The organism is Enterobacter sp. 18A13 (assembly GCF_007035975.1).
Classification (GTDB): Bacteria; Pseudomonadota; Gammaproteobacteria; order Enterobacterales; family Enterobacteriaceae; genus Enterobacter; species Enterobacter vonholyi.
In genome coordinates this window covers 3,315,180-3,429,597 of sequence record NZ_AP019634.1, presented here as the reverse complement: position 1 = coordinate 3,429,597, position 114,418 = coordinate 3,315,180, and the positions used below count along the sequence as shown (strand labels likewise).

At 57.1% G+C, this 114,418-nt stretch carries 100 protein-coding genes and 3 tRNA genes (2 of these 103 only partly in view); 61 read left to right on the top strand and 42 right to left on the bottom strand.

Annotation, left to right across the window (positions count from 1 at the left end):
• From pbpC to FOY93_RS16455, 11 genes are all read left to right on the top strand, one after another.
• Positions 1-1,411, top strand: the 3' portion of a protein-coding gene (gene pbpC / locus FOY93_RS16505; RefSeq protein WP_143345397.1) for a peptidoglycan glycosyltransferase PbpC. The gene continues 914 nt to the left of window position 1, outside the view; 1,411 of the gene's 2,325 nt are visible here — the last part of the coding sequence; the start codon falls outside the window, past its left edge; it ends in the stop codon at positions 1,409-1,411.
• Between the two features lie 156 nt (positions 1,412-1,567).
• Positions 1,568-1,999 (top strand): nucleoside-diphosphate kinase, encoded by a 432-nt coding sequence (gene ndk / locus FOY93_RS16500; RefSeq protein ID WP_003860625.1) that lies wholly within the window; start codon positions 1,568-1,570, stop codon positions 1,997-1,999.
• 169 nt (positions 2,000-2,168) lie between these two features.
• On the top strand, positions 2,169-3,335 hold the full coding sequence (gene rlmN / locus FOY93_RS16495) for a dual-specificity RNA methyltransferase RlmN (protein ID WP_014171168.1): 1,167 nt from the start codon (positions 2,169-2,171) through the stop codon (positions 3,333-3,335).
• A gap of 292 nt (positions 3,336-3,627) precedes the next feature.
• On the top strand, positions 3,628-4,641 hold the full coding sequence (gene rodZ / locus FOY93_RS16490; RefSeq protein ID WP_133294916.1) for a cytoskeleton protein RodZ: 1,014 nt from the start codon (positions 3,628-3,630) through the stop codon (positions 4,639-4,641).
• A 26-nt stretch (positions 4,642-4,667) separates the two neighbouring features.
• Positions 4,668-5,786 carry a flavodoxin-dependent (E)-4-hydroxy-3-methylbut-2-enyl-diphosphate synthase gene (gene ispG, locus FOY93_RS16485; protein WP_133294915.1) on the top strand — a complete coding sequence of 373 codons (1,119 nt, stop codon included), beginning with the start codon at positions 4,668-4,670 and terminating at the stop codon, positions 5,784-5,786.
• Positions 5,787-5,866: 80 nt separating this feature from the next.
• On the top strand, positions 5,867-7,141 hold the full coding sequence (gene hisS / locus FOY93_RS16480; RefSeq protein ID WP_032622984.1) for a histidine--tRNA ligase: 1,275 nt from the start codon (positions 5,867-5,869) through the stop codon (positions 7,139-7,141).
• Positions 7,142-7,154: 13 nt separating this feature from the next.
• Entirely contained in the window at positions 7,155-7,775 is a 621-nt protein-coding gene (locus tag FOY93_RS16475; protein WP_136195557.1) for a YfgM family protein, read from the top strand.
• A 10-nt stretch (positions 7,776-7,785) separates the two neighbouring features.
• Positions 7,786-8,964, top strand: coding sequence for an outer membrane protein assembly factor BamB (bamB, locus tag FOY93_RS16470; RefSeq protein ID WP_008502135.1), 1,179 nt, complete (start codon positions 7,786-7,788; stop codon positions 8,962-8,964).
• Between the two features lie 112 nt (positions 8,965-9,076).
• Positions 9,077-10,552, top strand: coding sequence for a ribosome biogenesis GTPase Der (gene der, locus FOY93_RS16465; protein ID WP_127731952.1), 1,476 nt, complete (start codon positions 9,077-9,079; stop codon positions 10,550-10,552).
• A 300-nt stretch (positions 10,553-10,852) separates the two neighbouring features.
• Complete coding sequence (locus FOY93_RS16460; protein WP_133294913.1) at positions 10,853-12,394, top strand: peptide MFS transporter; 1,542 nt, start codon at positions 10,853-10,855, stop codon at positions 12,392-12,394.
• A 58-nt stretch (positions 12,395-12,452) separates the two neighbouring features.
• On the top strand, positions 12,453-12,674 hold the full coding sequence (locus FOY93_RS16455; RefSeq protein WP_115875994.1) for a zinc ribbon domain-containing protein: 222 nt from the start codon (positions 12,453-12,455) through the stop codon (positions 12,672-12,674).
• On the opposite strand, the gene FOY93_RS16450 is transcribed toward FOY93_RS16455, so the two are convergent.
• Genes FOY93_RS16450 through xseA form a run of 3 tightly spaced genes read right to left on the bottom strand, consistent with a single transcriptional unit; the run spans position 12,671 to position 15,473 of the window.
• On the bottom strand, positions 12,671-13,021 hold the full coding sequence (locus FOY93_RS16450; RefSeq protein ID WP_024908659.1) for a protealysin inhibitor emfourin: 351 nt from the start codon (positions 13,019-13,021) through the stop codon (positions 12,671-12,673). The two genes, FOY93_RS16455 and FOY93_RS16450, sit on opposite strands and share 4 nt — an antisense overlap.
• Positions 13,022-14,041, bottom strand: a complete 1,020-nt coding sequence (locus tag FOY93_RS16445; protein WP_111965157.1) for a M4 family metallopeptidase — start codon at positions 14,039-14,041, stop codon at positions 13,022-13,024.
• Between the two features lie 58 nt (positions 14,042-14,099).
• A complete protein-coding gene (xseA, locus tag FOY93_RS16440; protein ID WP_143345396.1) occupies positions 14,100-15,473 on the bottom strand; it encodes an exodeoxyribonuclease VII large subunit in 1,374 nt (457 codons plus the stop codon).
• A 158-nt stretch (positions 15,474-15,631) separates the two neighbouring features.
• On the opposite strand from xseA, the gene guaB reads away from it, so the two are divergent.
• Positions 15,632-17,098 carry an IMP dehydrogenase gene (guaB, locus tag FOY93_RS16435; RefSeq protein WP_008502128.1) on the top strand — a complete coding sequence of 489 codons (1,467 nt, stop codon included), beginning with the start codon at positions 15,632-15,634 and terminating at the stop codon, positions 17,096-17,098.
• A 67-nt stretch (positions 17,099-17,165) separates the two neighbouring features.
• A complete protein-coding gene (gene guaA / locus FOY93_RS16430) occupies positions 17,166-18,743 on the top strand; it encodes a glutamine-hydrolyzing GMP synthase (RefSeq protein WP_143345395.1) in 1,578 nt (525 codons plus the stop codon).
• 56 nt (positions 18,744-18,799) lie between these two features.
• Here guaA and FOY93_RS16425 read toward each other — a convergent pair whose 3' ends face one another.
• Positions 18,800-19,630, bottom strand: a complete 831-nt coding sequence (locus FOY93_RS16425; RefSeq protein WP_008502123.1) for a MurR/RpiR family transcriptional regulator — start codon at positions 19,628-19,630, stop codon at positions 18,800-18,802.
• 291 nt (positions 19,631-19,921) lie between these two features.
• Here FOY93_RS16425 and FOY93_RS16420 point away from each other — a divergent pair, with 291 nt between their 5' ends.
• The 10 genes from FOY93_RS16420 to iolB all read left to right on the top strand — a co-directional run bounded on the left by FOY93_RS16420 (position 19,922) and on the right by iolB (position 33,049).
• Positions 19,922-21,427: a CoA-acylating methylmalonate-semialdehyde dehydrogenase gene (locus tag FOY93_RS16420; RefSeq protein ID WP_143345394.1), complete on the top strand. Its 1,506-nt coding sequence runs from the start codon at positions 19,922-19,924 to the stop codon at positions 21,425-21,427.
• Between the two features lie 11 nt (positions 21,428-21,438).
• Positions 21,439-23,364, top strand: coding sequence for a 3D-(3,5/4)-trihydroxycyclohexane-1,2-dione acylhydrolase (decyclizing) (iolD, locus tag FOY93_RS16415; RefSeq protein ID WP_143345393.1), 1,926 nt, complete (start codon positions 21,439-21,441; stop codon positions 23,362-23,364).
• 300 nt (positions 23,365-23,664) lie between these two features.
• On the top strand, positions 23,665-24,651 hold the full coding sequence (iolG, locus tag FOY93_RS16410; protein ID WP_143345392.1) for an inositol 2-dehydrogenase: 987 nt from the start codon (positions 23,665-23,667) through the stop codon (positions 24,649-24,651).
• A 31-nt stretch (positions 24,652-24,682) separates the two neighbouring features.
• Positions 24,683-25,612 (top strand): sugar ABC transporter substrate-binding protein, encoded by a 930-nt coding sequence (locus FOY93_RS16405; protein ID WP_133294906.1) that lies wholly within the window; start codon positions 24,683-24,685, stop codon positions 25,610-25,612.
• A gap of 54 nt (positions 25,613-25,666) precedes the next feature.
• Positions 25,667-27,214 carry a sugar ABC transporter ATP-binding protein gene (locus FOY93_RS16400; protein WP_025912800.1) on the top strand — a complete coding sequence of 516 codons (1,548 nt, stop codon included), beginning with the start codon at positions 25,667-25,669 and terminating at the stop codon, positions 27,212-27,214.
• Between the two features lie 11 nt (positions 27,215-27,225).
• Positions 27,226-28,254, top strand: coding sequence for an ABC transporter permease (locus tag FOY93_RS16395; protein WP_008502116.1), 1,029 nt, complete (start codon positions 27,226-27,228; stop codon positions 28,252-28,254).
• An 8-nt stretch (positions 28,255-28,262) separates the two neighbouring features.
• On the top strand, positions 28,263-29,396 hold the full coding sequence (locus tag FOY93_RS16390) for a Gfo/Idh/MocA family protein (protein ID WP_133294905.1): 1,134 nt from the start codon (positions 28,263-28,265) through the stop codon (positions 29,394-29,396).
• A 12-nt stretch (positions 29,397-29,408) separates the two neighbouring features.
• Positions 29,409-31,313: a bifunctional 5-dehydro-2-deoxygluconokinase/5-dehydro-2-deoxyphosphogluconate aldolase gene (locus FOY93_RS16385; protein WP_133294904.1), complete on the top strand. Its 1,905-nt coding sequence runs from the start codon at positions 29,409-29,411 to the stop codon at positions 31,311-31,313.
• An 11-nt stretch (positions 31,314-31,324) separates the two neighbouring features.
• On the top strand, positions 31,325-32,215 hold the full coding sequence (gene iolE, locus FOY93_RS16380) for a myo-inosose-2 dehydratase (protein WP_133294903.1): 891 nt from the start codon (positions 31,325-31,327) through the stop codon (positions 32,213-32,215).
• A gap of 9 nt (positions 32,216-32,224) precedes the next feature.
• Positions 32,225-33,049, top strand: coding sequence for a 5-deoxy-glucuronate isomerase (gene iolB / locus FOY93_RS16375; protein ID WP_143345391.1), 825 nt, complete (start codon positions 32,225-32,227; stop codon positions 33,047-33,049).
• 54 nt (positions 33,050-33,103) lie between these two features.
• Here iolB and FOY93_RS16370 read toward each other — a convergent pair whose 3' ends face one another.
• The 3 genes from FOY93_RS16370 to FOY93_RS16360 are packed head-to-tail and all read right to left on the bottom strand — an operon-like array spanning position 33,104 to position 35,607.
• On the bottom strand, positions 33,104-33,847 hold the full coding sequence (locus FOY93_RS16370) for an alpha/beta fold hydrolase (RefSeq protein ID WP_133294901.1): 744 nt from the start codon (positions 33,845-33,847) through the stop codon (positions 33,104-33,106).
• Positions 33,848-33,858: 11 nt separating this feature from the next.
• Complete coding sequence (locus tag FOY93_RS16365) at positions 33,859-34,326, bottom strand: DUF6130 family protein (protein WP_143345390.1); 468 nt, start codon at positions 34,324-34,326, stop codon at positions 33,859-33,861.
• A gap of 51 nt (positions 34,327-34,377) precedes the next feature.
• Positions 34,378-35,607 (bottom strand): MFS transporter, encoded by a 1,230-nt coding sequence (locus FOY93_RS16360; protein ID WP_143345389.1) that lies wholly within the window; start codon positions 35,605-35,607, stop codon positions 34,378-34,380.
• Positions 35,608-35,704: 97 nt separating this feature from the next.
• On the opposite strand from FOY93_RS16360, the gene FOY93_RS16355 reads away from it, so the two are divergent.
• The gene (locus tag FOY93_RS16355; protein ID WP_143345388.1) at positions 35,705-36,595 is read left to right on the top strand and encodes a LysR family transcriptional regulator; all 891 of its coding nucleotides are present in this window, start codon (positions 35,705-35,707) and stop codon (positions 36,593-36,595) included.
• Here FOY93_RS16355 and FOY93_RS16350 read toward each other — a convergent pair.
• Positions 36,592-36,780, bottom strand: coding sequence for a YfgG family protein (locus FOY93_RS16350; protein ID WP_021241815.1), 189 nt, complete (start codon positions 36,778-36,780; stop codon positions 36,592-36,594). The two genes, FOY93_RS16355 and FOY93_RS16350, sit on opposite strands and share 4 nt — an antisense overlap.
• 353 nt (positions 36,781-37,133) lie before the next feature.
• On the opposite strand from FOY93_RS16350, the gene FOY93_RS16345 reads away from it, so the two are divergent.
• A complete protein-coding gene (locus FOY93_RS16345; protein ID WP_143345387.1) occupies positions 37,134-39,374 on the top strand; it encodes a sensor domain-containing phosphodiesterase in 2,241 nt (746 codons plus the stop codon).
• 4 nt (positions 39,375-39,378) lie between these two features.
• On the opposite strand, the gene ppx is transcribed toward FOY93_RS16345, so the two are convergent.
• The 4 genes from ppx to purM form a co-directional block, all read right to left on the bottom strand.
• Positions 39,379-40,917, bottom strand: a complete 1,539-nt coding sequence (gene ppx / locus FOY93_RS16340; RefSeq protein ID WP_045399702.1) for an exopolyphosphatase — start codon at positions 40,915-40,917, stop codon at positions 39,379-39,381.
• A 3-nt stretch (positions 40,918-40,920) separates the two neighbouring features.
• Positions 40,921-42,981, bottom strand: coding sequence for a polyphosphate kinase 1 (ppk1, locus tag FOY93_RS16335; protein ID WP_111965176.1), 2,061 nt, complete (start codon positions 42,979-42,981; stop codon positions 40,921-40,923).
• Between the two features lie 207 nt (positions 42,982-43,188).
• A complete protein-coding gene (gene purN / locus FOY93_RS16330; RefSeq protein WP_032646794.1) occupies positions 43,189-43,830 on the bottom strand; it encodes a phosphoribosylglycinamide formyltransferase in 642 nt (213 codons plus the stop codon).
• Positions 43,827-44,864 (bottom strand): phosphoribosylformylglycinamidine cyclo-ligase, encoded by a 1,038-nt coding sequence (gene purM, locus FOY93_RS16325; protein ID WP_008501643.1) that lies wholly within the window; start codon positions 44,862-44,864, stop codon positions 43,827-43,829. The genes purN and purM overlap by 4 nt, the downstream gene beginning before the upstream one ends.
• A gap of 266 nt (positions 44,865-45,130) precedes the next feature.
• On the opposite strand from purM, the gene FOY93_RS16320 reads away from it, so the two are divergent.
• The 4 genes from FOY93_RS16320 to FOY93_RS16305 all read left to right on the top strand — a co-directional run bounded on the left by FOY93_RS16320 (position 45,131) and on the right by FOY93_RS16305 (position 49,590).
• Positions 45,131-46,561 carry a 6-phospho-beta-glucosidase gene (locus tag FOY93_RS16320; RefSeq protein WP_136195547.1) on the top strand — a complete coding sequence of 477 codons (1,431 nt, stop codon included), beginning with the start codon at positions 45,131-45,133 and terminating at the stop codon, positions 46,559-46,561.
• A 228-nt stretch (positions 46,562-46,789) separates the two neighbouring features.
• Entirely contained in the window at positions 46,790-47,416 is a 627-nt protein-coding gene (gene upp, locus FOY93_RS16315) for a uracil phosphoribosyltransferase (protein ID WP_111965178.1), read from the top strand.
• Between the two features lie 86 nt (positions 47,417-47,502).
• Complete coding sequence (gene uraA / locus FOY93_RS16310) at positions 47,503-48,792, top strand: uracil permease (RefSeq protein WP_045399708.1); 1,290 nt, start codon at positions 47,503-47,505, stop codon at positions 48,790-48,792.
• A 96-nt stretch (positions 48,793-48,888) separates the two neighbouring features.
• Positions 48,889-49,590 (top strand): DnaA inactivator Hda, encoded by a 702-nt coding sequence (locus FOY93_RS16305; protein ID WP_211438414.1) that lies wholly within the window; start codon positions 48,889-48,891, stop codon positions 49,588-49,590.
• A 20-nt stretch (positions 49,591-49,610) separates the two neighbouring features.
• On the opposite strand, the gene FOY93_RS16300 is transcribed toward FOY93_RS16305, so the two are convergent.
• From FOY93_RS16300 to celB, 3 genes are read right to left on the bottom strand one after another with little or no spacing between them, the layout of a single operon-like run.
• Positions 49,611-51,032, bottom strand: coding sequence for a leucyl aminopeptidase family protein (locus FOY93_RS16300; protein ID WP_143345734.1), 1,422 nt, complete (start codon positions 51,030-51,032; stop codon positions 49,611-49,613).
• Entirely contained in the window at positions 51,032-51,988 is a 957-nt protein-coding gene (locus FOY93_RS16295; RefSeq protein ID WP_133294897.1) for a glycosylasparaginase, read from the bottom strand. Before FOY93_RS16295 ends, FOY93_RS16300 begins: the two co-directional genes overlap by 1 nt.
• A 3-nt stretch (positions 51,989-51,991) precedes the next feature.
• Positions 51,992-53,311 (bottom strand): PTS cellobiose transporter subunit IIC, encoded by a 1,320-nt coding sequence (celB, locus tag FOY93_RS16290; RefSeq protein ID WP_115875973.1) that lies wholly within the window; start codon positions 53,309-53,311, stop codon positions 51,992-51,994.
• A gap of 145 nt (positions 53,312-53,456) precedes the next feature.
• On the opposite strand from celB, the gene FOY93_RS16285 reads away from it, so the two are divergent.
• On the top strand, positions 53,457-54,281 hold the full coding sequence (locus tag FOY93_RS16285; RefSeq protein ID WP_133294896.1) for a helix-turn-helix domain-containing protein: 825 nt from the start codon (positions 53,457-53,459) through the stop codon (positions 54,279-54,281).
• Here the strand turns inward: FOY93_RS16285 and arsC are convergent.
• Positions 54,278-54,634 carry an arsenate reductase (glutaredoxin) gene (arsC, locus tag FOY93_RS16280; RefSeq protein WP_133294895.1) on the bottom strand — a complete coding sequence of 119 codons (357 nt, stop codon included), beginning with the start codon at positions 54,632-54,634 and terminating at the stop codon, positions 54,278-54,280. The two genes, FOY93_RS16285 and arsC, sit on opposite strands and share 4 nt — an antisense overlap.
• Positions 54,635-54,652: 18 nt before the next feature.
• Positions 54,653-56,116, bottom strand: a complete 1,464-nt coding sequence (bepA, locus tag FOY93_RS16275; RefSeq protein WP_111965181.1) for a beta-barrel assembly-enhancing protease — start codon at positions 56,114-56,116, stop codon at positions 54,653-54,655.
• 221 nt (positions 56,117-56,337) lie between these two features.
• Here bepA and FOY93_RS16270 point away from each other — a divergent pair, with 221 nt between their 5' ends.
• Complete coding sequence (locus tag FOY93_RS16270) at positions 56,338-57,402, top strand: AI-2E family transporter (protein ID WP_033146172.1); 1,065 nt, start codon at positions 56,338-56,340, stop codon at positions 57,400-57,402.
• Positions 57,403-57,497: 95 nt separating this feature from the next.
• Here the strand turns inward: FOY93_RS16270 and bcp are convergent, their stop codons facing one another.
• Both bcp and FOY93_RS16260 read right to left on the bottom strand, forming a co-directional pair.
• On the bottom strand, positions 57,498-57,968 hold the full coding sequence (gene bcp, locus FOY93_RS16265; protein WP_014171119.1) for a thioredoxin-dependent thiol peroxidase: 471 nt from the start codon (positions 57,966-57,968) through the stop codon (positions 57,498-57,500).
• Positions 57,968-58,537, bottom strand: a complete 570-nt coding sequence (locus FOY93_RS16260) for a glycine cleavage system transcriptional repressor (protein ID WP_023308758.1) — start codon at positions 58,535-58,537, stop codon at positions 57,968-57,970. The genes bcp and FOY93_RS16260 overlap by 1 nt, the downstream gene beginning before the upstream one ends.
• A 145-nt stretch (positions 58,538-58,682) precedes the next feature.
• Here FOY93_RS16260 and dapA point away from each other — a divergent pair, with 145 nt between their 5' ends.
• The 6 genes from dapA (at position 58,683) to ypfH (ending at position 65,137) form a co-directional block, all read left to right on the top strand.
• Entirely contained in the window at positions 58,683-59,561 is an 879-nt protein-coding gene (dapA, locus tag FOY93_RS16255; protein WP_008501633.1) for a 4-hydroxy-tetrahydrodipicolinate synthase, read from the top strand.
• A 16-nt stretch (positions 59,562-59,577) separates the two neighbouring features.
• Complete coding sequence (gene bamC / locus FOY93_RS16250) at positions 59,578-60,612, top strand: outer membrane protein assembly factor BamC (protein ID WP_143345386.1); 1,035 nt, start codon at positions 59,578-59,580, stop codon at positions 60,610-60,612.
• A 109-nt stretch (positions 60,613-60,721) separates the two neighbouring features.
• On the top strand, positions 60,722-61,435 hold the full coding sequence (gene purC / locus FOY93_RS16245) for a phosphoribosylaminoimidazolesuccinocarboxamide synthase (protein WP_008501631.1): 714 nt from the start codon (positions 60,722-60,724) through the stop codon (positions 61,433-61,435).
• Positions 61,436-61,555: 120 nt separating this feature from the next.
• Positions 61,556-62,422 (top strand): KPN_02809 family neutral zinc metallopeptidase, encoded by an 867-nt coding sequence (gene ypfJ, locus FOY93_RS16240; RefSeq protein WP_111965183.1) that lies wholly within the window; start codon positions 61,556-61,558, stop codon positions 62,420-62,422.
• Positions 62,422-64,368 (top strand): tRNA(Met) cytidine acetyltransferase TmcA, encoded by a 1,947-nt coding sequence (locus FOY93_RS16235; RefSeq protein WP_143345385.1) that lies wholly within the window; start codon positions 62,422-62,424, stop codon positions 64,366-64,368. The genes ypfJ and FOY93_RS16235 overlap by 1 nt, the downstream gene beginning before the upstream one ends.
• A 73-nt stretch (positions 64,369-64,441) precedes the next feature.
• Positions 64,442-65,137: an esterase gene (gene ypfH, locus FOY93_RS16230; protein ID WP_115875969.1), complete on the top strand. Its 696-nt coding sequence runs from the start codon at positions 64,442-64,444 to the stop codon at positions 65,135-65,137.
• Positions 65,138-65,175: 38 nt separating this feature from the next.
• On the opposite strand, the gene FOY93_RS16225 is transcribed toward ypfH, so the two are convergent.
• From FOY93_RS16225 to FOY93_RS16215, 3 genes are read right to left on the bottom strand one after another with little or no spacing between them, the layout of a single operon-like run.
• Positions 65,176-65,373 (bottom strand): YpfN family protein, encoded by a 198-nt coding sequence (locus FOY93_RS16225; RefSeq protein WP_008501627.1) that lies wholly within the window; start codon positions 65,371-65,373, stop codon positions 65,176-65,178.
• Positions 65,374-65,397: 24 nt separating this feature from the next.
• Complete coding sequence (gene dapE, locus FOY93_RS16220; RefSeq protein WP_143345384.1) at positions 65,398-66,525, bottom strand: succinyl-diaminopimelate desuccinylase; 1,128 nt, start codon at positions 66,523-66,525, stop codon at positions 65,398-65,400.
• Positions 66,526-66,535: 10 nt separating this feature from the next.
• Positions 66,536-66,886: an ArsC family reductase gene (locus tag FOY93_RS16215; protein WP_143345383.1), complete on the bottom strand. Its 351-nt coding sequence runs from the start codon at positions 66,884-66,886 to the stop codon at positions 66,536-66,538.
• A gap of 387 nt (positions 66,887-67,273) precedes the next feature.
• On the opposite strand from FOY93_RS16215, the gene ypfM reads away from it, so the two are divergent.
• On the top strand, positions 67,274-67,333 hold the full coding sequence (gene ypfM / locus FOY93_RS16210) for a protein YpfM (protein WP_015572204.1): 60 nt from the start codon (positions 67,274-67,276) through the stop codon (positions 67,331-67,333).
• Positions 67,334-67,442: 109 nt separating this feature from the next.
• Here the strand turns inward: ypfM and acrD are convergent, their stop codons facing one another.
• Positions 67,443-70,556 carry a multidrug efflux RND transporter permease AcrD gene (gene acrD / locus FOY93_RS16205; protein ID WP_127731904.1) on the bottom strand — a complete coding sequence of 1,038 codons (3,114 nt, stop codon included), beginning with the start codon at positions 70,554-70,556 and terminating at the stop codon, positions 67,443-67,445.
• A 142-nt stretch (positions 70,557-70,698) separates the two neighbouring features.
• Positions 70,699-72,393 (bottom strand): nitrate/nitrite two-component system sensor histidine kinase NarQ, encoded by a 1,695-nt coding sequence (narQ, locus tag FOY93_RS16200; protein WP_143345382.1) that lies wholly within the window; start codon positions 72,391-72,393, stop codon positions 70,699-70,701.
• A gap of 152 nt (positions 72,394-72,545) precedes the next feature.
• Between narQ and aegA the strand changes: the two genes are divergently transcribed.
• The 3 genes from aegA to FOY93_RS16185 all read left to right on the top strand — a co-directional run bounded on the left by aegA (position 72,546) and on the right by FOY93_RS16185 (position 76,327).
• Entirely contained in the window at positions 72,546-74,522 is a 1,977-nt protein-coding gene (aegA, locus tag FOY93_RS16195; RefSeq protein ID WP_133294889.1) for a formate-dependent uric acid utilization protein AegA, read from the top strand.
• A 66-nt stretch (positions 74,523-74,588) separates the two neighbouring features.
• Entirely contained in the window at positions 74,589-75,182 is a 594-nt protein-coding gene (gene nudK / locus FOY93_RS16190) for a GDP-mannose pyrophosphatase NudK (RefSeq protein WP_133294888.1), read from the top strand.
• A gap of 101 nt (positions 75,183-75,283) precedes the next feature.
• A complete protein-coding gene (locus FOY93_RS16185) occupies positions 75,284-76,327 on the top strand; it encodes a DUF1176 domain-containing protein (protein WP_133294887.1) in 1,044 nt (347 codons plus the stop codon).
• Between the two features lie 42 nt (positions 76,328-76,369).
• On the opposite strand, the gene tkt is transcribed toward FOY93_RS16185, so the two are convergent.
• Both tkt and tal read right to left on the bottom strand, forming a co-directional pair.
• Positions 76,370-78,358, bottom strand: a complete 1,989-nt coding sequence (tkt, locus tag FOY93_RS16180; RefSeq protein ID WP_111965193.1) for a transketolase — start codon at positions 78,356-78,358, stop codon at positions 76,370-76,372.
• 19 nt (positions 78,359-78,377) lie between these two features.
• Positions 78,378-79,328 carry a transaldolase gene (gene tal / locus FOY93_RS16175; RefSeq protein WP_115875961.1) on the bottom strand — a complete coding sequence of 317 codons (951 nt, stop codon included), beginning with the start codon at positions 79,326-79,328 and terminating at the stop codon, positions 78,378-78,380.
• Positions 79,329-79,617: 289 nt separating this feature from the next.
• Here tal and maeB point away from each other — a divergent pair, with 289 nt between their 5' ends.
• The gene (gene maeB, locus FOY93_RS16170; protein WP_115875960.1) at positions 79,618-81,897 is read left to right on the top strand and encodes an NADP-dependent oxaloacetate-decarboxylating malate dehydrogenase; all 2,280 of its coding nucleotides are present in this window, start codon (positions 79,618-79,620) and stop codon (positions 81,895-81,897) included.
• A gap of 56 nt (positions 81,898-81,953) precedes the next feature.
• Here the strand turns inward: maeB and hemF are convergent, their stop codons facing one another.
• Together hemF and amiA are read right to left on the bottom strand one after the other, a co-directional pair.
• Positions 81,954-82,853, bottom strand: a complete 900-nt coding sequence (hemF, locus tag FOY93_RS16165; RefSeq protein ID WP_143345381.1) for an oxygen-dependent coproporphyrinogen oxidase — start codon at positions 82,851-82,853, stop codon at positions 81,954-81,956.
• Positions 82,853-83,728, bottom strand: a complete 876-nt coding sequence (gene amiA, locus FOY93_RS16160) for an N-acetylmuramoyl-L-alanine amidase AmiA (RefSeq protein WP_023308739.1) — start codon at positions 83,726-83,728, stop codon at positions 82,853-82,855. Before amiA ends, hemF begins: the two co-directional genes overlap by 1 nt.
• A 212-nt stretch (positions 83,729-83,940) precedes the next feature.
• Here amiA and FOY93_RS16150 point away from each other — a divergent pair, with 212 nt between their 5' ends.
• The 10 genes from FOY93_RS16150 to pdxK all read left to right on the top strand — a co-directional run bounded on the left by FOY93_RS16150 (position 83,941) and on the right by pdxK (position 92,282).
• Complete coding sequence (locus FOY93_RS16150; RefSeq protein WP_014884750.1) at positions 83,941-84,366, top strand: GNAT family acetyltransferase; 426 nt, start codon at positions 83,941-83,943, stop codon at positions 84,364-84,366.
• Entirely contained in the window at positions 84,353-84,802 is a 450-nt protein-coding gene (locus FOY93_RS16145; RefSeq protein ID WP_115875958.1) for a DUF2919 domain-containing protein, read from the top strand. Before FOY93_RS16150 ends, FOY93_RS16145 begins: the two co-directional genes overlap by 14 nt.
• Positions 84,803-84,865: 63 nt before the next feature.
• Positions 84,866-85,441, top strand: a complete 576-nt coding sequence (locus FOY93_RS16140) for an RpoE-regulated lipoprotein (RefSeq protein ID WP_111965198.1) — start codon at positions 84,866-84,868, stop codon at positions 85,439-85,441.
• Positions 85,442-85,533: 92 nt separating this feature from the next.
• A complete protein-coding gene (locus FOY93_RS16135; protein WP_048226164.1) occupies positions 85,534-86,433 on the top strand; it encodes a Dyp-type peroxidase in 900 nt (299 codons plus the stop codon).
• 171 nt (positions 86,434-86,604) lie between these two features.
• The gene (locus tag FOY93_RS16130) at positions 86,605-87,618 is read left to right on the top strand and encodes a sulfate ABC transporter substrate-binding protein (RefSeq protein WP_133294882.1); all 1,014 of its coding nucleotides are present in this window, start codon (positions 86,605-86,607) and stop codon (positions 87,616-87,618) included.
• Positions 87,618-88,451, top strand: coding sequence for a sulfate/thiosulfate ABC transporter permease CysT (gene cysT, locus FOY93_RS16125; RefSeq protein ID WP_115875956.1), 834 nt, complete (start codon positions 87,618-87,620; stop codon positions 88,449-88,451). The genes FOY93_RS16130 and cysT overlap by 1 nt, the downstream gene beginning before the upstream one ends.
• Positions 88,451-89,326: a sulfate/thiosulfate ABC transporter permease CysW gene (cysW, locus tag FOY93_RS16120; protein ID WP_045325891.1), complete on the top strand. Its 876-nt coding sequence runs from the start codon at positions 88,451-88,453 to the stop codon at positions 89,324-89,326. Before cysT ends, cysW begins: the two co-directional genes overlap by 1 nt.
• Complete coding sequence (gene cysA, locus FOY93_RS16115; RefSeq protein WP_008501607.1) at positions 89,316-90,410, top strand: sulfate/thiosulfate ABC transporter ATP-binding protein CysA; 1,095 nt, start codon at positions 89,316-89,318, stop codon at positions 90,408-90,410. The genes cysW and cysA overlap by 11 nt, the downstream gene beginning before the upstream one ends.
• 118 nt (positions 90,411-90,528) lie before the next feature.
• Complete coding sequence (cysM, locus tag FOY93_RS16110; RefSeq protein ID WP_115875955.1) at positions 90,529-91,440, top strand: cysteine synthase CysM; 912 nt, start codon at positions 90,529-90,531, stop codon at positions 91,438-91,440.
• 5 nt (positions 91,441-91,445) lie between these two features.
• Positions 91,446-92,282 (top strand): pyridoxine/pyridoxal/pyridoxamine kinase, encoded by an 837-nt coding sequence (gene pdxK / locus FOY93_RS16105; RefSeq protein WP_133294881.1) that lies wholly within the window; start codon positions 91,446-91,448, stop codon positions 92,280-92,282.
• Between the two features lie 44 nt (positions 92,283-92,326).
• Here the strand turns inward: pdxK and crr are convergent, their stop codons facing one another.
• From crr to cysZ, 5 genes are all read right to left on the bottom strand, one after another.
• A complete protein-coding gene (gene crr, locus FOY93_RS16100) occupies positions 92,327-92,836 on the bottom strand; it encodes a PTS glucose transporter subunit IIA (RefSeq protein WP_003861316.1) in 510 nt (169 codons plus the stop codon).
• 40 nt (positions 92,837-92,876) lie between these two features.
• The gene (ptsI, locus tag FOY93_RS16095) at positions 92,877-94,604 is read right to left on the bottom strand and encodes a phosphoenolpyruvate-protein phosphotransferase PtsI (protein ID WP_023332954.1); all 1,728 of its coding nucleotides are present in this window, start codon (positions 94,602-94,604) and stop codon (positions 92,877-92,879) included.
• Positions 94,605-94,648: 44 nt separating this feature from the next.
• Complete coding sequence (ptsH, locus tag FOY93_RS16090) at positions 94,649-94,906, bottom strand: phosphocarrier protein Hpr (protein WP_045909449.1); 258 nt, start codon at positions 94,904-94,906, stop codon at positions 94,649-94,651.
• Between the two features lie 317 nt (positions 94,907-95,223).
• Positions 95,224-96,195: a cysteine synthase A gene (gene cysK / locus FOY93_RS16080; RefSeq protein ID WP_014884739.1), complete on the bottom strand. Its 972-nt coding sequence runs from the start codon at positions 96,193-96,195 to the stop codon at positions 95,224-95,226.
• A gap of 163 nt (positions 96,196-96,358) precedes the next feature.
• Complete coding sequence (gene cysZ, locus FOY93_RS16075; RefSeq protein WP_143345380.1) at positions 96,359-97,120, bottom strand: sulfate transporter CysZ; 762 nt, start codon at positions 97,118-97,120, stop codon at positions 96,359-96,361.
• A 230-nt stretch (positions 97,121-97,350) separates the two neighbouring features.
• On the opposite strand from cysZ, the gene zipA reads away from it, so the two are divergent.
• The 3 genes from zipA (at position 97,351) to FOY93_RS16060 (ending at position 100,675) form a co-directional block, all read left to right on the top strand.
• Complete coding sequence (zipA, locus tag FOY93_RS16070; RefSeq protein WP_143345379.1) at positions 97,351-98,373, top strand: cell division protein ZipA; 1,023 nt, start codon at positions 97,351-97,353, stop codon at positions 98,371-98,373.
• Positions 98,374-98,442: 69 nt separating this feature from the next.
• The gene (ligA, locus tag FOY93_RS16065) at positions 98,443-100,458 is read left to right on the top strand and encodes an NAD-dependent DNA ligase LigA (protein ID WP_143345378.1); all 2,016 of its coding nucleotides are present in this window, start codon (positions 98,443-98,445) and stop codon (positions 100,456-100,458) included.
• 1 nt (position 100,459) lies between these two features.
• Positions 100,460-100,675 (top strand): DUF3820 family protein, encoded by a 216-nt coding sequence (locus FOY93_RS16060; protein WP_003861328.1) that lies wholly within the window; start codon positions 100,460-100,462, stop codon positions 100,673-100,675.
• Here the strand turns inward: FOY93_RS16060 and FOY93_RS16055 are convergent.
• Positions 100,672-101,667 (bottom strand): bile acid:sodium symporter family protein, encoded by a 996-nt coding sequence (locus FOY93_RS16055; RefSeq protein ID WP_111965206.1) that lies wholly within the window; start codon positions 101,665-101,667, stop codon positions 100,672-100,674. The genes FOY93_RS16060 and FOY93_RS16055 overlap by 4 nt on opposite strands.
• A gap of 89 nt (positions 101,668-101,756) precedes the next feature.
• Between FOY93_RS16055 and FOY93_RS16050 the strand changes: the two genes are divergently transcribed.
• Entirely contained in the window at positions 101,757-102,698 is a 942-nt protein-coding gene (locus tag FOY93_RS16050; protein ID WP_111965207.1) for a LysR family transcriptional regulator, read from the top strand.
• Here FOY93_RS16050 and FOY93_RS16045 read toward each other — a convergent pair.
• The 3 genes from FOY93_RS16045 to FOY93_RS16035 all read right to left on the bottom strand — a co-directional run bounded on the left by FOY93_RS16045 (position 102,689) and on the right by FOY93_RS16035 (position 103,362).
• On the bottom strand, positions 102,689-103,027 hold the full coding sequence (locus FOY93_RS16045; protein ID WP_111965208.1) for a FlxA-like family protein: 339 nt from the start codon (positions 103,025-103,027) through the stop codon (positions 102,689-102,691). The genes FOY93_RS16050 and FOY93_RS16045 overlap by 10 nt on opposite strands.
• Positions 103,028-103,206: 179 nt before the next feature.
• Positions 103,207-103,282: transfer RNA gene (locus FOY93_RS16040), tRNA-Lys, on the bottom strand.
• A 4-nt stretch (positions 103,283-103,286) separates the two neighbouring features.
• Positions 103,287-103,362, bottom strand: a tRNA-Val gene (locus tag FOY93_RS16035).
• 258 nt (positions 103,363-103,620) lie between these two features.
• Between FOY93_RS16035 and gltX the strand changes: the two genes are divergently transcribed.
• Positions 103,621-105,036, top strand: coding sequence for a glutamate--tRNA ligase (gltX, locus tag FOY93_RS16030; RefSeq protein ID WP_136195530.1), 1,416 nt, complete (start codon positions 103,621-103,623; stop codon positions 105,034-105,036).
• Between the two features lie 44 nt (positions 105,037-105,080).
• Here the strand turns inward: gltX and FOY93_RS16025 are convergent, their stop codons facing one another.
• Complete coding sequence (locus tag FOY93_RS16025) at positions 105,081-105,473, bottom strand: YfeC-like transcriptional regulator (protein ID WP_136195529.1); 393 nt, start codon at positions 105,471-105,473, stop codon at positions 105,081-105,083.
• A gap of 1 nt (position 105,474) precedes the next feature.
• Complete coding sequence (locus tag FOY93_RS16020) at positions 105,475-105,837, bottom strand: YfeC-like transcriptional regulator (protein WP_115875947.1); 363 nt, start codon at positions 105,835-105,837, stop codon at positions 105,475-105,477.
• Between the two features lie 217 nt (positions 105,838-106,054).
• Between FOY93_RS16020 and FOY93_RS16015 the strand changes: the two genes are divergently transcribed.
• Both FOY93_RS16015 and FOY93_RS16010 read left to right on the top strand, forming a co-directional pair.
• Positions 106,055-106,130: transfer RNA gene (locus tag FOY93_RS16015), tRNA-Ala, on the top strand.
• A gap of 214 nt (positions 106,131-106,344) precedes the next feature.
• On the top strand, positions 106,345-108,534 hold the full coding sequence (locus tag FOY93_RS16010) for a sensor domain-containing phosphodiesterase (protein ID WP_115875946.1): 2,190 nt from the start codon (positions 106,345-106,347) through the stop codon (positions 108,532-108,534).
• 44 nt (positions 108,535-108,578) lie between these two features.
• Here the strand turns inward: FOY93_RS16010 and FOY93_RS16005 are convergent, their stop codons facing one another.
• Complete coding sequence (locus FOY93_RS16005; protein WP_008501591.1) at positions 108,579-109,766, bottom strand: NupC/NupG family nucleoside CNT transporter; 1,188 nt, start codon at positions 109,764-109,766, stop codon at positions 108,579-108,581.
• Between the two features lie 348 nt (positions 109,767-110,114).
• Between FOY93_RS16005 and FOY93_RS16000 the strand changes: the two genes are divergently transcribed.
• Positions 110,115-111,353 (top strand): Nramp family divalent metal transporter, encoded by a 1,239-nt coding sequence (locus FOY93_RS16000; RefSeq protein ID WP_143345377.1) that lies wholly within the window; start codon positions 110,115-110,117, stop codon positions 111,351-111,353.
• Between the two features lie 32 nt (positions 111,354-111,385).
• On the opposite strand, the gene FOY93_RS15995 is transcribed toward FOY93_RS16000, so the two are convergent.
• Both FOY93_RS15995 and mgrA read right to left on the bottom strand, forming a co-directional pair.
• Positions 111,386-111,727 carry a DUF2502 domain-containing protein gene (locus tag FOY93_RS15995; protein WP_111965213.1) on the bottom strand — a complete coding sequence of 114 codons (342 nt, stop codon included), beginning with the start codon at positions 111,725-111,727 and terminating at the stop codon, positions 111,386-111,388.
• Positions 111,728-111,854: 127 nt separating this feature from the next.
• The gene (mgrA, locus tag FOY93_RS15990) at positions 111,855-112,853 is read right to left on the bottom strand and encodes an L-glyceraldehyde 3-phosphate reductase (RefSeq protein WP_143345376.1); all 999 of its coding nucleotides are present in this window, start codon (positions 112,851-112,853) and stop codon (positions 111,855-111,857) included.
• 185 nt (positions 112,854-113,038) lie between these two features.
• On the opposite strand from mgrA, the gene ipdC reads away from it, so the two are divergent.
• Positions 113,039-114,418, top strand: partial view of an indolepyruvate decarboxylase gene (ipdC, locus tag FOY93_RS15985; protein ID WP_111965215.1) — the 5' portion only. 279 nt of this gene lie beyond the right edge of the window; only the first 1,380 of its 1,659 coding nucleotides appear in the window; the start codon lies at positions 113,039-113,041; the stop codon falls past the right edge of the window.

The following is a 114,418-nucleotide window of genomic DNA, read 5'->3' as shown; positions in this document are numbered from 1 at the left end:
GGTCGATCATACCGATATGAAAGTGCGCGGCTGGGTAGGATCGGTGGATATCAACGATGACACGCGTTTTAGCCACGTAGATATGGTCAATGCGATCCGATCACCGGGATCGGTGTTAAAACCCTTTATCTACGGCATGGCGCTGGATGATGGCCTGATCCATCCCGCCTCGCTGCTTCAGGACGTTCCCAGAAAAACCGGTGATTATCGCCCGGGAAATTTTGACAGCGGTTTCCACGGACCGGTCAGCATGAGTGAAGCGCTGGTGCGCTCCCTCAACCTGCCGGCCGTACAGGTGCTGGAAGCCTACGGACCAAAACGGTTTGCCGGGATGCTGAGCAATGCAGGCTTGCCGCTGATCCTGCCCGCGGGGGCGCAGCCAAATCTGTCTCTGATCCTCGGCGGGGCAGGCTCGCGGCTGGCAGATATCACCGCTGCCTACAGCGCCTTTGCCCGACACGGTAGGGCGGGAAGGCTGCGCCTGCAGCCGGGCGATCCGCTGACTGAACGTCCGCTGTTATCACCGGGCTCGGCGTGGATTATTCGCCGGATTCTTGCCAATGAAGCGCAGCCGCTGCCGGATAATGCGCTACCGCAGGTTGCGCCGCTGGCATGGAAAACCGGCACCAGCTACGGCTACCGTGATGCCTGGGCCATCGGTCTGAATGCCCGTTACGTGATAGGCATCTGGACCGGGCGACCGGACGGCACGCCCGTGGCGGGACAGTTTGGGTTTGCCAGTGCGGTGCCGCTATTAAACCAGGTCAATAACCTGCTTCAGTCGCGCTCAACGGTAGACGAAGCCCGCCTGCCGCGCGATCCGCGTCCGGCAAGCGTCGGGCGGGGCGCGATCTGCTGGCCTGGCGGCCAGTCGCTGCCGGAAGGCAGTGAAAACTGTCGACGTCGCCTGTCGACCTGGCTGCTGGATGGGAGTGAACCGCCCACGCTGCTCTTGCCCGAACAGGAAGGCATACGCGGGATCCGTTTCCCGGTCTGGCTGGATAAATCAGGTAAACGCGTGGCGGCAGATTGCCCGGATGCTACAGAGAAGATCCTGGATGTCTGGCCGCTGCCGCTGGAGCCGTGGCTGCCCGCAACCGAGCGTCGTGCGGTACGGGTCCCTCCTTCATCAACAACCTGTCCTCCGCTGTCGCAGGACGCACCTGCGCCACTCATTCTGACCGGCGTGCGTGAAGGGGCCGTCATCAAACGTCTGCCAGGGGAACCCCGCGTTTCGCTGCCGCTTCAGGCGACCGGCAATAGCGGTGAGCGCTGGTGGTTTTTGAACGGTGAACCGCTGAATGTGAAGGGGAGAGTTTACACATTACAGCTTGATAAACCGGGTGATTATCAGTTACTCGTTATGGATGAGACCGGGCAGGTCGCGACGGTGAATTTTACGCTGCAGTGACCTGAAAAAAGCTTTCTGATGTGAGCTGTTGCTAAAACTCGTCTTATTTTAAAAAAATGTTACCTGAATCCATAGGCAATGGCGCCATTGCTCATTATAATCCGCGCCACACCATACTCAGGTATGCAAAACAACAGAACATTGACAGAGGTTATCATGGCTATTGAACGTACTTTTTCCATCATCAAACCAAACGCGGTGGCAAAAAACGTTATTGGCAGCATCTTCGCTCGCTTTGAATCTGCAGGGTTCAAAATTGTTGGCACCAAAATGCTGCACCTGACCGTTGAGCAGGCTCGCGGCTTCTACGCTGAGCACGAAGGTCGCCCATTCTTTGACGGGCTGGTTGAGTTCATGACCTCCGGTCCAATCGTGGTCTCCGTGCTGGAAGGCGAAAACGCAGTGCAGCGTCACCGCGATCTGCTGGGCGCAACCAACCCGGACAACGCGCTGGCTGGTACTCTGCGCGCTGATTATGCAGACAGCTTCACCGAGAACGGCACCCACGGTTCTGACTCTGTTGAATCTGCTGCACGCGAAATCGCTTTCTTCTTCGCTGAAGGCGAAGTGTGTCCACGTACCCGTTAATTTAACGGTTTCGTTTACACATTATTTTCGTAAATGCCGCGTCCAGACGTGGCATCCCTGCGCCAGACTTTGTACAATGCAACGCCCCGGACGAGCAGACCGCTTTCCGGGGCGTTTCTATTCAACCCTCCATGGGCCATAACGTGTAACAACGAGGCCGGTAAATATTATGTCTGAATTAGTGAATACCTCCGAAGTCGCCATTCCTGCGGTTCCCAATAAAAATGGAAAAATCAACCTGCTGGATCTGAACCGTCAGCAGATGCGCGAGTTCTTTAAAGAGATGGGCGAAAAGCCGTTTCGTGCCGATCAGGTCATGAAGTGGATGTACCATTACTGCAGCGACAATTTTGATGACATGACTGACATCAACAAGGTCCTGCGCAACAAGCTCAAAGAAGTGGCTGAAATCCGCGCACCAGAAGTGGTGGAAGAGCAGCGCTCCGCTGATGGCACCATCAAATGGGCGATTGCGGTCGGCGATCAGCGCGTTGAAACCGTCTACATTCCGGAAGAAGACCGCGCTACGCTGTGCGTCTCCTCCCAGGTTGGCTGCGCGCTGGAGTGCAAATTCTGCTCAACCGCGCAGCAAGGCTTTAACCGTAACCTGCGCGTTTCAGAAATTATCGGCCAGGTCTGGCGTGCCGCGAAAATCGTGGGCGCGGCAAAAGTAACCGGCACGCGCCCTATCACCAACGTGGTGATGATGGGGATGGGTGAGCCGCTGCTGAACCTGACCAACGTCGTTCCGGCGATGGAAATCATGCTGGATGACTTCGGTTTTGGTCTGTCCAAGCGTCGCGTCACGCTGTCTACTTCTGGCGTTGTGCCGGCGCTGGACAAGCTTGGCGACATGATTGACGTCGCGCTGGCGATCTCCCTGCACGCGCCAAACGATGAAATTCGTGACGAAATTGTGCCGATCAACAAAAAGTACAATATCGAAACATTCCTCGCTGCGGTGCGTCGCTACCTGGAGAAATCCAACGCCAACCAGGGCCGCGTCACTATCGAGTACGTGATGCTTGACCACGTCAACGACGGTACTGAACATGCGCATCAGCTGGCTGAACTGCTGAAAGATACGCCATGCAAAATCAACCTGATCCCATGGAACCCGTTCCCGGGCGCGCCGTATGGCCGTAGCTCGAACAGCCGTATCGACCGTTTCTCCAAGGTGCTGATGGAGTATGGTTTCACCACCATCGTGCGTAAAACCCGTGGTGATGACATTGATGCCGCATGCGGACAGCTGGCGGGTGATGTTATTGACCGTACCAAACGTACCCTGCGTAAACGCATGCAGGGCGAGACGATCGCGGTTAAAGCTGTTTGATTATTATGCACTCACGGCGCATTATCTGCGCCGTGAGGCATAGTCTTATGAATAATCAGTCAGATTCGTGATGACTGAACAATAATTACGGTGCGTTTCATCCGAGTTTCGGGCAGTATGTAACGACGTAACAACAGTTTAGCCGTACGGGCAGGGCTGTACTGTCATCTCCGGGCTGACAGTCTTATACTCTCTGTTCAAGGTTAACTGACCAGAAGTTTCGCGGTGCGGGTAGCATTGTGACTCACCGGCACCTGAACCCTTATTTTTCACGTACCAGTAGTTGTAGCGAATGAATACTGAAGCCACTCACGACCAACATGAAGCACTCTCCACTGGCGTTCGTCTTCGCAACGCCCGTGAACAACTCGGACTCAGCCAGCAAGCCGTTGCGGAACGCTTGTGCCTGAAGGTTTCCACGGTTCGCGATATTGAAGAAGATAAGGCACCTGCCGATCTGGCTTCAACGTTCTTGCGCGGTTATATCCGCTCTTACGCAAAACTGGTGCATATCCCCGAAAACGAATTACTGCCAATGATGGAGAAGCAGGCGCCGGTCCGTGCAGCAAAAGTTGCGCCGATGCAGACCTTCTCTCTGGGGAAACGTCGTAAAAAACGTGATGGCTGGCTGATGAGCTTTACCTGGCTTGTGCTGTTTGTGGTGATCGGTCTGACCGGTGCATGGTGGTGGCAAAACCACAAGGCGCAGCAGGAAGAGATCACCACCATGGCCGATCAATCGTCTGCTGAACTCAACCAGGCCGGAAATGATAACGCCCAGAGCGTGCCGCTGAATACCGACGGTGCGGCGTCCTCCAGCGAACCACTGACCGCAGCGCCAGACGCGTCTGCAACCGGTGCGGCACAGGCTCCTGCAGCAACGGCTGACACCACTGCGCCGCAGGCTCAGGATCAAAACGCGGTTGTTGCCCCTTCTCAGGCAAATGTTGATACGGCGGCGAACGCGCCTGCTGCTACTCAGCCTGCAGACAATACCGCAGCGTCTCTGCCAACCAGCCCGGCGGGTACGGCGACAGCAGCCGATCCTAACGCACTGGTAATGAACTTCAGCGCCGATTGCTGGCTGGAAGTTACTGACGCGACTGGTAAAAAACTTTTCAGCGGCCTGCAGCGTAAAGATGGCACGTTAAATCTAATCGGCCAGGCTCCTTATAAACTTAAAATCGGCGCTCCGGCAGCGGTACAGATCCAGTATCAAGGAAAACCTGTCGATCTGAGCCGCTTTATCAGAACTAACCAGGTTGCACGTCTTACCGTTAATGCCGAACAATCAGCAGCACAGTAACAGACGGGCAACGCGGGAGATTTTTCATGCATAACCAGGCTCCGATTCAACGTAGAAAATCGAAACGGATTTACGTTGGGAATGTGCCAATCGGCGATGGGGCACCTATCGCCGTTCAGTCAATGACCAACACGCGCACCACCGATGTGGAAGCGACGGTCAACCAAATCAAAGCATTAGAACGTGTAGGCGCGGACATTGTTCGCGTCTCCGTCCCGACCATGGATGCCGCTGAGGCGTTCAAACTGATCAAACAGCAGGTCAGCGTTCCGCTGGTGGCGGATATTCACTTCGACTACCGCATCGCACTGAAAGTGGCCGAATACGGCGTCGATTGCCTGCGTATTAACCCGGGCAACATCGGTAACGAAGAGCGTATCCGCATGGTCGTGGACTGCGCCCGCGATAAAAATATCCCTATCCGTATTGGCGTTAACGCCGGTTCCCTGGAAAAAGACCTGCAGGAAAAATACGGCGAGCCTACGCCACAGGCGCTGCTCGAATCCGCTATGCGTCACGTCGATCATCTCGATCGTCTCAACTTCGATCGGTTCAAAGTCAGCGTAAAAGCGTCCGACGTGTTCCTGGCGGTGGAGTCTTATCGCCTGCTGGCAAAGCAGATCGACCAGCCTCTGCACCTCGGGATCACCGAAGCGGGCGGTCTGCGCAGCGGCTCGGTAAAATCCGCGATCGGTCTTGGGCTACTGCTCTCAGAAGGGATTGGTGACACCCTGCGAGTCTCGCTGGCGGCCGATCCGGTCGAAGAGATCAAGGTCGGTTTCGATATCCTGAAGTCGCTGCGTATTCGCGCGCGTGGGATCAACTTCATTGCCTGCCCAACCTGTTCACGTCAGGAGTTTGATGTGATCGGGACGGTGAATGCCCTGGAGCAACGTCTGGAAGACATTATCACCCCGATGGACGTCTCCATCATCGGCTGTGTGGTAAACGGCCCGGGTGAAGCGCTGGTGTCAACCCTGGGCGTGACCGGCGGTAACAAGAAAAGTGGTCTCTATGAAGATGGCGTTCGTAAAGATCGTCTGGATAATAGCGACATGATCGACCAGCTTGAAGCCCGCATCCGCGCCAAAGCCGCCATGATGGACGAGACACAGCGTATCAGCATCCAGCAGGTTGAAAAATAACGTGATGGGAAGCGTGCCGCTTCCCATGTATGATTGAACCCATTCTTTGGGTTTTTTTTGTATATAGAAAGAGAATAAACGTGGCAAAAAACATTCAAGCCATCCGCGGCATGAACGATTATCTGCCTGGCGAAACCGCCATCTGGCAGCGCATTGAAGGCACGCTGAAGCAGGTGCTCGGCAGCTACGGTTACAGCGAAATCCGTTTGCCGATTGTAGAGCAGACCCCGTTATTCAAACGCGCGATCGGTGAAGTCACCGACGTGGTTGAAAAAGAGATGTACACCTTTGAGGACCGCAACGGCGACAGCCTGACCCTGCGTCCGGAAGGTACGGCGGGCTGCGTACGCGCCGGCATCGAACATGGTCTTCTGTACAATCAGGAGCAGCGCCTGTGGTATATCGGCCCGATGTTCCGCCACGAACGTCCTCAGAAAGGTCGTTATCGCCAGTTCAATCAGCTGGGTGTGGAAGTCTTTGGTCTGCAGGGCCCGGACATCGACGCCGAACTGATTATGCTGACCGCCCGCTGGTGGCGCGCCCTCGGTATCGCCGATCACGTTTCCCTTGAGCTGAACTCTATCGGTTCTCTGGAAGCCCGCGCTAACTACCGCGATGCGTTGGTGGCGTTCCTGGAACAGCATAAAGAGAAGCTGGACGAAGACTGCAAACGTCGCATGTACAGCAACCCGCTGCGCGTTCTGGATTCCAAAAACGCCGATGTTCAGGCTCTGCTGAACGATGCGCCTGCGCTGGGTGACTATCTGGATGAAGAATCTCGCGAACACTTCGCGGGCCTGTGCAAGCTGCTTGAAGCGGCAGGCATCGCCTATACCGTAAACCAGCGCCTGGTACGCGGTCTGGACTACTACAACCGTACCGTGTTTGAGTGGGTGACCACGAGCCTCGGCTCTCAGGGCACCGTGTGCGCGGGCGGTCGTTATGACGGTCTGGTAGAGCAACTTGGCGGTCGCGCAGCACCTGCTGTTGGCTTCGCGATGGGTCTTGAGCGACTTGTTTTGCTGGTTCAGGCAGTTAATCCGGAATTTAAAGCAGATTCCGTTGTCGATATATACCTGGTGGCCTCAGGCGCGGAAACGCAGTCTGCGGCGATGCAGCTTGCCGAACGCGTGCGCGATGCGCTGCCGGGCGTTAAGCTGATGACCAACCATGGCGGCGGCAACTTTAAAAAACAGTTTGCTCGTGCCGATAAGTGGGGCGCAAGTATTGCACTGGTGCTGGGTGAGTCCGAAGTGGCCAACGGCGAAGTGGTGGTGAAAGACCTGCGCTCTGGTGAGCAGACAACGGTAACGCAGGACGGCGTTGCGGCGCACTTGCGCACTCTATTGGGCTAAGGAGAAGGACTGCGTGGAAATTTACGAGAACGAACACGATCAGGTCGACGCGATTAAACGCTTCTTTGCTGAAAACGGCAAAGCGCTGGTTGTTGGGGTTATTTTAGGTGTCGGTGCGCTGGTGGGCTGGCGTTACTGGAACAATCATCAGGCGGATTCCGCGCGCGGCGCGTCCCTGTTCTATGAAAATACCGTGAGCGCAATTCGTGCCGATCAGCCGCAAACGCTGACTGCGGCAGAAAAGTTTGCGGCTGACAACAAAAACACCTACGGTGCACTGGCTGCGCTGGAAGTGGCTCAGCAGTACGTTGATAAGAACGAACTGGATAAAGCCGCTGCACAGCTGTCTCAGGGCCTTGCTGCCGCCAGTGATGAAAACCTGAAAGCGGTGATCAATCTGCGCCTGGCACGTATTCAGGTTCAGCAGAAGAAAGCTGACGATGCGCTGAAAACGCTCGATACCATCAAAGGCGAAGGCTTTGCTGCCATCGTTGCCGATCTGCGCGGTGAAGCACTGCTGAGCAAAGGTGACAAAGCGGGCGCGCGTAAAGCGTGGCAAGCTGGCGTAGAGAGCAATGCTTCACCTGCGCTGAGCGAAATGATGCAGATGAAAATAAATAATTTGTCCGTCTGAGAGGGACCCGATGCAATTGCGTAAATTACTTCTGCCAGGACTGCTTTCTGTTACGTTATTGAGTGGTTGTTCACTGTTCAGTGGCGAAGAAGACGTTGTGAAAATGTCCCCACTGCCGACGGTTGAAAACCAGTTTACCCCATCCACCGCGTGGGATGTCTCCGTGGGCAATGGGATTGGTGATTTCTATTCCAACCTTCATCCAGCGTATGCAGACAGCGTTGTCTATGCCGCTGACCGCAAAGGTACCGTGAAAGCGGTGAACGCCGATGACGGGAAAGAAGTGTGGTCCGTTAACCTGGCGGAAAAAGACGGCTGGTTCTCCCGTAAGCCTGCACTGCTGTCTGGCGGTCTGACCGTTGCCGGTGGCCATGTTTACGTGGGCAGCGAAAAGGCGCAGGTGTATGCGCTGAACAGCAGCGACGGCTCCATTGCCTGGCAAACAACCGTGGCGGGTGAATCCCTCTCTCGTCCGGTGGTGAGCGACGGCCTGGTGCTGATTCATACCAGCAACGGCCAGCTGCAGGCGCTGAACGAAGCGGACGGCCTGGTGAAATGGACCGTTAACCTGGATATGCCTGCGCTCTCTCTGCGCGGCGAATCTGCCCCGGCTACCGCATTTGGTGCTGCCATTGTGGGCGGTGATAACGGTCGCGTGAGTGCCGTGCTGATGCAGCAGGGCCAGATGATCTGGCAGCAGCGTATCTCTCAGGCCACAGGCTCAACGGAAATTGACCGTCTGAGCGACGTGGATACAACGCCTGTTATCGTTAACGGTGTGGTTTACGCCCTGGCCTATAACGGCAACCTGACCGCGCTGGATCTGCGCAGCGGCCAGATCATGTGGAAACGTGAGCTGGGCTCGGTGAACGATTTCATCGTTGAGGGTAACCGTATTTATATGGTTGACCAGAACGACCGTCTGCTGGCCCTGAGCACCGAAGGCGGCGTAACGCTGTGGACGCAAAGCGACCTGCTGCACCGTCTGCTGACCGCACCGGCGCTGTACAACGGTAGCCTGGTTGTCGGCGACAGCGAAGGGTATATGCACTGGATCGATCCGGATAACGGCCGCTTTGTTGCGCAGCAAAAAGTCGACAGCTCCGGTTTCCTGACCGACCCGGTTGTGGCCGACGGCAAACTGCTGATTCAGGCAAAAGACGGCACGCTGTACGCGATCACGCGTTAATTACCCGGCGGTTGTAGTATACTAAACGGCTCCTGTTCACTCAGGAGCCGTTTTGACATTTTTAAAAACGCCGCGAAAGCGACGTTATTTTGAATTTTATGAGGCTTCAAACATGGTACCTGTGGTCGCGCTTGTCGGGCGCCCTAACGTTGGAAAATCCACTCTTTTTAACCGTTTAACACGCACCCGTGATGCGCTGGTTGCGGATTTCCCGGGGCTGACGCGTGACCGTAAGTACGGTCGTGCAGAGGTGGAAGGACGCGAGTTCATCTGTATTGATACCGGTGGTATTGACGGCACAGAAGACGGCGTGGAAACCCGCATGGCGGAACAGTCGCTGCTGGCGATTGAAGAAGCGGACGTGGTGCTGTTCATGGTGGATGCACGCGCTGGCCTGATGCCGGCGGACTCCGCAATCGCTAAACACCTGCGTTCACGCGAAAAACCAACCTTTCTGGTGGCGAACAAAACCGACGGCATCGATGCCGATCAGGCCATCGCGGATTTCTGGTCTCTGGGCCTGGGTGAAATCTATCCTATCGCGGCGTCGCATGGCCGTGGCGTTACCAGCCTGCTGGAAACCGTTCTGCTGCCGTGGGTTGACGAAGTGAACCCGCCGGAAGAGGTGGACGAAGACGCTGAATACTGGGCGCAGTTTGAAGACGCAGAAGAGGGCGAAGAAGAAGAGCCTGAAGACGACTTCAACCCGCAGGATCTGCCGATCAAGCTGGCTATCGTCGGTCGTCCAAACGTAGGTAAGTCTACGCTTACTAACCGTATTCTGGGCGAAGAGCGCGTGGTCGTTTATGACATGCCGGGGACCACCCGCGACAGCATCTACATCCCGATGCAGCGCGATGAGCGTGAATATGTTCTCATCGACACCGCCGGGGTGCGTAAGCGCGGGAAAATCACCGATGTGGTGGAGAAATTCTCCGTTATCAAAACCCTGCAGGCGATCGAAGATGCCAACGTCGTGCTGCTCGTCATCGACGCACGCGAAGGGATCTCCGATCAGGACCTCTCTCTGCTCGGCTTTATCCTTAATAGTGGGCGCTCACTGGTTATCGTGGTCAACAAATGGGATGGCCTGAGCAACGAGGTTCGTGAGCAGGTGAAAGAGACCCTCGACTTCCGTCTGGGCTTTATCGACTTTGCTCGCGTGCACTTCATCTCTGCGCTACACGGCAGCGGCGTGGGTAACCTGTTCGAATCCGTGCGCGAAGCTTACGACAGCTCCACCCGTCGTCAGAGCACCGCCATGCTGACCCGTATCATGAATATGGCTGCGGAAGACCATCAGCCGCCGCTGGTGCGCGGTCGTCGCGTGAAGCTGAAATACGCCCACGCCGGTGGTTATAACCCACCAATCGTGGTGATTCACGGCAACCAGGTGAAAGACCTGCCGGATTCCTACAAGCGCTACCTGATGAACTACTTCCGTAAATCGCTGGACGTGATGGGCACGCCTATCCGTATCCAGTTCAAGGAAGGGGAAAACCCGTTCGCCAATAAGCGCAACACCCTGACGCCAAACCAGATGCGTAAGCGTAAGCGCCTGATTAAGCACATTAAGAAAAGCAAATAAGCTTTGCTGCTCTCACGAAAGCCCGCGATGATCGCGGGCTTTTTTTTGCCCAATCATACCGCCGGTTATCTCTGTGTGAAGTCAATCACTATTCACTTTTAACCAAGTTTAAATCTAAGAAAGTAGACAATCGTCGAATTTTCATCTTAAAGTCCAGGGTCCGGTACTAGACAAAACTAGCGCCTGGTTATCAAATGGTTAACTAACTTTTCGCCGCATGTAAAAAATCGGCCAGATACGTAACTGGCCGGCGTACCTGCTGGTGTTTACAAGCACGACGACATACCTTTCGGGAGAATTATGCAATCCACTGTTAATCAAAAAGAGAGCCGAACGTTCTTCGGCCACCCGTATCCGCTCGGTTCGTTGTTCTTCACCGAGATGTGGGAGCGTTTCTCGTTTTACGGCATTCGTCCGTTACTGATCCTGTTTATGGCCGCCACAGTCTATGACGGCGGGATGGGCCTGGCGCGAGAAAACGCCTCGGCGATTGTCGGTATCTTTGCCGGTACCATGTACCTGGCCGCGCTGCCGGGCGGCTGGCTGGCGGATAACTGGCTCGGCCAGCAGAGAGCCGTCTGGTACGGTTCGATTCTGATTGCGCTTGGTCACCTGTCGATTGCGCTCTCGGCGGTGATGGGGAACAACCTGTTCTTTATCGGCCTGATGTTCATCGTGCTCGGCTCCGGGCTGTTTAAGACCTGTATCTCGGTAATGGTCGGTACCCTGTATAAAAAAGGCGACGCGCGTCGTGACGGCGGTTTCTCGCTGTTCTATATGGGTATCAACATGGGCTCGTTCATCGCGCCGCTGATTTCCGGCTGGCTGATTAAAACCCACGGCTGGCACTGGGGCTTTGGTATTGGCGGTATCGGGATGCTGGTAGCGCTGATTATCTTCCGCGTGTTTGCCGTTCCGGCCATGAAACGCTATGACGGCGAAGTTGGCCTCGACTCCACCTGGAACAGCCCGGTGGTGAAGCGTAACGGCGTGGGCGTTTGGCTGCTGGCGCTGGCGGCAGGCGTGGCAACGCTCGTGACGCTGATTGCGCAGGGCGTGATTGTGATTAACCCGGTCGCGGTAGCCAGCGTGCTGGTCTACGTGATTGCTGCATCCGTTGCCCTCTACTTTATTTATCTGTTTGTTTTTGCAGGCCTGAACCGTAAAGAGCGCGCCAGGCTGCTGGTCTGCTTTATTCTGCTGATCTCCGCGGCGTTCTTCTGGTCCGCGTTTGAACAGAAGCCAACCTCGTTCAACCTGTTTGCCAACGACTACACTAACCGCATGATCGGCGATTTCGAAATTCCGGCGGTGTGGTTCCAGTCAATCAACGCCCTGTTCATCATCCTGCTGGCACCGGTGTTCAGCTGGGCGTGGCCAAAGCTGGCGAGCATGAACATTCGTCCGAGCAGTATCACCAAGTTTGTTATCGGTATTCTGTGTGCCGCAGCGGGCTTTGGCCTGATGATGCTGGCGGCGCAGAACGTGCTGAGCAGCGGTGGGGCGGGCGTATCGCCGTTCTGGCTGGTGGGCAGCATCCTGATGCTGACGCTCGGCGAACTGTGTCTCAGCCCGATTGGCCTGGCGACCATGACGCTGCTTGCGCCCGAAAGAATGCGCGGCCAGATGATGGGGCTGTGGTTCTGTGCGAGCGCGCTGGGTAACCTGGCGGCGGGTCTGATTGGCGGCCACGTGAAGGCCGACCAGCTTGATATGCTGCCGGATCTCTTTGCGCGTTGCTCCATCGCGCTGCTGATTTGTGCAGCGGTACTGATCGTCCTCATTGTTCCGGTACGCCGCATGCTGGAAAATGCGCAGACTAAACCGGCGGCTGAAGCCTGATAAAATTCACCCTGGCGGGGCAGTTATCTTGCCCCGATAAAACCCAACAGGAGAGAATATGACGATTACCTGCCCGGATTGCCGGGCACCGCTTGAGCCTCTGAATGGGGTGGCACACTGCGAGAGCTGTAATAAGGATATTGCGCTTGAAGCCCGCTGCCCGGAGTGCCATCAGCCACTCCAGGTCTTAAAAGCCTGTGGGGCGGTGGATTATTTCTGCCAGAACGGCCACGGTCTTATCTCCAAAAAACGCGTGGAGTTCGTTCGGGCCGAAGGTTAATCGCACACGCAGCCTTCGCCTTTCTTCCACAGCTCGACCAGCGACTCGGGCGCTTCCTGCTCCGGTACCAGCACGATGATATCGGCGTAGTGCGCCTGATTTTGCCCGGTCCAGATAATCTGGATGCGGAAATAGCGCTGGTCGCCGCTGCCGGGTGAAGAGGCTTGCCCGGGCGGCTGGCCGCGCGGAAAGGCCTGCTCCAGGATGCTTACCAGGCGCTGGCGCTGGGCCTCATTGAGCGAGGAGAGCGCGATGGTGCGCTGTCCGCTCAGCTTGGGAATAAAAGCGACGCCGCCTTCCCGGGCCAGCTCAACAACGGCGTCATCCGTCAGTTCCGGAACCTGCATTTACAACACTCCCACCTGTTCCCAGGCTTGTTTAATAGCCGCCCCCACGTCGCCGCCGGAACGTTTCTCTCCGTGCGCGATCGTCAGTTTTGCGAAGGCCTCAAAATCCGCATCCTGCGCCAGATTGCGATCGCAAACCGTGTCGTACCAGGCATAACCCGCTTTTTTCCAGGCGTAGCCGCCGATCGCCGTTGCCGCCAGATAAAATGCCCGGTTGGGGATGCCGGAGTTCAAGTGCACGCCGCCGTTATCCTCACGCGTTTTGATGAAATCTTTCATGTGTGCAGGCTGCGGGTCTTTGCCGAGCAGCGGATCGTTGTAGGCGGTGCCCGGTTCAGACATCGAGCGCAGCCCTTTGCCGTTGATGCCTTTTGCCAGTAATCCCTCACCAATCAGCCAGTCCGCTTTATCGGCGGTTTGCTTCAGATGGTACTGCTTCACCAGTGATCCAAACACGTCCGACAGCGACTCGTTCAGCGCGCCGGACTGCTCAAAGTAGATAAGCCCGGCTTCGGTCTCGGTCACGCCGTGGCTCAGCTCGTGCGCCACGACGTCTATGGCGATGGTAAAGCGGTTAAATATTTCCCCGTCACCGTCGCCGAATACCATCTGCTGTCCGTTCCAGAAGGCGTTCTGATATTCCCGGCCATAGTGAACGGTACCTGTTAAAATAAGCCCTTTATTATCGAGCGAATCGCGCTGATATTCTTTCCAGAAGAAATCATGGGTTATACCTAAATACTCGTAGGCCTCATCCACCGCTATATCGCCGTTCGACGGCTGGCCTTCGTAACGCACCTGCGTACCCGGTAGTTCCTGAGTCTGCTTTGCGTCGTAAATATCACGCTCAAGCTGCCCGGCTTTATTCACGTGCGGCGCGGCGGGTTTGCCCGGCATATGGGCCATCAGCGTCTGGACATGGGTTAAGGTCTGGCGGGCACAGCGCTGCTGCGGTTCGGAACCGCTTTCGATAATACGACGAAGAATATACGGCGGAATAACGCTATTAAGATGGGTCATGCTGCTCTCCTTATTAAAAAAGGGAATAGCAGCAGTATAGTAAGTAACCGGCGAAGAATTATCCGGTTTTACGCTGACGCGTTTTTTTCACCGGTTTAATTGATTTCACTTCGCTTTCTACCCAGCCGTCTGACAGGCGCGTCGTCAGCATATCGCCTGTACTCACCTGTTTGGTTTGCTTCAGCACTTTGCCGTCCGTCGCCGTCGTCACGCTATAGCCGCGCGCCAGCGTGGAGAGGGGGCTAACCGCTTCAAGGTGGGTCACCGCATTGCCAAAGCGTTCGCGGGTGGTGCTCAGTCGCGCACGGATAGTTTCCGCCAGACGATACTCCAGCTGCTGAATTCGCGTTTGCGCGCGATAAATTTTCGGCTGCGGGTTCTGCTGGTTCAGGCGCTGGGTCGCGCGCTGCTGGCGCGATATCGCGCGCTTAAGCTGCGCGTCCACCGCAACGTTCATGCGCTGACGCAGACGTTCCAGAACGGTCTGCTGACGCGCCAGACGCAGCTGCGGGTGCTGCTGCTGTAGACGGTGGTGAAGCTGGGTAAAGCGCCGGGTCCGGTTGGCGAGGTAGTAGTCCATCGCCATCTCAAGACGCTGCTGGCCGTTCTGAATCTGACGCAGCAGCTCAAGCTGGTTGCGGCTGACCACTTCCGCCGCCGCGGACGGCGTCGGCGCGCGGAGATCCGCGACAAAATCGGCGATCGTTACGTCCGTTTCGTGGCCGACGGCGCTCACCACGGGGATCTGACTTGCAAAGATTGCCCGCGCAACGCGCTCGTCGTTAAAGCTCCACAAGTCTTCCAGCGAGCCGCCACCGCGCCCGACGATTAGGACGTCGCACTCCTGACGGGCGTTCGCCAGCTCAATGGCGCGCACAATCTGGCCCGGCGCATCGTCACCCTGCACGGCGGTCGGGTAGATGATGACGGGCAGGGAAGGGTCGCGACGCTTCAGCACGTGCAAAATATCGTGCAGTGCCGCACCGGTTTTCGAGGTGATGACCCCAACGCAGTGGGCGGGGGAGGGCAGCGTCTTTTTGTACTGCTGGTCGAACAGCCCCTCGGCAGAGAGCCGGGCTTTTAACTGTTCATACTTCTGCTGCAGCAGGCCTTCGCCCGCGGGTTGCATGCTCTCGACGATAATCTGATAGTCGCCGCGCGGCTCATACAGGGTGATATTGGCGCGAACCAGAACCTGCTGGCCGTGCTGAGGGCGAAACGTCACACGGCGGTTGCTGTTGCGGAACATCGCGCAGCGCACCTGGGCGGTGTCGTCTTTTAAGGTAAAGTACCAGTGACCGGAGGACGGCTGCGTGAAGTTAGAGATCTCACCGCTGATCCAGACCTGCCCCATTTCCTGCTCAAGCAGCAAACGCACCGTCTGATTCAGGCGGCTGACGGTATAAATTGAGGGGGATTGAGAGGATAACATGTGAGCGGGATCAAATTCTAAATCAGCAAGTTATTCAGTCGATAGTAACCTGCTGAGAGGCAATCGCAAGCTTTTTTATAAAAAAGTGTAGATGCAATCGGTTACGCTCTGTATAATGCCACGGCAATATTTAACCACCCAGGTCAGAGATATTGCCCATGCTACGTATCGCTAAAGAAGCACTGACGTTTGACGACGTCCTCCTTGTTCCCGCTCACTCCACCGTTCTGCCGAATACTGCCGACCTCAGCACGCAGTTGACGAAAACCATTCGCCTGAACATTCCTATGCTCTCTGCGGCAATGGACACCGTGACTGAAGCGCGCCTGGCTATTGCCCTGGCACAGGAAGGCGGCATTGGCTTTATCCACAAAAACATGTCCATCGAACGTCAGGCAGAAGAAGTTCGCCGCGTGAAGAAGCATGAATCCGGCATCGTGTCTGACCCACAGACCGTTCTGCCAACCACCACGCTGCACGAAGTGAAGGCCCTGACCGAGCGTAACGGCTTCGCCGGTTACCCGGTGGTGACCGAAGAGAACGAGCTGGTCGGTATTATTACCGGTCGTGACGTGCGTTTCGTGACTGACCTGAACCAGCCTGTTAGCGTGTACATGACGCCAAAAGAGCGTCTGGTCACCGTTCGCGAAGGTGAAACCCGCGATGTGGTGCTGGCAAAAATGCACGAAAAACGCGTTGAAAAAGCGCTGGTTGTTGACAGCAACTTCCACCTGCGCGGCATGATCACCGTTAAAGATTTCCAGAAAGCAGAACGTAAGCCTAACGCCTGTAAAGACGAGCATGGCCGTCTGCGCGTTGGCGCTGCGGTAGGCGCAGGTGCCGGTAACGAAGAGCGCGTTGACGCGCTGGTTGCAGCGGGCGTTGACGTCCTGCTGATTGACTCCTCTCACGGCCACTCCGAAGGCGTTCTGCAGCGTATCCGTGACACCCGTGCCAAATACCCTGACCTGCAGATCATCGGCGGTAACGTGGCGACGGGCGCAGGTGCTCGCGCGCTGGCTGACGCCGGCTGCAGCGCGGTGAAAGTGGGTATCGGCCCTGGCTCTATCTGTACTACCCGTATCGTGACCGGCGTGGGCGTTCCGCAGATCACCGCGGTGTCTGACGCGGTTGAAGCGCTGGAAGGCACCGGTATTCCGGTTATCGCTGACGGCGGTATCCGCTTCTCTGGCGACATCGCGAAAGCGATCGCAGCGGGCGCAGCTGCCGTAATGGTAGGCTCCATGCTGGCCGGTACCGAAGAATCCCCGGGTGAAATCGAACTCTACCAGGGCCGTTCTTACAAATCTTACCGCGGTATGGGCTCCCTGGGCGCGATGTCCAAAGGCTCCTCTGACCGTTACTTCCAGACCGATAACGCCGCAGACAAACTGGTGCCAGAAGGTATCGAAGGTCGCGTTGCCTATAAAGGCCGTCTGAAAGAAATTATTCACCAGCAGATGGGCGGCCTGCGCTCCTGTATGGGTCTGACCGGCTGTGGTACCATTGACCTGCTGCGTACTAAAGCGGAATTCGTACGCATCAGCGGTGCGGGTATCCAGGAGAGCCACGTTCACGACGTGACGATCACCAAAGAGTCCCCGAACTACCGTCTGGGCTCCTGATAAGTTTCCGCGCCCGGCTTCTGCCGGGCGCTCTGTTTTTGTTTCACTTGCCTCGGAATTAGCGTCAATGACGGAAAACATTCATAAACATCGCATTCTCATCCTGGACTTTGGTTCTCAGTACACTCAGCTGGTGGCGCGTCGCGTGCGTGAACTGGGCGTTTACTGTGAGCTGTGGGCGTGGGATGTCACGGAAGCACAGATTCGCGAATTCAATCCAAGCGGCATCATCCTGTCCGGCGGCCCGGAAAGTACCACCGAAGAGAACAGCCCGCGCGCGCCGCAGTACGTGTTCGAAGCTGGCGTGCCGGTATTTGGCGTCTGCTACGGTATGCAGACCATGGCAATGCAGCTGGGCGGCCACGTAGAAGGCTCCAGCGAGCGCGAGTTCGGCTATGCGCAGGTTGAAGTGGTTAACGACAGCGCGCTGCTGCGCGGTATCGAAGACTCCCTGACCGCAGACGGCAAACCGCTGCTGGACGTATGGATGAGCCACGGCGACAAAGTTACCGCCATCCCGTCTGACTTCGTGACCGTTGCCAGCACCGAAAGCTGCCCGTTTGCCATCATGGCGAACGAAGAAAAGCGCTTCTACGGCGTGCAGTTCCACCCGGAAGTGACCCACACCCGTCAGGGTATGCGCATGCTGGAGCGCTTCGTGCGCGACATCTGCCAGTGTGAAGCTCTGTGGACCCCGGCAAAAATCATCGACGACGCCGTTGAGCGTATCCGCCAGCAGGTTGGCGATGACAAAGTGATCCTCGGCCTCTCCGGCGGCGTGGACTCCTCCGTGACCGCGATGCTGCTGCACCGCGCCATCGGCAAAAACCTGACCTGCGTCTTCGTGGACAACGGTCTGCTGCGTCTGAACGAAGCCCAGCAGGTTATGGACATGTTCGGTGACCACTTCGGTCTGAACATCGTTCACGTGGAAGGCGAGCAGCGCTTCCTGGACGCGCTGAAAGGCGAGAACGATCCGGAAGCAAAACGTAAGATCATCGGCCGCGTGTTCGTGGAAGTGTTCGACGAAGAAGCGCTGAAGCTGGACGACGTGAAGTGGCTGGCGCAGGGTACCATCTACCCTGACGTGATCGAGTCTGCGGCTTCCGCCACCGGTAAAGCACACGTCATCAAATCTCACCACAACGTGGGCGGCCTGCCGAAAGAGATGAAGATGGGCCTGGTTGAACCGCTGCGCGAGCTGTTCAAAGACGAAGTGCGTAAGATCGGTCTGGAACTGGGTCTGCCGTACGACATGCTCTACCGTCACCCGTTCCCGGGCCCGGGTCTGGGCGTGCGCGTGCTGGGTGAAGTGAAGAAAGAGTACTGCGACCTGCTGCGTCGCGCGGACGCTATCTTCATCGAAGAGCTGCACAAAGCTGACCTGTACAACAAGGTAAGCCAGGCGTTCACCGTGTTCCTGCCGGTTCGCTCCGTCGGCGTGATGGGCGATGGCCGTAAGTACGACTGGGTTGTTTCCCTGCGTGCGGTGGAAACCATTGACTTCATGACCGCGCACTGGGCGCATCTGCCGTATGACTTCTTAGGCCGCGTGTCTAACCGCATAATCAACGAAGTGAACGGTATTTCCCGCGTGGTGTATGACATCAGCGGTAAACCACCGGCTACGATTGAGTGGGAATAATGTCCCTCTGAATTAACCCAAAACCCTCTGCCTGTGCAGGGGGTTTTTTTATTGCCTTACTTCCCCTCTCCCAGCCGATACGCCAGCGCCACCACCAGCGACTGCACCAGGCACAGCGTCGCCGACTGCGAGCGAAACGCATCCACCTGAGCCTCCTTCACCACAAAGCAGAGATCGCTGAACGTCGCCAGCGGGCTAATCTGGCTGTCCGTAATCACGATCTGCCGTGCGCCGACGCTGGCGGCGGTTTCGCTGACCATCACCGTCTCTTCCGCGTACGGCGAGAAGCTGATCGACACCACGATGTCGCGCGCCTTAATGCGGCTGATCTGCTCGCGCAGCATGCCGCCCATACCGTCGAGCAGGATAGGGCGGCACTCCAGATGGCTTAGAGCGTAGGTGAGGTAGGCCGCGACGCTAAAGGAGCGGCGCAGTCCGGCGATGTAGATGGTGTCGGCGTCGGCCAATAGCTGCACCGCGCGCTCCAGCATTTCCGGTTCGGCGCGGGCGGCCAGCTGCTGCAGCGCCTGGGCGTTCGAGCGGGCAAACTCCTGCAGGATATCGAGCGGCGTTTCCGGCACGGCCTCGCTCTCCATCTCGCGGAACAGCCGGGCGCGGTCGCTGTAGCTGGCGGTCTCCTCCACCAGGTTCATACGAAACAGCTGTTTCATTTCGTTGAAGCCGGTGAAGTCAAAGGCGTTGGCAAAGCGGATCAGCGTCGAGGGCGGCACGTCGGCGCGCTCGGCAATAACGGCAACCGTATCAAAGGCCACGCTGTTGGTGTTATCCAGCACGTAGCGGGAGACCTGCTGCAGCCTCTTGCTCAGGCTATCGTAGCGATCGCGGATTTGCTGCTGCAGTTCGTTCAGGCTGGTTGCTGTCGTCATCTTTTCCCCCAAATACAGTCATATGATTCTAAACGCAAAACCGCGTCTTTTAAATGTCGGCCATCCATCTGGCAGCAAAAATGAAACAGAAGCTTCAGTCATTTCCTCGCCCGAGAACCCTTAATAGCGCACGCGGCGTCAGTGATGCTGGCTGTTAACATAAAAATCCATCCTTGATCACAATAATCATCATTTATTTTATTTCAACTTAAAATGGAATATTTGTTTCATATATAGTGTTCAGTACATAGTGTTCAGGTCAAGTCACGTATCAACAGCGAGAGGTTAAGGATGGAGACGGTAGCGAATTTTATTCACGGCGAATGTGTCACCGGTTCAGGCCAGCGCGTTCAGGCGATCTTCAACCCGGCCACCGGCGAGCAGATCCGCCAGGTGGTGATGAGTACGGCACAGGAAACGGAGCAGGCGATTGCCGCCGCGCAGCAGGCGTTTCCGGCGTGGGCGCGTCATGCTCCGCTTAAGCGCGCGCGCGTGATGTTCCGCTTCAAGGCGCTGCTGGAAGAGAACATGGATCGCCTGGCCCGCCTCATCAGCGAAGAGCACGGCAAGGTCTTCTCCGACGCGGTGGGCGAGCTGACCCGCGGCCTGGAAGTGGTGGAGTTTGCCTGTGGTATTCCGCATCTGCAAAAGGGCGAACACTCGGCGAACGTCGGGACCGGCGTTGACAGCCACTCGCTGATGCAGCCGCTCGGCGTCTGCGCCGGGATCACGCCGTTTAACTTCCCGGCGATGGTGCCGATGTGGATGTTCCCGATTGCGCTGGCGACCGGGAATACATTCGTGCTGAAACCGTCGGAAAAAGACCCTTCGCTGGCGCTTGCGCTGGCGCAGCTGCTGAAAGAGGCCGGCCTGCCGGACGGCGTCTTCAACGTGGTGCAGGGCGATAAAGAGTCCGTTGACGTACTCCTGACCGACCCGCGCGTGCAGGCGGTGAGCTTTGTCGGCTCCACGCCGATTGCCGAATACATTTACCAGACCGCGTCCGCCCACGGTAAGCGCTGTCAGGCGCTGGGCGGCGCGAAAAACCACTGCATTTTAATGCCGGATGCCGACATGGAGATGGCGACCAACGCCATCATGGGCGCGGCCTACGGCGCGGCGGGCGAGCGCTGCATGGCGCTCTCGGTGGTACTGGCGGTGGGCGATAACACCGCCGATGACCTCTGCGCCCGGCTGGAAAAACAGATTGCCGCGCTGCGCGTCGGGCCGGGGCTGGACCAGACGCCGGAAAACGAAATGGGGCCGCTCATCTCCTCCGCGCACCGCAGCAAGGTGTTGGGCTACATCGACAGCGGAGAAGCGCAGGGGGCGACGCTTCGCGTGGACGGTCGCAGCTTCAGCGTGAAGGGCCACGAGCAGGGCTATTTCGTCGGGCCGACGCTGTTCGATAACGTCACCCCGGAGATGACCATCTATAAAGAAGAGATTTTTGGTCCGGTGCTTTCTGTGGTGCGCGTAGCAGATTACGCCAGCGCGGTGGACCTGATTAACCGCCATGAATATGGTAATGGCTCGGCAATCTTCACCCGCGACGGCGGCTGCGCGCGCCGCTTCTGCGAAGAGGTGCAGGCGGGCATGGTGGGCGTCAACGTCCCGATCCCGGTGCCGATGGCGTTCCACAGCTTCGGCGGCTGGAAGCGTTCCATCTTCGGCGCGCTCAACGTCCACGGCAACGACGGCGTGCGCTTCTACACCCGAATGAAAACCATCACCGCGCGCTGGCCGGAAATGCAGCAGGAGACAGGCGCTGCGTTCTCCATGCCGACGCTGGGCTGACAGGAGATTTTATGCAAACCGAACGTATGACCATGGCCCAGGCGCTGGTCCGGTTCCTGAATCAACAGTACGTCAGCGTGGACGGCAACGAAACTCCCTTCGTGGAGGGCGTCGCCACCATCTTTGGACACGGCAACGTGCTGGGTATCGGCCAGGCGCTGGAACAGGATCCGGGCCATCTGCAGGTGATGCAGGGCTGCAACGAGCAGGGCATTGCCCATATGGCGACGGGGTTCGCCAAACAGCACCGCCGTCAGCGCATCTTTGCCGTCACCTCCTCCGTCGGGCCGGGTGCCGCCAATATGGTTACGGCGGCGGCAACCGCCACGGCGAACCGCATCCCGCTGCTGCTGCTTCCGGGCGATATCTACGCCAGCCGCCAGCCGGACCCGGTGCTGCAGCAGATCGAGCAGTATCACGATCTCAGCATCAGCACCAACGACTGCTTCCGTCCGGTCTCCCGCTACTGGGACCGCATTAACCGCCCGGAGCAACTCATGAGCGCGATGCTCAGCGCGATGCGAACGCTTACTGACCCGGCAGATACCGGTGCGGTGACGATTTGCCTGCCGCAGGACGTGCAGGGGGAAGCGTGGGATTACCCGCTGAGCTTCTTCGCGCGTCGCGTGCACCACATCGAGCGTCGTCCGCCCGATCCGCAGCGTCTGGCGCAGGCGCGGGCGCTGATCGCCCGCAAGCGTCGCCCGCTGGTGGTGTGCGGCGGTGGCGTGCGCTATTCCGGCGCACATGAGGCGTTTCGCGAATTTGTCGAGACGCTGCAGCTGCCGTTTGCCGAAACTCAGGCCGGAAAGGGGGCGCTGGTAAGTGACCACCCGCTTAACCTCGGTGGCGTAGGGGTGACGGGCGGAATGGCGGCCAACCAGCTCGCGCCGCAGGCTGACCTGGTGATTGGCATCGGCACGCGCCTGACCGACTTTACCACCGGCTCCAAGGCGCTCTTTTCCCATCCGGACGTCGAATTTCTGCTGCTGAACGTGGCCGAGTTTGACGCTCTGAAGCTGGACGCTACGGCGCTGATTGCCGACGCTCAAACCGGGCTCGAGGCATTGACCCACGCGCTCGGTGATTACCGCAGCGGCTGGGGAGAGGCGATCGCTGAGGCGAAATCCGCCTGGCGCGACGAGTGCCGCCGCCTGTGGGATCGCCAGTGGCGTCCTGACGACGCGCCCGAAGTGGCGGGGCACCTGGACGCGCAGTTGGCGGAGTACGGCGAGGCGCTCAATACCCGCCTGACCCAGACGCGGGTGCTGGGGCTGATCAACCAGCATGTTGAAGATAACGCCATCGTGGTGGGCGCGGCCGGTTCGCTGCCGGGCGATTTACAGCGCCTCTGGCAGGTCAAAACGCCGGACAGCTATCACCTGGAGTACGGCTACTCCTGCATGGGTTACGAGATTGCGGCAGCCATCGGCGCGAAGCTTGCCCGACCCGAGCTGCCGGTATACGCCATGGTGGGGGATGGCTCCTACATGATGCTGCACTCCGAGCTGCAAACCGCGGTGCAGGAGGGCATTAAGGTCACCGTTCTGCTGTTTGATAACGCCGGCTTCGGCTGCATTAACAACCTGCAGATGGGGCACGGCATGGGCAGCTTTGGCACGGAAAACCGCCACCGCAACCCGGAAACCGGGCGGCTTGACGGGCCGCTGGTGAAGGTCGATTTTGCGCAAAATGCGGAGAGCTACGGCTGCCGCGCGTGGCGGGTGCACGACGAGCAAAGCCTGCTGGCGGCGCTGGAGGCGTCACGCGCCCATCCGGGCCCGACGCTGCTGGACATCAAGGTGCTGCCGAAGACCATGACCCACGACTACGCCTCCTGGTGGCGAACCGGTGATGCGCAGGTGGCGGAATCGTCTGCCGTGCGTGAAGCCGCGGAGCAAACGCAGGCGCAGGTGAAAAAAGCCCGTCAGTATTGAGTTTTCCCGAAGTAACGAAATTTTCATTTCATTTTCCCCTCACCTTAACCCTCTCCCCATTGGGGAGAGGGAATGGTTCGGTGCGCTCTTTTCCCCCTCGCCCCTTTGGGGAGAGGGCCGGGGTGAAGGGCTATCAGCACCTTCTTCCATGTTGTGAGATTGATAACAAAATTTATCTCATTCATCTCAAAAGTGTTAACCCGCACTCAAAAACATAATTTTCACTATTTATAAAAATGAAATAAATGTTTTATTTATAGGGTCGTTAGTTCACAGCATTCACCAACACCGGGAGCCGTTATGTTTAACATTGCTTTACTGGGCGCTGGCCGAATTGGCCAGATACATGCAGCTAACATCGCCAGCCACGGCGCGACCACGCTCTGGTCCGTGGTTGACCCGAATCAGGAATTTGCCACCCGCCTCGCCACGCAGTATCAGGCCCGCCAGCAGAGCTTGGATGAAGCGATGACCGACCCTAACGTTCACGCCGTGCTGATCGCCTCCGCCACCGATACCCACGCGGACCTGATTGAAATGGCCGCCCGCCACGGCAAGGCCATCTTCTGTGAAAAGCCGGTACACCTCGACCTCGCGCGCGTGCGAGACTGCCTGAAGGTGGTCAAAGAGTATGACGTGCCGCTGTTCATTGGCTTTAATCGCCGCTTTGACCCGCAGTTCCGCCGCGTGAAAACCGACGCGCAGGCCGGGTGCATCGGCAAACTGGAATCGTTGCTCATCATCTCCCGCGACCCGTCTCCGCCGCCTGCGGAGTACGTGCGCGTTTCTGGCGGCATGTTCCGCGATATGACCATTCACGACTTTGACATGGCCCGCTTCATCATGGGCGAAGAGCCGGTGTCGGTGTATGCCCAGGGCAGTAACCTGGTGGATCCGGCGATTGGCGAGGCGGGGGACATCGATACCGCGTTTATCGTCCTGAAATACGCTTCCGGCGCGATGGCGACCATCGTCAACAGCCGCCGCTCATCTTACGGCTACGACCAGCGCCTGGAGCTGCACGGCTCCGAAGGGCTGCTGTGCGCGGGCAACATTCTGGAAAACCAGGTGCAGCACTACGGCAAACAGGGCTGCACCAGCGCGCTGCCGGAACACTTCTTCCTGCAGCGCTACAAATCCGCTTACGCCGCGGAATGGGAACACTTTGTCGCGGTCCTGCGCGGCGAAGCGGTGCCTGACTGCAGCGGCGATGATGGTGAACGTGCGCTGTACCTCGCGGATAAAGCGCTGGAGTCACTGCGCAGCCAGCGCGAGATCGTCCTCTAAACACAACTACCCTACACAGAGAGACATAATAATGAAAAAACTGATCGTAGCCGCCCTCATCGCCATGACGTCCGGGGCCGCCCTCGCCGAAAACGAGCAAATTGTTTTCAGTACGCCAAACCTGGCCATGCCGTTTGAAGTTCACATGCAGCGCACGGCGGTGAAAGCCGCAAAAGAGATGGGCGTGAAGCTTCAGGTACTGGACGGGCAGGGCAGCTCGCCGAAGCAGGTTGCTGACCTGGAAAATGCCATCACCCGCGGCGCGCAGGGCTTTATCGTCTCCCCGAACGATGTGAACGCGGTCTCCAGCGCGGTGGATGAAATTCAGGATGCGAAGCTGCCGGTGGTCACCCTTGACCGCTCCGTCGACAGCCAGAAGAAGGTGCCGCACTTTGGCGCCAACAACTACAAGGGCGGCCAGGCGATTGGCGACTTCGTTAAAACCAAATACCCCGACGGGGCGGAGATCATTCTGCTGACCGGCCAGCCGGGCTCCTCCTCCAACATCGAACGCACCAAAGGGATCCGCGACAGCCTGAAGGCGGGCGGGGATAAGTACAAGATTGTCGCCGATCAGACCGGCAACTGGATGCGTTCTGAAGGGATGCGCATCGTGGAAAGCGTGCTGCCCTCGCTGCCGAAACGTCCTCAGGTGATCCTCTCCGCTAACGACGACATGGCGCTGGGGGCGATCGAAGCGCTGCAGAGCCAGGGCGTGAAGCCGGGCGAAATTCTGGTCACAGGCTTTGACGCGGTACCGGAAGCGCTGGCCCGCGTGCGCGACGGCTGGCTGGCGGTGACGGCGGACCAGCGTCCGGGCTTTGCGGTGCAGACGGCGATGAGCCAGCTGGTGGCCAACGTGCGCGAGAAGAAAGCCATCACCGGGGCCGACTACCCGCCGACGCTGATCACTAAAGAGAACCTGCAGCAGGCTGAGCGTATCGGTGAGGCCGGTAACTGATTTATCCGCAGCCGCCGCTGGCGCGGCGGCTCACTCTAAAGGAGGAGCAGACCGATGTCGCAACCCTTACTGAAAGTGACCGACCTGGCAAAAAGCTTTTCCGGCGTCTGGGCGTTAAGCAGCGCCCAGCTGACCGTCGGCGCGGGCGAGATCCACGCCCTGCTGGGGGAAAACGGGGCGGGTAAATCCACGCTGCTGAAGGCGCTCGCGGGGGCGCAGCCGCAAACCCGCGGGGATATCTGGTTCAACGGCGAAACGCTGCCGGTGGACGACTCCCCGGTGGAGCGCCAGAACAAGGGCATTATCACCATCTATCAGGAATTTAATCTGCTGCCCAACATGACCGTCGCGGAAAACATGTTTCTCGGGCGCGAGCCGCGTAAACGCAACCTGATCGTCGACGAAAAGGCGGTAAATCAGGAAGCGCAGGTCATTCTCGACTATCTGCAGCTGAACGTTGCGCCGACCACGCCGGTCGCCCGTCTGAGCGTTGCCCAGCAGCAGATGGTGGAGATCGCCCGGGCGCTGACCCTCAACGCCAGGCTAATCATTATGGACGAACCGTCCGCCGCGCTGAGCGATAGCGAGGTGGAAAGCCTGCATCGCGTGGTGCGGGAGCTTAAAAACCGCGGCGTAAGCATTATTTATGTTACCCACCGTCTGCACGAAGTTTTCCAGCTCTGCGATCGCTTCACCGTTTTCCAGGACGGCCGCTTCACCGGCACCGGCGCGGTGGCGGAGACCAACGTCGAACAGCTGATCCGCCTGATGGTCGGTCGCGACGTGGCCTTTAACCGCCGTCCCGCCAGCGAAACGCATCATGAGGATAAACCCGTCCGCCTGGCGGTGAAGGGGCTGAGCCGCGAAAAGCCGCCGCTGGATCCGCACGGCATAGCCCTGCATGACATCAGCTTCCACGTTCACGCCGGGGAGGTCTTAGGCATTGCCGGACTGGTGGGCGCCGGGCGCACCGAAGTGGCCCGCTGCCTGTTTGGCGCGGACGCGTTTACCTCGGGCAGCTTTGAACTGGACGGCGTGCCGTACCAGCCGCGCGACCCGCTTTATGCGCTCGATCAGGGCGTGGCGCTGGTGCCGGAAGACCGCAAAAAAGAGGGGGCGGTGCTGGGGCTGTCGATTCGCGACAACCTGTCGCTCTCCTGCCTCTCTTCGCTGCTGCAGTGGCGCTGGTTCGTGAACACCCGCAAAGAGGACGATCTGATCGAGTCCTACCGCAAGGCGCTGCAGATCAAAATGGTCAACAGCGCGCAGGAGGTGCGCAAGCTCTCCGGCGGTAACCAGCAAAAGGTGATCCTCGCGCGCTGCATGGCGCTCAACCCGCGGGTGCTGATCGTAGATGAGCCGACGCGCGGCATTGACGTGGGGACCAAATCAGAAGTGCACCAGGTGCTGTTTGACATGGCGAAAAAGGGCGTGGCGGTGATCGTGATCTCCTCCGATCTGCCTGAAGTGATGGCGGTGTCAGACCGGATCATCACCCTGAGCGAAGGGCGAGTGACCGGCGAGATCCACGGTGACGACGCTAACGAAGAACGGCTGATGACGATGATGGCCATCAACCACAACGCCCTGAACGCGGCATAACGGAGTTTCTCATGACGCAGATGATTTCTAAAACGCAGGCCCCGGTCAAACGCGCCGGACGCATCGATCCCATCGCCTTCTTCGAGCGCTTCGGGGTGCTGATTTTCATGATCCTGCTGCTGATCTTCTTCCAGTCGCAGAACAGCAATTTTTTCTCTGAACGCAATATTTTCAACATCCTGACCGAAGTCTCCATCTACGGGATCATGGCCGTGGGGATGACCTTTGTCATCCTGACCGCCGGGATCGACCTTTCCGTCGGCTCCATTCTGGCGGTCTGCGCCATGACCGCGGCGTACGTGATTAAGGGCGACAACTTCACCACCGTCGACCCGAACGCCTGGGGCGGCATGAGCTGGCTGATTGGTCTGGGGATTTGTCTGGCGATGGGCACGGCGATTGGATTCCTGCACGGTCTGGGCGTAACACGCCTGCGCCTGCCGCCGTTCATCGTGACCCTCGGCGGGATGACCATCTGGCGCGGCCTGACGCTGGTGATCAACGACGGCGCGCCGATTGCCGGTTTCGATCAGGGCTACCGCTGGTGGGGGCGCGGGGAGCTGCTCGGCATCTCCATTCCGATCTGGATCTTCGCCATCGTCGCCCTCGGCGGCTATCTGGCGCTGCATAAAACCCGCTGGGGCCGCTTCGTCTACGCCATCGGCGGTAACCCGGAGGCGGCGCGCCTGGCGGGGGTGAACGTCAAGCGCGTGCTGGTCAGCGTCTATGTGCTGATCGGCTGTCTGGCGGGACTGGCGGGCTTCATCCTGAGCGCGCGTCTGGGGAGCGCCGAGGCGGTGGCCGGGATCTCCTTTGAGCTGCGCGTCATCGCCTCGGTGGTGATCGGCGGTACCTCGCTGATGGGCGGCTACGGGCGCATCGGCGGCACCATTATCGGCTCCATCATCATGGGGATTCTGATTAACGGCCTGGTGCTGATGAACGTCTCGGCCTACTACCAGCAGATTATCACCGGATTAATTATCGTTCTGGCGGTGGCGTTTGATACCTACGCCAAGAGCCGTCGCGGCGCACTGTGAGGATCACGATGAAAGAGGTTCGTATTGGATTAATTGGCACCGGGTATATCGGCAAGGCGCACGCTATCGCCTATGCCCAGGCCCCAACGGTGTTCAACCTGCGCGGCAGGCTGGTGCGCGAGATGGTGGCGGAAGTCACGCCGGAGCTGGCGGCAGAGCGCGCGCAGGCGTTTGGCTTCAACCGCTCCACGGGCGACTGGCGGGCGCTGGTGGCCGACCCGGCTATTGATGTGGTGGATATTTGCTCACCCAACCATCTGCATAAAGAGATGGCGCTGGAGGCGATCCGCCACGGCAAGCACGTCTACTCGGAGAAGCCGCTGGCGCTGAACGCCCACGACGCGCGGGAGATGGTTGACGCCGCGAAGCGGGCCGGGGTGAAAACGCTGGTGGGGTTCAACTACATGAAGAACCCGACGGCGCAGCTGGCGAAGGAGATTATCGCCCGCGGCGAGATAGGCGAGGTGATCCACTTCTACGGCACCCACAACGAAGACTATATGGCCGACCCGTTGTCGCCTATTCACTGGCACTGCTTTAAAGAGACCGCCGGGCTGGGGGCGCTGGGCGACCTTGCGGCGCATATCGTCAACATGGCTCAGTACCTGGTGGGGGATATCGAGCAGGTCTGCGGCGATCTGAAGATCGTGGTCCCGGCGCGCCCGGCGAAGGCCGGATCGTCGGAGATGATTGCCGTCGAAAACGAGGATCAGGCCCACGCGATGGTGCGCTTCGCGGGCGGGGCGCAGGGCGTGATTGAAACCTCCCGCGTCGCCTGCGGCCGCAAGATGGGGCTGTCGTACGTCATCACCGGGACGAAAGGCGCCATCAGCTTCACCCAGGAGCGCATGGCGGAGCTGAAGCTCTATCGGCATGACGATCCGGTGAACCGTCAGGGATTCCGGACCTTACTCGTCGGCCCGGCGCACCCGGACTACGCCGCGTTCTGCATGGGCGCAGGACACGGGATTGGCTTTAACGATCAAAAAACGGTGGAGGTGCGCGATCTGGTGGACGGGATTGCCGCCGACGCGCCGATGTGGCCGGACTTCGAAGAGGGCTGGAAGGTATCGCGCGTGCTGGATGCAATCGCGCTCTCGCACCGGGAAGGCCGCTGGCTGAACGTGAACGACATTGTCTGATGAGGTATCAACGTGGAAAAGCAGTTTGATGTGATATGCATGGGCCGCGTGGCGGTAGACCTCTACAGTCAGCAGATTGGTGCCCGTCTGGAGGATGTATCGAGCTTCGCCAAATACCTCGGCGGCTCGTCCGGCAACGTGGCGTACGGCACCGCGCGCCAGGGCCTGCGCTCGTCGATGCTGGCACGCGTCGGCGATGAACATATGGGCCGCTTCCTGCGGGAAGAGCTCAACCAGGTGGGCTGCGATACCAGCCATCTGATTACCGATAAACAACGCCTAACGGCGCTGGTGCTACTCGGCATTAAAGACCGGGACACCTTTCCACTGATTTTTTATCGCGATAACTGCGCGGATATGGCCATTACGGCCAGCGATGTGGACGAAAGCTACATTGCCTCCGCACGGTGTCTTGCCATCACCGGGACTCACCTTTCTCATCCTCAGACCCGTGAGGCGGTGCTGACGGCGCTGGGCTATGCCCGCCGTCACGGCGTGCGCACGGTGCTGGACATCGACTACCGTCCGGTGCTGTGGGGGCTGACCGCCTTAGGCGACGGGGAAACGCGCTTTATCGCCGCCGATAAGGTCACCCGCGAGTTGCAGGAGGTGCTTCACCTCTTCGACGTTATTGTCGGCACCGAAGAGGAGTTTCACATTGCGGGCGGCAGCACGGATACCCTGCAGGCGCTGGAGCAGGTGCGCGCCGTCAGTGAAGCAGCGCTGGTCTGCAAACGCGGCGCGCTCGGCTGCTCGGTCTACACCGACGCCATTCCGTCCCGGCTGGACGACGGCCTGACGGTGACCGGCGTGCGCGTGGAGGTGCTGAACGTCCTCGGCGCGGGGGACGCGTTTATGTCCGGCCTGCTGCGCGGCTATCTGAACGACGAGGGCTGGGAGCAGGCGTGCCGCTACGCCAACGCCTGCGGCGCGCTGGTGGTCTCGCGCCACGGCTGCGCCCCGGCGATGCCGAGCAAAATCGAGCTGGATGACTATCTTTCGCGCGCTGCAGATGTGCCGCGCCCGGATCTCGACCCGCGTCTTAACCATCTCCACCGGGTGACCACCCGACGCCGCGAGTGGCCGGAGCTGTGCGTGATGGCCTTCGACCACCGCAGCCAGCTTGAGGATATGGCGATGCAGTGCGGCGCGTCGCTTAAGCGCATTCCGGCGCTGAAGCAGCTGATCCTGCAGGCCAGCCGCGAGGCGGCGAGCCGCGCCGGGCTGGAGGGCAAAGCCGGTCTGCTGTGCGACGGCACCTTTGGTCAGGACGCGCTGAACGCCATTACCGGCGAAGGGTGGTGGATTGGCCGCCCCATTGAGCTGCCGGGCTCGCGTCCGCTGGAGATGGAGCATGGCAACATCGGCACCCAGCTCATCAGCTGGCCGCAGGAGCACGTGGTGAAATGCCTGGTCTTTTTCCATCCGGAAGACGCCCACGGCCTGCGCCTGGAGCAGGAGCAGAAAATTGCCGAGGTGTACCACGCCTGCTGCCGGTCCGGGCACGAGCTGCTGCTGGAGGTGATCCTGCCCGCGACCATGCCGCGCAGCGACGAGCTCTACCTGCGCGCTATCTCCCGCTTCTACAACCTCGGCATTTACCCGGACTGGTGGAAGCTGCCGCCGCTCTCCGCCGACGGCTGGACGGCGCTGAGCGAGATTATCGAACGCCGGGATCCGCACTGCCGCGGGGTAGTGATTCTCGGCCTGGACGCCCCGGCGGAACAGCTGCGCGCTGACTTTAAAGCCGCAGCGGGTCAGACGCTGGTGAAAGGCTTCGCCGTAGGGCGCACGCTGTTTGGCGATGCCTCCCGCGCGTGGCTGAAACACGATATTGACGATGCGCAGCTGGTGGCGCGCATCAGGGACAACTACCTGCAGCTTATCGCCTGGTGGCGCGAGCGCGGACACGCATAATGGAGACGACAATGAGTGTACAACTGGGCATTAACCCGCTGACGTGGACGAACGACGATCTGCCTTCTCTGGGCGCAGAGACGTCGCTGGAGACCTGCCTGAGCGAAGGTAAAGAGGCCGGTTTCGCCGGCTTCGAGCTGGGCAATAAGTTCCCGCGCGAAGCGCGCCTGCTCGGCCCCATCCTTCAGCGCCATGACCTGCAGCTGGTCTCCGGATGGTACTCCGGCCGCCTGCTGGATCGCAGCGTGGAGGAGGAGATCGCCGCCGTGCAGTCCCACCTGACGCTGCTGCGCGAGCTGGGGGCGAAGGTGCTGGTCTTTGCGGAAGTGAGCGGCTGCATTCACGGCGAGCAGCAGACGCCGGTGCATCTGCGCCCGCGCTTCCCGCAGTCACGCTGGAAGGAGTACGGCGAGAAGCTTACCGAATTTGCCCGCTACACCCAGCAGCAGGGCGTGCAGATTGCCTACCATCACCATATGGGCACGGTGATTGAGTCCGCCGACGACGTGGACAACCTGATGACCCACACCGGCGACGCGGTGGGGCTACTGCTCGATACCGGCCATCTGACCTTTGCCGGGGCCGATCCGCTGGCGGTGGCGCAGCGCTGGGCGTCGCGCATCAACCACGTTCACTGCAAAGACGTGCGTGCCGACGTGCTGGCGGACGTGAAAAACCGTAAAACCAGCTTCCTTGATGCGGTACTGAGCGGCGTGTTTACGGTGCCGGGCGACGGCTGCGTGGATTATCCGCCGATTATGCAGCTGCTGAAGGCGCAGGACTATCACGGCTGGCTGGTGGTCGAGGCGGAGCAGGATCCGGCCATTGCCCATCCGCTTACCTACGCCCGTCTGGGGTACAACAACCTGAGCCGCCTGGCGCGCGACGCCGGGCTTATCTGAGGAGGCGACATGTCACGTTTGCTATCACGCTGGCAACAGCCGAACGCGGAGGGACGCACCCAGTCCGTCACGCCGGAAAGCGCAGGGTGGGGGTACGTCGGCTTTGAGGCGTATGAGCTGCAGGAGGGGCAGACGCTGACGCTGCCCGCCGTCAGCGAAGAGCGCTGTCTGGTGCTGGTCGCCGGACGCGCCTCCATCAGCACGCCCTCCGCGCAGTTTACCGACATTGGCGGGCGAATGAGCCTGTTCGAGCGCATCAAGCCGTGGGCGGTGTACGTCACCCCGCAGGAGACGGTGCAGGTGAAGGCGCTGACGAAGCTTGAGCTGGCGGTCTGCGCCGCGCCTGGCAAGGGCACGTATCCGACGCGGCTGATTGCGCCGCAGGATATCGACGGTGAAGCGCGCGGCAAAGGTCACAACCAGCGCTATGTGCACAACATTTTGCCGGAAGACAGGCCCGCCGATAGCCTGCTGGTGGTGGAGGTCTGGACTAACGAGGGCTGCACCAGCTCGTACCCGAGCCACAAGCATGACACGGATAACCCGCCGCAGGAAACCTATCTGGAGGAGACCTACTACCATCGCCTCAACCCGGAGCAGGGGTTCTGCATGCAGCGCGTCTACACCGACGACAGAACGCTGGATGAGTGTATGGCGGTCTATAACCGTGACGTGGTGATGGTGCCGAAGGGCTACCACCCGGTGGCGACGATGGCCGGGTATGACAGCTACTACCTCAACGTGATGGCCGGGCCGGTGCGCAAATGGATGTTCACCTGGGAGGAGGACCACGCGTGGATTAATCGCGATTATCCCGGGGATAGCGGGCACTGAGGCTATTATTTGCCGGGTGGCGCTGCGCTTACCCGGCCTACAATTTACAAAATATTATTTTGCTTCAATCGCCTGCTCAATCGTCCGGGCAACGATCTGCGGCTGGCTCACCATCGATACGTGGCTTGCCGCCACCTCGGTGGTTTTCGCGTGGATCGTCTTCGCCATCGCCCGTTCAAGATCGGGGTTGATCATTCGGTCATTCTTGCTGACCACATACCAGCTCGGTTTGTCATGCCACGCCGCGTGGACGACTTTTTCACCAAACGCCTCTGCCTTAATTGGCCCCTGCGTGGCTGCAATCGTATCTTGAATGGCTGGCTTCACGTCAGGCGCGAAATCCTTCCTGACGGCTTCCGTCGGCAGGTATAAATAGCCGTCCGCCGTTTTGGCAATGCCCGCGCTACCCGGCGGTGCAGGGTAGCTTCCTGCCAGGTCCGCCGTCGACTGGCCGGAATCCGGGGCGAACGCCGCCACGTACACCAGCGATTTTACCCGCGCATCGTTTCCCGCCTCGCTAATCACGGTGCCGCCCCAGGAGTGGCCCACCAGCACCACGTCACCCTGCGCACGGGCGATGGCCCGCTTTGTGGCGGCAACGTCATCGTTGAGCGACGTGAGCGGGAGCTGGACGGCAATGACCTCGGCGTGCTGCTTCTGCAACAGGGCAATCACCTTATTCCAGCTGCTGCCGTCGGCAAACGCGCCGTGAACCAGCACGACGCTGGTTTTACCCTGTGCAAAGGCGCTGGCGGAAAGCGCCAGCAGGCCTGCCGTTAGTACAGTCAGTGCTTTCATCTTGAGACTCCTTAAAAATGGTGGACCGCCGCGTGGGGCGGTACGGTGAATTCAATGGTTTTGTGGTCGAGCGGCTTGTGTGTCGGGTCGGCCAGAATAATCGTCACCTTGTGTTTACCGGCGGGGAGTCCCACCAGAATCACCGGCTCTCCGCTGGCGTCAGCCCAGTGCCACGGCGCATCATCCACCACCACGTGAATGTGCCCGATGCGCGGGGTGACCTTGAGCGCGTCGGGCCCGAATACCGGCTCGATGCGAAGATTTTCGGCGCGGTATTGGATAAACACCGCGCCTTTGCTCAGCGGCCCGGCAAGCGGCGGATCGACGATCAGTTTTGCAGGCGGCTGCGGCTGCGCCAGCGGGGCAACGGCGGCGGGGCCGTTAACGTCCGCGGCGCTCAGATTGTCCAGGGGAGTGGCCTGGGCACCTGCGACGGATGTCAGGACAAGCAGGGGGAAAAGTACGTAGCGACGAATCATTGCTCTCTCTCCTCATCAGTTCTCAATGGCGACAGGGAAAGAAAACCATTTTTATGTATCGGAGATATTTGCCGGAGGGGGCGTTTTGTACCCGTTTGTCACCGTGGCCCGCGGGATACAGTGCGATACAGTTTGCCTCCCGGGACGGCGCACAATGGCTATCGCCAGCCCGGCAATCAGCAGCGTCAGGCCCGTCGACACCCCCATTGCACCCGCGATCCCCAGCGTTTTATTTAGCCACGCATAGGCATACGGTGAGGCTGCGGCCAAAAGCTGACCGGGGATAAGCAGCATGCCCGTGCGGCGGGCATAGCTTTCCGCGCTAAACAGCTCCAGCGGCAGGGTGGCTTTGACAAGGGTAACCAGCCCGTTGATGGCCCCATAGCCCAGCACAAAGCCGGCCGCACACCAGACAAACAGGGCGCTGCTCAACCCAACAAGAAAACAGAGCGGCATGGCGAGAGCGGTAAAAAGCGTTAATGTGAATGGCGTTAAGCGAGCCCCCGCCAGCACCTCCAGCGAGCGCGCGCCTGTCTGGCCGATTCCCCACAGCATGCCGATAGCGACCGGCAGGCCGTAGTGGGCAATAAACTCCGGCAGATGGGTGGAGGTGCCGTTAGAGACAAAGGTGATGAGGGCAATGAAGGCGGCATAAAGCCAGCCGTTTCGGCGCTCGTTGTTCAGCGGCGGTGCGGCGATTTTCGTCGTCACCGTCAGCCGCTGCCGGGGAAGCGTGCGGATCAGCAACGCGCTCAGCAGGCCAAGCAGGGCATAAATGCGTAATGCGTCCTGCCAGCGCATCACGTGAAGCAGCGCATCGCCCAGCGGCCAGAAGACGACAGAGGCCAGCCCGCCCGCCAGCGTGACGCGCGAGATTGTTCTTCGCGCCTGTTGTCCGTAGAGGTTGACCAGCGCGGCGAAGAGCGCATCGTACAGCGACAGGCGCATTCCCACGCCTGTGATCAGCCAGGCGCCGTACCATCCATAAAGCGTCCGGGTATACGCCATACAGGCACAGCTTGCGGCGATCAGCAGCGTTCCGCCCACCACCACCTTCTGACCGCCAAAGCGTGCCAGCAGGCGGGCGACAAAAGGGGAAACCGCCGCCATCACCAGCATCGCCAGCGTCAGGCCGAGGTAAATCTGCGGTGATGACCATCCCCGGTCGGCTGAAATGGCCAGCGCAAAGGTGCCGGGCATATAAAACGAGATCCCCCAGTTGATGAGCTGATTGCACCCGGCTGTGAGGGCGAGGCGGTGTGGCAGGGCAGGTATTTCCATGAGTGTTCATTCCGCTATGCAGTTGTCCTGAGCATAACGGGCGCGGTATTGTGCTGGCAGGGCAGCAACCTTATGCGCGGTATAAGAGAAACTTTGAATGACGACGCTTAATCTGGGCTATCTCGCCACCTTCCGTCTGGTGATCCAGCGCGGCAGCTTTTCAGCGGCAGCGGATGTGCTGGGTATCTCCCAGCCCGCCGTCAGCCTGCAAATACGCCAGCTGGAGCAGTTTCTGCAAAGGCGGCTGGTGGAGCGTACCGGGCGAGGGATAAAGGCGACGGCAGCCGGAGAGGCATTGCTGGCGCATGGGGAGCGTATTCAGCAGGTGGTGGATGACGCCATTCGGTCGGTGAGCGCATTCAGCCACGATGTGAGCGGCACTATTACGCTTGGCACGGGGGCAACGGCCTGCATTCATTTTCTGCCGCCTCTGCTGGAGCAGCTACGACGCGACTATCCGCTCCTGAACGTGGGGGTGACGACGGGCAACACCCGCGATATCGTCAGGGCCATCGAAGAGAACCGTCTCGATATGGGGCTGGTCACGCTGCCGGTGAGTGGCAAGGCGTTGGACGTCATGCCGGTGATGGACGAAGAGTTTGTTTTTATCGCCTCGCCGGAGCTGAAGGATGTTTTCAGAGACTTTACCCCGGATGCGCTGCACGCTCAGCCGCTGATTGCCTTTGAATCAGGTAGCGGAACCCGGACGCTGATCGATGGCTGGTTTGCGGCTAATGGATTAACGATCGCACCGGTGATGCAGCTTGGCAGCATCGAGGCGATCAAACGCATGGTTCGCGCGGGGCTGGGCTACAGCATCGTGCCTCGAATGGCGGTAGAACAGGATGGCGATCGCGAAGGGCTATGCGTGATGTCGCTTACGCCCATGCTGCAGCGGCAGCTGGCGGTGGTGATGCGACAGGATAAAATCCTCAGCAAAGGGATTGCGGCCATTATTCGGCTCGTGCAGCATCCTTCGGCGGTTTAGCGGTCAGCGGTGTCGACGGTGAGGCTGGATTGCTGCGACTGGGTTTTGTCCTGATGGTGGTACCAGGCGCCAATCGAGGAGTAAACGAAGCGGCCAAAGAAAAACAGAAAGCTGATGAGCAGTATGATGCGGGTCATTCGGGTGTTAAATCGATGTCGTTTGCGCATACGCGTGACCTGACTCACTCTGTTTATCCTGGGTAAGCCCTTTTGGGCGATAAGGATATTAAGGCACAGCGGGAAGAAGGGGTCAATTCTGCAGTGTGTAAATAACCGTCAATGTATACATTAATTAATGTTATTGAATTTAATTAATGCATTTACCATATTGATAATATGAAGAAAATTATTTCAAAAAAAACACCACAAAGAGTAATTTGCGTAAAGTGGTTTGATTTAAGTCAACGGATTCCCGGCCCTTATATTTAAAATCCTTCCTCCACACAGTTCGCCCCGCACGCCGCCGGGCGGCGCGTACGTCAGGTTGGATGCCTGTCTTTATTTTCCCTCTGGAGCGAAAGGGGTTTAACCGGGCATCTATGAACATTCTCGCTTTCCTGAAAAAAAATGAAAACCGCTGGTGGGCATTGCCGCTTATTTTGCCTGTGGTTTTACTTCCCGTGCTGAGCATCGCGAATACCTTCACGCAGCTGGGAGACGGTATTGCGGCACTCTATTATTTACCCCTCTCATTTTTGCTTTCGCTGATGATGTTCTTTGGGCTGGAAGCGCTGCCCGGGATCGTATTGTCGCTGTTTATCCGCTATTACCCCTCGGTCGGCATGTTCGAAACGGTCGCTGGTATGCTCCATTTTGTCGTCCCTTTAGTGCTGAGCTGGGGCGGCTACCGGGTGTTTGCGCCCAGACGGAATATGACCGCATACGGCGACATCCGGCTGATGGCGCAGCGCATCTTCTGGCAGGTCTTCTGCCCCGCGACGCTATTTCTGGTGCTGTTTCAGTTTGCGGTGTATTTAGGCGTGTATGAGAGCCGGCAGAGCCTTGCGGGATTAAACCCTCTTAATATTCGCACGCTCATCAACTATCAGACGCTGCTGGTCAGCGGGCTGACGGGCGTGCCGCTGAGCTATCTGCTGATCCGCCTGATTCGCCATCCGCGCTATCTCAAAAGCCTTTTCTCGCAGATCCGTTCCCAGATAGATAAAAAGGTGACGGTCATTGAGTTTCTGATGTGGGCGATTGCGCTAGGCGGGCTGCTTACGCTGCTGCTGCTCCCGATGAATGAAAACAGCTCCATTTTCACCACGAACTACACCCTGTCGCTGCTCATGCCGGTGATGCTCTGGGGCGCGATGCGTTTTGGCTATAAGCTGATTTCGCTTATCTGGACGCCGATACTGCTGGTATCTATTCACTATTTTTACCGCTATATCCCGGTGAACCCGGGGTATGACATTCAGCTGGCGATCACCTCTTCCAGTTACCTGGTCTTCTCGTTCGTGTTGGTTTTTATGTCGATGCTGGCAACCCGGCAGCGCGCGGTGAACAAACGCTCGCGCAGGCTGGCGCTGCTCGATCCGGTCGTCCATATGCCTAATCTGCGGGCGCTGTCGCGCGATCTGGCGAAAAACCCGTGGTCGGCGCTCTGCCTGCTGCGTATTCCGGAGCTGGAAATTCTGGGTCGAAATTACGGCGTGCTGCTGCGTATTTTGTACAAACAGCAGCTGGCGCAGTGGGTAAACGGTACCCTCCAGCCCAACGAGCAGGTGTATCACCTCACCGGGTATGACATGGCGGTGCGGCTCAATGCGGAATCGCACCAGCAGCGAATTGAAACCCTGGACGAGCATATCAAGCAGTTCCGCTTTGTCTGGGACGGCATGCCGCTTCAGCCGCAGGTGGGAGTGAGCTATTGCTATGTCCGGTCCCCGGTTAACCATCTGTATCTGGTGCTGGGTGAGCTGGGCGTGGTTGCCGACCTGTCGCTCGCCTCTAACCATCCGGAAAATCTTCAGCAGCGTGGGGCCGTCCATTTGCAGCGTAACCTGAAGGATAAAGTTGCGATGATGAGCCGCCTGCAAAAGGCGCTTGATAACGACGAATTCACCCTGCTGGTTCAACCCGTTCGCGGCCTGCGTGGCGATTGCTATCACGAAGTCCTGCTCCGGATGCCGGATGCCAACGGGCTATTGATCTCTCCCGATCGGTTCCTGCCCGTCGCGCAGGAGTTTGGCCTCTCCTCGCGGGTGGATTTGTGGGTGCTGGAGTATACTCTGCGCTTCCTGGCCGCGCATCGCGAAAGGCTGCCCGGCCAGCGTTTCGCCATTAATCTGGCCCCCTCAACCGTATGTCGGGTGCAGTTTCCGCTTGAGGTCAGTCGCCTGCTGGCGAAATACACCATTGAGCCGTGGCAGCTGATTTTTGAAGTGACGGAGTGCAGCACCTTTTGCAATGCGGAGCAGGCTCTACACATCCTCCGGCAGCTGCAGAAAATGGGGGTACGTATTGCGATTGATGATTTTGGCACCGGCTATGCGAGCTATGCGCGGCTGAAAAGCGTGGATGCGGATATTCTCAAGATCGACGGCAGCTTTATCCGCAATATCGTCAACAACAGCCTGGATTATCAGATTGTGGCGTCTATCTGCCATCTGGCGCGCATGAAGAAGATGCTGGTGGTGGCGGAGTACGTCGAGACCGAAGAGATACGTAGCGCGGTTCACGCGCTAGGCATCGATTATGTGCAGGGCTATCTGATTGGCAGACCGGCGCCGCTTGAGTCGCTGCTGGAAGCTGAGGCGTCCTGCGCGGACGCCTGAACCGTTACGCGGCGACGTCGGCGCTCTCTTCTTCAATTTTAAGCAGCCAGCCGGTGACCGCTTCCCAGTACTGCTGCTCTTTTTCCAGGTCCAGCAGGACCAGAGCGTTCTGGCTGAACCAGTCGTGCGGGAAGCTCAGCGTCCAGTGATGGTCGTCGGTTTTAAGCTTCAGCGTGGGCGGCGTGGTGGTGGCCTGGCGCTGGTTATTGAGCAGTACGCCCAGACGCAGCAGCTGTATAAGCGGCAGGAACTGTTTTTTCTTGAACAGCGTGAAGCGCGGCAGGTCGTCGAGCTTGATGGCTTTGCGGTGATAACGCACCAGGGTCGCCATCATGGTTTGCTGCTCCTGGTTGAAGCCAGGCAGATCGCTATTTTGCAGAATGTAGGCCGAATGGCGATGCATCCCGCTGTGGTTGATGTTGAGCCCCACCTCGTGGAGCATTGCGGCCCATTTTAACAGCGCGGCAAGCTGCGGGTGCGCGAGCTTCGGATTCTGCTCTTCCCACTGCTCGTACATCTGCACCGTGGTGTCCAGCACGCGCTTCGCCTGCTCGCGGTCGATGTTGTACTGGTTAGCCAGGCTTTGTGCGGTGCGGCTGCGAATATCCTGATGGCGGAAGCGGCCTTCCATCTCATACAGCACGCCTTCGCGCAGCGCGCCGTCGGAAAGGCGCAGCTCTTTAATGGCGAGGGCATCAAACACGCCGCAGAGGATGGCCAGCCCCGGTACGAAAACCACCTTACGCTCGTCGGAAAGACCCGGCAGGCTTAAGGCGTCAAAACTTTTATGCTTCAGCACTTCTTCGGTCAGCAATGTCAGGCGTTCGGGCGTGATAAACCCGTCTTTTTCACCCATCGCCAGCAGCACTTCATGCGCCGCTTTGATGGTACCCGACGCGCCCAGCGCCACGTTCCAGCCCTGGATACGGTACTGCCAGGCCAGGTTTTCCAGCTTCTGGACGGCCGCCATCCGCGCACGCTGGAAGTTCTCGCGGGTGATGCTACCGCCCGGGAAATACATCTGTGCGAAGCTGACGCAGCCCATACGGCGGCTTTCCACCAGGCGCGGCTCAAAGTCTTCGCCGATCACAAGCTCCGTAGAACCGCCGCCGATGTCGATAACCAGCTTGCGCCCTTTTTCCGGCTGGGTGTGCTCGACGCCCATGAAGATCAGACGCGCTTCCTCGTTGCCGGAGATGATCTCAATCGGGTAGGGGATCACCTTTTCGGCCCGCTTGAGAAACTCAGGGGCATTCAGGGCCTGGCGCAGGGTGTGGGTGCCCACGATGCACACGCTGGAGGGCGAGAAGCCCTGCAGGCGCTCAGCAAACAGCGACAGGCAGTTTAACCCGCGCTCCATCGCCTCTTCGCTGAGCATGCTGCGTTCATCAAGACCATCCGCCAGGTGTACGCGCTGCTTCAGACGACCGATGATCTGCAGCGCGCCATCCACCTCACGGGCGATGACCATGTGGAAACTGTTAGAGCCAAGATCGACCGCGGCGAATTCCTGCGGGCGTGGGGTCTTATCATTTATCGGCATAGGTTAATCGGGTTGCTCGAGTGATTTGATATAGTCGTAAATCGCCAGTTGCGACCGCACTTTACGGCGGTTGCCGCGCGGTACATAGCGGTTACTGAGTTCTTTGTCGATATAGCGTGCTTTCACGGTATCGCTGAACAGAATCTCGATGATGTCGAGGATCTGCTGCTTCAGGCGCGGATCCAGCAGCGGTGCCGCGACTTCAATTCGGTAGTCAATATTGCGCGTCATCCAGTCTGCCGAAGAGAGATAGACCTGTTTATCACCCGCATTATCGAAAATATAGACCCGATCGTGCTCCAGGTAGCGGTCAACAATGCTGATCACGCGAATATTGTCGCTGATGCCTTCCAGTTCCGGGATCAGCGAGCACATGCCGCGGATCAGAAGATTAACCGGTACGCCGGAGCTGGACGCCGCATACAGCCTGTCCACCAGCCCTTTATCGACCAGGTTGTTAAGCTTCAGCGTGATGCCGGACGACAGCCCTTTCTGGGCATTGGCGATCTCTTTATCGATCATATCGTACAGCAGACGGCGCGAGTTCTGCGGCGAGACCAGCAGATAGTCAAAGCTCACCGGACGGTACGGGTTTTCGATAAAGTTAAAGACCCGGCGCACTTCGTTAGTGATGCGGGCATCGGCAGTTAAGAGCGAGTAATCGGTATAAATTCGCGCGGTTTTCTCGTTAAAGTTCCCGGTACCGATGTGGGCATAACGCACCACCTCATCGCCCTCTTTACGAGAGATGAGGAACAGCTTGGCGTGAATTTTCAGCCCTGGCGCGGAGAAAATGACGTGCACACCGGCTTCCGTCAGACGGCGCGCCCAGTGAATGTTCGCCTCTTCGTCGAAGCGCGCCTGCAACTCAACCACCACGGTGACTTTTTTGGCGTTGTGCGCCGCGTGGATCATCGCATCGATGATGCGGGAATCTTTTGCGACGCGGTAGATGTTGATTTTGATCGCCAGCACGCTCGGGTCGAACGAGGCCTGACGCAGCAGTTCCAGCACGTGCTCAAACGTATGATACGGATAGTAGAGCAGGACATCGCGTTCGCGGATGGCGTCGAATCCGTTGCGGAATTTATCGAACCAGAGATGGCGCAGGCGCGGCAGCGGCTTGTTCACCAGGTTGGCTTTGCCGACGTTCGGGAAGCCAATAAAATCTTTAAAGTTGTGGTAACGACCACCCGGAACGATGGAGTCATAGCGCGAAATGGTCAGTTTCTCACGCAGCATCTCCACCATGGCGTCCGGCATATCGCGCTGATAGACGAAGCGCACCGGTTCAGCCGTCAGGCGCTGTTTCAGGCTGGATGACATCAGCTCCATCAGGCTGGCTTCCATCTCGTGCACCAGGTCATATTCGGCGTCACGAGTCATTTTCATCGAGTAGGCGTTTAACGCATCGTAATCGAAGAAGCCTTTGAAGATGTCGTCCAGACAGTAGCGCAGGATGTTATCCAGCAGGATCATTGGTTTGCGTCTGCGCGGAGTTTCCGGCGGCAGGTTCACAAAGCGCGGGACCTTGTCGGATGGGATCTCCAGCAGCGCGTAACGGATAGACTCACCGCGAATAATTTCCACCGCCAGGTAGGTGTAGTCATCTTTCAAAAACTGCACCAGATCGGTTTCGCGGTTGATCAGAATGGGGGTAATGTGCTGGCGCAGATAGTGTTTGAAGTAGTGGCGCAGCCAGTTTTGTTGGTTAACGGAAAGCTGGCGTTCGTTAATCAGGAAGATTTGATTGCGCGCCATCTCCAGCAGCAGTTCGTTATACAGGCCGTCAAATTCCTGATCGGCTTTCAGCACGCGGGACTGGATTTTGCCCAGCAGATGCCGCGAGTGCGAGTTTAAGCCCTGTTCTTCGCTGATGATGATGCGTCTTTTCAGCTCGGCAAAGCGAACTTTGTAGAACTCATCCAGGTTGTTCGAATAAATACCCAAAAAACGCATGCGCTCGATCAGCGGGTTACTTTTGTCTGCCGCTTCCTGGAGTACACGTTCGTTGAATGCTAACCAGCTTAGCTCTTTCTCGATATATAACTTTTCCTGACCCATTACAGCTCACACTCCAGTTCAATCACAGGACGTGGTAAATCCGTCTCGTCCTTATTATGGCGAGCATTTCCACGATATGTCCAACAGTGCCAGAAAAGTATGACAGTTATTTTTTTTGTTGAGGAATTTAAAGGGTTGGGGAGGGGACATTCGGGTAATGCATCAGGCAGGTCGGGTAAGCGCAGAAGCGCCACCCGACATATTAAACTACTCTTCCGCCGCATGGCCCTGCGGAGGTAACTTAACGCCGTCCAGCCAGGCAGCGCCGTCGCGCATCTCGAGACGTCCGTCGACAAACCAGCTTACCACCAGCGGGTAAATGGCGTGTTCCTGGGTCTGCACGCGTTCGGTCACGTCTTCTTCGCTATCGCCGTCAAAGACCGGGACTTTCGCCTGCAGGATAACCGGACCGCCGTCCAGCTCGTCGGTAACGAAATGCACGGAGGTGCCGTGCTCCTCATCGCCATTTTCCAGAACCTGACGATGGGTATGCAGGCCGGGATATTTCGGCAGAAGAGAAGGGTGAATATTCAGCAGACGTCCGGCGAAGTGTTCTACAAAAGCCGGGCTCAGAATGCGCATATAGCCCGCCAGCACGACTACGTCCGGCGCGTAGGCATCAATCTCATGCACCAGCTCGCGGTCAAAGGCTTCACGTCCGGCGAACTGGCTGGCTTCCAGCGCGTGCGCGGGAATGTTGGCTTCCCGCGCGCGCTCAAGGCCGAACGCGTCGGCCTTGTTGCTGAATACTGCCCGAATGGTGCCGTTGATTTTCTTCTGCTTGCAGGCGTCTATGATGGCCTGCAAATTGCTTCCGTTGCCGGAAATGAGCACCACGATGTTTTTCATTCAATGACCACACGCTGTTCGGAATCGGAGGCTTTAATCGTACCGATTTTCCACGCGTTTTCACCTTTCTCCGTCAGCAGCTTCACTGCTTTATCCGCTTCGCTTGCCGGCAGGGCGATAACCATGCCCACGCCGCAGTTAAAGGTGCGGTACATTTCGTGAGAGCTCACGTTGCCCGCGGTCTGCAGCCAGTTAAACACGGCTGGCCACTGCCATGAGGATTCGTCGATCACCGCCTGGGTGTTGTCCGGCAGAACGCGCGGGATATTTTCCCAGAAGCCGCCGCCGGTCAGGTGGGCAATGGCGTGAACGTCGACGTTCTCGATAAGCTCGAGCACGTTCTTCACGTAGATGCGGGTCGGCGCCAGCAGATGGTCAGCCAGCGGTTTACCGTCAAGCTCGGTGGTCAGCGGATCACATCCGCTCACTTCGAGGATTTTACGCACCAGGGAGTAGCCGTTAGAGTGCGGGCCGCTGGAGGCCAGCGCGATCAGCACATCGCCATCGGCCACTTTGCTGCCGTCGATAATTTCTGATTTTTCTACTACGCCGACGCAGAAGCCCGCGACGTCATAATCTTCGCCGTGATACATGCCCGGCATTTCTGCGGTTTCACCACCGACCAGCGCGCAGCCAGACTGCAGACAGCCTTCGGCGATACCGTTAATCACGCTTGCCGCGGTATCTACGTCCAGTTTGCCGGTCGCGTAATAATCGAGGAAGAACAGCGGCTCTGCGCCCTGTACCACCAGGTCATTCACGCACATCGCGACCAGATCGATACCGATCGTGTCGTGACGTTTTAAATCCATCGCCAGGCGCAGCTTGGTGCCTACACCGTCAGTACCCGAGACCAGAACAGGTTCACGATATTTTTGCGGCAGCGCGCACAGTGCGCCGAATCCACCCAGACCACCCATCACTTCCGGGCGGCGGGTTTTTTTCACCACACCTTTGATTCGGTCAACCAGCGCATTACCTGCGTCAATATCAACACCGGCATCTTTGTAGCTGAGAGAAGTTTTGTTGGTCACGGCTTAAATCCCCACGCGATTGCATAGCTAGTAAGAAAAATCGGCGCAATTCTAACAGTCCAGGCAAACGTTTGCGAGCCTATTCTGGACGTGGATATCTTTTTTTCTGTGCACCCCGTGAATGCAGCCAAACTTGACTCTGTTCACGAAAATGAAACCGGTTTCTGAGAACTGCTTGCAACGGTTATTCCCTTTGCACATCATCGAACTGAAACCGGTTTCTGTAATTGTTTTTGCAGATAATAACGCAGAATGAGGGAAAGCGAATGTCAGGATTTAAAGCAGATTTTCTGTGGGGTGGGGCCGTTGCGGCGCACCAGCTGGAAGGCGGCTGGAAAGAGGGCGGAAAAGGCGTGAGCGTGGCCGACGTCATGACCGCGGGCGCGCACGGCGTGCCGCGTGAAATCACCAACGGCGTGCTGGAAGGGAAAAATTACCCTAACCATGAAGCCATTGATTTCTACCACCGCTATAAAGAAGACATCAAACTCTTTGCTGAGATGGGGTTCAAATGCTTCCGCACCTCTATTGCCTGGACGCGGATCTTCCCGAAAGGCGACGAGCTTGAGCCTAACGAGGCTGGCCTGAAATTCTATGACGATCTGTTCGACGAATGCCTGAAGTACGGCATCGAACCGGTTATCACCCTTTCTCACTTCGAGATGCCTTTCCATCTGGTCACGGAATACGGCGGCTGGCGCAACCGTAAGCTGATCGACTTCTTCGTTCGTTTTGCAAAAGTGGTATTCCAGCGCTATCAGCATAAAGTGAAGTACTGGATGACCTTCAACGAGATCAACAACCAGGCCAACTTCCACGAAGATTTTGCGCCGTTCACTAACTCCGGGCTGAAGTACGCGCCGGGTGAAGACCGTGAGCCGGTGATGTTCCAGGCGGCGCACTATGAGCTGGTGGCCAGCGCCCTGGCGGTGAAGGCGGGGCGCGAGATTAACCCGTCGCTGCAGATTGGCTGCATGATTGCCATGTGCCCTATCTACCCGCTCACCTGCGCGCCGGACGATATGATGATGGCGATGAATGCCATGCACCGCCGTTACTGGTTCACCGACGTGCACGTGCGCGGCAGGTACCCGCAGCATCTGCTCAACTACTTTGCGCGTCGCGGCTTCACGCTGGATATTACCGAAGAAGATAAAGCCGCGCTGAAGCAGGGCTGCGTCGATTACATCGGCTTCAGCTACTATATGTCCTTCGCCACCAAGGCGACGGCGGATAACCCGCAGCTGGATTACGACGAGAGCAAGAGCCTGGTCACTAACCCGTACGTGCAGAAATCGGACTGGGGCTGGCAGATTGACCCGGTGGGGCTGCGCTACTCTCTCAACTGGTTCTGGGATCACTATCAGCTGCCGCTGTTTATCGTTGAGAACGGCTTTGGCGCGATCGACGTGCAGGAGAGCGACGGCACGGTGAACGACCAGTACCGCATTGACTACCTGTCCGCCCACATCCGCGAGATGAAAAAAGCGGTGGAGGAAGATGGCGTGGATCTGATGGGCTACACCCCGTGGGGCTGTATCGACCTCGTTTCTGCCGGTACGGGCGAAATGAAAAAACGCTACGGCTTTATCTTTGTCGACAAAGACAATGAAGGCAACGGCACGCTGAACCGCAGCAAGAAGAAATCGTTCGACTGGTATAAGCAGGTGATTGCGAGCAACGGCGATAGCCTGTAATTGCCGGGTGGCGCTAACGCTTACCCGATCTACACTACACGTAGGTCCGCGTAAGCGCAGCGCCACCGGGCAGAACCCCGCCCCCAGGCCGGAGTCCCGCCTCCGGTTTTTTTTGCCTCTAAATCACTTTGCTTGATATACGTCAAGCAAGATGGGTATGGCCTAATCCGAAAAAAGCGGTATAATCCCGCGATTTTTTTGCGGACGCCGCCTCAGAGGAGAAAGAGAATGAAGATTGTGGAAGTGAAACACCCACTCGTTAAACACAAGTTGGGCCTGATGCGTGAGCATGACATCAGCACGAAGCGTTTTCGCGAACTGGCATCTGAAGTCGGCAGCCTGCTGACATACGAAGCGACCTCCGATCTGGAAACAGAAAAAGTCACCATCGAAGGCTGGAACGGCCCGGTGCAGGTTGAGCAGATCAAAGGTAAGAAAATTACCGTGGTGCCAATTCTGCGTGCCGGTCTCGGCATGATGGAAGGCGTGCTGGAGCACGTGCCAAGCGCGCGTATCAGCGTGGTGGGTATCTACCGTAACGAAGAAACCCTTGAGCCGGTTCCTTACTTCCAGAAGCTAGTGTCTAACATCGACGAGCGTATGGCGCTGGTGGTTGATCCGATGCTGGCGACCGGTGGTTCGATGATCGCCACCATCGACCTGCTGAAAAACGCGGGCTGTAGCAGCATTAAGGTGCTGGTGCTGGTTGCGGCACCGGAAGGGATCGCGGCGCTGGAAAAAGCGCACCCGGACGTTGAGCTGTATACCGCCTCTATCGACCAGGGCCTGAACGAGCACGGGTACATCATCCCGGGGCTCGGCGATGCCGGCGATAAGATCTTTGGTACGAAATAATCGAATAACGATAAATAAGCCGACTTTGATAGTCGGCTTTTTTTTGAATAAAACACCAACAACAATACTACTCAGAGGAAAACACTATGACGCGCCGTGCTATCGGGGTGAGTGAAAGACCGCCGCTTTTACAGACTATCCCGCTTAGTTTGCAGCACCTGTTCGCCATGTTTGGCGCAACCGTGCTGGTGCCAATCCTGTTCCACATTAACCCGGCAACCGTGCTGTTGTTCAACGGCATCGGTACGTTGTTGTACCTCTTTATCTGTAAAGGCAAAATCCCGGCGTATCTGGGGTCAAGCTTCGCGTTTATCTCGCCGGTTTTGCTGCTGCTGCCGCTGGGTTATGAAGTCGCGCTGGGCGGCTTTATCATGTGTGGCGTCCTGTTCTGCGTGGTGTCCTTCATTGTGAAGAAAGCCGGTACCGGCTGGCTGGACGTCATGTTCCCGCCTGCGGCAATGGGCGCCATCGTTGCGGTCATCGGTCTTGAACTGGCGGGTGTGGCGGCGAATATGGCCGGTCTGCTGCCTGCTGACGGCCAGTCACCGGATTCCAAAACCATTATCATCTCGCTGGTTACGCTGGGCGTAACGGTGTTTGGCTCCGTCCTGTTCCGCGGGTTTATGGCGATAATCCCGATCCTGATCGGCGTGCTGGCGGGCTACGCGCTCTCCTTCGCGATGGGCGTGGTGGACACCACTCCGATTGCCGAGGCGCACTGGTTCGCGCTGCCAACCTTCTACACCCCTCGCTTCGAATGGTTTGCGATTTTCACCATTCTGCCTGCGGCGCTGGTGGTGATTGCGGAGCACGTCGGCCACCTGGTGGTGACGGCGAACATCGTTAAGCGCGATTTGATCCGTGACCCGGGTCTACATCGTTCCATGTTTGCGAACGGTTTCTCCACCATTATCTCCGGTTTCTTTGGCTCAACGCCAAACACCACCTACGGTGAGAACATCGGCGTGATGGCGATTACCCGCGTCTACAGTACCTGGGTTATCGGCGGCGCGGCGATCATCGCCATTCTGCTCTCCTGCGTCGGCAAGCTGGCGGCAGCGATTCAGATCATCCCGGTGCCGGTGATGGGCGGCGTGTCTCTGCTGCTGTACGGGGTAATTGGTGCCTCCGGTATTCGCGTGCTGATTGAATCCAAAGTGGATTACAGCAAGGCGCAGAACCTGATCCTGACCTCAGTAATCCTGATTATCGGCGTGAGCGGCGCGAAGGTGCACATCGGTGCGGCCGAGCTGAAGGGCATGGCGCTCGCGACCATCGTCGGCGTTGGCCTGAGCCTGATCTTCAAGCTGATCTCGGTGATCCGCCCTGAAGAGGTGGTACTGGACGCGGACGAAAGCGAAAAAGCGTCACATTGATCGAAAAGTCGGGCGAGGGATCGCCCGGTTCTCTCCTTGCAGGTTCCGTGTTAAACTCCTTTCCGATTTTACGTAGGATCTCTGGTTGAGGTATTTCTGAACGGACCGGCACAGCTCTCTCTGCCACTTTATCTCCCTGACGACGAAACTTTCGCGAGTTTCTGGCCGGGTGATAACCCCTCTTTACTGGCTGCACTGCAAAACGTGCTGCGCCAGGATCACAGCGGATACATCTATATCTGGTCACGCGAAGGCGCGGGGCGCAGCCATCTGCTGCATGCCGCCTGCGCGGAGCTTTCAGCGCGCGGTGATGCAGTAGGCTACGTGCCGCTGGATAAACGTACGTGGTTCGTGCCTGAGGTGCTGGAGGGAATGGAACATCTCTCGCTGGTCTGCATCGATAATATCGAGTGCGTGGCGGGGGACGAGCCGTGGGAAATGGCGATCTTCAACCTCTACAACCGCATCCTGGAGTCGGGCAAAACCCGGCTGCTGATCACCGGCGATCGTCCACCGCGACAGCTGAATCTGGGGCTGCCGGATCTGGCGTCTCGTCTGGACTGGGGGCAAATCTACAAGCTCCAGCCGCTGTCGGATGAAGATAAGCTTCAGGCGTTACAGCTGCGCGCAAAACAGCGCGGATTTGAGCTGCCGGAGGACGTGGGACGTTTCCTGCTCAAGCGTCTGGATCGCGAAATGCGCACGCTGTTTGACACGCTCGATCAGCTCGATCGCGCCTCCATTACCGCCCAGCGCAAGCTGACCATTCCGTTTGTGAAAGATATTCTCAAGCTTTGAATTTTCTCGCCCGGTGGCGGCTAAATATCCCCAATTAGATGCTCAACCAGAAGTGGAATCGGTCTTCCCGATGCCACGCTCCGTCCGTTTTCGCGCCACAGCGCCGTACCGCTGATGTCCAGATGCGCCCACGGGATTGTCGGCGGGCAAAAGTGGTGCAGCAGCCAGGCCGCCGAAGCACTGATTGCTGCATTATTGGTCGGCGTGTTGCACAGATCGGCAATCGCGCTGTCGGTCTGCTTTTTCAGCCGAGCATCCAGCGGCAGGGACCACACTTCATCGCCGCTCTGCTTACCCGCCAGCGTCAGCGCCGCGCGCAGCGGTTCATCCTGCGTCATCAGCCCGCTCAGCTCATACCCCAGCGCCTTCACGACCGCACCGGTTAAGGTCGCCATATCAATGATATAGCGCGCCTGTGGGTGCCGCTGGCTGGCCCAGGCGATGGCGTCTGCCAGCACCAGTCGGCCTTCGGCGTCGGTATTGTTGATTTCAACGGTGATCCCGTTGCAGGCCGTTGCTACCGTGCCGGGCTGCATGGCATCCGGGCCGATGGCGTTTTCCGCCAGCGCCAGCACGCCCATAATGCGTACGGGCAGCGCCAGCTCTGCGGCGGTCAGCATCAGGCCCAGCACGTTAGCCGCACCGCACATGTCGTATTTCATGGTATACATGCCCGCGCCTTCCTTCAGCCACAGGCCGCCGGTATCAAAGGTAATGCCTTTACCCACATAGCAGCGCACCGGGCCGTCGTTGACGCCGTCATAATGGATCGCCAGCAGGCGCGGCGGACAGGTCGCACCTCTGCCTACGGCGTGCAGCAGCCCCAGACTCTGCTCAACGATTTGCTTTTCATCGAACACCTCGCAGCGCAGGACAGGGAAGGCGACACACAGTTTTTGCGCCTCTTCCACCACAAACTGCGGCGTGCAGCGGTCGGGAGGGATATCCGCCAGCCGTCGCGCAGCGACCATGCCGTGGGCGATGGCCTTCTGCTGGCGGAAGATTCCCTCCAGTTTTGCCTGCTGTTCCGGCAGGCAAAGGGCAGTAATGTGCGTAAGGCGCACCGTCGATTCATCCGTTTTCTTCAGCTTCAGATCGCTTAGCCTGTGCGCCTGATTAAAAAGAAAACGCAGCACCTGCGCCAGCACCACATCGTCGATATTGGTAACGTCCAGTATCAGCTCGGGGCTGACGGGCGAGGCCAGCAGCGGGCGCAGCGCCGTCAGCAATCCTTCGGTCAGGCTATCCTGCCAGAGGGCATCTGGCAGCAGAGTGATCCGGGCAAACGGGGCGCAGCCAAAGCGGGTGTCAGCGATGCTGGCAGACTCGCGCATTTCTGCGACCAGCGCCGTTTCGGGCAAATGCGTACAGGTGGCGGACGCAATCAAATGGCTCTGCGGAGCCGCGTCAGAAAGCGCGTTGATAAACTGATACGTAATCATCATGACTCCTCAATCGGCGCGCGGATCCGCGCGGCATAGGCCTGCATCCACTCATCGTCTACCGCGTGATAATGCGTTTTCTCCCGCAGGCGTTCGGTACGAAAAACGGTGAGAGGCTGGCGAGCCGTCGCCACCACAAACGAGAAGGTTTTGATGTTGGTGGCGGCACCAAATTCGCCTTTGTTGTTCATGCACACCACTGAGAGATCGCCCGCGCGCCCAAAGCGCGACATCAGCTTGTCTTCCAGTTCGAACACTACCGAATCGGCAGCCTGCTGGGGCGTCATGCCCTGCGCCATGCGGCGGACGATTTCGTAGCTGGTGCAGCCTTTCATCAGATCTTCACCGACGCCCGTGGCGGTGGCAGCGCCGGTTTCACTGTCGCAGTAAAATCCGGAACCAATAATGGGCGAATCCCCGAGTCGACCGCGCTTTTTCATGAACAGGCCGCTGGTGGACGTGGCGACGCTCATCGAGCCCTGCTTATCGAGGCCGATAATGCCGACGGTGTCATGCCCGTCGTAAGGGCTTAAGCCCTTATCCAGCGTTTCACGGCAGCGTTTGCGGTAGTGCTGCAAGGCGCGGTCAGTGAGCATGGTTTTGTCGGCAAAGCCCTGGCTCAGCGCCCATTCGCGCGCGCCCTGGCCCACCAGCAGGCTGTTGTAGCGCTGGCGGCTTAACGCATGCGCCACCCGCACCGGGTTGGCGATATCCACCAGGTTGCCCACGGCACCAAACGCCAGCGTATCGCCGTCCATGTAGGCGGCGTCCAGCTCCACTTCGCCATTTTCGGTGGGCAGCCCGCCGTAGCCGACGGATTTATAAAACGGAAAATCTTCGACGGTGGCGACGGCATCCACCACCGCTGCCGAGACCGGTTTCCCCGCAGCCAGCGCAGATGCAGACTCGGTGACGCCTTCAAGCGCCATTCTCCAGGTCGCGATAATTCCCCACATGCTTTACTCCTGTTTTGCAAGGGTGGTGTCGGTTTGCGTAACGGTGACCATTTCCGCCGCGCGGTACTGTTTGTCCACGATACGCATGAAAGGTAGGTACAGCATGGCGCCAATTAGCAGGTTGATAAGCTGCATCACGCTGCCGCTCAGGTGCCCGGTAACGATAAAACCGCTGATAACGGGTGGCAGCGTCCAGGGAATAAACACCCCGGTGGTGACGGCAACCGCGCCAATCTTCATCGCTGCATACTGCACGGTAACCAGCACCAGCGGCACCAGATTGAACGGGATAAGCATGATTGGGTTCATGATCACCGGCAGGCCAAACAGGATCGGTTCGTTGATGTTAAACACTGACGCCCCGGCGCCGAGGCGCGCCACTTCCCGCATGTTTTTGCTGCGGGCGAAAATCAGCATCGCAATGACCAGCGACAGCGTGGCCCCCGCGCCGCCCATCCAGATCATGTCAAAAAACTGTTCGGTGATAATGTGCGGCGGCGTGGCGCCAGCCTGAATGGCCGCGATGTTGTCGGTCTGGTTCTCCATCCACAGCGGGCGAATGATGCCGTTAATCATCGAGCCGGAGTTAATGCCCACTGACCAGAGAATGGTGATGCTGAAGACCGTCATCAGCGCGCCAAAGTAAGAGGTACCGTAGTGGCGAACCGGCGTGGCCACTACTTCGTAAATAAACTGGTGGATAGTGTTGTAGTGGGTGTTTTCAAACACGATACGGATACCCAGCACCAGAATCATCACCAGCAGGGCCGGGATTAATGCCGCGAACGACTCCTGCACCGCCGGCGGCACGCCGTCCGGCATTTTGATGACCAGTTTTTTGCGCTTGAGCCAGCAGAACAGTTCCGTCCACAGCAGAGAACCAATCATCGCCACGAACAGCCCTTTGCTGCCAATCCACTCCACCGGAATGACGGTTATACCGCCGTTTTCCGCCACTTTGATAAAGGGCGTCAGGATGAGAAAGGCGACCAGCGCCAGGATGCCGCAGGAGATGCGATCCTCGCCGTAGTGTTCCGCCAGGCGGAAGGCAACCAGGAAGCTGATGAACAGCGACATGGTGGAGAACACCGCGTTGAACGGGATTTCAATAATGGCGCTCCAGCTCTCACCAAAGGCCTGAGACATAAACTGCTGATAGGCTTGATTCGGGAATGACGAGATCACCAGCAGAACGGAGCCGACGATGATAAACGGCATGAAGGATACGTAGGCGCCGCGAATGGCCCCGAGATGACGCTGCTGGGCCGTTTTGGCCGCCAGCGGCATCAGTTTTGCTTCAAGAAATCCCAGAACATTGTTCATTGTGAACTCCGTACAAGATTGAGGGGTGTTGGTTGTGTTATGTCTGGGAATTATCAGTGAAGCGTGGCGAGCGAAAGGTGAAATCGGTCACAAAGCAATCGCTGCTGTAGTATAAATCTCATAAGATTAGTTCTGAGGACTTGCGATGGAAATTAAACTGCATGCTAATGCCACCACGACGCCGCGCATCCGTCGCTATCTTCAGCAGTCAGATAAAAGCGACAGAGAGCTTGCCGCTGAGCTGGGCATTTCGGTCACTACCGTCAGGCGCTGGCGCAACCGCGAGCAGATTTCGGACAACCACACAACGCCAAAAGTGATACACAAAGCGTTGAGACAAGAGCAGATCGCACTGGTGAATGTCCTGCGTGACGTCTCGGGAGCGCCGCTTGATGAACTGCTGCAGATTGTAAACGGCGTGCTGGGGATCCCCGTATCCCGGGCGACATTGAACCGCTACCTCAAACCTACCTCTGCGCAACAAAGAGGGGCTCCGTTGCAGGGGAAAAAGGCGCTCAAGGCAGGTATCGTGCCGCAAAAACTTCTGTTACATCATCAGCCCCTGTCTCTGCATATGGACGATGGCGGAGAACAGCATCTACTTTGGGCGCGTGAACCGGTGAGCGGCTGGTGCTACGCCCGGCTGTACGCGGGCACTTCTCCGCAGCTGCTGGCCCGCTGGGCGCACGACGCGCTGGAAGCCTGTCCGGCTGATATTCAATCTATTGAGACTTTTGGTTTCGAGGTGAAGCCAGAGGAGCGTAATACCACCGTTACGGTGCATCCGCAGCAATACTCCGCCGTTCAGGTTGCTCAGCCGCTCTGTGAAATCATTCCACGCCTGAACAGTGAGCCGGCAGGCGAGCTGTTGATCCAGCTGTGCGAATTTTACAACCGGGGAAAAGCGCAGAAAAAGTTAGGAGAGAGTACGCCGCAGGCCTTTCTTGAAGCGCTGCGGCGTAACGATTAGAGGATCTCGAGCACGTCTTCCGGCGGACGTCCAATGCGCGCCTGGCCGTTCGCCACCACAATCGGGCGCTCAATCAGCTTTGGATTTTCAACCATCGCCTGGATCAGCTCAGACTCGGTGAGACGGCTGTCATCCAGGTTAAGCGACTTATACAGATCTTCTTTCTGACGCATCAGCTCTCTAGCACTGCCCATTCCCAGCATGCGCAGCAGCTGGCGGAGGGTTTGCGCGTCAGGTGGAGTGTCGAGGTACAGCACCACTTCCGGCTCCACGCCGTTAGACTTCAGCAGGCTCAGGGTATCGCGGCTCTTGGAGCAGCGAGGGTTGTGATAAATCTTTACGGCGTCTGTCATGACGTGAATTCTCCTTTATTACATCTTCTCGTACGGCTTAAAGCGCTGCTGCAGGCCGCGCAGCTGATCGATACGCGCGTCGTAACGGGCCTGCTGGAGGCTGCCGAGCTTGACCTGCGAGCTGGCGCTGCTGAGCGCGGAAATCGCCTGATCGAGGCGGCCCACCAGGGCAAAGCCTTCGGCACGCGCCGCAAGCTCCTGATCGCGGTTGCCGAGCTGGGCTTCCGCCTGAGCGAGCAGATCCCAGCCGTTTTGATCGTCTTTATTATTAAAGGTGTAGCGGTTCAGGATAGTCGCCGCTTCACCCGGCTGGCCGCCCTGCAGGTAAGCATTCGCCAGGTTAAGCTGCAGCACCGGGTTGGTACGGACGTCTTTCGCCCCTTTCAGACGGTTAATCGCATCGGCGGTTTTCTTCTGCCCCAGATCGATATCCGTCGACAGATCGAGATACCACGGGTTGTTCGGGTCGGCAGCCAGAAGCGGCTGCAGCGCTTTACGCGCCTCGTCGTATTTGCTGGCTTCCATCGCCTGAAGCGCCTGACCATACTGCGCGGCGTTTTTCTCACGCACGTTGCCTTTCGCCAGGGTATCCAGCAGGTCACTGGTGAGCTGGTTACGCCCGGAATTGTACATTCCCAGGGTTCTCACTTTCGCCATGTAGAAATCCTGCGAAGACTGGACCACCACAGGACGCATCTGGTTTGCACGGTTACGCGCGTCCGATAGTCGGCTTTCAGGCAGCGGGTGCGTCAGCAGGATTTCCGGCGGACGGGAAGAGTAACGCGCCTGATCGAGCAGTTTTTCCAGGAAGCTCGGCATGGCCTGCGGGTCAAAGCCCGAGCGCTGCAGCACCTGAATCCCGATGCGGTCCGCTTCCTGCTCGTTTTGTTGGGTAAAGCTGATCATCCCCTGACGTGTTCCCGCCAGCGTACCGGTCAGCGCTGCCATCCCGGCCTGCGGGCTGGCCATCGCCAGCAGAATCGATCCCAGTGCACCCACCCAGGTGAGGGGAGCGTTACGTTTCTGGTCTTCCATCGCACGCGCCAGGTGACGTTGTGTGACGTGCGAAATTTCGTGCGCCATTACCGAGGCCAGCTGGCTTTCGTTGTCAGAGTAACGGAATAACGCCGAATGCAGCACCACGTTACCGCCAAAGAAGGCGAAGGCGTTGATTTCGTCATTATTGATTAAATAGAAATGGAAGGGGGTCTTTACCGAGTCGGCGTGCGCTACCAGACGCATCCCCAACCCGTTTATGTACTGCACCAGCAAAGGGTCGTTGATCAGCGGGGCGCTGCCGCGCAGCTGGCGAACATAGTAATCCCCCATTTGCATCTCTTGCCCAATAGAGAGCGTGCTTCCTGCTGTGGTGCCCATGTCCGGCAATGAATCGGACGAGTCAGCAAAAGCGGGCAACACCTGACCGACCGTCACCGCGGCAATCAGTGTTGCAACCAGTGTTTTTCTCAATTGCCTGAACATAACCACTGTCCTGTATGTTGGATGTGCTAATTTGACCGATGAACCGGCATATCGTTCATCTCTGCTGCCCTGCGAGTGTAGCCGTGTTGTAGCATGAAGAAAATCCCATTCATCAGGGTTTTGCGGATTGCGATCGGGATACAAAAAGCGAAAGTCTTTTTTGTGACAGTTAGATACAATTCACCGTCTCACTCCCGCCATTCGATTCAGGGAAGGGTTGTATGCTCGAAATGTTAATGCAGTGGTACCGGCGTCGGTTCAGCGACCCGGAAGCCATTGCTTTGTTGGTTATTCTGGTTGCCGGGTTCGGTATTCTGTTCTTCTTCAGCGGCCTGCTCGCCCCTCTGCTGGTGGCGATTGTGCTGGCGTACCTGCTGGAGTGGCCCACGGCGCGTCTGGAACATATCGGCTGTTCCCGCCGCTGGGCGACCAGCATCGTGCTGGTGCTGTTTGTCGGCATCCTGCTGTTAATGGCTTTTGTGGTGATGCCGGTCGCCTGGCAGCAGGGAATTAACCTGATCCGCGACATGCCCGGCATGCTGAACAAGCTGTCTGATTTTGCCGCCACGCTGCCGCGCCGTTATCCGGCCCTGATGGATGCCGGAATTATCGACGCGATGGCCGAAAATATGCGCGCCCGCATCATGACGATGGGTGATTCGGTGGTGAAATACTCTCTGGCGTCCCTGGTCGGACTGCTGACGCTGGCGGTTTACCTTGTGCTCGTGCCGCTGATGGTCTTCTTCCTGGTGAAAGATAAAGATCAAATGCTCAACGCCGTGCGCCGTATTCTGCCGCGCAATCGCGGGCTGGCGGGGCAGGTCTGGGAAGAGATGAACCAGCAGATCACCAACTACATTCGCGGCAAGGTGCTGGAGATGATTGTCGTGGGGGTAGCGACCTGGATTGGCTTCCTGATTTTCGGCCTGAACTACTCGCTGCTGCTGGCGGTGCTGGTGGGGCTGTCGGTTCTGATCCCGTACATAGGCGCGTTTGTGGTGACCATTCCGGTTGTTGGGGTCGCGCTGTTCCAGTTTGGGCTGGGGACTGAGTTCTGGAGCTGTTTCGCGGTGTACCTGATTATTCAGGGCCTGGACGGTAACCTGCTGGTGCCGGTGCTGTTCTCCGAAGCGGTGAACCTGCATCCTCTGGTGATTATCTTATCCGTGGTGATTTTCGGCGGGCTGTGGGGATTCTGGGGCGTGTTCTTCGCCATTCCGCTGGCAACGCTGATTAAAGCCGTGGTCCACGCGTGGCCGGATGTGCCGGCGGTGGAAGAGAAGTAGAGGGGGGCGGCCTGATGCCCTCACCCCGACCCTCTCCCACAGGGAGAGGGAGAAAACATGAAAAACGGCAACCTGGGTTGCCGTTTTGCTGTTTATCAGGCGCTTTGTTTCAGCCAGTTCAACACCACGTCGTGGTGGTTGCTGGTTTTGAAGTCGTCAAACACGTGTTCAACTTTACCGTCAGCGTCAATCAGGAAGCTGATGCGGTGGATGCCGTCGTAGGTTTTACCCATAAACGTCTTCTCGCCCCAGACGCCGAACTGCTCGCATACCTGATGATCTTCATCGGAAAGCAGCGTGAAGTTCAGCAGCTCTTTTTCAGCAAATCGTGACAGCTTTTCTGGTTTATCGGTGCTGATACCCAGCACTTCCACGCCGACTTTTTTCAACTCGTCCATGTTGTCGCGTAAGCCGCAGGCCTGTACGGTGCAGCCGGGGGTCATGGCTTTCGGGTAGAAATAGACCAGAACACGCTGTCCCTGGAAGTCGGTCAAATTTACTTGCTCGCCGTCTTGATCCGGTAAGCTAAATTTCGGTGCGATGTCACCGGCTTTCAGTGGGTTCATTACTCAACTCCATCCTGTTCGTGCTGCGAATAATTGACGACGCTTATACTGCCCTGCGCGTTTAATTCTGTACAGAGGGCTTTGAACGCTTGCTCGATATTTGACGCATCCTGTGAGGCAGGGCTGTGCGCGGTAATTTGAATAAACAGCACCGGAAGACCATGGTCATCGCTTGTCTGCGTACGGGAAACCAGTTCGGCAATATTCATCTGATGACTGTCAAAAAGCGCCGTGAAACGCTCAATCAGATGCGGAGAATCAGGCACTTCAACCTGTACCCAGACGGTAGAAGGCAGTGCCGGACGCGGACGCGCAGTGGTGCGCTTCATGACAATCAGCAAATCCAGTTCGGCCCCTTTCAGCGGCAGGGTCGATTCAATCAACGTGATGGCGTTCCATGTCCCGGAAAGTAACATAATAAATGTGAACTCTTCACCGAGCATCGCCAGACGGCTGTCTTCGATATTACAGCCGCAGCTGCTTACGTGGCGGGTGATGGTGTTCACGATACCCGGCCTGTCGGCACCCAGCGCAGTGATAACCAGGTAATGTTGTGATGAGGTTGTCAAACCTGTTCTTCCTTTGCATGGTTAAGTCTTCCTAAGGAAAGCATAAAAAAAACATGCATACAACCGCCTGAGAGCCTCAGGTCGCTTGCTTTTATTACAGTTCCAAACGTAACATTGAGGCTCTTGTTCGCACAGAGGATGGCTCATGTTCACGGGAAGTATTGTCGCGCTTGTTACACCGATGGATGAAAAAGGTAATGTCTGCCGGTCAAGCATGAAGAAGCTCATTGATTACCATGTCGCCAACGGAACCTCGGCGATCGTTTCGGTAGGGACTACCGGTGAATCCGCAACGCTGAGCCACGACGAGCACGGCGATGTGGTGATGCTGACCCTGGAACTGGCTGACGGACGTATTCCGGTCATCGCGGGCACAGGGGCTAATGCAACCGCAGAAGCTATCAGCCTGACCAAACGTTTTAACGACAGCGGCATCGTTGGCTGTCTGACGGTGACTCCTTACTACAACCGTCCTACTCAGGAAGGTTTGTTCCAGCACTTCAAAGCCATCGCTGAACATACTGACTTGCCACAAATTCTGTATAATGTGCCGTCCCGTACCGGTTGCGATATGCTGCCGGAAACCGTTGGTCGTCTCTCGGAAGTAAAAAATATTATCGGTATTAAAGAGGCGACAGGGAACTTAAGCCGCGTTCATCAGATCAAAGAGCTGGTTTCAGACGACTTTATCCTGTTGAGTGGTGATGATGCGACCGCGCTGGACTTTATGCAGCTCGGTGGCCATGGCGTGATCTCCGTAACGGCAAACGTTGCGGCGCGCGACATGGCTGAAATGTGCAAACTGGCAGCAGCAGGTCATTTTGATGAAGCGCGCGTCATTAATCAGCGTCTGATGCCGCTGCACAATAAATTATTTGTCGAACCCAATCCGATCCCAGTGAAATGGGCATGCAAGGAGTTGGGTCTTGTAGCAACCGATACGCTGCGTCTGCCAATGACACCGATCACCGACCACGGTCGTGATATCGTCAGGGCTGCGCTGAAGCATGCCGGTTTGCTGTAGAGTTTAGGGAGATTTGATGGCTTATTCAGTACAGAAGTCGCGCCTGGCGAAGGTTGCGAGTGTTTCGCTTGTTATGCTGCTCGCTGCCTGTAGTTCAGACTCGCGCTACAAGCGCCAGGTGAGCGGTGATGAATCCTATCTGGATGCAACCCCGCTTGCTGAACTTCACGCACCGGCTGGTATGATCCTGCCGATTCAGAACGGCGATTATAATATTCCCGTGACCAACGGCAGCGGCCTGGTCGGTAAAGCGCTTGATATTCGTCCGCCAGCACAGCCTCTGGCGCTGGTTAGCGGGGCGCGTACCCAGTTCACCGGTGATACGGCGTCTCTGATGGTTGAGAGCGCGCGCGGTAGCAATCTTTGGCCGCAGGTTGTCAGCGTCATTCAGTCGAAGAACTACACCATCGATAAACGCGATGACGCCAGCCAGACGTTAACCACCGACTGGATCGAATGGAACCGTCTGGATGAAGACCAGCAGTACCGCGGTCGCTATCAAGTCTCCGTTAAACCACAGGGTTATCAGCAGGCGGTCAACGTTAAGCTGTTGAACCTGGAGCAGGCGGGTAAACCGGTTGCGGATGCCGCGTCCCTGCAGCGTTACAGTACCGAAATGTTGAACGTGATTGCCGCAGGTCTGGATAAGACCGCTACCGATGCCGCCAACGCTGCGCAGAGCCGTAACGGTGTGACCTTTGATGTTCAGAGCGGCGCGGATGATACCGGCCTGCCAATGCTGGTGGTGCGTGCACCGTTTAACCAGACCTGGCAACGTCTGCCAGCGACGCTGGAAAAAGTGGGCATGAAAGTGACCGACAGCACGCGTTCAACCGGCAGCATGACGGCAACCTATAAGCCGCTCTCCGACAGCGCATGGCAGGAACTGGGCGCGAAAGATCCACTGCTTGCCTCTGGTGACTATAAGATTCAGGTAGGCGACCTAGATAACCGCAGCAGTCTGCAGTTTATCGATCCAAAAGGTCACACGCTGACCCAGTCGCAGAACGATGCGCTGGTCGCTGTCTTCCAGGCAGCATTCAGCAAATAAATACGAGGGCTGGTGAATCCAGCCCTTTTTATTTTAGTGCCACGCAAACGTGTGCGTGGCATAATATCCCCAGTTTTGAACACAAATCATCACACCAGGAGTAATGAAGATGCAGAAGCAAGCTGAGTTGTATCGTGGCAAAGCGAAGACCGTATACAGCACGGAAAACCCGGATCTGTTGGTGCTCGAGTTCCGCAATGATACGTCAGCAGGGGATGGCGCACGCATTGAGCAGTTCGATCGTAAAGGCATGGTGAACAACAAGTTCAACCACTTCATTATGACCAAACTGGCCGAAGCGGGTATCCCGACCCAGATGGAAGCGTTGCTGTCCGATACGGAATGTCTGGTGAAAAAACTGGATATGGTTCCGGTTGAGTGCGTTATTCGTAACCGTGCGGCGGGCTCCCTGGTGAAGCGTCTCGGCATTGAAGAAGGTATCGAACTGAATCCACCGCTGTTCGACCTGTTCCTGAAAAACGATGCCATGCACGATCCGATGGTCAATGATTCCTACTGCGAAACCTTCGGCTGGGTGAACAAAGAGAACCTGGCGCGCATGAAAGAGCTGACCTACAAAGCCAACGACGTGCTGAAAAAACTGTTTGATGACGCGGGCCTGATCCTCGTCGACTTCAAGCTGGAGTTTGGTCTGTTCAAAGGCGAAGTGGTGCTGGGCGATGAGTTCTCACCAGACGGTAGCCGCCTGTGGGATAAAGAAACGCTGGATAAAATGGACAAAGACCGTTTTCGCCAGAGCCTGGGTGGCCTGATTGAAGCGTACGAAGCGGTTGCTCACCGTTTAGGCGTTAAGCTCGACTAACTCCCTCACTTGCCAAAGGATGTTCGCATCCTTTGGCGTCTTACCTTTGTTTCCTATGGTAATCTTGCCGTTAACCGCCTACGATCATAGCTATTATAAATGGAATAGTTAGAGGTGGTTATGCGCTGGCAAGGGCGTCGTGAAAGTGACAATGTAGAAGACAGACGCAGTGATGGCGGCGGCGGTCCTTCAATGGGGGGACCCGGCTTCCGGTTACCCAGCGGTAAGGGCGGCATCATCCTGCTGATTGTGGTTTTAGTCGCGGGTTATTACGGCGTTGACCTCACAGGGTTGATGACCGGTCAGCCGCTGCAACAGCAGCAATCTCAGCACTCCATCAGCCCGAATGAAGATGAAGCGGCCAAATTTACCTCCGTTATCCTCGCCACAACGGAAGACACCTGGGGTCAGCTGTTTGAGAAGATGGGGCGTACCTACCAGCAGCCGAAGCTGGTGATGTACCGGGGCGCAACCCGCACCGGATGCGGCACCGGACAGTCCGTGATGGGGCCGTTCTACTGCCCGGCGGACGGCACCGTCTATATCGATCTCTCCTTTTACGATGACATGAAACGCAAGCTTGGCGCTGACGGTGATTTTGCCCAGGGCTACGTGATCGCGCATGAAGTCGGCCATCACGTGCAAAAGCTGCTGGGGATTGAGCCTAAGGTGCGCCAGCTGCAGCAAAATGCCTCGCAGGCAGAAGTTAACCGACTGTCCGTCAAAATGGAGCTGCAGGCGGACTGCTTCGCGGGCGTCTGGGGCCACAGCATGCAGCAGCAGGGCGTTCTGGAATCCGGCGATCTTGAGGAGGCGTTAAACGCCGCTCAGGCTATCGGTGACGACCGTCTTCAGCAACAGAGCCAGGGGCGCGTCGTGCCGGACAGCTTCACTCACGGGACTTCACAGCAGCGCTACAGCTGGTTCAAACGCGGCTTCGACAGCGGCGACCCGGCGCAGTGTAATACCTTCGGTAAAGCGATGTAATGCTGGCGTTTGAACCGCTGATACGCGAGCTTGAGCGCACCGGCCATCGTCGGCTGGTGGTGCTCAGCGGCGAGGCGCAGTGGACGTTAACCCAGGCGCTTGCCCTGCGTGCTGCCCTGCCCGGAGACTGGGTAAGGCTTGACGAACATCCTTCAAAAGCCATCAGCGGCCTGTTGGGACGCGAGTTCCGGCATGCTGTTTTTGACGCCAGCGCCGGGTTTGATGTCGCCGCGTTTGCCGCCCTGAGCGGAACGCTGAGCGCCGGAAGCCTTCTGGTGCTGCGGGTTCCGCCGCTCGACGCGTGGGCCGGGTTGCCAGACAGCGATTCACTGCGCTGGAGCGACAGCGCGGAAGCAATAGCCACGCCGCATTTTGTCCACCATTTCTCCCGGGCGATTGCAGCCGATCCCGACGCGATTGTCTGGCTTCAGGGCCGCGCGTTATCCCTTCCGTCTTTACCCGACGCGCCAGACTGGCAGCCTGCCAGCGGCGCCCCGCAGCGCGAACAGGCTGAGATCCTGGATGTGCTGCAGGGGATGTCGGGTGGCATCGTGGCCGTCACCGCCGCGCGCGGGCGCGGAAAATCAGCCCTGGCAGGAATGTTGCTAAGCCGCATTGCTGGCAGCGCCGTGGTTACCGCGCCGTCGAAGGGGGCAACGGATATCATCGCCCGCTTTGCCGGAGAGCGTTTTCATTTTATGGCCCCGGACGCGCTGCTTGCCTCTTCACGCCAGGCAGACTGGCTGATTGTTGATGAAGCCGCTGCGATCCCCGGACCTCTGCTGGAAAAGTTAGTTGCCCGTTTCCCCCGCGTGCTGTTAACCACCACGGTGCAGGGCTATGAAGGGACGGGCCGGGGATTTTTGCTTAAATTTTGCGGTCGGTTTGCCGGGCTGCAGCGCTACAGCTTATCTACACCTGTGCGCTGGGCAGCGGGCTGCCCGCTTGAGCGGATCGTCGCCAGCGCGCTGCTGTTTGACGATACGCTGATCGACCGTCGCCCGGAAGGAGAGGTGCATTTAACGTCTCTGGCGCCGACGGCATGGGAAAGCCGCCCGGCGCTTGCCGCGAGCGTGTATGAGCTCCTCTGCGCGGCGCATTACCGCACCTCGCCGCTCGATTTGCGCCGCATGATGGACGCGCCCGGGCAGCAGTTTGCCGTTGCCGAAACGAACCCGGTTATCGCCGGGGCGCTATGGCTGGTAGAGGAGGGCGGGCTATCCCCTGAGCTTAGCCGCGCCGTGTGGGCGGGGTTCCGGCGTCCGCGCGGGAACCTGGTGGCGCAGTCTCTGGCGGCACACGGCGGCTCTCCGCTGGCGGCGACGCTCAGAGGACGGCGGGTGACCCGCATTGCCGTGCACCCTCGCCGTCAGCGGGAAGGGATTGGCCAGGCGCTTGTTCGCAGCGCCTGCGGCGAAGATTATCTGTCGGTGAGCTTTGGTTACACCGATGAACTTTGGCATTTCTGGCAGCAGTGCGGCTTTGTGCTGGTGCGGATGGGCAGCCATCGTGAAGCCAGCAGCGGCTGCTACACGGCGATGGCGCTGCTGCCGCTTAGCGAGGCAGGGCGTCGGCTGTGCGCGCAGGAACATCAGCGTTTGTGCCGGGATATGCGCGTCCTGTCTGCCTGGAACGGTGAAAAGATCCCCGTGGAAGACCGATGGGAAGCTACCCTTAATAGTGACGACTGGCTGGAGCTGGCGGGGTTTGCTTTTGCACACCGGGCGTTTTCAACCTCGGTTGCCGCGCTGACGCGGCTGCTGTTAGCCGTGGACATGCCGCTTCCGGCCCTGCGTGGGAAAATGGCAGGAAAAACGGAAGACGTCGGGCGAAAAGCGTTGCTGGCAAAGCTGCGCAGTGAAACCGCGCAAGCGCTTGAAAGCCTTGATTATCCCCGCAGCCATCAGTTGAAAGAAGACATTTTGCAATGGCAATTTTTTCAATGACTTCTTCAGTAAAGTGGCATGGTCATTCACGTCGGGAGGCGTAGAATCCAGGTCATCTATTAAGGAGACCACCATGAAACACGATCATTTTGTTGTTCAAAGCCCTGACAAACCGGCTAAACAGTTACTGCTTCTGTTTCATGGGGTTGGCGATAATGCCGTCAATATGGGGCAGATTGGCAGCTGGTTTGCACCCGTTTTCCCCGAAGCGCTGATTGTCAGCATCGGTGGCGTAGAGCCATGCGGCCCGAACGGGCGCCAGTGGTTCTCGGTTCAGGGCGTGACGGAAGAGAACCGTCAGGCGCGCATTGACGCCATCATGCCGACCTTTATCGACGTTGTCCGCTACTGGCAGCAGCAGAGCGGCGTGGGTGCCGAGGCGACCGCGCTGATTGGCTTCTCGCAGGGGTCAATCATGTCGCTGGAAAGCGTAAAGGCGCACCCGGGTCTGGTGTCACGGGTGATTGCGTTTAACGGCCGTTTTGCGACGTTACCGACTAGCGCAACCACGCAAACCACGATCCACTTAATCCACGGCGGTGAAGACCGGGTGATTGAGCTCTCGCATGCGGTTGACGCGCAGGAAGCGTTGATTCGCGAAGGCGGAGATGTGACGCTGGATATCGTTGACGATCTGGGCCACGCCATTGACGACCGCAGCATGCAGTTCGCGCTCGATCGTTTGCGCTATACCGTACCGAAGCACTACTTTGATGAAGCGCTCAGCGGCGGTAAGCCGGATAATGATGATATTGTTGAGTTTATGTGAGGTTATCCCCACTCCACAGGAGAGGGGATACAGACCGGTTACTTCTTCTGGTCTTTCTTCGGCCAGTCGTCGTCATCGTCCCACTTGTCGTTGAAATCACGGTGCGGGGGAAGATCCGGTTTGTTGGCGAGAAATTTTTTATGGTCCACGCGCTTAAGGTCTTTAATCACGTTAAGCAGTACGCCGACCAGAAAAACCAACACCAGAACCCACCAGTACTTTGAAAGCCAATCCATTCGCTATTCCTCTCAGAGCGTTCGTCAGGCGACGAGTTGCTCCATAATACGTTGATACATACGGGCCAGCAGTTGCAAATCTGCCGCATTGACACACTCATTTATTTTATGAATGGTTGCGTTCACTGGCCCCAGTTCGACAACCTGAGCACCCATACGGGCGATAAAGCGTCCGTCTGAGGTGCCACCCGTTGTCAGCAGCTGTGGCTTAATTTCATTATAGTGCTCGATGGCGTTCACCACCGCATCCACCAGTTTGCCGCGCTGCGTCAGGAACGGCTGGCCGGAAAGCCACCACTCCACGGTGTAGCGCAGGTGATATTTTTCCAGCAGGGCGACAACCCGCGCCTTGATCATTTCATCGGTCAGTTCCGTGCTGAAGCGGAAGTTGAACTGGACGAAGTAATCCCCCGGGATCACGTTATTGCTTCCGGTCCCGGCCTTGACGTTCGCAATCTGCATGCTGGTCGGCGGGAAGAACTCGTTGCCCTTATCCCACTCAATCGCCACCAGCTCGCTCAGCATTGGCGCAGCGCGGTGGACCGGGTTATCGGCCAGATGCGGATACGCAACGTGCCCCTGAACGCCGTGAATGGTCAGGTTACAGGTCAGCGAGCCACGGCGTCCGTTTTTCACGACGTCACCCACCACTTCGGTGCTGGACGGCTCACCGACCAGGCAGTAGTCGAGACGCTCGTTGCGTGCCATCAGCGCTTCAACAACCTTCACGGTACCGTTGTGCGCGCTGGCTTCTTCGTCGGAGGTTACCAAAAACGCGAGACGGTTTTTGTGGTTGGGATGCTGCGCCACAAAGCGCTCTGCCGCCACGACCATTGCCGCCAGAGAGCCTTTCATGTCTGCCGCGCCGCGACCAAACAGCATGCCATCCCGAATGGTCGGCTCAAACGGCGGGTTAATCCAGCGATCCGCGTCACCGGCGGGAACAACGTCAGTATGCCCGGCGAAGGCCAGCGTTTCGCCCTGTCCGCGCCACGCCCAGAAGTTCTGGGTATCGCCAAAGTCCATGCGTTCAATGGTAAAACCGATGGCACGCAGGCGTTCAATCATAAGAGCCTGACAACCTGCGTCGTCCGGGCTAAGGGAAGGACGGCGAATAAGCTGCTGAGTCAGCTCAATGACCGGGCATGACATAAACTACACCTCAACGAAAAAAGTCGGAATAAAGGGTTTCACTGAAACCCAGCAGCATAGGCTGCCCTGGCGCGCAGAGCAATGGGCGTTTGATAATTGCCGGCATCTCGATCATCAGTTTTGCCGCGCTGTCGGCATCGGTGATGCTGGCGCGCAGAGATTCGTCCAGTTTACGCCATGTGGTACCGCGGGTGTTCAGCAGAGCTTCCCAGCCCAGTTCGCGGATAGCGCTATGCAGAAATTCTGCATCAAGCCCATCGGCGCGGTAATCGTGGAAACGGTACTCCACGCCGTTCGCTTCCAGCCATCGACGGGCTTTTTTGATGGTGTCGCAATTTTTAATGCCGTACATCACAACCATGGTGAATCCTTTTGACCTTATGATGATTAAATGTTCAGTAAATTCGAAGATATATCCTTAAGTGGAATATAACACATTCAGGAATCGTCTGGATTTACACTTTATATTAATTCAACTCACATCTGTGCGCTGAATATTCTTTCACCATTTAAGCATAGATGTCCATAAACTTTAAAAACCCAATAAACTCAGCAAATAAAATAAAACTCACCCATCCGTAGGGTTATTTCAAAATATTGCTGGCCGTCACAAAAAATTGAGGTCTCACCGTTCATATTTATCATAAATCCCCGCAGGACGTGGGTTACAATCACAGCAATTGGTTAAATAGTCTTCACAATGATGGCCCGTTTTTGTAGAATGCGCATAATAATAAGAGAGGTAGTTATGATTGAACGTGAACTGGGGAACTGGAAAGATTTTATCGAAGGCATGCTTCGTAAATGACATTCAGTAAGAATTGCAAGAGCACTAAAATAAGTAAAATAACCATAGTGTGAATTAATCACACAGTAAAAAGGCGGCCGATAAAGCCGCCTTTTTTTATTTCAATCACTTACTCAGCACGTTCCTTTAGCGGGAAGCGACGACGCACCAGCACAAAGAATAGCGGAACGAAATAAATGGCCAGGATGGTGGCCGAAATCATGCCGCCCATGACCCCCGTCCCGACGGCATGCTGGCTGCTGGAGCCTGCTCCCGTACTGGTTGCCATCGGCAGTACGCCAAAGACAAACGCCAGTGACGTCATCAGGATCGGGCGTAAGCGCTGACGGCAGGCGTGCAGCGTGGCCGCCATCAGCTCGTGGCCTTTGGCATTCATCTCGTTGGCAAACTCAACGATCAGAATGGCGTTTTTCGCCGACAGCCCAATCACGGTGAGCAGACCCACCTGGAAGTAAACATCGTTCTCCAGACCGCGCATCCAGGTCGCGAGCAGGGCACCAATGACGCCAAGGGGCACGACCAGCATGACGGAGAACGGGACCGACCAGCTTTCATACAGGGCGGCGAGGCAGAGGAAGACCACCAGCAGAGAGAGTGCGTAAAGTGCGGGAGCCTGTGCCCCGGAGAGGCGCTCCTGGTAAGACATGGCCGTCCACTCCAGACCAAAACCGGCGGGCAGCTGTTGCACCAGTTTTTCCATAGTGTCCATGGCGGTACCGGTGCTGACGCCCGGCGCGGCTTCCCCGACGATTTCAACCGCAGAGTAGCCGTTATAGCGCTCCAGGCGTGGCGATCCGCTCTCCCAGTGCGAAGTCGCAAAGGCAGAGAACGGCACCATGCCGCCAGCGTTATTCCTGACAAACCAGCGGTTAATATCATCCGGCAGCATGCGGAACGGCGCGGCGGACTGGACATAGACTTTTTTCACGCGGCCACGATCCATAAAGTCATTCACATAGCTCGAGCCCCACGCCGTTTGCAGGGTATCGTTGATATCGTTGATCGATACGCCCAGCGCCTGCGCCTTACGCTGATCGATATCCACCTGAAGCTGCGGGCTGTCATCCAGACCGTTATGGCGAACGCGGGTCAGGCCGGGATCGTTGCCCGCCAGCGCTAACAGCTTATCGCGTGCCGCCATCAGCGCCGTGTGTCCCGCACCGGCGTGATCCTGCAGCTCCATGTCAAACCCGGCGGAACTGCCAAGGCCGCTGATTGCCGGCGGGCTGCTGGCAAAGACGCGCGCCTCTTTGATGTGCGCGAAGGCTTTGGTCGCGCGTTCAATGATGGCAAATGATGTTCCCGTTCTGGTATCGCGCTCGTCCCAGTCCTTCAGGCGGACGAACATGCGGGCGACGTTCTGCCCGTTCCCGCCCGGCCCGGAACCGACGGTAGAGAAGACGGATACGACGTTATCTTTCTCTTTAGTAAAGAAATACTGCTCCACTTTCTGGACCACTTTCAGCGTCTGCTGCTGCGTTGCGCCGCTCGGCAGCTGCACCGAGGTGGTAAACATCCCCCGGTCTTCCATCGGCAGGAACGAGGTGGGCAGGTGCAGGAACAGCCACACCATCCCGCCCAGCAGCACGACGTAAACCATCATCCAGCGCAGGCTGCGGTGGAGTACACGCCCAACGGCAGATTCATACCGCGCGGCGTTGCGGTCGAACATGCGGTTAAACCAGCCGAAGAACCCTTTCTGCCCGTGATGCTCTCCTTTATGCAGCGGTTTCAGCAGGGTGGCGCACAGCGCGGGGGTGAGGATCAGCGCGACCAGCACGGAGAGCACCATCGCCGAGACGATGGTGATCGAGAACTGGCGATAAATCGCCCCGGTGGTGCCGCCAAAGAAGGCCATCGGGATAAAGACAGCCGACAGTACCATCGCGATACCGACTAGCGCCCCCTGAATTTGACCCATGGATTTACGCGTCGCCTGGCGCGGAGAGAGCCCTTCTTCGCTCATGATGCGCTCGACGTTTTCAACCACGACGATGGCATCATCCACCAGCAGGCCGATTGCCAGCACCATCGCAAACATCGTCAGGGTATTAATGCTATACCCGAACGCGTAAAGCACCGCAAAGGTCCCAAGCAGCACCACGGGGACTGCAATGGTGGGGATCAGCGTCGCGCGGAAATTTTGCAGGAACAGGTACATGACCAGGAACACCAGCGCGATGGCTTCCAGCAGGGTCTTCACCACGTCCTCAATGGAGGCTTTAACGAAGGAGGTGGTTTCATAGGCGACTTTGTACTCCAGCCCGTGCGGGAAATACTGTGAAAGCTCGTCCAGACGGTCTAACACCAGTTTTGCTGTCGCCATTTCGTTCGCGCCGGAGGCCAGTTTAATCCCCAAACCGGAAGCCTGATTGCCGTTAAAGCGGCTAAGGTAGTCGTATTTTTCGGCCCCCATTTCCACCGTGGCGACATCGCCCAGACGCACTTCCGACCCGTCCTGATTCACGCGCAGGGTGATGTTGCGGAACTGGTCCGGCGTCTGCAGCAGGGATTGCGAATTGATGGTGGCGTTCAGGGCTTGCTTATCAACGGAAGGCGTTCCCCCCAGTTGCCCCACCGCAATCTGGGCGTTCTGGGCTTTGATGGCATTCGTTACGTCGGTCGCCGTCATCTGATAGCTGTTGAGCTTGTTGGGATCGAGCCAGATGCGCATGGAGTATTGTGAGCCGTAGGCGTCAATATCTCCGACGCCGTTAATCCGGCTGATGGGATCCTGAATATTACTGGCGACGTAGTCCGCGATGTCCTGTTTATCCATTGAGCCATCTGTCGAGACAAACGCGATGGTCAATATGTTGGTATCACCGGTTTTACGCACGGTTACACCCTGGTTCTGCACCGCCTGGGGCAGCTTGCGCATGGCCGACTGCAGCTGGTTTTGGACCTGCTGCACCGCTTCGTCCGGGTCGGTGCCCGCCTTGAAGCTCAGGGTCACCGTCGCCTGTCCCGTGGCGCTACTTTGCGAGGACATGTACATCAGGTTATCCAGACCCGTCATGTTCTGCTCGATAACCTGCGTGACGGTATTTTCCAGCGTCTGTGCCGACGCGCCGGGGTAGTTTGCTGTGACGCGCACGTTCGGCGGTGCCAGGTCGGGGTATTGCTCAACGGGAAGTGAAGTAATCGCCAGGACGCCCGTCAGACACAACAGGATGGCAAGCACCCAGGCAAAAATGGGGCGATCGATAAAAAAATTCGCCATGAAAGTGTGACCTCGTTTTGCTGCACGTCATTATTGTTTATTGCCCGCATAACTTTAGCGGTAAGGCCCAGGTCAAACGTGGAGAAATAAAGGAGATAATGTAAATTATCATGCGCTTTTCCCTGCGCTTCCCTCTTTACCGTTATTTACCCGTTAACGGCGTGGGCGCCGGAAACGTCACGCTGACCAGCGTGCCGCCGTTTTGCGGCTGCGAAAAGTGCAGCATCCCACCGAGCCGTTGCGCGCGTTCGCGCATAATATTCAGGCCGTAATGTCCCGGCGGCTCGCTGGCCTCGCCAATCCCAATACCGTTGTCACGAATGCTGACGCTGTGCGTCCCGTCCACTGAGGTCACGCAGCTTACGGTGATCTCGCTGGACTGCGCGTGCTTAATGGCATTCAACACGGCCTCGCGGACGATCTGCAGCAAATGCACCTGCTTTTGCGCATCGAGCGCCAGCGAGGACAGACGACAGTCCAGATGCAGTTTGGCCTGCGTCTGGCTCTGCAGCACGTCGAGGGACTCCTGCAGCGCCGCGGGTAAGTTCGCGTGGTTCAGCGTCAGGCGGAAGGTGGTCAGCAACTCGCGCAGCTGCTGCCAGGCATTGTTCAGCTCGCGGGAGAAGTCGGTGATGATGGTCTGCGCCGGGGTATTTTCCTCGGGCACGGCGCGTTTGAGCAGCGCAAGCTGAATGCGCAGATACGACAGCACCTGCGCCAGCGAATCGTGCAGCTCGCGGGCAATGGTGGCGCGCTCTTCCATCAGCAGCAGCTGCTGGTAATGCTTTTGCGCCTGGTTAAAGTACAGCCCGCGCCCGAGCATAGTCGCCACGCTTCTCATCAGCGGAAGGGGGACGCTGTCCGCTTCGCTTTGCCAGCGCAGCTCGCCGTAGAGCGTGTCCTGCATCAGTACCGGCAGGTTTTGCAGAGGAGTGCCATGTGCCTCCGTCCCTTCACACAGCCGCCAGTCGTCGCTGGTGCGCAGTTCCAGATAATTCATCTGCGTATAGTCATGGACAATCTGCAGGATATGCCGGAAGCAGTGGCTGTCTATCTGGCCGGTATTCAGCGCCTGCGAGCACTTGAACAACATGTCGAGCTGCTGGTGGGCTTCGTGCAGGTGCCGCGTCTTTTCCGCAACCGAGGCTTCGAGCGAACGGTAGAGCGTATCGAGCTCGGCTGACATGTGGTTAAAGGCGCGCGAAAGCTGACCCAGCTCGTTCGGCAGGGCGCTATCCGGCGCAGGCGTGGCAAACTCGCCGCGCTCAATGCGTTCGCTGGCCGCCACTAGGTTATTCAGCGGTAGCACCACCTGGCGGCGGATGCGTCGCAGAGTAAACAGCGTCAGCAGCAGGATCCCGAGTGCGCCAGCCAGCGAGAGCAGGGTGACCGTCTGAATTTTATCTTCAGTGTAGTGCTGCAGGGCGAGCACAAAGGCATCAATGCGGCCGACAAAATCTTCAATATTGCGTTGATACCACGCGCTGTCGCCGCGGGCGATGCGCGCATCCATCTCCTGCCAGGCCACATGCAGCTGCTGATAGCGTGCTTTCACATTGTCCGGGACGTACCAGCGGTTCAGCTTCTGCAGGGCAGGCGCGCCGAGCGTCTGTTGCCAGCTCTCGCGATGTGCCGCAAGGGAAGGGCTGTTGCGCTGCATTTCGTAGCCCAGACGATAGCTCTGCATGCGCAGCGAACCGGCGATATTAATGGCTTCGGCATCGCGCTGGCTGCTTGCCAGCGTCAGCAGCGCGACGGTGCTGGTCAGCACGGACAGGGCTATGATCGAAAAGAAAGCCCAGGCAAGGCTTCCGGAAACGGGTCGTTTAACGGTCACAGAACGGCTCTCTGAATAAAATTGATCTGCCACAGGTTCACTGGAAATAATTGGGCGCTTCAGTCATGTGAACGTTGCCCGATCGCACCGTGATGCGTAAATACCATACTCTTATAAAGAGAAAGGTTATTGAACCAAAAACAGGTGTGGTTATGAATCGTTTTATTATGGCTAACAGCCAGCAGTGCATTGGGTGTCACGCCTGCGAAGTGGCCTGCGTGATGGCGCACAACGATGAGCAGCATGTCGTGAGCGAGCGCCATTTTCATCCGCGTATCACGGTCCTGAGAGCTGGCGAGAGGAGCCGCCCCGTGACCTGTCATCATTGCGAAAACGCGCCCTGCGCGCAAAGCTGCCCGAACGGCGCCATCAGCAAATGCGATGACAGCGTACAGGTGAATCAACAAAAATGCATCGGCTGTAAGGCCTGCGTGGTGGCCTGCCCGTTTGGCACGATGGAGATTATCGTCACCCCGCTCGACAACGGCGGTGTGAAGGCCTCGGCGAATAAATGCGATCTCTGTCTGACGCGTCCACACGGCCCGGCCTGTATCGAAAATTGCCCGGCGGATGTCCTCTCTCTGGTAACGCCTGCCGCGCTGTATAACCTGGCGAAATCGCGCCGACAGCGCACGGCCTGCCTGGAGGCGCAGCCCTGGCATGCGGAGGTCGTCGGAGAAGATGCTCCGTGCACCAAACTGCAGCAGATGCAGGCGACGGTGCCACGCGGCGAGCCCGACAAGCTGGCTACCGCAGAACGCGTGGGCCATTTTAACGAAATTTACCTGCCATTCCGGGCCGAACAGGCCGCCCGCGAGGCGTCGCGCTGCCTGAAGTGCGGAGAGCATAGCATTTGCGAGTGGACCTGCCCGCTGCACAACCACATTCCGCAATGGATCGAGCGCCTCAACGCGGGAGATATCGCCGGCGCGGCCGAGCTTTCTCATCAGACTAACTGTTTACCTGAAATTACCGGTCGCGTCTGCCCGCAGGATCGATTATGCGAGGGTGCCTGCACAATACGTGAAGAGGCAGGATCCGTGACCATCGGCAACATCGAGCGCTATATCTCCGATCGGGCGCTGGCGATGGGCTGGCGGCCGGATATGTCCGCCGTCACGCCGTCAGGTAAACGCGTCGCGATCGTCGGCGCGGGGCCTGCCGGGCTGGCGTGCGCCGACGTGCTGGCGCGCCGCGGCGTGAGCGTGACGGTCTATGACCGGCACCCGGAAATTGGCGGATTGCTGACCTTTGGCATCCCGGCGTTCAAGCTGGACAAATCGCTGCTCGCGCGGCGCAGAGAGATATTTACCGCGATGGGGATCCGCTTCGAGCTTAACTGCGAGGTGGGCCAGGACGTGTCGATGTCGCAGTTAAAGCACGATTACGACGCCCTGTTTATTGGCGTGGGAACCTATCGCTCGATGAAGGCGGGTATCCCACATGAAGACGCGCCAGGTGTCTACGACGCGCTGCCTTTCCTGGTGGGCAACACGCGCCATGTTATGGGGCTGGAGGCAACGGCCAGCGAACCGTTCATCGACGCCCATGGCCTGAACGTGGTGGTGCTTGGTGGGGGCGATACCGCGATGGACTGCGTCCGAACCGCGTTACGCCACGGGGCGGCGAAGGTGACCTGCGCCTATCGTCGGGATGAGGCCAACATGCCGGGCTCGAAGAAAGAGGTGAAGAACGCCAGTGAAGAGGGGGCGGCGTTTGAATTTAACGTCCAGCCGGTTGAGCTGACGCTGGATCCGAACGGAAAGGTCAACGGTATCCGAATGCTGCGAACCGAGCTCGGAGAGCCGGATGCGCAGGGACGGCGGCGACCGGTTCCGGTGGCGGGCAGCGAGTTTGTGATGGCCGCGGATGCGGTCATCATGGCGTTTGGTTTTAACCCGCACGCGATGCCGTGGCTGCAGGCGCAGGGTGTCGAAACGGATGACAGGGGGCGGATCGTGGCCTCTGTCGAGAGCCGCTACCGTTACCAGACGACCAACCCGCAGATCTTCGCCGGGGGCGATGCGGTACGCGGCGCGGATCTGGTGGTGACCGCAATGGCGGAAGGACGCCATGCCGCGCAAGGGATCCTCGACTGGCTTGGGGTTAACGCGCCAAAACATCATTAAACCGGCGGGCGACAAAGCGGGATTCACGGCGTAGTATAGGACGACTCATTGTGTTGTGGAGCCCGTATGACCCTGAAAATTGACGTTATCAAAGACAAAATTCTTTCTGAAAACTACTTTGTCCTGCGTAACATCACCTATGATCTTACACGTAGCAACGGTGAGGTTATCCGCCACAAACGCGAGGTCTACGACCGCGGCAACGGAGCGACCATTCTGCTCTATAACCGTGACAAGCAGAGCGTGGTGCTAATCCGTCAGTTCAGGGTGGCGACATGGGTTAATGGCAACCCTGATGGACGTTTGATTGAAACCTGCGCGGGCCTGCTCGATGACGATGAGCCGGAAGTTTGTATCCGCAAAGAGGCCGTGGAAGAAACCGGCTTCGAAGTGGGTGAGGTCAAAAAGGTCTTCGAGCTGTTTATGTCTCCGGGCGGCGTAACGGAAATTGTGCATTTCTTCATTGCCGAATACAGCGACGCCCAGCGCACGCACCGGGGCGGTGGCGTAGAGGATGAAGATATTGAAGTGCTGGAGCTTCCTTTTACCCGGGCGCTGGAGATGATGCGTTCAGGCGAAATCAGGGATGGTAAGGCAGTGATATTACTGCAGTATTTACATACGACCGGGTTGATGAACGATGCTTCCGAGCGGATGTAGTGCATTTTTCGGGTATATCTGATAAATCCGATTGAGCAACCCCGCCGGGAACACGAAGATACTGCCCAGTTAAGCGTTTTCGTTCCGGGATTGTGTCATTCATGCGCTACAGCGTCTTTTTGTTTTACCTGTTTTGTGTGCTTCTCGCGCCGCAGGTGCAGGCTGCACCTGCGCAGCAAGCCTTTTCTGACTGGCAGGTAACCTGCAATAACCAGAATTTTTGCCTTGCACGCAACACGGGTGAACACCGTGGTCTGGTCATGACGCTCACCCGTAGCGCCGGGGCGAAAACGGATGCCACTCTGCGTATCGATCTTGGCGGTCTTGATACACCCTCGATCAAAGAGCCAGATATTGCCCCCCGGCTGCTGCTGGATAGCGTTCCTCTGAAGCTGGACAAACAGCGCTGGCAGCTCACGCCATGGCATCTGAAAACGGACGATGCGGCCACCATCACCGCCTTTCTGAAAAATATCCAGGAAGGGAAGGCCCTGACCCTGCGCGGCGGTAAGCAGGTCATTTCACTGACAGGGCTTAAGGCCGCACTACTGTTCATTGATGCGCAGCAAAAGCGCGTCGGCAGCGAAACCGCGTGGATCAAGAAAGGTGACGATCCGCCGTTAAGCGTTCCGCCTGCACCCGCCTTAAAAAAGGTGGCGGTCGTCAATCCGACCCCGACGCCACTCTCCCACGCCGAACTGAACGACCTGCTGGACTATGGTACCGGACGGATGAACAGCAGCCAGTGCTCGCTGGATCCTAACCGCCGTGAAGTGCGCGTCACCGCGTTAACCGATGAGAAAGCGCTGCTGATCGTCAGCTGCGAGGCGGGGGCCTATAACACGGTCGATCTGGCGTGGCTGGTATCACGTAAAAAACCGTTCACCGCACGCAGCGTCAGGCTGCGTCTGCCGTTTACGCCGTCAGGCGACGGGAGCGAAATGGAGTTGATGAATGCCAGCTTCGATGAAAAGACGCGCGAGCTGACAACGCTGGCGCTGGGGCGCGGTTTGGGCGATTGCGGAGTCCAGACGCGCTGGCGTTTTGACGGACAGCGATTCCGCCTGGTGCGCTACGCCGAGGAGCCCAGCTGTGATAACTGGAACGGGCCAGATGCCTGGCCCACGCTGTGGATCACGCGCTAGTTTTGCCCGGTAAGCGTAGCGCCACCGGGCACGCAGACCGCGCTACAGCACGCTTAACGCCTTCTCAACCACGTTCTCAACGGTAAAGCCGAAGTACGGGAACAGCTTGTCGGCAGGGGCGGACTCACCGTAGCCCCTCATGCCGACAATCGCCCCTTTCAGACCCACATATTTGTACCAGTAGTCGGCAATACCGGCTTCCACCGCCACGCGCGCTGCGACGTTTGAGGGCAGTACCGATTCGCGGTACGCCTCATCCTGGGCATCGAAAATATCCGTAGAAGGCAGGGACACCACGCGCACCGCGTGGCCTTCGGCGGTCAGTTTCTCCGCCGCTTTCACCGTGATTTCCACCTCGGAGCCGGTGGCAATCAGGATCACGTCCGGCTTGCCGCCGCTGTCCTTGAGGATGTAGCCGCCGCGGGCGATGTTTTTCACCTGCTCCGGAGTACGCTCGATCTGCGCCAGGTTCTGTCGTGACAGAATCAGTGCCGTTGGGCCATTGTGGCGTTCTACCGCCAGCTTCCAGCCCACCGCAGCTTCGACCTGATCGCAGGGACGCCACGTGCTGAAGTTCGGCGTCAGGCGCAGGCTCGCCAGCTGTTCAACCGCCTGGTGGGTGGGGCCGTCTTCTCCCAGACCGATGGAGTCGTGGGTATAGACCATAATCTGCCGCGCCTTCATCAGCGCTGCCATGCGCGCCGCGTTACGGGCGTACTCGACGAACATCAGGAAGGTGGCGGTGTAGGGCACGAAGCCGCCGTGATGGGCGATGCCGTTGGCAATCGCGGTCATCCCGAACTCGCGCACGCCGTAATGGATGTAATTCCCGGCGATGTCCTCTTTCAGCGATTTCGAACCCGACCAGATAGTCAGGTTACTCGGCGCCAGATCCGCCGATCCGCCGAGCAGTTCGGGCAGAAGAGGGCCGATTGCATTCAGGGTATTTTGCGACGCCTTACGGGTGGCGATTTTCGCCGGGTTGGACTGCAGATTTTCAATCAGCGCCTGGGTTTTATCGTCCCAGTCTTCCGGCAGGCCGCCGCTCATGCGGCGGGAAAACTCGGCCGCCAGTTCAGGATGCGCTTTTTTGTAGGCGGCAAATTTATCGTTCCATGCGTGCTGCGCTTTCTCACCCTCTTCGCGTGCATCCCATGCCCGGTAGATCTCTTTCGGGATCTCAAACGGCGGATGTTTCCAGCCCAGCTTCTGCCGGGTCAGCGCCACTTCCTCCTCGCCCAGCGCCGCGCCGTGCGCCTCTTCTTTACCCGCCTTGTTCGGCGAGCCGAAGCCGATCGTGGTGCGGCAGATAATCAGGGACGGTTTATCCTTCACGCTTTGCGCTTCCTGAATCGCTTTTTTCACTGCCTCAGGGTCGTGACCGTCGATCTCATGCACCACGTGCCAGTGGTAGGCTTCGAAGCGTTTTGCCGTGTCGTCGGTAAACCAGCCTTCGGTTTCCCCGTCGATGGAGATGCCGTTGTGATCGTAGAACCCGATCAGCTTGCCGAGCCCCAGGGTGCCCGCCAGGGAGCAGACCTCATGGGAGATCCCCTCCATCAGACAGCCGTCACCCATAAACACGTAGGTGTAGTGATCGACAATCTCGTGGTCCGGCTGGTTGAACTGTGCCGCTAGCGTGCGTTCGGCAATCGCCAGCCCGACCGCATTTGCCAGCCCCTGGCCGAGCGGCCCGGTGGTGGTCTCCACGCCCGGCGTATAGCCGATCTCCGGGTGCCCCGGGGTTTTGGAGTGCAGCTGGCGGAAGTTTTTCAGCTCCTCAAGCGGCAGATCGTAGCCGGAAAGGTGCAACAGGCTGTAGAGCAGCATTGAGGCGTGACCGTTGGAGAGAATAAAGCGGTCGCGATCGTACCAGGTGGGGTCATTGGGGTTGTGCTTCAGAAAGTCGTTCCACAGTACTTCGGCTATATCAGCCATGCCCATCGGCGCGCCGGGGTGGCCGGAATTGGCTTTCTGCACGGCATCCATGCTGAGGGCGCGGATGGCATTGGCTAGCTCTTTACGGGACATAGTTCACTCCGTGGCAAGGTTAAAGTTTGGCGGCGAGAAGATCTTCTAGTTTGCGCTGGTCGACGGCGAACTGGCGGATACCGTCCGCCAGTTTTTCCACGGCCATGGCGTCCTGGTTGTGCTCCCAGCGGAACTCCGCTTCGGTCATGGCTTTCGGTTTTGGCAGAACGGTGGAGGTCGGCACCAGCTTGCGGATCACCGTTTCTTCTTTGTCCTGTAGCTCCTGGAGCAGGTTGGGTGAAATTGTCAGGCGGTCGCAGCCTGCCAGGGCGAGGATCTGCTCGGTACGGCGGAAGCTGGCACCCATCACGATGGTTTCGTAGCGGTGCTGCTTGTAGTAGTCGTAGATATTACGGACCGATTTCACGCCCGGATCCTCATCCACCACGTACGGATCCATCGGCTGTTTCGCCTGGTACCAGTCGTAGATGCGCCCGACAAACGGTGACACCAGGAACACGCCCGCTTCGGCACAGGCGCGCGCCTGTGCAAAGGAGAACAGCAGCGTCAGGTTGCAGTGGATGCCCTCTTTTTCCAGTACCTCTGCCGCGCGGATGCCTTCCCAGGTGGAGGCGAGCTTGATCAGAATGCGTGATTTATCTATCCCCTGTTCCTCGTACAGTTCCACGAGGCGACGCGCCTTGTTAATGCTCTTTTCTTTATCGAAAGAGAGGCGGGCGTCGACTTCGGTCGAGACGCGGCCCGGGATGCTTTTAAGAATTTCCGCACCAAAATTAACCGCCAGCTTGTCGCTGGCTTCGGCGACCTGCTGCTCCTGCGTCTTCCCGCGCTTTTTACCGTAGGCAATGGCGTCATCAATCAGATGACTAAAATGGGTAAGCCCGGCAGCCTTGAGCAGTAGCGAAGGGTTGGTGGTCGCATCCTCCGGCTGATAGTGGCGAATCGACTCGATATCGCCGCTGTCTGCCACCACCGTGGTGAATTGTTTGATGCCGTCTAGCTGGTTCATAAATGATTACTCCTTGGAAATAAAAGAGTTAGATGAGTGCGTTAGTTCACACTTCTGGAAAAATCATGATGGACTTAACAAAAAAGCATAGCAGACGGGGGAGGCATTGCTTTTGAGACGGGTAACATGGCTGTTATAAATTGATAACAATTTTTAATGTGTGATGGTGAGAGTTTGGCTGCCTTCAAAGTTTAGGAGGCGGCCTGAGGCGATACTAGGCGGCACACCAGGGTGTGCATCAGGATCGCTTACGTCACCCTTTTGACCGATACGTGAAAGGAAAAATAAGATGGATGAGCAGTTGAAACAGAGTGCCCTCGATTTTCACGAGTTCCCTGTCCCGGGCAAAATCCAGGTCTCCCCAACCAAGCCGCTGGCAACTCAGCGCGATCTGGCACTGGCCTATTCCCCGGGCGTAGCTGCCCCGTGTCTGGAAATCGAAAAAGACCCGCTGGCGGCCTACAAATACACCGCGCGCGGCAACCTTGTCGCCGTGATCTCTAACGGCACGGCGGTGCTGGGGCTGGGCAACATCGGCGCGCTGGCCGGTAAGCCGGTGATGGAAGGCAAGGGGGTGCTGTTCAAGAAATTCGCCGGTATCGACGTGTTCGATATCGAGGTGGATGAACTCGATCCTGACAAGTTCATCAACGTAGTGGCCGCGCTGGAGCCGACTTTCGGCGGGATCAACCTGGAAGACATCAAAGCGCCGGAATGTTTCTATATCGAGCAGAAGCTGCGCGAGCGTATGAACATTCCCGTGTTCCATGATGACCAGCACGGTACGGCCATTATCAGCACCGCTGCGATTCTCAACGGCCTGCGCGTGGTAGAGAAAAACCTCTCCGACGTGCGCATGGTGGTCTCCGGCGCCGGCGCCGCGGCCATCGCCTGTATGAACCTGCTGGTGGCGCTGGGTATGCAGAAACACAACATTGTGGTCTGCGACTCCAAGGGCGTTATTTATAAAGACCGCGAGCCGAACATGGCGGAAACCAAAGCGGCGTATGCGGTAGAAGACGACGGCAAGCGCACGCTTGAGGACGTCATTGACGGCGCGGATATCTTCCTCGGCTGCTCGGGTCCGAAGGTGCTGACCCAGGAGATGGTGAAGAAGATGGCGCGTGCGCCAATGATCCTGGCCCTGGCCAACCCGGAACCGGAAATTCTGCCGCCGCTGGCGAAAGCGGTGCGTGAAGACGCCATCATCTGTACCGGCCGATCGGACTACCCGAACCAGGTCAACAACGTGCTTTGCTTCCCGTTTATCTTCCGCGGCGCGCTGGACGTCGGCGCAACGGCGATCAACGAAGAGATGAAGCTTGCAGCCGTTCACGCCATCGCGGAGCTGGCCCACGCCGAGCAGAGCGAAGTGGTTGCCTCAGCCTATGGCGATCAGGATCTGAGCTTTGGCCCGGACTACATCATTCCAAAACCGTTCGACCCGCGTCTGATTGTTAAAATTGCGCCAGCCGTTGCCAAAGCGGCAATGGATTCCGGCGTGGCGACGCGTCCGATTCACGACTTCGACGCGTACGTCGATAAACTCACCGAGTTTGTCTATAAAACCAACCTGTTCATGAAGCCGATCTTCTCTCAGGCGCGCGCCGACGCGAAGCGCGTGGTGCTAGCGGAAGGGGAAGAGGCGCGCGTGCTGCACGCCACCCAGGAGCTGATCACATTAGGCCTGGCGAAACCGATCCTGATTGGTCGTCCGAGCGTGATTGAAATGCGTATCCAGAAGCTGGGCCTGCAGATTAAGCCGGGCGTCGACTTCGAGATCGTCAACAACGAATCCGATCCGCGCTTCAAAGAGTACTGGAGCGAATACTACGCGATCATGAAGCGTCGGGGGATCACCCAGGAGCAGGCGCAGAAAGCCGTCATCAGCAACACGACGGTGATCGGCGCGATCATGGTCCATCGCGGCGAGGCGGATGCGCTGATCTGCGGTACCATCGGGGATTATCACGAGCACTTTAGCGTGGTGCAGGAGATCTTCGGCTATCGCGACGGCGTCCATACCGCCGGGGCGATGAACGCCCTGCTGTTGCCGAGCGGGAACACCTTTATCGCTGACACCTATGTTAACGACGATCCGAGCCCGGACGAGCTGGCGGAGATCACCGTGATGGCCGCCGAGACCGTGCGCCGCTTCGGTATCGAGCCGAAGGTGGCACTGCTGTCGCACTCTAACTTCGGTTCGTCCAAATCAGCGGCGGCGTGCAAAATGCGTGAGACGCTGGCGCTGGTGCGCGAGCGTGCGCCGGAGCTGATGATTGACGGGGAAATGCATGGCGATGCCGCGCTGGTGGAGAGCATCCGTAACGAACGTATGCCGGACAGCCCGCTGAAAGGATCGGCAAACATCCTGATTATGCCGAACGTGGAAGCGGCGCGTATCAGCTATAACCTGCTGCGCGTCTCCAGCTCTGAAGGGGTGACCGTAGGACCGGTGCTGATGGGCGTGGCGAAGCCGGTGCACGTGTTAACGCCGATTGCCTCCGTGCGTCGTATCGTGAACATGGTGGCGCTGGCGGTGGTTGAGGCGCAGACGCAGCCGCTGTAATTTTTACCCTCACCCTAACCCTCTCCCTTTGGGAGAGGGCCGGGGTGAGGGGAGGGTTACACCCAGTCCCGAACCTGAATAAACTCTTTTAAGGCAGCCTCCGGGCTGCCTTCTTTTGGCTCGTAGCAGTACTCCCAGCGCACCAGCGGCGGCATCGACATCAGAATCGACTCCGTGCGCCCGCCGGTCTGCAGGCCGAACAGCGTCCCGCGATCCCACACCAGGTTGAACTCCACGTAGCGCCCGCGGCGGTAGAGCTGGAACTCGCGTTCGCGCACGCCGTAGTCGGTGTTTTTACGGCGTTCGACGATGGGCAGATAGGCCTCGGTATAGCCTTCACCCACCGCGCGCATAAAGCTGAACGCGGTATCAAAATCAGGCGTGTTGAGATCGTCAAAGAACAGTCCGCCGATGCCGCGCTGCTCGTCGCGATGCTTCAGGTAAAAGTAGTCGTCGCACCACTTTTTATATTTCGGGTAAATGTCTTCGCCAAACGGCAGGCAAAGATCCCGCGCGGTGGTGTGCCAGTGTACGGCATCCTCTTCGAAGCCGTAGTAGGGCGTCATGTCGAAACCGCCGCCAAACCACCAGACCGGATCGGCCCCCTGCTTTTCCGCAATGAAAAAGCGCACGTTGGCGTGGCTGGTTGGCACGAACGGGTTGTGCGGGTGCACCACCAGCGAGACGCCCATCGCTTCGAAGCTGCGGCCCGCCAGCTCAGGACGATGTGCCGTCGCAGACGCGGGCATGGCGTCGCCGTGAACGTGGGAAAAATTCACGCCAGCCTGTTCGAAGATGCCGCCGTTACGCAGCACGCGACTGCGCCCGCCGCCGCCGGCCTCGCGCTGCCAGGTATCTTCCTGAAATTCTCCGCCGTCTGCGGCGGCCAGTTTCTGGCAAATCTCATCCTGCAGCTGCAGCAGGAAAGTTTTGACCAGTTGTGCATCGGGTTTCATCAACGTTTCCTGGAGTGCGCTTTTTGGTTATCGAACCAGTTGAAATAACTGATAATGCCGGAGGCGATAGCGTTAGCGATCTTCTGACGAAATGCCGTGGTGCCAAGGAGTCGCTCCTCTTCCGGGTTCGTGATGAAGGAGGTTTCCACCAGCACGGACGGGATGGACGGTGATTTCAGGACCACGAACGCCGCCTGCTCGGTGCCTTTGCTGTGCAGGCGATGCACCGGCTTAATCTTCTTCAGGATGTGCGAGCCAAGCGTCAGGCTGTTTTTGATCGTATCCGTCTGCACGAGGTCGAACAGCACCTGCTGTAGCAGGTGGTCTTTGTCGGTGGCTTTTTTCCCGGCGACTTCATCCGCCCGGTTTTCGCGGTCGGAGAGGTATTTCGCCATGGCGCTACTGGCGCCGCGGTTGGAAAGCGCAAATACCGAGGCACCTGCCGCAGAAGGGTTGGTAAAGCCGTCCGCGTGAATCGACATAAACAGATCCGCACCGTGCTGGTGGGCGATCTCTACGCGGTCATACAGCGGAATAAAGGTATCGCCAGAGCGCGTCAGACGGGCGTCAATGCCGTTACTGCGTAAAATCGCCCGCACATTTTTTGCAATCGCCAGCACGACGTGTTTTTCTTTCGACCCGTTTTTGCCGATGGCGCCGGTATCAATGCCGCCGTGCCCAGGGTCGAGCATCACCAGACGCTTCGCGCCCGGCTTTTTGGTTTTCGGTTTGCTGTGTCCGTTACTGGTTTTAAGCGTGCTCTCGTCTTTCGCCTGAGCCTGCTTTGCGATACCCGTTAACGTTAAGGCCGCCAGCCCCGCTTTGAGAACCTGACGACGCGATGTGAGTGCTTTTAATGGTTTGAATGTGCTCATGCGGCCTGAATACTAAAAAATGGGGTCCTGGTGTTATATCGTATCGTGTTTCCCGTTACGACAGTCCATGTTGAGAATTGTTTTACTTTTCATTTCAATACGTGACAAAGTGACATTATGCCAAATTTTGGCGAGATTTTCCCCGGTTATTGGCTAAAGGCGAGCTTCGCGCCATAATCACAGTTTTTAAACCCGAAAAGGCGGTTAATACCATGGAGATACGCGTTTTTCGCCAGGAAGATTTCGAAGAGGTGATTACCCTTTGGGAGCGCTGCGATCTGCTGCGTCCGTGGAACGATCCGGAAATGGATATCGAACGTAAGGTGAATCACGACGTCAGTCTGTTTCTGGTCGCGGAAGTCAACGGTGAGGTTGTGGGGACGGTAATGGGCGGTTACGACGGCCACCGCGGCTCGGCCTATTATCTGGGCGTCCATCCGGAATACCGTGGTCGCGGCATTGCCAATGCGCTGCTTAACCGGCTCGAGAAGAAGCTGATCGCTCGCGGCTGCCCGAAAATCCAGATTATGGTGCGGGAAGATAACGATGTGGTGCTGGGCATGTATGAGCGTCTGGGCTACGAGCATTCTGACGTGCTGAATCTGGGAAAGCGTCTGATCGAAGATGAAGAGTACTGAGATTCATCCGGCAGACTATGACGCGCAGGGCCGCGTCAGGCTGCCCTTTTTATTCTGGTGCGTTCTGCTGCTCCAGGCCCGTACCTGGGTGCTGTTTGTGATGGCCGCCGCGTCGCGCGGGCAGGGCGATACGCTGCTGAATCTTTTTTATCCCGATCACGATGCTTTCTGGCTCGGCTTACTGCCGGGCGTACCGGCGGTGGTGGCTTTTTTGTGTAGCGGACGACGGCACCTGATCCCTCGTTTTTGGCGCACGCTTCGCTGGCTGCTAATCCTTGCCCAGACTGCGCTGCTCTTATGGCAGCCGGTTCTCTGGTGGTACGGTGAACCGCTGACGGGCTCCGGCGTTGCGCTGGTGGTTGCTGATATTGTGGCGCTGCTGTGGCTGATGACCAACCCGCGTCTTCGCGCCTGTTTTGCGCCTCAGGATGATTAATCCGGCACTTTTTGCCGATGTCGCACTCCAACAAGCGTTGATTTAACAAGTAAGGACGTTTCAATGAAATCGCTGCGTTTACTCTTATGCGCTCTCCCGCTGGCATTGACCGGCTGTTCGACGCTCTCCTCCATTAACTGGTCCGCTGCGTATCCGTGGAACTGGTTTGGCTCATCAACGGAAGTAACCGAGCAGGGCGTGGGGAAAATTACCGCCGCGACGGCGCTGGATCAGAATGCTATCCAGGATGCGCTCAGCAGTGATTACCGCCTGCGCAGCGGCATGAAAACGGAGAATGGCAATATTGTTCGCTACTACGAGGCGCTGAAGGGCGACAAGCTGGCGCTGGTGATTAACGGTGATAAAGGCACGGTCAACCGAATTGCGGTGATGGATGAAGATATTCCGACGGCGAGCGGTGTGAAGGTGGGGACCCCGTTTAGCGATCTTTATAAGCAGGCCTTTGGCAACTGCGCCAGCGTGCCGTCTGACGACAAGGTTGCGGTGGAATGTAAGGCTGAAGGCAGCCAGCACATCAGCTATGTCTTCACCGGCACCTGGAGCGGCCCGGAAGGACTGATGCCGTCTGACGACACGCTTAAGAGCTGGAAAGTGAGCAAAATACTCTGGAAGCAGTAATTTGCGCCTGAGCAAACCGCCTCGCTGAAATCCGGGTATAATACCCGCCATCAATGCCACGCTGACGTGGCATCTTTATTTCAGGAGGAGCGATGTCTCAGGTTCAGAGTGGCATTTTGCCAGAACATTGCCGCGCGGCGATTTGGATTGAAGCCAATGTTAAAGGGGACGTGGATGCCCTGCGTGCGGCCAGCAAAGCGTTTATTGATAAACTGGCGACCTTCCAGGCCAAATTCCCGGAAGCACACCTCGGCGCCGTTGTCGCCTTTGGCAATAACGTCTGGCGTCAGCTGAGCGGCGGGGAAGGGGCGGAAGAGCTGAAAGACTTCATCCCTTACGGCAAAGGCCTGGCTCCGGCGACCCAGTACGACGTGCTGATCCACATCCTTTCTTTACGTCACGACGTGAACTTCTCGGTTGCGCAGGCGGCGGTGGCGGCCTTTGGCGACAGCATCGAGGTGCAGGAAGAAGTTCACGGTTTCCGCTGGGTCGAAGAGCGCGATCTGAGCGGCTTTGTCGACGGAACCGAAAACCCGGCAGGGGAAGAGACGCGTCGTGAAGTCGCGGTAATCAAAGATGGCGTGGACGCGGGCGGCAGCTACGTGTTCGTGCAGCGCTGGGAGCACAACCTCAAGCAGCTTAACCGCATGAGCGTGCACGACCAGGAGATGATGATTGGCCGTACGAAAGAGGCTAACGAAGAGATCGACGGCGACGACCGTCCCGTTACCTCGCACCTGACCCGCGTTGACCTCAAAGAAGACGGCAAAGGGCTGAAGATTGTCCGCCAGAGCCTGCCGTACGGTACGGCAAGCGGAACGCACGGCCTTTATTTCTGCGCCTATTGCGCGCGCCTGTATAACATCGAGCAGCAGCTGCTGAGCATGTTCGGCGATACCGACGGCAAGCGCGACGCCATGCTGCGCTTCACCAAACCGGTGACCGGCGGCTACTACTTTGCGCCGTCCGTTGAGCGTCTTCTGGCGCTGTAATGGCATTCTCCCTCTCCCTGCTGGAGAGGGCCGGGGTGAGGGCATCAGGCCTCACCCTTATTCCCTTTTCTGCTTCTAAATCACCAAACGGTATATAAAACCGTTACTCCTTTCATCCCCGTTATAAATATTATGACTATAAGATAGTCATCACATTTATAAGGGTGCGCAATGGCCGTTACTGTACTGAAAAAAGGAACTCTGGCGCTGGCAGGTTTACTGCTGGTGGCACAGGCGCAGGCGACTGAACTGTTGAACAGTTCGTATGACGTCTCCCGCGAGCTGTTTGCCGCCCTTAATCCCCCGTTCGAACAGCAGTGGGCGAAAGACAATAACAGCGATAAGCTCACCATCAAGCAGTCCCACGCCGGCTCGTCCAAGCAGGCGCTGGCGATTTTGCAGGGCCTGAAAGCGGACGTCGTGACCTACAACCAGGTGACTGACGTGCAGATCCTGCACGACAAAGGCAAGCTCATCCCGGCGGACTGGCAGAGCCGACTGCCGAACAACAGCTCGCCGTTCTACTCCACCATGGGCTTCCTGGTGCGTAAGGGCAACCCTAAGAATATCCACGACTGGAGCGACCTGGTGCGTTCCGACGTGAAGCTGATTTTCCCGAACCCAAAAACCTCCGGTAACGCGCGTTATACCTATTTAGCCGCGTGGGGCGCGGCGGACAAGGCTGACGGTAACGATAAAGCCAAAACCGAGCAGTTCATGACCCAGTTCCTGAAAAACGTCGAAGTATTTGATACCGGCGGCCGCGGGGCGACAACGACCTTCGCGGAGCGAGGTCTCGGCGATGTTCTGATCAGCTTTGAGTCGGAAGTGAACAACATCCGCAAGCAGTATGAAGCGCAGGGCTTTGAGGTGGTTATCCCGAAAACCAACATTCTGGCCGAGTTCCCGGTCGCATGGGTGGATAAAAACGTGCAGGCGAACGGTACCGAGAAAGCGGCAAAAGCCTATCTCAACTACCTCTACAGCCCTCAGGCGCAGACCATCATTACCGATTACTACTACCGCGTGAACAACCCGGACGTGATGAACAAGCTGAAAGATAAATTCCCGCAGACCGCGCTGTTCCGCGTGGAAGACCATTTTGGCTCCTGGCCTGATGTGATGAAAACGCATTTTGCCAGCGGCGGTGAGTTAGACAAACTGCTGGCGGCGGGGCATAAGTAATGTTTGCTGTCTCGACAAAACGCGTCCTGCCGGGCTTTACCTTAAGCCTCGGGACCAGCCTGCTGTTCGTCTGCCTGATCCTGCTGTTGCCGCTCAGCGCGCTGGTGATGCAGCTTGCTCAGATGAGCTGGGCGCAGTACTGGGACGTGGTCACCAACCCGCAGGTGGTGGCGGCCTATAAGGTGACGCTGCTGTCGGCGTTTGTCGCCTCCATTTTTAACGGCGTGTTTGGCCTGCTGATGGCGTGGATCCTGACCCGCTATCGCTTCCCGGGGCGCACGCTGCTTGACGCCCTGATGGATCTGCCGTTTGCGCTGCCGACGGCGGTGGCAGGCTTAACCCTCGCGTCGCTCTTCTCTGTAAACGGGCTGTACGGCGAGTGGCTGGCGAGATTTGATATCAAAGTAACCTACACCTGGCTCGGTATCGCGGTGGCGATGGCCTTCACCAGCATCCCGTTTGTGGTACGTACCGTGCAGCCGGTGCTGGAAGAGTTGGGTCCGGAATACGAAGAAGCGGCGGAAACGCTGGGCGCCACGCGCTGGCAGAGCTTCCGCAAGGTGGTGCTGCCGGAGCTCTCTCCAGCGCTGATGGCAGGTGTCGCGCTGTCGTTTACCCGCAGCCTCGGTGAGTTCGGCGCGGTGATTTTTATCGCCGGGAACATCGCCTGGAAAACGGAAGTGACCTCGCTGATGATTTTCATCCGCCTGCAGGAGTTTGATTATCCGGCGGCGAGCGCGATTGCTTCGGTGATCCTCGCCGCCTCGCTGCTGCTGCTGTACTCGATTAACACTCTGCAAAGTCGCTTTGGTCGACGTGTGGTAGGTCACTGATGGCGGAAGTTACGCAATTGAAGCGATACGATGCGCCCCGCATCAACTGGGGTAAATGGTTTCTGATTGGGGCGGGCGTGCTGGTTTCCGCCCTCATTCTCGTCGTGCCGACGATTTATATTTTCGTTCAGGCGTTCAGCAAGGGTCTGATGCCCGCGCTGGAAAACCTGGCGAACCCGGATATGCTCCATGCCATCTGGCTCACCGTGCTGATTGCCCTGATCACCGTCCCGGTGAACCTGGTGTTCGGGACCCTGCTGGCGTGGCTGGTGACGCGCTTTAACTTCCCCGGACGTCAGCTGCTGCTGACCCTGCTGGATATTCCGTTTGCCGTGTCGCCGGTGGTGGCGGGCCTGGTGTACCTGCTCTTTTACGGCTCCAACGGCCCACTGGGCGGCTGGCTGGATGCGCATAACCTGCAGATCATGTTCGCCTGGCCGGGCATGGTGCTGGTCACCATCTTCGTGACCTGCCCGTTTGTGGTGCGCGAGCTGGTGCCGGTGATGTTAAGCCAGGGGAGCAACGAAGACGAAGCGGCGGTGCTGCTGGGGGCTTCGGGCTGGCAAATGTTCCGCCGCGTGACGCTGCCGAATATCCGCTGGGCGTTGCTTTATGGCGTGGTGCTGACCAACGCCCGCGCGATTGGCGAGTTCGGTGCCGTTTCCGTTGTTTCCGGCTCTATCCGGGGTGAAACCCTGTCGCTGCCGCTGCAGATTGAACTGCTGCAGCAGGACTACAACACCATCGGCTCGTTTACTGCCGCAGCGTTATTGACGCTGATGGCCATTTTGACCCTGTTTTTGAAGAGTGTGGTGCAGTGGCGTTTAGAAAATCAGGAAAAACGTCAGCATCAGGAGGGAAATCATGAGCATTGAGATTGCCAATATTAAGAAGTCTTTTGGTCGCACCCAGGTGCTGAATGATATCTCGCTGGATATCCCTTCCGGACAAATGGTGGCGCTGCTGGGGCCGTCCGGCTCGGGCAAAACCACGCTGCTGCGTATTATCGCCGGGCTTGAGCACCAGACCAGCGGGCACATCCGCTTCCACGGCACCGACGTGAGCCGCCTGCACGCCCGCGATCGTAAAGTGGGTTTTGTGTTCCAGCATTACGCGCTGTTCCGCCACATGACCGTGTTTGACAACATCGCGTTTGGGCTTACCGTGCTGCCGCGTCGCGAGCGCCCGGATGCGGCAACCATTAAGGCGAAGGTGACCAAACTGCTGGAGATGGTGCAGCTGGCTCACCTGGCGGATCGTTTCCCGGCCCAGCTGTCCGGCGGGCAGAAACAGCGCGTGGCGCTGGCTCGCGCGCTGGCCGTTGAACCGCAAATTCTGCTGCTGGATGAGCCTTTCGGCGCGCTGGATGCGCAGGTGCGTAAAGAGCTGCGCCGCTGGCTGCGTCAGCTCCATGAAGAGCTGAAATTCACCAGCGTCTTCGTGACCCACGATCAGGAAGAGGCGATGGAAGTTGCGGATCGCGTGGTGGTCATGAGCCAGGGCAACATTGAGCAGGTTGACGAACCGGAGCAGCTCTGGCGTGAACCGGCGACCCGCTTCGTGCTGGAGTTTATGGGCGAGGTGAACCGTCTGCAGGGCACTATTCGCGGCGGTCAGTTCCACGTGGGCGCGCACCGCTGGCCGCTGGGCTATACCTCCGCGCACCAGGGCCCGGTCGATCTGTTCCTGCGTCCGTGGGAAGTGGACGTGAGCCGCCGAACCAGTCTGGATTCACCGCTGCCGGTGCAGGTGCTGGAAGCGAGCCCTAAAGGTCACTACACCCAACTGGTGGTACAGCCGCTGGGCTGGTATACCGAGCCGCTGACCGTGGTCATGCGCGACGACGTCCCGCCGCACCGGGGGGAGCGCCTGTTTGTCGGGCTGCAGCATGCCCGGATTTATCACGGGAAGGAGCGCATCGAGACGCGCGAGGATATTGCTCTGGCGGAGTCAGCCTGATAGGTTATTAGGATGTTTATCGCCCGGTGGCGCTGCGCTTACCGGGCCTACAGTTATCACTGCGTCTTGTAGGCCGGGTAAGCGAAACGCCACCCGGCTTTTTTATTGAGTAAAAAACGTGAATACACTCGAACACACCATCGGCAACACCCCTCTGGTCAAACTTCAGCGCATGGGGCCGGCTAACGGCAGCGAAATCTGGGTCAAACTCGAAGGCAATAACCCGGCGGGGTCGGTAAAAGATCGTGCCGCGCTGTCGATGATTGTCCAGGCTGAAAAGCGCGGCGAGATTAAGCCGGGCGACGTACTGATTGAAGCCACCAGCGGTAACACCGGTATCGCCCTGGCGATGATTGCGGCGCTGAAAGGCTACCGCATGAAGCTGCTGATGCCTGACAACATGAGCCAGGAGCGCCGCGCCGCGATGCGTGCCTACGGGGCCGAGCTGATTCTGGTGACCAAAGAGCAGGGGATGGAAGGCGCGCGCGACCTGGCGTTAGAAATGGCCGAGCGCGGCGAAGGTAAACTGCTCGATCAGTTTAATAACCCGGACAACCCGTACGCGCACTACACCACCACCGGCCCGGAAATCTGGCAGCAAACCGACGGGCGAATCACCCATTTTGTCTCCAGCATGGGCACCACCGGCACCATTACCGGCGTATCGCGTTTTCTGCGCGAGCAGGACAAAGCCGTCACCATTGTGGGCCTGCAGCCGGAAGAGGGGAGCAGCATTCCGGGCATTCGCCGCTGGCCGGCGGAGTATATGCCCGGCATCTTTAATGCGCAGCTTGTGGACCAGGTGCTGGATCTTCACCAGCGCGAGGCGGAAAATACCATGCGTGAGCTGGCCGTACGCGAAGGTATCTTCTGCGGCGTCAGCTCGGGCGGCGCGGTAGCGGGCGCGATTCGGGTAGCGCAGGCAAACCCGGGTGCTGTGGTGGTGGCGATTATTTGCGATCGAGGCGATCGCTATCTGTCTACCGGCGTCTTTGGTGAAGAGAGTTATTCGCAGGGGGCGGGGATTTAAGCGTCATGGAGATGATTCTATTCCGGGATAATACCCGGGCGCAGCAAACTGATATTGTCGCGGTACAGTCGCAGGTGGTGTACGGCAGCGTGGGTAACAGCATTGCGGTTCCTAATATTCGAACCCACAGGCTGAACGTCACCGCCGTGCCAACGGTACTGTTCAGCAACACGCCACACTATGACACCTTCTATGGTGGCGTGATCCCCGATGAGTGGTTCAGCGGCTACCTGAAGGCGCTGGAAGAGCGCGAGATCCTGCGCGAGCTTAAGGCGGTTACCACCGGCTATATGGGAAATGCCAGCCAGATCGTCCTGCTGGCGCAGTGGCTGAAGGCGGTCAAAGCTCAGCATCCTGATCTGCTGGTGCTGGTCGACCCGGTTATCGGAGATATCGACAGCGGGATGTACGTGAAGCCGGATATCCCGCAGGCGTATCGGGAGCACCTGCTGCCGCTGGCGCAGGGGATTACGCCAAACGTCTACGAGCTGGAAGTGTTAAGCGGCAAACCGTGCCGCACGCCGGAAAGCGCCATCGCGGCGGCACAGGGACTGCTTTCAGACAGCCTGAAATGGGTGGCGATCACCAGCGCGCCGGTCGCAGACGACCCGCAAAACATCCACGTGGTACTGGTGACGAATGAGGGCGTGACCGTCAGCGCGCACCCGCGCGTAGAAACCGATCTGAAAGGGACGGGCGACCTGTTCTGTTCAGAGCTGGTGAGCGGAATTGTAGAGGGGAAAACCGTTGCAGATGCCATTCGCATGGCCGGCGATCGGGTGACTGACGTGATGCTTTATACCCAGTCGAAAGGCTACGACGAGCTTATCCTCCCGGCATAAACAAAAATGGCGCCCGAAGGCGCCATTTTTCTGTGCGGCAAGAATTACTTCTTGATGCGGATAACCGGGGTTTCACCCACGGTGACGCTGCCAGACAGTTTGATCAGTTCTTTGATTTCGTCCATGTTGGAGATAACAACCGGCGTCAGGGTAGACTTGGCTTTTTCTTCCAGCAGTGGCAGATCGAATTCAATCACCGGGTCGCCAACTTTAACACGCTGGCCTTCTTCCGCGATACGTTTGAAGCCTTCGCCTTTCAGTTCAACGGTGTCGATACCGAAGTGAACGAACAGTTCGATACCGCTATCAGATTCGATAGAGAACGCATGGTTGGTTTCAAAAATTTTACCGATGGTGCCGTCAACTGGAGCAACCATTTTGTTGCCAGTTGGTTTGATAGCAATGCCATCACCAACGATTTTCTCAGCAAACACTACATCCGGCACGTCTTCGATGTTGACGATCTCGCCGGAGAGCGGAGCAACAATCTCAATAGTTCCGGAGTCTTTCTTATCATCAGAAACCAGAGATTTCAGTTTATCGAACAAACCCATGATCTTCTCCTAAGCAGTAATTTGGGCCGCATCTCGTGGATTAGCAGATTGTTTTTTCTTCAATGAACTTGTTAACCAGCGTCATTAACTCGTCCGTTGTCGGTTGAGCAAGAGCCTGCTCTGCTAACACCTTCGCATCTTCGAAGTTCGTGTTACGGATAATCTTCTTAATGCGCGGGATGGAAATGGCGCTCATAGAGAATTCGTCCAGACCCATACCCAGCAACAGAAGTGTAGCACGTTCGTCGCCTGCAAGCTCACCACACATGCCAGTCCATTTACCTTCTGCATGAGAAGCATCAATAACTTGCTTGATCAAGTTCAGTACGGACGGTGACATTGGCTGGTAGAGATGTGAAATCATATCATTACCACGGTCAACTGCCAGGGTGTACTGCGTTAAATCATTGGTGCCGATACTAAAGAAATCAACTTCTTTGGCTAAATGACGCGCAATAGTCGCCGCCGCAGGTGTTTCCACCATTACGCCGATCTCGATTGACTCGTCAAACGCTTTACCTTCGTCGCGCAGTTCCTGCTTGTAAATTTCGATCTCTTTCTTCAGTGCACGCACTTCTTCAACAGAGATGATCATCGGGAACATGATGCGCAGTTTACCGAAAGCAGAGGCACGCAGGATCGCGCGAACCTGGTCACGCAGGATCTCTTTACGATCCATCGCGATACGAATCGCACGCCAGCCCAGGAACGGGTTCTCTTCTTTCGGGAAGTTCATGTACGGCAGCTCTTTGTCGCCACCAATGTCCATAGTACGGACGATAACCGCCTGAGAGCCACACGCTTCAGCCACGGCTTTATAGGCAGCAAACTGCTCTTCTTCCGTTGGCAGCGCGTCGCGGTCCATGAACAGGAATTCTGTACGATAGAGACCTACGCCTTCCGCACCGTTGCGCTCAGCGCCATCAACGTCGCGAACGGTACCGATGTTTGCGCATACTTCTACCTGATGGCCGTCAAGGGTGATAGCTGGCAGGTCTTTCAGCTTAGCGAGTTCCGCTTTTTCAGTCGCAACCTGCTCCTGAACCGCGCGCAGTTTATCGATCTCTTCATTAGTTGGGTTGACGTAAACCAGATTGTTTACGGCATCCAGAATCAGATAGTCGCCATTTTTCACCTGAGAGGTGACGCTACCGGTACCCACGATGGCAGGCAGTTCCAGAGAGCGCGCCATGATAGAGGTGTGGGAGGTACGGCCACCCGCGTCGGTGATGAAACCGAGGACCTTTTTCAGGTTCAGCTGTGCGGTTTCAGACGGGGTGAGGTCCGCGGCAACCAGGATCACTTCATCCTGAATTGCGCTCAGGTCGATAATGGCCAGACCCAGGATGTTGCGCAGCAGGCGCTTACCGATGTCACGTACGTCAGCCGCACGCTCTTTCAGGTATTCATCATCCAGTTCTTCCAGGGCAGTTGCCTGACCTTCGATAACTTCATGCGCAGCCGCGTCGGCCGTCATGCCTTTATCTTTAATCAGGGCTATGATTTCCTGCTCCAGCTCCTCATCTTCGAGCAGCATGATGTGCCCTTCGAAGATGGCTTCTTTTTCTTCACCGAAAGTTTCGCCAGCTTTAGTTTTGATTGCTTCCAGTTGCGCAGATGCCTTGGCACGACCGCTCAGAAAACGTTCAACTTCCTGATCAACCTTGTCGGCAGAAATTTTTTTCCGGTCGATGACGATCTCGTCTTCTTTCAGCAGCAATGCTTTGCCGAAAGCGATACCCGGGGATGCTAAAATGCCTGAAATCATAACCCTACCTTACTTGTGACTGATATTTAAAAGAACCCGGAAACTTACTCGAGCTCAGCCATCAGTTTTACCAGATGCTCAACTGCTTTCTGCTCGTCTTCACCTTCCGCAGAGATGGTGACAACGGTGCCCTGAGTCAGGCCCAGAGTCTGCAGTTTGAACAGGCTTTTTGCGCTCGCGCTTTTGCCGTTGGAAGTCACAGTGATTTCAGAAGAAAAGCCTTTTGCTTCTTTAACAAACTGAGCAGCAGGGCGGGTGTGCAGACCGTTCGGAGCGGTAATGGTAACTTCTTGCTGGAACATTGTATTTCCCCAACTTATAGGTTTAGTGTTGTGGAACTAAAGTCTAGCCTGGCGACTGAACTTTAGCCTGTATTGTTAGCGCTGACGTTTCGATCGTCATTAAACATTATGCAGCGAAAGCAAGACTTGAACCAAATCATAAAATCGATTCAGCAAGGCTATTTCATTCACCGATTAATTTCACGCATCAAAATAATTGCTGGTTTAAATACCAGACCCAACGGGGTGAAGCAATGCCAGGAGGGGTAAAAGTTTGAAGCAGGCCACAAAAAAGCACCTGAAAAGGTGCTTTTTTACGCGTTATTAACATGCTGGCACTACTGTTGCAGCTCTTTTTCGGTAAACAGATCGGCAAACAGTGCGGTGCTCAAGTAACGCTCACCCGAGGACGGAAGGATAACCACAATATTCTTATTGGTAAAGGCTTCGTCTTCCTGCAGCTTGAGCGCTGCCGCAACGGCCGCACCGGAAGAGATACCCGCCAGAATGCCTTCTTCATCCATCAGGCGACGCGCGGTAGAGATGGCTTCTTCGTTAGTGATGGTGACCACTTTATCGATCAGCTTCAAATCCAGGTTGCCCGGAATGAAGCCTGCGCCAATACCCTGGATTTTATGCGGGCCTGGTTTGAGCTCTTCACCGGCCAGGGCCTGGGTGATAACCGGTGAGTCAGTCGGCTCAACGGCAACGGTGATCAGGTCTTTTTTACCCTTTGTGCCTTTAATATAGCGTGACACGCCGGTCAGCGTACCGCCGGTACCCACACCGGAGATAAAGACGTCAACCTGGCCGTCGGTATCTTCCCAGATTTCCGGACCGGTGGTCTTCTCGTGAATTTCCGGGTTTGCGGGGTTGCTGAACTGCTGCAGCAGCAGATATTTCGCCGGATCGCTGGCCACAATCTCTTCGGCTTTCTGAATGGCGCCCTTCATGCCCTTCGCGCCTTCGGTCAGCACCAGGTTCGCGCCAAGCGCTTTAAGCAGCTTACGACGCTCGATGCTCATCGTTTCTGGCATAGTCAGCGTCAGCTTGTAGCCGCGCGCAGCAGCAACATAGGCCAGAGCAATACCGGTGTTGCCGCTGGTCGGTTCCACCAGCTCAACGCCAGGCTTCAGTACGCCACGTTTTTCAGCATCCCAAATCATGTTTGCACCGATACGGCATTTAACGCTGAAGCTCGGGTTACGTGATTCGACCTTCGCCAGGATGCGTCCATTACCGATACGGTTCAGTCGAACCAGGGGCGTATGACCGATAGTCAGCGAGTTGTCTTCATAAATCTTACTCATGGCCTGTCCTTAACTGTATGAAATTGGGATACCGACCCAGCATACCTGTTGAGCAGGTAGGGGGAAGTAAGGAATTCGCATATCTATATACTGCAAGGAAATAATGGGGATCAGTATGGAATAAGGGGCGGCATAAGCCACCCCTGCTTTACACATTTTTGCATTATTTCCATAACGCGTGCTTAGCACGGTAGCAGTCGACCCACATCGCCGTCGCGCCGCAAACGGCGACGGGCATGATGAACAGATTCAGGAAGGGAATCATGGTGAACAGGCTGGTCAGTGCGCCAAACTGCATATTGGCGACCTTCTGGCTGCGCAGGGCGGTGCGCATCTCTTTAAACGGTACCTTGTGGTTATCGAAAGGATAGTCGCAGTACTGAATGGCCAGCATCCAGGCGCTGAACAGGAACCACAGCACCGGTGCCACGGTCTGGCCAATGCCTGGCACAAAATAGAGGATAAGCAGCACGAGCGCGCGGGGCAGGTACCAGGCAAACTTCTGCCATTCGCGCTTCATAATGCGAGGGAGGTCTTTCATGATCCCCCATATCCCTGTGTCCGGCGGCGTCGCACCGGTAAGCCGCGCTTCCAGCTGTTCCGCCAGCAGACCGTTAAACGGTGCGGCTATCCAGTTTGCAATTGTCGAGAAGAAGTAGCCAAACACCAGCAGCACGGAGATCACCGCCACCGGCCAGAGCAGGTAGTTAAGCCACTGCAGCCAGTCCGGCACGTAACTCATCAGCGACGGGATCCAGCTCACCAGTTTTGTAAACAGCCACCAGAACGCGCCGCCCATAAGAATAATGTTGATCAACAGCGGCAGAATGACGAAGCGTCGAATCCCCGGCAGGGAGACCAGTTTCCAGCCCTGAGAAAAATACCAGACGCCGCTGCGCGGGGGGGAAGAAGATGTTGAAACCATAGCCAGGCTGTACTCCTTTTTACACAACCAGTGGAATTGCCCGCCTATATTATCCACTTACGGAGCAATGACCAGTTCGGAAATGTTCGAAAAACCAGCAAAAAGCACGATTTCCTTCATCTTTATGCTGTGAATGCTCTGCACACACTTGCACTTGACGTAAACGGCAAATACTCTTAGTGAGTAAATGTTTGCCGTGGTGGCAAGGTGTTAGAACAACAGAGAATATAATGATGCAGGATTTGCGTCTGATATTAATCATTGTTGGCGCGATCGCCATAATCGCTTTACTGGTACATGGTTTCTGGACCAGCCGTAAAGAGCGTTCCTCGATGTTTCGCGATCGCCCACTGAAGCGCATGAAGTCCAGTCGTGACGACGATGACAGTGAAGATGACATCGACGGCAGCGATGACGACGGCGTGGGTGAAGTTCGTGTTCATCGGGTCAATACTGCGCCCGGCGCAGGCCATGGGGAGCATGAAGCGCCTCGTCCTTCGCAGCACCAGTATCAACCGCCGTATGCTTCTGCACAGCCGCGCCAGCCAGCGCCGCAGCCTGTGGAAGAGCCGGTGCGCCAGCCGCCGCAACAGCCTGTTTATCAGCAGCCTGCTGCGCCACAGCCGGTTCAACATCAACCGGTACAGCAACCGGTTCAACATCAACCGGTACAGCAACCGGTTCAGCAGCCCGTGCAGCAACAACCTGCTCAGCCGGTACAACAACCGCAGCAGCCTGTTCACGTACAGCCTGCGCCTCAGCCTGCTCCGGCCCCGTACGTTGAGCCTGAGCCCGTTGCAGAGCCAGAGCCGGTTGTTGAAAAACCGCAGCGTAAAGAAGCGGTGATCATCATGAACGTGGCCGCGCATCACGGTAGCCATCTCAATGGCGATGTGCTGCTTAACAGTATTCAACAGGCAGGCTTCAAGTTTGGCGATATGAATATTTTCCATCGCCACCTGAGCCCTGACGGTAGCGGTCCGGCGCTGTTCAGCCTGGCCAACATGGTTAACCCTGGCACCTTCGATCCGGAAATGACCGGTGATTTCGTGACCCCGGGCGTCACTATCTTTATGCAGGTGCCGTCCTACGGTGATGAACTGCAAAACTTTAAGCTGATGCTGCAGTCCGCTCAGCACATCGCTGACGAAGTCGGTGGCGTGGTGCTCGACGATCAGCGTCGAATGATGACCCCGCAGAAATTGCGCGAGTATCAGGACCGCATCCGCGAAGTTAAGGAAGCTAACGCGTAATCGCCGCGTTGACTTCAACTCCTCCTCAACCCCCGCATGTCGGGGGTTTTTTCTCATTGATGGTGCGATATGGACTCAATCGAACAACAACTCACTGAACTGCGAACCACGCTTCGCCATCATGAATACCTCTATCATGTTATGGACGCGCCGGAAGTGCCGGATGCGGAGTATGACCGCCTGATGCGCGAGCTGCGCGAACTAGAGGCGCAGCATCCTGAACTCATCACGCCGGATTCCCCCACCCAGCGCGTCGGCGCTGAGCCGCTGGGCGCTTTCAGCCAGGTGCGTCATGAAGTGCCGATGCTGTCGCTGGATAACGTCTTCGATGAAGAGAGCTTCCTCGCGTTTAACAAGCGCGTGCAGGATCGCCTGAAAAGCAGCGACTCTCTCACCTGGTGCTGCGAGCTGAAGCTGGATGGCCTGGCGGTCAGTCTTCTCTATGAAAACGGCGTGCTGGTGCGTGCCGCGACGCGTGGCGACGGCACGACGGGCGAAGACATCACCACCAACGTGCGTACCATCCGCGCGATCCCTCTGAGGCTGCAGGGTGACAACATTCCTGCACGTCTGGAAGTGCGCGGCGAAGTGTTCCTGCCGCAGGCGGGCTTCGAGAAAATTAACGAAGAGGCTCGTCGCACCGGCGGGAAAGTGTTTGCTAACCCGCGTAATGCGGCGGCGGGCTCGCTGCGCCAGCTCGACCCACGTATTACCGCGAAGCGACCGCTTACTTTCTTCTGCTACGGTGTGGGTATTCTAGAGGGCGGCGAGTTGCCGAATACGCACCTCGGACGCCTGCTGCAGTTTAAAGCGTGGGGCCTGCCGGTAAGCAATCGCGTCCAGCTCTGCGACTCGCCGGAAGCGGTACTGGCGTTCTACCACAAGGTGGAAGAGGACCGTCCGACGCTCGGTTTTGATATTGATGGCGTCGTCATCAAGGTGAATTCACTGACGCTGCAGGAGCAGCTGGGCTTTGTGGCGCGCGCGCCGCGCTGGGCGGTGGCGTTTAAGTTCCCTGCCCAGGAGCAGATGACCTTCGTTCGCGACGTGGAGTTCCAGGTCGGTCGAACGGGGGCTATTACACCGGTCGCCCGTCTGGAACCGGTGCAGGTGGCGGGCGTGCTGGTGAGTAACGCCACGCTGCACAACGCCGATGAAATCGAACGCCTGGGCCTGCGCATTGGTGACAAAGTGGTGATTCGCCGCGCAGGGGACGTGATCCCGCAGGTGGTTAACGTTGTGGAGTCAGAACGTCCTGATGATACGCGCGAGGTTGTCTTCCCAACCCATTGCCCGGTGTGTGGTTCGGACGTTGAGCGTGTGGAAGGTGAAGCGGTGGCCCGCTGTACGGGGGGCTTAATCTGTGGCGCGCAGCGTAAAGAGTCACTGAAGCACTTCGTTTCCCGTCGCGCAATGGACGTTGACGGCATGGGCGACAAGATTATCGATCAGCTGGTTGAGAAAGAGTATGTCCACACGCCAGCGGACCTCTTCAGGTTGACCTCTGGTAAACTGACCGGTCTGGACCGCATGGGACCAAAGTCTGCCCAGAATGTGGTTACCGCGCTGGAAGCCGCAAAAGAGACGACTTTCGCCCGTTTCCTCTACGCGCTGGGCATTCGTGAAGTGGGTGAAGCAACCGCAGCAGGTCTGGCAGCATACTTTGGTACGCTGGAGGCGCTGGAAAAGGCGAGCATCGAGGAGCTGCAGAAAGTCCCGGACGTAGGTATTGTCGTCGCCACGCACGTCTTTAACTTCTTCGCCGAAGAGAGCAACCGTAACGTCATCGGCGAACTGCTGGAAGAGGGCATTAAATGGCCCGCGCCGGTGGTGGTTAACGCTGAAGAGATCGACAGCCCGTTCGCCGGTAAAACGGTGGTGCTGACCGGCAGTCTGAGCCAGCTTTCACGCGACGATGCCAAAGCACGTCTGGTGGCGCTGGGGGCAAAAGTGGCGGGCAGCGTGTCGAAGAAAACCGACCTGGTGATCGCCGGTGAAGCGGCGGGTTCGAAGCTGGCGAAAGCCCAGGAGCTCGGCATTGCGGTTATCGACGAAGCGGAAATGATGCGTCTGTTAGGAGAGTAACGTGGAGAAAGAGCAGCTCGTTGAGATCGCCAATACGGAGATGCCGTTTGGTAAATACAAGGGCCGCAGGCTGATTGATTTGCCGGAGGAGTATCTGCTGTGGTTTGCCCGTAAGGATGAATTTCCGGCAGGGCGACTGGGCGAGCTGATGGCTATCACGTTATTGATCAAAACCGAGGGGCTGACCCAGCTGGTGCAGCCCCTGAAACGTCCTTAAGCCTTGGCGGCGCGGGTCTCTTCCTGCGCCAGCTTTTCGGTCTGGCGCTTGTAGCGACGCGCCAGCACCGCGCAGACCATCAGCTGGATCTGGTGGAAAATCATCAGCGGCAGCACCATCATCCCAATCACCGAGGTCGGGAACAGAATGTTGGCCATCGGGATGCCGTTCGCCAGGCTCTTCTTCGAACCGCAGAACACAATCGTGATTTCATCCGCTTTGTTGAAGCCGCACTTGCGTGCCACAAAGACGTTTACCGCAATCACAATCGCCAGCAGGACGATGCTGACCACCACGATAAACAGCAGCGAGCCTGCCCCCACCTTGTGCCAGATCCCGTTCACGACCGCTTCGCTAAAGGCGGAGTAAACCACCAGCAGAATCGAGGTCTGGTCGGTTTTTGAAATCCATTTTTTATGCTTCGCCACAAACGCGCCGGTCCACGGTCGGGAGAGATGGCCCAGGACAAACGGCAGCAGCAGCTGCAGACAGATTTTGCCCACCTGCTCAAGGTTACCTTCCGCACCGTGCATGTTCATCAGCAGGCCTACCAGCAGCGGGGAGACGAAAATCCCCAGCAGGCTGGATGCCGATGCCGAGCAGACCGCGGCCGCCACGTTCCCTCCCGCGAGAGAGGTAAAGGCAATGGCGGACTGCACCGTGGCCGGAAGAATACAGAGATACAGGAAACCGGTGTAAAGCGCCGGGTCGACGTTAACCGGCGCCCACCAGGCAAACAGCACCCCGAGGATCGGGAACAGAATGAACGTGCTGCACATCACCCACAGGTGTAGTCGCCAGTGGCTACCGCCCGCGATAATGGCTTCGCGGGAGAGCTTTGCGCCGTGCATAAAGAACAGTAGCGCGATGGCGGCCGTCGTCAGCCCTTCAAAAAACGGGACGAAACCGCCGCGAGCGGGGAAGAAAGAGGCCAGTAAAACGGTAACTACCAGGGTGAGCGTAAACGGATCAACAATACGAAATAGTTTCATAATGACTCCTGAAAACAGATGTCGCTATTGTGCTTTTTTCCATTTGAGAAATAAAATTGATTTATTGCATCCATTCATGAATTAAAAAGATGAATTATTCACTACGTCAGCTTCGTGTTTTTGTCACCGTGGCGCAGGCTCGTAGCTTTAGCCGGGCAGGAGAGATGATTGGCCTGAGCCAGTCGGCGGTTAGCCACAGCGTGAAAGAACTGGAAAATCAGACTGGCGTCCGGTTACTTGACCGAACCACGCGCGAAGTGGTGCTGACCGAAGCGGGGCAGCAGCTCGCTCTGCGCCTTGAACGGTTGCTGGATGAGCTCAACAGCACGCTCAGAGACGTGGGGAGGCTGGGCCAGCAGCTTTCGGGTACCGTGCGGGTCGCGGCCAGCCAGACGATATCCGCACACCTTATACCTCAGTGTATTGCCGAGGGAAGCCATCGCTACCCGGACATTGATTTTGTGCTGCATGACAGGCCGCAACAGTGGGTGCTGGAGAGCATCCGCCAGGGGGATGTCGATTTTGGTATTGTTATCGATCCCGGTCAGGCAAGCGATCTGGCGTGCGAAAGCGTACTTTCTGAGCCTTTTTTGCTGCTCTGCCGTGACGACGATCCGCTGGCCTCGTTGCCGGAGGTCAGCTGGCAGTCCCTGCAGGGCGCGAATCTGGTATTACAGGATTATGCCTCGGGCAGCCGTCCGTTGATTGATTCCGCGCTGATGAATCAGGGCGTAAAGGCAACAATCGTGCAGGAGATTGGTCACCCGGCGACGCTGTTTCCCATGGTGGAAGCCGGCATTGGCATCAGCGTATTGCCCGCCCTGGCGCTCCCCCTGCCGCAGGGAAGCAGACTGGCCGTCAGGCGATTAACGCCCGTTGTCGAGCGAAAGCTGATGCTGGTGCGGCGAAAAAATCGTTCACTCTCGGGGGCGGCGCAGGCTATCTGGGAAGTGGTGCGTATCCAGGCACAACGATTAACCGAAGCCCGCATACGCGACCCACTGTTTAACGCATCAGAAGATCAGATGTAGATATCAATCTGATTATTGTCTGACGGGCTATTCACGCCTTCCACTTTGCCCAGTTTTTGTTCCTGCTTCTTCTGGGCCTCTTCGGCCTGCTGGCGCTGCAGCGCCGCGAGCTGAGCCTGCAGCACTTTGAGCTGGGTCTGAATAAGTTCCTGCTGCTTTTTCTTCTCGTCGGTGCTGATGGGGCTGTTCGACAGCTCTTTTAACTGCTGGGTCAGTTTTTTGATCTTGTCGAGAATGCGGGTGATTTGCGCAGAGATATCGTTACTGCTCGAAGTTCCACTCGCGCCGCTGGTTTGAATCTGTTGGGTTGAAGCCTGAATGGTCGTCATACTTTTTCCTCGCGTTATAAAACAGAGGTATCGGCACCAATGGGATTAGCTTGAGCAAAACTGCCATATCTGGCAGGGAGTTGCATCGATACACAATCAGTATTGATTGCGACGTTGAAGGCAGGGAAGTAGACAAACTGCGGATAGCAAAAAGGCGCCTTTAGGGCGCCTTTTTACATTGGTGGGTCGTGCAGGATTCGAACCTGCGACCAATTGATTAAAAGTCAACTGCTCTACCAACTGAGCTAACGACCCGAAATGGTGGGCGATGACGGGCTCGAACCGCCGACCCCCTCCGTGTAAAGGAGATGCTCTACCAACTGAGCTAATCACCCCCGCTGTGTGGAGTCGCATTATAGGGAGAGTTGAAAATGAGTCAACGCATTTTCTAAAGTTTTTATTCGTTCGTCGTAAAATTAAGCAAAACGATCGCGAAACGGGCTGTGGCGCATGATTTCTAAACAAAAATCGCAAACTCGGTCACGATAAAGGGATCAACATTGAGGAATCGCCGCACAGTGATAGAATATTGCCCATCGTTTTTTCCCCAGGATTTGCCGATTGCCGGCATCTTTATAACGTAAGGCCATTTCATGAAAATCAAAACTCGCTTCGCGCCGAGCCCGACAGGCTATCTGCACGTCGGTGGTGCACGTACCGCTCTCTATTCCTGGCTTTTCGCACGCCACAACAAAGGTGAGTTCGTGCTGCGTATTGAAGACACCGATCTTGAGCGCTCCACGCCGGAAGCAATTGAAGCCATTATGGATGGGATGAACTGGCTGAATCTGGAATGGGACGAAGGCCCTTATTTCCAGACCAAACGCTTTGACCGCTATAACGCCGTCATTGATGAAATGCTGGTCGCGGGCACGGCGTATAAGTGCTATTGCTCCAAAGAGCGTCTGGATGCGCTGCGCGAAGAGCAGATGGCGAATGGTGAAAAGCCGCGTTATGACGGCCGCTGCCGCCATGACCACAGCGAGCATGCTGCTGATGAGCCTTGCGTTGTGCGTTTTGCTAACCCGCAAGAGGGGTCTGTGATCTTTGACGACCAGATCCGTGGCCCGATCGAATTCAGCAACCAGGAGCTGGACGATCTGATCATCCGCCGCACCGATGGTTCCCCAACCTACAACTTCTGCGTGGTGGTTGACGACTGGGATATGGAAATTACTCACGTTGTCCGTGGTGAAGACCACATCAACAACACGCCACGTCAGATCAACATCCTGAAGGCGCTGAACGCCCCTGTGCCTGTTTATGCGCACGTCTCCATGATCAACGGCGACGACGGGAAAAAACTGTCTAAACGTCACGGCGCGGTTAGCGTCATGCAGTATCGCGATGACGGTTATCTGCCAGAAGCGCTGCTGAACTATCTGGTGCGTCTGGGCTGGGCTCACGGTGACCAGGAGATCTTCAGCCGCGAAGAGATGATCGAACTGTTCTCTCTGAGCTCTGTCAGCAAATCAGCGAGCGCGTTTAATACCGACAAGCTCCTGTGGCTGAACCATCACTACATCAATACCATGCAGCCAGAATATGTAGCGACTTACCTGCAGTGGCACATTGAGCAGGCAAATATTGATACCCGCACTGGCCCTGAGCTGGCGGATCTGGTGAAACTGCTCGGCGAGCGCTGCAAAACTCTGAAAGAAATTGCTGAAAGCTGCCGCTACTTCTATGAAGAGTTTGCTGAGTTCGAGGCGGATGCCGCGAAGAAACATCTCCGTCCGGTTGCGCGTCAGCCGCTGGAAGTGGTGCGTGACAAGCTGGCTGCGCTCACCGAATGGACCGCTGAGAATGTGCATCACGCCATTCAGGCGACGGCAGACGAGCTGGAAGTCGGCATGGGTAAAGTCGGTATGCCACTGCGCGTTGCGGTGACCGGTGCGGGTCAGTCTCCGGCGCTGGACGTAACGGTTCATGCCATCGGCAAATCACGCAGCGTGGCGCGCATTAACAAGGCGCTGGACTTTATCGCTGAACGAGAAAATCAGCAGTAATAACGTCTCAGATAAAACAAACGGCAGGGGAACCTGCCGTTTGTTTATGCTTCTTCTTCTGCAATACCCAGACGCTTAAGAAATCCGTGTATGCCTTCGCGCTTCAATAACGCATCCAGACGCTTCTGCTCCGGCTTAGTCATACTCTCCAGCGTCTCAATAATGCCCGGATACAGGTTTGAAGAGGAGGTATTGTAGGAAGATGTAGCCTCCGCGAGATGGTAAACCTCGTGAGGGGTACGAATTGCCGGAAGGCTCATAATATGTTCCTTCACGCGCGCATCGACATGAATGAGTCGCGCGCGACCGCCTTTCACGCCGTTGAGCCCTTCGGTTTTCCATCCCTGCTGGCGTATCCAACGATTAACCGTTTGCCTGGCGACGCCCAAACTCTCCGCCAGCTCTTCCGTGGTCATTTTGCTCCGTAATCTTTTCATGTCAGTCCCGATCGCGAATCCCTAAACGTTGCAATAATCCGGTGATCCCTTCCCGCAGTAATAGCGATGTCATCTGCTTCTGTTCTTCCGGCGTCATTTCATTGGCTAGCGTCAGGAGCAGGGTGTGAAGTGAACTATCATGACTGACGCCTTCTGGCAGTTCGGACGTTTCGCTTGCCCGACGTGCACTGCGGATAAATTCACGGACTTTTTCGTTCACATGTACCAGACGCGCTTTCCCGCCCTGGACGCCTGGCTTTGGTGACGTAATCCAACCCTCTTTGCGTACCCATTTATTGATGGTCTGTCGGCTATAGCCAGTGAGGAGGGCTAACTCTTCTGGCGTCATTCGTTCCTTGATCATGCAATTTCCTGAATATCTGTGGGGATAATTAGCGGCTCATTTTATAGCACCCTTTAACGTGAAAACGTGACAGGCTTAACTCCTGACTGCGAGCAGGCTCGCAAAGTGATTCATTTGCATGATTTTTCGGCGATTGAATAGCTGGAATTGATTTTGCCGTTGACACTCCGCAGCGGAATTCATATTATGCCGCCCGTCAACATGACAGCTTTACGATGGGGCTATAGCTCAGCTGGGAGAGCGCTTGCATGGCATGCAAGAGGTCAGCGGTTCGATCCCGCTTAGCTCCACCAAAATTGTAAACCCTCGTCGAATGACGGGGGTTTTTTTTATCTGTTTGTAACGCCCTTTACCGCATTTTGTTATCAAAAAGAAGGTATTTCTGTACCTCACCTCAATCGTAATCAATAAACCGGTCTATAAATAGACTTGAACTTGATTCGCGCAATTAATAAACCTATTATCTATCCGGTCAATGATTCTCCTGGAAAATAACGTCCCTGATTAATGAATAAAAAAACGTATGATAATGTAAAGATATTTATGATTGCCCTGGCACTTTGCCTGATTGCGGTACCTGTCTCCCGTTATCTTTCTCCACGCGCAATTGTTAATGGTCACGACGTTTATTTAGCATGGTTGCCACTCAGCGTTATGCTGGCGGTAATTCTGATATTTGGGCGCAGAGCAATTCTTCCCATTCTGTTAGGTTTTACTGTCACTAATTTATTCTATATTAATTTAGCGCCGCTACAATATCCAGTTTTACTGTTCTGTCAGACCTTTGCGTTATTCGCGGGGTGCGGCCTGCTACGCCTTATGCTGGGCAAGCGCTGGCGCTACAGTATCCCTAACAAACACATCGGGCTTCGTATATTCTGGCTCGGTTTTGTCGTGCCATTAGGTATTAAGCTGTCGATGTATATGGCAGGCTATTTCTTTGATTTTCCGGTGACAATTTCGACCTATTTCGGCGAAGGCACGGTAATTTATAACGTTGTGGATATTCAAAGCCTGATATGCGCGGCGCTGATTTTTACCATGATGTTCTATTACCCGCTAAGAATGATAATTAATCCTCGTTATGCCGTCACCTTCTGGCGGCGAAGCGTGAAGCCCATGTTTTATCACAAGAATCCATTATATATTTTTGTCTGGTTAGCGCTTTTAAGCTTCATTCTTGTCATTTTATGTGGTCCTTTTGAGTCACCGGTCATTGCGGGCTATTTGATGCCGCTGATATTTATTCTTTTTACCTTAGCGATAAGCCGCCTGACCTATGCGTTGATTTCTCTGCTGTGGGCCACCTCAGCGCTCCTGCTGCTGACATACAACTACAACTTCCTTAACGGGGTGGAATCGGGACATTCGCTCTCCTTTATCCTCTCCGTGCTGATCTCTTTCGCCATCTGTTTGCTTTACATGTCTCGCATTTACCAGCGCAGCGAGTGGCTGAAGCGGGGCTGGCAGGACAGGGCGCTGACCGATCCTCTTACCGGTCTGCCTAATATTCGTGCGCTGGAGGATTACCTTGAAATTCATCCGGATGCCAAAGTGTGCATTTTGCGCATGGATAATCTGGAGTTTTTGAGCCGCCACTACGGGATTATCATGCGGGTCCACTGCAAACGAACGATCGCCACGTCGCTTCAGCCGCTCCTGCAAAAAGATGAGCTGCTCTTCCAGCTGCCCGGAAGCGAGTTGGTGCTGGTCTTGCTCGGGCCGGAAATTGCTGAACGTCTCCAGCATATGGTCGATCGGCTCAACAGCAATAAGATTTTCTGGAACAACACCGGGCTGGATATTGAGTTTGGCGCGTCATGGGGAATGGTCGAAGACGGTGAGAAACTGCATCACACGCTGGGGCAGCTAAGCTGGCTGGCAGAACAGGCCTGCGGAGAGCAAAACGTACTCGCGCTCACGAATAGTCTTGAGGTGGCATCAGGGCAAACGACAGAGCGTGTCCTGATGCTGGCCCGGATTAAGCATGCGCTTGAGGCGGGGCAGTTTAATTTGTATGCGCAGCCGATCCAGAAGGCGGACGGGAGCGGGTACTATGAAATCCTGACGCGAATGGAGAGCGAGGGGGAGATTATTACCCCTGACCGCTTTATTCCGCTGATTGCGCAGTTCAACCTCAGCCACCGGTTTGATATGTGCGTCATGGAAAAATTACTGGTGTGGCTGCGCGATAACCCTGCAACGCACGCTGGCGCCCGTTTTTCCGTCAACCTGATGCCGCTGACGCTGATGCAAAAAGAGGTGGCGACCGAGATTTGCGCGCTGTTTGAACGGTACGGCGTTGCGCCTCAGGCAGTCGTGATTGAGATTACTGAAGAGCAGGCTTTCTCAAATTCAGGCACGAGTATCAACAATATTCAGCAATTGCGGGAGTATGGTTTCCGTATTGCCATCGATGATTTTGGTACTGGCTACGCTAACTATGAGCGTCTCAGACGCCTGCAGGCGGACATCATTAAAATCGACGGCTGCTTTGTGAAAGACATTTGTACAGACGACATGGATGCAATGATTGTGCAGTCGATGTGTAATCTGGCAAAGACAAAATCGCTCTGCGTCGTCGCGGAATATGTGGAAACACCGGCGCAGCGGGAGATGCTGCTCCGCTTCGGTGTGGATTACCTGCAGGGCTACCTGATAGGCAAACCCAAACCGCTGGAAGAATTACGGACATAAAAAAACCGGGAGCCTGGCTCCCGGTTTTTGTTTCACGGTAAACGTTACAGGACCAGTGCCGCAATGGACGCTGACAGGACGCTCACCAGCGTAGAGCCGTAAACCAGTTTCAGGCCGAAGCGAGATACCACGTTACCCTGTTCTTCGTTCAGACCTTTAATCGCACCCGCGATAATCCCGATGGACGAGAAGTTCGCGAAGGAGACCAGGAACACGGAGAGAATGCCTTCCGCACGCGGAGAAAGCGTACTGGCAATTTTCTGCAGATCCATCATTGCAACGAATTCGTTAGAAACCAGCTTGGTTGCCATGATACTGCCCACCTGCAGCGCTTCGTGAGCCGGAACACCCATCACCCATGCAACCGGATAGAAGATGTAGCCCAGAATCCCCTGGAAGGAGATACCCAGCACCGCAGCGAACAGGGCGTTCAGCGCAGAAATCAGCGCAATGAAGCCGATCAGCATGGCGGCAACGATAATCGCGACTTTGAAACCGGCCAGAATGTACTCACCCAGCATTTCGAAGAAGCTCTGGCCTTCGTGCAGGTTTGACATCTGAATGTTCTCTTCGCTTGCGTCAACGCGGTACGGGTTGATCAGCGACAGAACGATAAAGGTGCTGAACATGTTCAGAACCAGCGCAGCAACCACGTATTTTGGTTCCAGCATGGTCATATACGCGCCCACGATAGACATGGAAACGGTAGACATTGCGGTTGCCGCCATGGTGTACATGCGGTTGCGGGACATCTTGCCGAGAATATCTTTATACGCGATGAAGTTCTCAGACTGACCGAGGATCAGGGAACTGACGGCGTTGAAGGATTCCAGCTTGCCCATACCGTTCACTTTGGATAACAGGAAGCCAATTCCACGAATCACGAACGGCAGAACGCGGATGTGCTGCAGAATACCGATCAGCGCGGAGATGAAGACGATAGGGCAGAGAACCTTCAGGAAGAAGAACGCCAGACCTTCGTCGTTCATTTTACCGAAGACAAAGTTGGTCCCTTCGTTGGCGAATCCGAGCAGTTTTTCGAACATTTCGGAGAAGCCTTTCACGAAGCCGAGGCCTACGTTGGAGTTCAGGAAGAACCACGCAAGTAAAACTTCAATGACCAGCAGTTGAACAACATAACGGATACGAATTTTTTTGCGGTCTGTGCTGACCAGCAATGCAAGTGCAGTAACGACAACAAGTGCCAGGACAAAATGAAGGACGCGGTCCATATTTGCTCCAAATATGAGGCAGGTTTAATTTTCGTGCACATTCTATGTAACAACCGAAAAGAAAACGAGATCGAGGACACACTATAGTTACATCCTGTGACGAGTCTCAAAAATAGTGATCCACAATACATTTTTGTTATGTTAGGTAAATGCGTGAAAAGTTAAGTTTGTGTGCTAGTCTTCACAAAAGCATGCGCGATTTCAGTTTCGGTTAGATCGCCCCACTTACCCGCCCGTCTATCGTTCAAAGCTATCAGAGAAATCACTGCAAACTTTATAAATGATCTTGATAATCATTCTCATTTTGATAGCATTAAACATAGCAAAGGCTATATTTCAGAGGCAGAAATGACAAACAGTCGCGTAGAGGGTAGCAGTGGCAGAGCCGCGCGCAAGTTGCGGTTCGCATTAATGGGACCTGCGTTCATCGCTGCCATTGGCTATATCGATCCAGGAAACTTTGCGACCAATATTCAGGCCGGGGCCAGCTTCGGCTATAAGCTGCTGTGGGTGGTCGTCTGGGCTAACCTGATGGCGATGCTGATTCAGATGCTCTCCGCAAAGCTGGGGATTGCGACGGGTAAAAACCTGGCGGAGCAAATTCGCGACCATTACCCGCGTCCCGCCGTCTGGCTCTACTGGGTTCAGGCTGAAATCATCGCCATGGCCACTGACCTCGCTGAGTTTATCGGTGCAGCGATCGGCTTTAAGCTGATTCTGGGCGTGTCGCTGTTGCAAGGGGCGGTGCTGACCGGGATTGCCACTTTCCTCATCCTGATGCTGCAGCGTCGGGGTCAAAAGCCGCTGGAGAAGGTGATTGGTGGTCTGCTGCTTTTTGTGGCGGCGGCCTACATTGTCGAGCTGATTTTCTCACAGCCGAATCTGGCACAGCTCGGTAAAGGGATGGCGATCCCAAGCCTGCCAACGTCGGAAGCGGTGTTCCTGGCCGCCGGGGTGCTCGGGGCGACCATCATGCCGCACGTGATTTATTTGCACTCCTCGCTGACGCAGCATCTCCACGGTGGGACGCGTAAAGAGCGTTACTCCGCTACCAAGTGGGACGTCGCGATCGCTATGACCATCGCAGGGTTTGTAAACCTGGCGATGATGGCGACTGCAGCCGCGGCTTTCCACTTTAACGGTCATACCGGTATTGCCGATCTCGACCAGGCGTATCTCACGCTGGAGCCGTTACTGAGCCATGCTGCCGCCACGATATTTGGTCTCAGCCTGGTAGCTGCCGGCCTCTCTTCTACGGTGGTGGGCACGCTGGCAGGCCAGGTTGTGATGCAGGGGTTTGTCCGCTTCCACATTCCGCTGTGGGTTCGTCGCTCCGTCACCATGCTACCGTCATTTGTGGTGATTCTGATGGGTCTCGACCCAACGCGAATTCTGGTCATGAGCCAGGTTCTGCTGAGTTTTGGTATCGCGCTGGCGCTGGTGCCGCTGCTGATCTTTACCAGCAACAAAACTCTGATGGGCGAGCTGGCTAACTCAACGCTGGTAAAACGAACCGGATGGGCCATCGTGGTGGTGGTCGTTGCGCTGAACCTGTGGTTGTTGGTGGGAACCGCACTGGGTCTTTAACAAAAAAAGGAGCCTCCATGGCTCCTTTTTTATTAGTGGTGATGGCCGTGACCATGACCTTTCCCGCGACCCCAGCCGCCGCGACGGTCGTCACGATCGTTCCAGCCTTCACGGTAGCCGCGCTCATACGCGTTGTCTTTATACCAGCCGCGGTGTCTGCCGTTATCATGTTTCCACCAGCGATCGCCGCGCCATTCATAATGACGGTGCCAGTAGTCACGGTCGCGCCAGTAGCCGCCGTCCCAGTATCTGCCGTAGTCGTCACGATCGCCAATTTGTAATTTTACTGATGGCAACAGGGTGATTTCGCCCGCAGTGGCGATCAGCGGCGCCGAAGCCAGTAATACCGCTGCAAGAATCAGTGACCTGAACATACTCTTTCTCCTTCACGATCGGGGCCTTAGGTGGGCCTGTTAACGCAATTTTACGAGTTGGTAAAGCTTCGTATCATCGCCTCAACTCCGAATTCCTGGGGGAGAGCACTTTTTGCTAAAAACGGTTTTATATTGAACTGCTCAGGATCGCGTCTATACGGGCCAACTCATCCACAGAGAAATGGCGGTTTGCCAGCATCCCCACGGCGTCATCAATTTGAGCCGCTTTACTCGCCCCAATCAGCACTGAGGTCACACTCTCATGACGTGATACCCAGGCCAGCGCCATCTGGGACAGCTTCTGGCCGCGCTCTTCCGCCATGGCGTTCAGCTTTCTAATCTTCTCCAGCTTCTCTTCGGTGAGCTGGTCGGGGTTAAGGAACTGACTGCCGCTTGCCGCGCGTGAGTCTGTGGGAATGCCGTTCAGATAGCGGTTGGTCAGTTGCCCACCGGCCAGCGGCGAGAAGGGAATACAGCCGACTCCTTTTTCCTGCAGCACGTCCAGCAATTCTTCTTCCGGCGCACGCTCAAACAGGGAATATTTCGGCTGGTGGATCAGGCAGGGCGTACCGAGATCGTCAAGGATATCAATCGCCTTGCGGGCCAGTTCAGCGGGGTAGTTGGATAATCCAACATACAGAGCCTTCCCCTGACGCACCGCATGGTCAAGCGCTTTCATGGTTTCCAGCAGCGGCGTCTGCGGGTCAGGACGGTGATGATAGAAGATATCCACATACTCCAGCCCCATCCTCTTCAGGCTTTGATCGAGGCTTGCCAGCAGGTATTTGCGTGACCCCCAGTCGCCGTAAGGACCCTCCCACATGGTATAGCCCGCTTTGGTTGAGATGATTAGCTCGTCGCGCCAGGGCAGGAAGTCCTCCTGTAAAATACGGCCGAAATTACGTTCGGCCGATCCCGGTGGCGGGCCATAGTTGTTGGCAAGGTCGAAATGCGTAATGCCCAGATCGAACGCACGCTGTAAAAGTTGACGGCTGTTTTCGATAAGGGTGGTATCACCGAAGTTATGCCACAGCCCGAGCGAGATGGCGGGCAACCTGAGCCCGCTTTGCCCACAGCGGCGATACTCCATTGTCCCGTAACGATTTTTGTCCGGCTGATAACCCATTTTCGTAACCTCTGGCGCTGAAGTGTAAAATCAGTGTATGCGTTTACATTTACGTGAAAAAAAGCAGCATAGCGCAGCCTTTTTTGTAAAGCATTCTTTCCATGTCCTTCTTATCGCCAATTCTGGACAGCCATCACGCTTATTTAATACTCAAGGTGAGGTCAACATTAGAAGGATACCTGTTCATGCGTACCCCATACTGCGTCGCCGATTACCTGCTGGACCGTCTTACAGATTGTGGAGCCGATCATCTGTTTGGCGTGCCGGGCGACTATAACCTGCAGTTTCTCGACCACGTGATAGACAGCCCCGATATCTGCTGGGTGGGCTGTGCCAACGAGTTAAACGCCTCTTATGCCGCGGACGGATATGCCCGATGTAAGGGCTTCGCCGCGCTGCTGACGACATTTGGCGTAGGAGAGTTAAGCGCCATGAACGGCATTGCGGGCAGCTATGCCGAACATGTTCCGGTACTGCATATTGTGGGGGCGCCGGGTATGGCGTCACAGCAAAGAGGGGAGCTACTGCACCACACGCTGGGCGACGGTGAGTTTCGTCATTTTTATCATATGAGCGAGCCGATTACTGCTGCACAGGCGATCCTGACCGAACAAAACGCCTGCTATGAAATCGACCGGGTGTTAACCACTATGCTCCGGGAGCGTCGCCCCGGCTATCTGATGTTGCCTGCCGACGTGGCAAAAAAGGCCGCCACGCCTCCTGTAAGCGCTCTCACGCTCCGCCATGCGCATGCCGATAGCGCCTGCCTGAAAGCGTTCCGGGAGGCCGCTGAGAACAAGCTTGCCAGAAGCAAGCGTACTGCGCTGCTGGCCGATTTCCTTGTCCTGCGCCATGGCCTGAAGCATGCGCTACAGAAATGGGTTAAAGACGTGCCGATGGCACATGCCACCATGCTGATGGGCAAAGGAATATTTGACGAACGTCACGCTGGTTTTTACGGCACCTACAGCGGATCGGCGAGCGCTGGCGCGGTAAAAGAGGCGATTGAAGGGGCTGATATCGTGCTGTGCATCGGGACGCGATTTACCGATACCCTTACCGCCGGCTTCACGCATCAGCTCACCCCGGCACAAACGATAGAAGTTCAGCCTCATGCTTCACGCGTTGGTGATATCTGGTTTACCGGCATCCCCATGCTTCAGGCAATCGAAACGCTGGTGGAGCTGTGTAAACAGCACGTGCACGGTACGCCCGTACCGTCCTCTCAAAACTTGATGGCCTACCCGCAGCCGGATGGCTCGCTGACGCAGGCGAATTTCTGGCAAACGCTGCAGACGTTTATTCGTCCGGGAGACATCATTCTTGCGGATCAGGGCACCTCGGCCTTCGGCGCGATCGACCTTCGTCTGCCGGCGGACGTGAATTTTATCGTCCAGCCGCTGTGGGGATCGATCGGTTACACGCTGGCGGCGGCATTTGGCGCACAGACGGCCTGCCCGAACCGGCGCGTGATTGTCCTGACGGGGGATGGCGCGGCGCAGCTCACCATCCAGGAGCTCGGCTCGATGCTGCGGGATAAACAACACCCCATCATTCTGGTCCTT

What these genes read in the sequence shown, in the direction of transcription:
- ndk (WP_003860625.1), top strand. Translation starts at nt 1,568, where the DNA reads ATGGCTATTGAACGTACTTTTTCCATCATCAAACCAAACGCGGTGGCA.
- rlmN (WP_014171168.1), top strand. Translation starts at nt 2,169, where the DNA reads ATGTCTGAATTAGTGAATACCTCCGAAGTCGCCATTCCTGCGGTTCCC.
- rodZ (WP_133294916.1), top strand. Translation starts at nt 3,628, where the DNA reads ATGAATACTGAAGCCACTCACGACCAACATGAAGCACTCTCCACTGGC.
- ispG (WP_133294915.1), top strand. Translation starts at nt 4,668, where the DNA reads ATGCATAACCAGGCTCCGATTCAACGTAGAAAATCGAAACGGATTTAC.
- bamB (WP_008502135.1), top strand. Translation starts at nt 7,786, where the DNA reads ATGCAATTGCGTAAATTACTTCTGCCAGGACTGCTTTCTGTTACGTTA.
- der (WP_127731952.1), top strand. Translation starts at nt 9,077, where the DNA reads ATGGTACCTGTGGTCGCGCTTGTCGGGCGCCCTAACGTTGGAAAATCC.
- FOY93_RS16460 (WP_133294913.1), top strand. Translation starts at nt 10,853, where the DNA reads ATGCAATCCACTGTTAATCAAAAAGAGAGCCGAACGTTCTTCGGCCAC.
- FOY93_RS16455 (WP_115875994.1), top strand. Translation starts at nt 12,453, where the DNA reads ATGACGATTACCTGCCCGGATTGCCGGGCACCGCTTGAGCCTCTGAAT.
- FOY93_RS16450 (WP_024908659.1), bottom strand. Translation starts at nt 13,021, where the DNA reads ATGCAGGTTCCGGAACTGACGGATGACGCCGTTGTTGAGCTGGCCCGG.
- FOY93_RS16445 (WP_111965157.1), bottom strand. Translation starts at nt 14,041, where the DNA reads ATGACCCATCTTAATAGCGTTATTCCGCCGTATATTCTTCGTCGTATT.
- xseA (WP_143345396.1), bottom strand. Translation starts at nt 15,473, where the DNA reads ATGTTATCCTCTCAATCCCCCTCAATTTATACCGTCAGCCGCCTGAAT.
- guaB (WP_008502128.1), top strand. Translation starts at nt 15,632, where the DNA reads ATGCTACGTATCGCTAAAGAAGCACTGACGTTTGACGACGTCCTCCTT.
- guaA (WP_143345395.1), top strand. Translation starts at nt 17,166, where the DNA reads ATGACGGAAAACATTCATAAACATCGCATTCTCATCCTGGACTTTGGT.
- FOY93_RS16425 (WP_008502123.1), bottom strand. Translation starts at nt 19,630, where the DNA reads ATGACGACAGCAACCAGCCTGAACGAACTGCAGCAGCAAATCCGCGAT.
- FOY93_RS16420 (WP_143345394.1), top strand. Translation starts at nt 19,922, where the DNA reads ATGGAGACGGTAGCGAATTTTATTCACGGCGAATGTGTCACCGGTTCA.
- iolD (WP_143345393.1), top strand. Translation starts at nt 21,439, where the DNA reads ATGCAAACCGAACGTATGACCATGGCCCAGGCGCTGGTCCGGTTCCTG.
- iolG (WP_143345392.1), top strand. Translation starts at nt 23,665, where the DNA reads ATGTTTAACATTGCTTTACTGGGCGCTGGCCGAATTGGCCAGATACAT.
- FOY93_RS16405 (WP_133294906.1), top strand. Translation starts at nt 24,683, where the DNA reads ATGAAAAAACTGATCGTAGCCGCCCTCATCGCCATGACGTCCGGGGCC.
- FOY93_RS16400 (WP_025912800.1), top strand. Translation starts at nt 25,667, where the DNA reads ATGTCGCAACCCTTACTGAAAGTGACCGACCTGGCAAAAAGCTTTTCC.
- FOY93_RS16395 (WP_008502116.1), top strand. Translation starts at nt 27,226, where the DNA reads ATGACGCAGATGATTTCTAAAACGCAGGCCCCGGTCAAACGCGCCGGA.
- FOY93_RS16390 (WP_133294905.1), top strand. Translation starts at nt 28,263, where the DNA reads ATGAAAGAGGTTCGTATTGGATTAATTGGCACCGGGTATATCGGCAAG.
- iolE (WP_133294903.1), top strand. Translation starts at nt 31,325, where the DNA reads ATGAGTGTACAACTGGGCATTAACCCGCTGACGTGGACGAACGACGAT.
- iolB (WP_143345391.1), top strand. Translation starts at nt 32,225, where the DNA reads ATGTCACGTTTGCTATCACGCTGGCAACAGCCGAACGCGGAGGGACGC.
- FOY93_RS16370 (WP_133294901.1), bottom strand. Translation starts at nt 33,847, where the DNA reads ATGAAAGCACTGACTGTACTAACGGCAGGCCTGCTGGCGCTTTCCGCC.
- FOY93_RS16365 (WP_143345390.1), bottom strand. Translation starts at nt 34,326, where the DNA reads ATGATTCGTCGCTACGTACTTTTCCCCCTGCTTGTCCTGACATCCGTC.
- FOY93_RS16360 (WP_143345389.1), bottom strand. Translation starts at nt 35,607, where the DNA reads ATGGAAATACCTGCCCTGCCACACCGCCTCGCCCTCACAGCCGGGTGC.
- FOY93_RS16355 (WP_143345388.1), top strand. Translation starts at nt 35,705, where the DNA reads ATGACGACGCTTAATCTGGGCTATCTCGCCACCTTCCGTCTGGTGATC.
- FOY93_RS16345 (WP_143345387.1), top strand. Translation starts at nt 37,134, where the DNA reads ATGAACATTCTCGCTTTCCTGAAAAAAAATGAAAACCGCTGGTGGGCA.
- ppx (WP_045399702.1), bottom strand. Translation starts at nt 40,917, where the DNA reads ATGCCGATAAATGATAAGACCCCACGCCCGCAGGAATTCGCCGCGGTC.
- ppk1 (WP_111965176.1), bottom strand. Translation starts at nt 42,981, where the DNA reads ATGGGTCAGGAAAAGTTATATATCGAGAAAGAGCTAAGCTGGTTAGCA.
- purN (WP_032646794.1), bottom strand. Translation starts at nt 43,830, where the DNA reads ATGAAAAACATCGTGGTGCTCATTTCCGGCAACGGAAGCAATTTGCAG.
- FOY93_RS16320 (WP_136195547.1), top strand. Translation starts at nt 45,131, where the DNA reads ATGTCAGGATTTAAAGCAGATTTTCTGTGGGGTGGGGCCGTTGCGGCG.
- upp (WP_111965178.1), top strand. Translation starts at nt 46,790, where the DNA reads ATGAAGATTGTGGAAGTGAAACACCCACTCGTTAAACACAAGTTGGGC.
- uraA (WP_045399708.1), top strand. Translation starts at nt 47,503, where the DNA reads ATGACGCGCCGTGCTATCGGGGTGAGTGAAAGACCGCCGCTTTTACAG.
- FOY93_RS16300 (WP_143345734.1), bottom strand. Translation starts at nt 51,032, where the DNA reads ATGATTACGTATCAGTTTATCAACGCGCTTTCTGACGCGGCTCCGCAG.
- FOY93_RS16295 (WP_133294897.1), bottom strand. Translation starts at nt 51,988, where the DNA reads ATGTGGGGAATTATCGCGACCTGGAGAATGGCGCTTGAAGGCGTCACC.
- celB (WP_115875973.1), bottom strand. Translation starts at nt 53,311, where the DNA reads ATGAACAATGTTCTGGGATTTCTTGAAGCAAAACTGATGCCGCTGGCG.
- FOY93_RS16285 (WP_133294896.1), top strand. Translation starts at nt 53,457, where the DNA reads ATGGAAATTAAACTGCATGCTAATGCCACCACGACGCCGCGCATCCGT.
- arsC (WP_133294895.1), bottom strand. Translation starts at nt 54,634, where the DNA reads ATGACAGACGCCGTAAAGATTTATCACAACCCTCGCTGCTCCAAGAGC.
- bepA (WP_111965181.1), bottom strand. Translation starts at nt 56,116, where the DNA reads ATGTTCAGGCAATTGAGAAAAACACTGGTTGCAACACTGATTGCCGCG.
- FOY93_RS16270 (WP_033146172.1), top strand. Translation starts at nt 56,338, where the DNA reads ATGCTCGAAATGTTAATGCAGTGGTACCGGCGTCGGTTCAGCGACCCG.
- bcp (WP_014171119.1), bottom strand. Translation starts at nt 57,968, where the DNA reads ATGAACCCACTGAAAGCCGGTGACATCGCACCGAAATTTAGCTTACCG.
- dapA (WP_008501633.1), top strand. Translation starts at nt 58,683, where the DNA reads ATGTTCACGGGAAGTATTGTCGCGCTTGTTACACCGATGGATGAAAAA.
- bamC (WP_143345386.1), top strand. Translation starts at nt 59,578, where the DNA reads ATGGCTTATTCAGTACAGAAGTCGCGCCTGGCGAAGGTTGCGAGTGTT.
- purC (WP_008501631.1), top strand. Translation starts at nt 60,722, where the DNA reads ATGCAGAAGCAAGCTGAGTTGTATCGTGGCAAAGCGAAGACCGTATAC.
- ypfJ (WP_111965183.1), top strand. Translation starts at nt 61,556, where the DNA reads ATGCGCTGGCAAGGGCGTCGTGAAAGTGACAATGTAGAAGACAGACGC.
- FOY93_RS16235 (WP_143345385.1), top strand. Translation starts at nt 62,422, where the DNA reads ATGCTGGCGTTTGAACCGCTGATACGCGAGCTTGAGCGCACCGGCCAT.
- ypfH (WP_115875969.1), top strand. Translation starts at nt 64,442, where the DNA reads ATGAAACACGATCATTTTGTTGTTCAAAGCCCTGACAAACCGGCTAAA.
- FOY93_RS16225 (WP_008501627.1), bottom strand. Translation starts at nt 65,373, where the DNA reads ATGGATTGGCTTTCAAAGTACTGGTGGGTTCTGGTGTTGGTTTTTCTG.
- dapE (WP_143345384.1), bottom strand. Translation starts at nt 66,525, where the DNA reads ATGTCATGCCCGGTCATTGAGCTGACTCAGCAGCTTATTCGCCGTCCT.
- FOY93_RS16215 (WP_143345383.1), bottom strand. Translation starts at nt 66,886, where the DNA reads ATGGTTGTGATGTACGGCATTAAAAATTGCGACACCATCAAAAAAGCC.
- acrD (WP_127731904.1), bottom strand. Translation starts at nt 70,556, where the DNA reads ATGGCGAATTTTTTTATCGATCGCCCCATTTTTGCCTGGGTGCTTGCC.
- aegA (WP_133294889.1), top strand. Translation starts at nt 72,546, where the DNA reads ATGAATCGTTTTATTATGGCTAACAGCCAGCAGTGCATTGGGTGTCAC.
- nudK (WP_133294888.1), top strand. Translation starts at nt 74,589, where the DNA reads ATGACCCTGAAAATTGACGTTATCAAAGACAAAATTCTTTCTGAAAAC.
- FOY93_RS16185 (WP_133294887.1), top strand. Translation starts at nt 75,284, where the DNA reads ATGCGCTACAGCGTCTTTTTGTTTTACCTGTTTTGTGTGCTTCTCGCG.
- tkt (WP_111965193.1), bottom strand. Translation starts at nt 78,358, where the DNA reads ATGTCCCGTAAAGAGCTAGCCAATGCCATCCGCGCCCTCAGCATGGAT.
- tal (WP_115875961.1), bottom strand. Translation starts at nt 79,328, where the DNA reads ATGAACCAGCTAGACGGCATCAAACAATTCACCACGGTGGTGGCAGAC.
- maeB (WP_115875960.1), top strand. Translation starts at nt 79,618, where the DNA reads ATGGATGAGCAGTTGAAACAGAGTGCCCTCGATTTTCACGAGTTCCCT.
- hemF (WP_143345381.1), bottom strand. Translation starts at nt 82,853, where the DNA reads ATGAAACCCGATGCACAACTGGTCAAAACTTTCCTGCTGCAGCTGCAG.
- amiA (WP_023308739.1), bottom strand. Translation starts at nt 83,728, where the DNA reads ATGAGCACATTCAAACCATTAAAAGCACTCACATCGCGTCGTCAGGTT.
- FOY93_RS16150 (WP_014884750.1), top strand. Translation starts at nt 83,941, where the DNA reads ATGGAGATACGCGTTTTTCGCCAGGAAGATTTCGAAGAGGTGATTACC.
- FOY93_RS16145 (WP_115875958.1), top strand. Translation starts at nt 84,353, where the DNA reads ATGAAGAGTACTGAGATTCATCCGGCAGACTATGACGCGCAGGGCCGC.
- FOY93_RS16140 (WP_111965198.1), top strand. Translation starts at nt 84,866, where the DNA reads ATGAAATCGCTGCGTTTACTCTTATGCGCTCTCCCGCTGGCATTGACC.
- FOY93_RS16135 (WP_048226164.1), top strand. Translation starts at nt 85,534, where the DNA reads ATGTCTCAGGTTCAGAGTGGCATTTTGCCAGAACATTGCCGCGCGGCG.
- FOY93_RS16130 (WP_133294882.1), top strand. Translation starts at nt 86,605, where the DNA reads ATGGCCGTTACTGTACTGAAAAAAGGAACTCTGGCGCTGGCAGGTTTA.
- cysT (WP_115875956.1), top strand. Translation starts at nt 87,618, where the DNA reads ATGTTTGCTGTCTCGACAAAACGCGTCCTGCCGGGCTTTACCTTAAGC.
- cysW (WP_045325891.1), top strand. Translation starts at nt 88,451, where the DNA reads ATGGCGGAAGTTACGCAATTGAAGCGATACGATGCGCCCCGCATCAAC.
- cysA (WP_008501607.1), top strand. Translation starts at nt 89,316, where the DNA reads ATGAGCATTGAGATTGCCAATATTAAGAAGTCTTTTGGTCGCACCCAG.
- pdxK (WP_133294881.1), top strand. Translation starts at nt 91,446, where the DNA reads ATGGAGATGATTCTATTCCGGGATAATACCCGGGCGCAGCAAACTGAT.
- crr (WP_003861316.1), bottom strand. Translation starts at nt 92,836, where the DNA reads ATGGGTTTGTTCGATAAACTGAAATCTCTGGTTTCTGATGATAAGAAA.
- ptsI (WP_023332954.1), bottom strand. Translation starts at nt 94,604, where the DNA reads ATGATTTCAGGCATTTTAGCATCCCCGGGTATCGCTTTCGGCAAAGCA.
- ptsH (WP_045909449.1), bottom strand. Translation starts at nt 94,906, where the DNA reads ATGTTCCAGCAAGAAGTTACCATTACCGCTCCGAACGGTCTGCACACC.
- cysK (WP_014884739.1), bottom strand. Translation starts at nt 96,195, where the DNA reads ATGAGTAAGATTTATGAAGACAACTCGCTGACTATCGGTCATACGCCC.
- cysZ (WP_143345380.1), bottom strand. Translation starts at nt 97,120, where the DNA reads ATGGTTTCAACATCTTCTTCCCCCCCGCGCAGCGGCGTCTGGTATTTT.
- zipA (WP_143345379.1), top strand. Translation starts at nt 97,351, where the DNA reads ATGATGCAGGATTTGCGTCTGATATTAATCATTGTTGGCGCGATCGCC.
- ligA (WP_143345378.1), top strand. Translation starts at nt 98,443, where the DNA reads ATGGACTCAATCGAACAACAACTCACTGAACTGCGAACCACGCTTCGC.
- FOY93_RS16055 (WP_111965206.1), bottom strand. Translation starts at nt 101,667, where the DNA reads ATGAAACTATTTCGTATTGTTGATCCGTTTACGCTCACCCTGGTAGTT.
- FOY93_RS16050 (WP_111965207.1), top strand. Translation starts at nt 101,757, where the DNA reads ATGAATTATTCACTACGTCAGCTTCGTGTTTTTGTCACCGTGGCGCAG.
- FOY93_RS16045 (WP_111965208.1), bottom strand. Translation starts at nt 103,027, where the DNA reads ATGACGACCATTCAGGCTTCAACCCAACAGATTCAAACCAGCGGCGCG.
- gltX (WP_136195530.1), top strand. Translation starts at nt 103,621, where the DNA reads ATGAAAATCAAAACTCGCTTCGCGCCGAGCCCGACAGGCTATCTGCAC.
- FOY93_RS16025 (WP_136195529.1), bottom strand. Translation starts at nt 105,473, where the DNA reads ATGAAAAGATTACGGAGCAAAATGACCACGGAAGAGCTGGCGGAGAGT.
- FOY93_RS16020 (WP_115875947.1), bottom strand. Translation starts at nt 105,837, where the DNA reads ATGATCAAGGAACGAATGACGCCAGAAGAGTTAGCCCTCCTCACTGGC.
- FOY93_RS16010 (WP_115875946.1), top strand. Translation starts at nt 106,345, where the DNA reads ATGAATAAAAAAACGTATGATAATGTAAAGATATTTATGATTGCCCTG.
- FOY93_RS16005 (WP_008501591.1), bottom strand. Translation starts at nt 109,766, where the DNA reads ATGGACCGCGTCCTTCATTTTGTCCTGGCACTTGTTGTCGTTACTGCA.
- FOY93_RS16000 (WP_143345377.1), top strand. Translation starts at nt 110,115, where the DNA reads ATGACAAACAGTCGCGTAGAGGGTAGCAGTGGCAGAGCCGCGCGCAAG.
- FOY93_RS15995 (WP_111965213.1), bottom strand. Translation starts at nt 111,727, where the DNA reads ATGTTCAGGTCACTGATTCTTGCAGCGGTATTACTGGCTTCGGCGCCG.
- mgrA (WP_143345376.1), bottom strand. Translation starts at nt 112,853, where the DNA reads ATGGGTTATCAGCCGGACAAAAATCGTTACGGGACAATGGAGTATCGC.